Genomic DNA, 112765 nt, shown 5'->3' on the forward strand with positions numbered 1-112765 from the left:
GCCTCTCGCACGCTGTAGACCAGAATGATTCGTTCAAACTTCTCCCAGACCTCGAAGTCCTGAAGGATCGACAGAAACGGCGCCACGCCTGTGCCGGTGGATAACAGCCAGAGATCGCGGCCATCAATGAAGCGATCCAGCGTCAGATAACCAAAGGCCTGGCGCTCGATCAGCAAGGTATCCCCGGCTTTCAGCCGGCTCAGTTCACTGGTGAATTCACCACCCGGCACCACGATGGAAAAGAATTCAAGAAATTCGTCGAACGGCGAAGACACCATCGAGTAGGCGCGCCACACCGTACTTCCATCCTCGCGCGTCACGCCGATCCGGGCAAATTGTCCGGCACGGAAGCGGAAACCTGTATCCCGCGTGGTACGCAGCGTGAACAGGTTCGGGGTCAGTGGTTGCACATCGAGCAGTGTCTGGCGGCTGAATTTTTCGCTGCTGGCGGTCATCGATTTACTCCATCAACAATGACTCAAGTGTTACGCATTAGTCCTCGCGGGAACACCGACAGTTTGTAATGACATTCCATAGTGCTATCACTCTGAAAAAATTCAATCAATTAGTGTGAGCATTAAAGATCTTTATATGAACCCTCACATATAAAATCCGGTTATGGATATTCTCTATAACCCGCCTCTTCAAGAGCAAAAAAGTTTAAACACTTTGCAGGAAGCGTCCTACACTGGATTTCGTGTCGGGGATCTTGGATCCAATCCCCCCCCCCTGCGAACCAGCTCCTGGAGAACTAAAAAATGGATAGGTGGAAGGAGTACCAGATAAAACAGCTTACGCGCGCGAAGGAAATCGAGAGTGCATTCCCGATTTTGAGAACGTTTGCCAATAACATAGGTTTCCAGTTTTGCGGCATTCAAGTCTCGCGACCTGAGTCCCCGTCATTCAAACCGTTCCATATCAATAACTTCACTAAAGCGTGGAACGAAGAATACGAGAATAACTACAGTGAAGAGGACCCAATAACATCATACTGCCACCAATCCATGTTGCCATTTCTCTGGAACAGAAAAGCCTTCTCGAAAGCACCGCAAATGTGGAATGCACTTCGAAATCACGGAATGGAACATGGCTGGTCGCAATCGTATCTCAACGAAGAAAATGACCTGTGCTGCACAATCAGTCTGGCACGTCCCCAAAGCGAAATCTTCGCACTGGAACTCTACGATCAATACGGCGTCATGCATTTCATCACGCAGCACTTGAGTGAATTATTCGTCCATGCACTACCGCCAGTGCCGGCCAAACCGCCTCCCGTGCGCCTGTCTACTCGAGAGCTGGAAATTGTCAGGCTGTGCGCCTATGGCAAGACCGCCTGGGAAATCGGTCAGATTCTGAATGTGGCCGAGCGGACCGTGAACTATCACATCAAAAATCTGATCGTTAAACTCAACGCGTGCAACAAGATGTCAGCCATCGTCAAGGCTTCCAAGCTCGGATTCCTCTAGACCTCGTTCAACCATCGCAGTGAAATCAGACGAGTATTGCCAACAAAAAAAAAGTACCATTTGCAGCCTTCCTGAGTGATGTCGTGAGCGTTCACGTCGCAGTGCACTCGGTTGGTTCCGCCGCACTAAACCCTGGGCCGCGGGACACCCGTCGATTACCCAGAGTCCCCGCCCCATGCCTTTGCTCGATACGCCCTTCGCCCAGCTTGATCTGATCCGCCAGCCCGAACAGCAGAACGAACCGCTACAAGCCTTCGACGCAGCCGACGAATACCTGCTCAATCATCTGGCCGAACAGAATCTGCCGATCGAGACACGGGTTCTGGTGCTCAACGACAGTTTCGGCGCGCTGGCCATCAGCCTGTCAGGCAACGTGCAGGTCAGCACCAGCGGCGATTCGTTCCTGGCGTTTCAAGGCCTTGAAAAAAACCTGCTGCGCAATGGTCAGGCATTCGATGCGCTGCGCGGCATTCCCGCCAGCGAGCCGTTGGTCGGGCCATTTGACCGGGTGCTGATCCGCGTTCCGAAAACCCTGGCACTGCTGGAAGAACAACTGATTCGCCTGCAAGGCCAATTGGCGCCCGGCGCGCAAGTGGTCGCCGCAGCCATGGTCAAACATCTGCCCCGCGCCGCCGGTGATCTGCTGGAACGCTATATCGGCCCGGTTCAGGCTTCGCTGGCGGTGAAGAAGGCACGCTTGCTGATCGCCACGCCCGAGGCGAAGGCACCCGCTGTCTCGCCCTACCCGACCCGTTATCGCCTCGACGAGCCGGCCATCGAACTGCTCAACCATGCCAACGTGTTCTGCCGTGAAGGGCTGGACATCGGCACCCGTGCCTTCCTTCCGCACCTGCCGAAAAACCTCGGCGCGGCAGGGGTCGCCGACCTAGGCTGCGGTAACGGCGTACTGGCCATCGCCAGCGCCCTGCAAAACCCAGATGCGCATTACACGCTGGTGGACGAATCGTTCATGGCCGTGCAGTCGGCGGCCGAAAACTGGCGCGCGGCGCTGGGTGAACGTGAAGCGATCGTGCGCGCAGGCGACGGCCTTGCCGGACAGGAAGCGCAATCGCTGGATGTGGTGCTGTGCAACCCGCCGTTTCACCAGCAACAGGTGGTCGGCGACTTCCTTGCCTGGCGCATGTTCCAGCAGGCCCGCGAAGCACTGGTCGTCGGTGGTGCGCTGTACATCGTCGGCAACCGTCACCTGGGTTATCACAGCAAACTGGCGCGACTGTTCCGGGGTGTCGAGCAGGTCGCGGCCACGCCGAAATTCGTGATCCTCAAGGCACGCAAATAATCCGGGCAAAAAAAACCCTCCGGTCGGAGGGTTAAAAATCCGTGCCGCAAGGCAGCGGGATGGGAAGTCTTAGTGCGTGGTCAGGCCTGCTGCATTCATGAACATGCGCATCAGGCTGGCGACGATGAACAATGCACCGACGCTGCCGACCCAGATCATGGCCAACCAGCCGAGCCGCTGCCACAGCGGCTTTTTTTCGGCTTCTTCAATGTCGTGCAGGGAATGTTTGCCGGTCATGCTTGCATCCTCCGGTTGAGGGAGATGGCGCCGCTGTCGGCGCCATCGTGATCACCCTTAGTGATAACCGTCTTCATGGGTGACCTTGCCGCGGAACACGTAATAGCTCCAGAAGGTGTAACCCAGGATGAACGGGATGATGAACAGCGTGCCCACCAGCATGAAGCCCTGGCTTTGCGGTGGTGCGGCGGCGTCCCAGATCGAGATCGACGGCGGCACGATGTTCGGCCACAGGCTGATGCCCAGACCGCTGTAGCCGAGGAAGATCAGCACCAGGGTCAGCAGGAACGGCATGTAGTTGGCATTGCGTGCCACCGCGCGAATCAGACCGTACATCGTCACCAGCACCAGAATCGGCACCGGCATGAACCAGAACAGATTCGGCATGCTGAACCAGCGCGTCGCAATTTCCGGATGGGCCAGCGGCGTCCACAGACTGACGACACCGATCACCGCCAACAGCACGAAGGCCAAAGGTCGCGCCAGGTCATGCATCTGTTCCTGCAACTTGCCTTCGGTCTTCATGATCAGCCAGGTGCAGCCGAGCAAGGCATACGCCACCACCAGTGCGGCGCCGCAGAACAGCGTGAACGGCGTCAGCCAGTCCAGTGAACCGCCGGCATATTGCCGGTTGACCACTGGCAGACCATCGATGAACGCGCCCAGCGCCACACCCTGGAAAAACGTTGCGGCAATCGAACCACCGATGAATGCCTTGTCCCACAGGTGACGCTTGTCGTCCTTGGCCTTGAAGCGGAACTCGAACGCCACGCCACGGAAGATCAGCCCGATCAGCATGAAAATCAGCGGCAGGTACAGCGCCGACAACACCACTGAATAAGCCAACGGGAAGGCGCCGAACAACGCAGCGCCGCCCAGTACCAGCCAGGTTTCGTTGCCGTCCCACACCGGGGCGACGGTGTTCATCATCACGTCGCGGTCGGTCTTGCCGGGGATGAACGGAAAGAGAATCCCGATCCCCAGATCGAAACCGTCCATGACCACGTACATCATGATGCCGAAGATGATGATCACGGCCCAGATCAGCGGAAGATCAATACCCATGACTCAAATCTCCTTGGTCAGGCTGCGGTCGTGTTCGGCACCATCGTCGTCGGCAGCGGACAACGGACGGGCCGGCGTACGTTTCTGGCCAGGACCACCTTCGTTGGTTTCCTTGCCTTCGTCGGTCTTCGGTCCTTTGCGCACCAGACGCATCATGTAGCCCAGACCCGCACCGAACAGCGCGAAGTACACCACCACGAACATGATCAGCGTGATGCTCATCTGCATGAAACTGTGGTTGGAAGACGCGTCCGCCGTGCGCATCAGCCCGTAGACCACCCACGGCTGACGACCGATTTCAGTGGTGAACCAGCCCGCCAGGATCGCGATCAGACCGGACGGCCCCATCCACAACGCCAGGTACAGGAACGGCCGCGAGGTGTAGAGCGAGTCACGCTTGCGCAGCCACAAACTCCACAGACCGGTGAAGATCATCAGGAAGCCGAGGCCGACCATGATCCGGAACGACCAGAACACGATGGTGGAATTCGGCCGGTCTTCTGGCGGGAACTCCTTGAGCGCCGGGACTTGCTTGTCCAGCGAGTGGGTCAGGATCAGGCTGCCGAGGTATGGAATCTCGACAGCGAACTTGGTTTTTTCTTCCTTCATGTCCGGCCAGCCGAACAGAATCAGCGGTGTCGCTTCGTCGCCGACGTTTTCCCAGTGGCCTTCGATCGCAGCGATTTTCGCTGGCTGATGCTCGAGGGTGTTGAGGCCGTGGAAGTCGCCGATGACAGCCTGGATCGGCGCAACGATCAACGCCATCCACATCGCCATCGACAGCATGGTGCGGATCGCCGGGTTGTCCTTGCCGCGCAGCAGGTGCCAGGCCGCTGACGAACCGACGAAGAACGCCGTTGCGACGAACGCTGCGGTCGCCATGTGCATCAGGCGATAGGGGAACGATGGGTTGAAGACAATTGCCAGCCAGTCGGTTGGAATGACCTGACCGTTGACGATCTCGAAGCCCTGCGGGGTCTGCATCCAGCTGTTGGAAGCGAGAATCCAGAAGGTCGAAATCAGTGTGCCGATGGCGACCATCACCGTGGAGAAAAAGTGCAGGCCGCGCCCGACCTTGTTCCAGCCGAACAGCATCACCCCGAGGAAACCGGCTTCGAGGAAGAACGCCGTGAGCACTTCATACGTCAGCAACGGCCCGGTAACGGAGCCGGCGAAGTCCGAGAAGCGACTCCAGTTGGTGCCGAACTGGTAAGCCATGACCAGGCCCGAGACCACGCCCATGCCGAAGTTGACGGCAAAGATCTTCGACCAGAAGTGATAAAGATCACGGTAGGTGTCGTTGCCGGTTTTCAGCCACAGGCCTTCCAGCACCGCGAGATAGCTCGCAAGACCGATGGTGATCGCCGGGAACAGGATGTGGAACGAGATGGTGAATGCGAACTGAATTCGGGCGAGATCCAGGGCCTCTAAACCGAACATAAGCTTTCCTCTATCAGATAACGGTCCAGGACTGGCGGCCTTGAACCACTGCCCCCACGGGTATGGAGTGCGGCGAACTCGGATTCGTTCTTCTTTTTACAGGCATCGCGACGCAGGGAGTCTGCCGACGGGTCCGCGATCGTTTCCACGAAAGGTCTTGATCTGGATCAATCAACGTAGAAAGAGTAGTCCCATTTCCGACGGGAAACCGCGTGGTCTTTTGCCGCGTGACAAGTTGCCTCACAGTCACGGCAACGCCCTGAAATACATCGGTGGCCGGGTTTCGCGCCACGGCGCAGAAAAATCGATGTCTGGCTAACTAAATTTTCTGTCATAGCAACTTCCTGTTACAGACTGGTGATAATCTCGCGGTTCCCCTCGATCACGACCGGCCCGCAAATGCCCAGCCAAGAGCCCTTGCTGTTACGTCACCACCGTCCCTTTCTTGCGTTCTGGTTTGCCCGGATCTTCACCGCCAGTGGTTTTCAGATGCTCACCGTGGCGATCGGCTGGAACCTCTATCAATTGACCGGCAATGTGCTCGACCTGGGTCTGGTCGGGTTGGTGGAATTCGCACCACGGGTCTTGTTCATGCTGCACACCGGCCACGTTGCCGATCGCTACGACCGACGCAGAGTCGCGGCGATCTGCCAGTCGTTGCAGGCCCTGATCGCGCTGGCATTGGCCATCGGCAGTGCAACCGATCATGTCACCCGGGAAATGATCTTTATCCTGGCGTTCCTGCTCGGCGCCGCACGCTCGTTCGAGATGCCGACCACTCAAGCGCTGCTGCCGAGCATCGTACCCAGTGCGCTGTTCCCGCGTGCCGTCGCCGCCGCGCAATCTGCACAGCAATCGGCCACCATCGTCGCCCCGGCCCTCGGCGGTCTGCTTTACGCCTTCGGCAGCGTGTGGGTCTACGGGCCGACGGTGATTCTGTATGTCATCGCCTGCACCTTGATGCTCAACCTGCCCGCACGGCAAACCCCGCTGAACAAGGGCAAGGCGACACTGGATTCGTTGCTGGCAGGGATTCGTTTCATTCGCAGCCGCCCGGACATTCTCGGGGCGATCTCGCTGGATCTGTTCGCCGTGCTACTCGGCGGCGCCACGGCGCTGTTGCCGGTGTTCGCCAAGGACATCCTGCTGACCGGGCCGTGGGGGCTGGGGTTGCTGCGCTCGGCGCCGGCAGTTGGCGCGCTGATGATGTCGCTGTTCCTGGCGCGGTTTGCCGTCGAGCGAAACGTCGGTCGAGTAATGTTCACCGCCGTCGGTGTATTCGGCGTGGCAACCATCGCCTTCGGTCTGTCGACCTCGTTCTGGTTCTCCCTGGCGGTACTTGTGGTGCTGGGCGCGGCGGACATGATCAGCATGGTGATCCGCGCCTCGTTCGTGCAACTGGAAACCCCGGACGAAATGCGCGGCCGGGTCAGCGCGGTGAACGGCCTGTTCATCGGTGCCTCGAACCAGTTGGGCGAATTCGAGTCCGGTCTCACCGCGCATTGGTTCGGCACCGTGCCGGCGGTGGTGATGGGCGGCATCGGCACGCTGGTGGTGACCGGAACCTGGATCAAACTGTTCCCGACCCTGGCCAACCGCGACCGGATGCATGTGCCGGTGGAAGAGGTGAAGGCCTGACGCTCTCAGGCCAGCAACTCCCCCGCCACCTTCAATCTGACGGCCTTGCCCGCCAGTTGCTCGACCAGTGTCAGCGCAAACGCAAGCGCGGCGCCGGAGCCCTGGGCGGTGATGCAATTACCGTCGACCACCACCGGTTGATCAACAAACGTGCAACCGGAAAGGTTATGACTGCTGACGGGCAGGCAGGTCATCCGGCGTTGACGTAATACACCGAAGCTTTGCAGGGCGACGGCCGGGGCTTCGGCGATGGCGGCGAACAGTCGTCCGGCACTGGCCTGATCCTTTAGCAGTTGTTGAAGAGGCTGGTGCGCAGCAAGGTGTTGCGCGCCGACAGCGCCACCGGGCAGGACGATCAGGTCAAAGGTCTGGGCCAGTACGTCAATGAGCATGCCGTCGGCAGTCAGTCGCGTGCCCCGGGCGCAGGTCAGCATGCGCCGGCCTTCGATGCTGGCCGCCACCACTTCGACGCCGGCGCGGCGCAGCACGTCGATCAGGGTCACGCATTGCAGATCATCGATGCCCTCGGCGAGGGTAATCAGGGCTCTATAGGTCATGGGCGCTTTCCGCTGGGTGGTCTTTAAAGCGTAGTCAGCTTTGCCCTGCCCTGTTCGGCGACAGCCGTTACTTGATGTAAAGCTGGGTCGACATCGTGTTGCGCGGGGCGTTGATCGACGTGTTGCTGAAGGTAAAGGTGCCTTCCTGACGGGCCGCCAGATCGAAGGTATACAGCGAGCCGACGGATTTGCTGCCGGGCGTGCACTCGGTCAGGTTGCCGTTATCGAAGGCACAGACCGGACTCCGGGTGCCGTTCACTTCGAAACCGTCCAGTGCTGCCTGAGGCTGACTCTGGCCGTAGCCGATTTCCAGCACGTACACCTTGATGCCCGGCGCGCTGTGATCGCAACGGGTCTGCACCTGGCCATCGGTAATGTCTTCGAGCCCGCAGGACGACGACTGAACCTTGATGACTTTCACCTCGCTCAATGGCGGTGCCGACGCCGCAAGTGCCGCCGGTACACCGGCCAGCAGCGAGGCCATCAGTCCAGCGGTCTTCATCCAACCCTTGTTCATGCGATCCATCCCAGAAAAAACAGCGCGCAGTATGGCTTACTTGGCCGTGGTGCAAAACTTCGCCGACGATCGACACCAACATCCGCCATCTTCCTCACGCTGCTGGTATGATGCGCGGCTTTTTCCGGCCCACCACAATTTTCCAGGCGCTTGCGACGGTCTGTGCTTTGCTGTTGAGGTCGATACATTCACGGCGCCACGCGCGCCACGGGGAGCAGACATGCTGGAAAGGCTGTTTCAACTCAAGGCACACAACACCAACGTGCGGACCGAGATTCTGGCGGGCGTCACGACCTTCCTGGCCATGGCCTACATTCTGTTCGTCAACCCGAGCATCCTCGGCGAGACCGGCATGGACAAGGGCGCGGTGTTCGTCGCCACGTGTCTGGCAGCCGCCATCGGTTCCACGGTCATGGGCCTGATCGCCAACTACCCGATCGCCCTCGCGCCGGGCATGGGTCTGAACGCCTTCTTCACCTACACCGTCGTGCTGCACATGGGCCACACCTGGCAAGTGGCGCTGGGCGCGGTGTTCATTTCGGCGGTGTGCTTCTTCCTGCTGTCGATCTTCCGCATCCGTGAGTGGATCATCAACAGCATCCCGCTGCCGCTGCGCTCGGCGATTGCCGCCGGTATCGGCCTGTTTCTGGCACTGATCGCCCTGCACAACGCCGGCATCGTGGTCAGCAACCCGGCGACCATGGTCGGCCTCGGTGACCTGAAACAGCCGGCTCCGATCCTCGCCACCCTCGGTTTCGCCCTGATCGTTGCCCTTGAAGCCCTGAAAGTGCGCGGCGCGGTGCTGATCGGCATTCTGGCGGTGACCATCGTTTCCATCGTGATGGGCTTCACCCCGTTCGGCGGCGTGACGTCAATGCCGCCTTCGCTGGCCCCGACCTTCCTGCAACTGGACATCAAGGGCGCTCTGGACATCGGTCTGGTCAGCGTGATCTTCGCCTTCCTGTTCGTCGACCTGTTCGACAACTCCGGCACCCTGATCGGCGTCGCCAAGCGCGCCGGCCTGATGGGCAAGGACGGCCACATGCCGAAAATGGGCCGTGCGCTGATCGCTGACAGCACCGCGGCAATGGCCGGTTCGCTGCTGGGCACCTCGACCACCACCAGCTACATCGAATCCGCTGCGGGCGTGAGTGCCGGCGGCCGCACCGGCCTGACCGCCATCGTCGTCGCAATCCTGTTCCTGCTGGCGCTGTTCTTCTCGCCACTGGCCGCCAGCGTACCTGCGTTCGCTACCGCGCCGGCGCTGCTGTTCGTCGCCGTGTTGATGACTTCGGGCCTGGCGGAAATAGACTGGGAAGACATCACCGTCGCCGCGCCGGTCGTGGTCACCGCCCTGGCGATGCCTTTCACCTATTCCATCGCCAACGGCATCGCCTTCGGCTTCATCGCCTGGACTGCGATCAAACTGCTGTCCGGCCGCGCCCGTGAGCTGAACCCGGCGCTGGTGATCCTGTCGATTCTGTTCGTGATCAAGCTGGGTTGGTTCAACGCATGACTTTTGATTCCCAGGCCTACGCCGCACAACTCGAAGACAAGGTCACGCGCCTGCGTGACCTGCTGGCCCCGTTCGATGCACCGGAGCCGACGGTGTTCGACTCGCCGCTGCAGAACTTCCGCCTGCGCGCCGAATTCCGCCTGTGGCGCGAGGGGGGTGAGCGGCATTACGCGATGTTCTCGCAGGACGACAAACGCACGCCGATCCTGATCGAAGAGTTCCCGATCGCCAGCCTGCGCATCAACCAGTTGATGCCGCAATTGAAGGCGGCGTGGCAGGCCAGCGCAGCGCTGAGCCACAAGTTGTTCCAGGTGGAGTTTCTGACCACCCTGGCCGGCGACGCAATGATCACCCTGTGCTATCACCGTCCGCTGGACGAGCACTGGCATGCGGCGGCGACCAAACTGGCGACGGATCTGGGCGTCAGCATCATCGGTCGTTCCAAGGGCAAGCGCGAAGTGCTCGGCCTCGACTACGTGGTCGAGAAACTCGACGTCGGCGGTCGCACATTCAGCTATCGCCAACCGGAAGGCGCGTTCACCCAACCGAACGGCACCGTGAACCAGAAGATGCTCAACTGGGCCTACGAAGCACTGGGCGATCGCAGCGACGATCTGCTGGAGCTGTACTGCGGCAACGGCAACTTCACCCTGCCGCTGGCAACCCGCGTGCGCAAAGTGCTGGCCACCGAAATCAGCAAGACTTCGGTCAACGCCGCACTGAGCAACCTGGCCGAAAACGCTGTGGATAACGTCACCTTGGTGCGCCTGTCCGCCGAAGAGCTGACCGAAGCCCTGAACGAAGTTCGCCCGTTCCGTCGCCTGCACGGCATCGATCTGAAAAGCTACGAATTCGGCAGCGTGTTCGTCGACCCGCCACGGGCCGGCATGGACCCGGACACCTGCGAGCTGACCCGGCGCTTCGACAACATCCTGTACATCTCCTGCAACCCGGAAACGCTGGCGGCCAACATTGCCCAACTGCACGACACGCACCGCATCACCCGCTGCGCACTGTTCGACCAGTTCCCGTGGACTCACCACATGGAATCCGGCGTGCTGCTGACCCGACGTTGATCGCAGGTGCCAGAAACAAGAAAGCCGTCCTCATCGACGGCTTTTTTGTGCCTGTTCATGGCACGGGATCGATCTTGCGCGGACGCCCGCCCTTCCTGCCGTTGGCCCGTGCAGCTTCAGCTTTCGCAGTGCTGCTCTGGCGACCATTGCGGGAGGCGATCACCGAGGCTGCCATGGCCATCAGTGGCTGACTGGCCGAGATCATGCCGGCGATGGAAACCTGCAAATCCTTGCCGTCGTGGCAGAGCGCTGTGCCGGCAAAGCCAACGTTCAATCCAGTGAAGTCTTCCGGTTCGAAATCATCGAATTCCCGGTAGAGATTCACTGGGAGCAGCACGCCACTGTTGTCTTCGAAGTGGATAACCAGACACGTTTTCTGAAAGGCCACCGACACGGCTTGCAGGCTGCTGCGTCGGCGCACGCCACCACGGTCGACCGCTTCGTCCAGACGCTTTTCCGTGACGGGTCGATCCGCGTGCAGCGTGGCTTTGACTGTTTTCATAATTCTATTTCCACTCCTTCGTTGGCGCCGACCAGGGCCAACAGGGTTTTGTTGACCTCCGGCTCGTAATACGCCGAGCCAATCCTGAAACTCGTGCTGGTGACTTCCCGCAGCACCGCCACCTGATTCGACTGCCCGTCCCACCATTGATTGTCGAGACAGGCCGTTCGCAACCGAGTCCACCAGATCCAGCGCGCCCGCCGCAGATGATCGGTTTCACGCAGCGACTGGCGCAGCCCTTCAAGCAGGCTGACCGGCGGTCGATGCGACAACGGCAGCACATCCCACAGTTCAACGCCGTTGTGCCAGAAACTGAATTTGAAGCGGGCGCTCCAGGCGCCTGCATCCACATGTGCGTGGGGCGGACAATGTTCGTCATGCAACATGATCACCACTGACAGTCCTTTGTAACTGCATACCTTCATGCTACCCATCCGTTAGGTTTAAAGTTTCAACACTTGCCATTCCCTGGCAAATCCGACCATCGGCGCCAACGCCTGCTGTGGCCGTTACCTTTCGAGCCTAGTGCGGGAGCCGCAAAAGCCGCGCGCAAAATGGTAAGCAGTTCTTTCGCAGCGGCCGCGCATTTGCTACATACGAAGACTCATTCCCCGGTGTAATCAATCATGCAGCGACACTTCGACGATCTTCAGCTGGGCAGCATCGAGCTGTTTTGCCTGGCCGCCGAGTGCGGCAGTTTCACCGGCGCGGCGCAGGCGGCTTCGGTGACGCCGGCAGCGGTGAGCCGCTCGGTATCCCGCATGGAGGAACGCCTGGGCGTGCGGCTGTTCGCGCGCACCACCCGCAGCGTGAAATTGACTGACAGCGGCCGGCGCTATTACGAAGAATGCAGTCAGGCGCTGGCACAACTGGTCGAGGCGCAGCGGGAAGTCATGGGCCAGCAGCAGGAACCGTCCGGCACCCTGCGTATCAGTATTCCTACGACCTACGCCCATCACCGAATCCTGCCGCTGCTGCCGGCCTTTCGCGCGCGCTTCCCGCAGGTGAAGGTCGACATGCACATCAGCAACCGCAACATCGACTTCGTCGGCGAGGGCTACGACATGGCGATCCGCGTGCGGGCGATTCCCGATTCCGGCCTGATCGCCCGCCACCTGGAAGATGCGGCGCTGGTGATGGTTGCCAGCCCCGATTACCTCAAACGCGCCGGCACGCCGCAGACCCTCGAAGACCTCGAACAGCACGAGTGCATCCAGTACGAATTACCCAGCAACGGGCGGCGGATCACCTGGCTGTTTTACGACGAAGAGACGCCACGGGAAATCCTCGCCGAGGGCAATTTCTGCTGCTCGGACGATGTGCTCGGTGGCGTGACCCTGGCCAGGCACGGTGCCGGATTGTTCCAGACCTATCGCTTCATTGTCGAAAAAGAACTGGCCGACGGCTCGCTGATAGAAGTGCTCAAACCCTACAGCGGACGCTCGCGGCCGTTCACCTTGTTGTACCCGCAGAATCGCCACATGCCGCTGCGTGTCAGGGCTTTCATCGATTTTCTGGTGGAGCAGTTGCCGCACTGAATTGCATCAGTGTGCGATCACCGCCCACAAAACCGGGTCGTCGATGCAGGGCAATTGATTAAAGTAACCATCTAGTACAATTTAACTCCACAGGTCGAAACCTTCGGCCCAAGCCAAAAACAATAAGTGGAGTTTGCCCCCCATGCCCCCTATCGTTCTGGTGCTTAACGGCCCGAACCTGAACCTGCTCGGCACCCGTGAACCGGCGACCTACGGTCACGAAACCCTGGCCGATATCTCTGCCCTGTGCGGGCGCGCCGCCGAAGAATTCGGCCTGGCCGTGGAGTTTCGCCAGACCAACCACGAAGGCGAACTGCTCGACTGGATTCACGGCGCCCGCCAGCGCTGCGCCGGCATCGTGATCAACCCGGCCGCCTGGACTCACACCTCGGTCGCGATCCGCGACGCTCTGGTCGCCAGCGAATTGCCGGTGATCGAAGTGCACCTGTCCAACGTCCACGCCCGCGAGCCGTTCCGTCATCACTCGTTCGTCTCCGCCATCGCCACCGCCGTGATGTGCGGCTTCGGCAGCCACGGCTATCGCCTGGCCCTGGAACATTTCAGCCAGCGGCTGAAGGGGTGATCCGCATGAATCGCAACAACGTGATACTCGCCGGGCTGATCGGTGCCGGCATCCAGGCCTCCCGCACCCCGGCCCTGCACGAACACGAAGGTGACGAACAGGGCCTGCGTTACCTGTACCGGCTGATCGATCTCGATCAACTGCAACTGGACAGCAACGCCCTGCCCGACCTGCTGCTGGCCGCCGAACGGATGAACTACACCGGGCTGAACATCACCTTCCCGTGCAAGCAGGCAATCATCCCGCTGCTCGATGAATTGTCCCCGGAAGCCCGAGGCATCGGCGCCGTGAACACGGTGGTGCTGAAGGACGGCAAACGCGTCGGCCACAACACCGATTGCCTGGGTTTTGCCGAAGGTTTTCGTCGCGGCCTGCCAGACGTTGCCCGCGAGCGCGTAGTCCAGATGGGTGCCGGCGGTGCAGGCGCGGCCGTGGCCCACGCCCTATTGAGCGAAGGCGTACAACAACTGAGCATTTTTGACGTGGACGTGGAGCGCGCCGAAAGTCTGGCCAACAACCTCAACCAGCATTTCGGCGCTGACCGGGCGGTTGCCGGGCATGATCTGGCGAGCACACTGAGTCAGGCGAATGGCCTGGTAAACACCACGCCGATGGGCATGGCCAAATTACCGGGCATGCCCGTACCGGCGACCCTGCTGCGGCCTGAGCTGTGGGTGGCGGAGATCGTGTATTTCCCGCTGGAAACCGAACTGCTGCGCAGCGCCCGCGCCCTGGGTTGCCGAACCCTGGATGGTGGCAACATGGCGGTGTTCCAGGCGGTGAAAGCGTTTGAACTGTTCAGCGGCAGGGCGCCGGATGCACAACGGATGCTCGCGCATTTTCAAAGCATGAATGGGTAAAACCGTGAGGGGGCGACGCCCCCTCGACTTCAGTCACGCTTGCAGGTAGCGCAGCACCGACTCGCAAATCATCTCGCGATGACGCTGCTTGATGCTTTCGTCCGGCAGGTCGATCTGAAAGATCTCACCGAACGTGTGGCGGTTCGACACGCGATAGAAGCAGAACGAACTGATCAGCAGATGTACGTCCAGCGCGTCGAGCCCGGCGCGGAACACCCCTTCATCGGCACCGCGACGAAGAATCTCGCCCAGGGAATCGAGGATGGTGTTGTTCATCGCCTTGATCGCGTCGGAACGCTTCACGTACTCGGCGTTGTGGATGTTTTCGATGCTGACGATCCGCACGAAATCGACGTTGCGATCGTGGTGATCGAAAGTGAATTCCACCAGGCGCCGGATCGCTTCCACCGGCGGCAACTCGACCAGGTGCAGACGGTTCTCGGTGCTGCGGATATCGCCGTAGAGCTTCTCCAGCACCTCGACGTACAACTGCTCCTTGCTGCCGAAGTAGTAATAGATCATGCGCTTGGAGGTGTGAATGCGCTCGGCGATCGCATCGACGCGGGCGCCGGACAGCCCCTGCTGGACGAACTCGACGATCGCCTCCTGCAGGATATTCTCGCGGGTCTTTTCCGGGTTGTTCTTGCGACTCTTGCGCGGCTCTACCGCGGGTAGAGCGGGAGCTGCGGGAAGTTCTGAAGTCATTGTCATTGCGGGCTCACGGCCATCACTGCACAGGCTGGCGATTATGGGCCGCGCGCCCCAGTGAAGGAAGCCGCGCGGCCGGTGTTTAATCCCGCGTTTACGAATTTCCTACAACTTCGCCTGGCGAACCGCGCCACTGCGTGATTTGGCCATCGCCGCCAGCCGCACCGCGACGTTGGCCGCGCCATAACCGGCGTAACCATTCTTGCGCTGGATGATCTCGAAGAAGAAACGCCCCTCGAACGGCTCGGTATAAACGTGGAACAACTCGCCACCCTGCGCATCGCGGTCGTAGAGCACGTTGTAGTACGCCAGTTCGCTGAGGAATTCGTCATCGAAATCGAAGCGCGCCGCCAGATCGTCGTAATAGTTGAGCGGGATATCCAGCAACGGCACGCCCGCCTCTTTCGCCCGGCTGACTTCGGCAAAGATATCGTCGCAATCGAACGCGATGTGATGCACCCCGGAGCCGCGATAACTCGACAACGCGTGTGAGATCGCGGTGTTGCGGTTCTCGGAAATGTTCAGCGGCAGACGGATCGAACTGTCGCGACTACGCAGCGCGCGACTCTTCACCAGCCCGTAAGGATCCGGCAGCACCACTTCGTCATCGGCCTCGAAATCCAGCAGGCTCTTGTAGAACAGCACCCAACTGTCGAGGCTGTCTGCCGGCAGCGCCATGGCCATGTGGTCGATGCGCTTGAGACCGCCGCGCGCCACGGCATTTGGCAGCAGATTGAAGTCAGTGCCGTAGACATCCGCCTCCTGATCCACCAGATAGATCAGGCTACCGTCCGGCGCACGCACCGCCGCCAGCTCCAGTTCGTTGGGGCCGACCAGTCCGCGATACGGCTGACCTTTATAGGCGACGGCGCGGGCCAGCGCACTGGCGCTGTCCTTGACCCGCACGGCGGTGGCGCACAGCGACGGGCCGTGGGCCTCGAAAAAGCTGTGGCCGAATGAATAAGGTTCAGAGTTGAGGATCAAGTTGATATCGCCCTGGCGCAACAGGCTGACGCTCTTGGAGCGATGCTGGCCGGCCTTGACGAAGCCCAGCCGCTCCAGCCAGTTCGACAGCTTGGCGCCAAGGCTTTCATCCACGGCGAATTCAAGAAACTCGATGCCGTTGTATTCGCTGGCCTTCGGCGTTTCGAAGAGGATGTCGCGGTTATCCACAGGACGGATTTCCTGCTCCAGACGCTGACGGGTTTTCTCCTCCAGGTACAGCAGCGAACGCAGACCGTCGGCCGCATTGGCCCGAGGCGGCGCGGCGCGGAAGCCGTCATTGAAGATTTCCAGCGACAGCGGCCCGGTGTAGCCGCTCTGAATGATCGGCGCGAGAAACCCCGGCAGATCGAATTCGCCCTGCCCCGGGAAGCAGCGGAAATGCCGGCTCCACTCCAGCACGTCCATCGCCAGGATCGGCGCGTCGGCCATCTGCACGAAGAAAATCTTGTCGCCGGGAATCTCGGCAATCGCCCGTGGATCGCCCTTGAGCGACAAGGTGTGGAAGCTGTCGAGCAACACGCCGAGGGCCGGGTGATCGGCCTGACGCACGATGTCCCAGACCTGTTGATAAGTATTGACGTGACGGCCCCAGGCCAGCGCCTCATAACCGATGCGCAAGCCGCGAGCGCCGGCGCGCTCGGCCAGCAGGCGCAGGTCATCGATGAGGATCTGTTGCTCGCCGAGACTGTCGGGGGAGGCATTGCTGCAGACCAGTACCAGGTCGGTGCCCAGCTCCTGCATCAGGTCGAACTTGCGCTCGGCCCGCTCCAGGTTGCGTTCCAGTCGATCGCGGCGGCAGCCTTCGAAATCGCGGAACGGCTGGAACAGCGTGATGGCAATCCCGAGGTCGGCGCACATCTGCCGGATTTCCCGGGGGCTGCCGTCGTAATACAGAAGATCGTTTTCGAAAATCTCCACCCCGTCGAACCCGGCGGCGGCAATGGCTTCGAGTTTTTCCGGCAGGGTTCCGCTCAAGGAGACGGTGGCAATGGATCGCTGCATGTTTCAACTCCCGGTGGAGACGTCGGCTACGGAAATTGCGCCGCTTTTATAGGGTGAGCGAATTATTGGTCCCGGTTTTTCATTGAGCAATTTAAACTGTACTACCCGGTTAGTTTTGCGTGCGATTATCGAACACAATGCCGGTTCGGCGAATTGACGATTTTTCGTCCACTGCCCAACATCCGTCTCACCTTGAGTCCGGAACTGAACCGCCGGTCGCAGCGTGCACAAAAAAAGCACACCAAATAACAAATCCAAAAACGGGTGGAACACATGATTCCTTCACAGACTTCCCGCATGGCTCCGGCCATGAGCACTGCCACGGGTGGCATCGGCGACAAGATCCGCGGCGCCATGGCCGTCGGCAAGACCCGTTGGGGCATGCTGGCGCTGGTGTTTTTCGCCACCACCCTCAATTACATCGACCGCGCCGCCCTCGGCGTCATGCAGCCGATCCTTGCCAAGGAAATGAGCTGGACGGCGATGGACTACGCCAACATCAACTTCTGGTTTCAGGTCGGCTACGCGATCGGCTTCGTGCTTCAAGGGCGGCTGATCGACCGGGTCGGCGTCAAGCGCGTGTTCTTCTGCGCGGTGCTGCTCTGGAGCCTGGCCACCGGCGCCCATGGCCTGGCGACTTCGGCGGTGGGCTTCATGGTCTGCCGGTTCATCCTCGGCCTGACTGAAGCGGCGAACTACCCGGCCTGTGTGAAGACCACACGCCTGTGGTTCCCGGCCGGCGAGCGCGCCGTCGCCACCGGCATCTTCAACGCCGGCACCAACGTCGGCGCGATGTTCACCCCAATGCTGCTGCCGCTGATCCTTCACGTGTGGGGCTGGCAGGCCGCGTTCCTGTGCATGTCGGCACTGGGCGGGATCTGGCTGCTGTTCTGGGGTCTGAAGTATTTCAACCCGGAAGATCACCCGAGCGTGAAACAGTCGGAGCTGGAATACATCCAGAAAGAAGTCGAACCGGAACAGGCCCGCGTGCCGTTCTCGAAAATCCTGCGCATGCGCGGCACCTGGGCCTTCGCCCTCGCCTACTCGCTGACCGCGCCGGTGTTCTGGTTCTACCTGTACTGGCTGCCGCCGTTTCTCAATCAGCAATACAACCTGGGCATCAACGTCACCCAGATGGGCATTCCGCTGATCATCATCTACGTCACCGCTGACTTCGGCAGCGTGGGCGGCGGGATTCTGTCTTCGTTCCTGATCGGTCGTGGCATGAACTCGATCAAGGCGCGGCTGCTGTCGATGTTCCTGTTCGCCTGCTGCATCATCGGCGTGGTCATGGCCGCCGGCTCCGCCAACCTGTGGATCGCGGTTGCCGCCATCTCCCTGGCCATCGGCGCGCACCAGGCCTGGACCGCCAACATCTGGAGCCTGGTGATGGACTACACGCCCAAGCACATGATGAGCACGGTGTTCGGTTTCGGCGGCATGTGCGCGGCGATCGGCGGGATGTTCATGACCCAGATCGTCGGCCACATCCTGACCGTCACCAACAACAACTACACCGTGTTGTTCACTCTGATCCCGGCGATGTACTTCATCGCGCTGACCTGGATGTACTTCATGGCACCGCGCAAGATTCCTACGGTTACCGAATAACCCTCCTGCACCGACCGGCCTGATTTCAGGCCGGTTTTGCTTTCAGCGCCGGCTCTGCTGCCACGCTGCCGCCAGTCCGCTGCAACAGATCACCGCGATCCCGATCACCGTCATCAGGGTTGGCGTGTGAGCAAACAGCAACCAGCCCAGCAACCCCGCGAACACGATCTGGCAATAACCGAACGGTGCCAGCAACGCCGGTGCGGCATGGCGGAATGCCTGGGTCAGAAACAGGTGCGCGGTCATTCCGCAACTGCCCAGCGCCAGCATCAACAACGCATGCCCCACGCTCGGCACCTGCCAGAAGAACGGCACCAGCGCACTCATCACCAGCGTGTTGCACAACCCCGCGAAAAAGTTGCTGGTGGTCGGGCTGTCGACTTCCGCGAGCTTGCGGGTGAGCAACTGATAGAAGCAGAAAAACAGCGCCGAGCAGAACGGCAATAAAATCGCCGGGGTGAACAGTTCACCGCCCGGATGGACGATGATCAGCACACCGATGAACCCGCACACCACCGCGATCCACTGACCGCGCGTCACCCGCTCCTTGAGCAGCGGCACCGACAGCGCCGTCACCAGCACAGGCGCAAGAAAGTTGACCGCCGTGGCTTCGGCCAGCGGGATGTACAGCAACGCCGTGGTGAAAAAAAGACTGGTGCCCAACAGGCACAACGCCCGCGCCAACTGCCACAACGGGCGTTTGGTGCGCAGCACGCGCAGCCCGGACTGCGGCAGGAAAATCCCGGCCATCAGCAGCGTGTGCACCAGATACCGCGCCCACACCACCATCACGATCGGATAAAAACCCGAAAGGTATTTCGACAGCGCGTCGTGACTGGAGAACAGGAACGTCGCCACGACAATCAGCAAGATCCCCTTGAAGGGTTGGTTGACGCCGGAAAGCGGGGTGCTGACTGTCATGGGCTCTCTCTGAAAAAAATAAACGGTGACGAGGCGGCTCTCGCCCCTTGGAGCAGACTCAAAGCCGGGCCAACAATTCCCGTGTCCGATCGATCGCCATTTGCGCGCGTTGCAATCCGCTCACGCCCTGCTCCAGCAATTTGACCGTGGGAATTTCCAGACTCAGGGGAAGGTTAGCCGGAAGACTGTGCAACAACCCGATCAGGTCACAATCGCCCTCGCCGGGAAACCGGCGCTCATTGCGAGCCTGACGCAAGATCTCGGCCATGTCCGTTGGCCTCGGCCCGGCAACATCGCACAACTGTGCGTAGCGCAGCCGCGAGGCCGGCACACCGGTCAGATCTTTCAGCCGCGATCCGGAGCGGTCAAAGTGAAACGCATCCACCAGCACCGCACCGTTTTCGCGCCCCGCGTTGTCGACGATGCGCAACGCCTGCTTGAGATTGCGCGCATCGGTCCACGGCATGAACTCCAGATGCGGATGCAAACCGTAGGGCGCCGCCAGATCGCACAGCGCCGCGAAATGATCGGTGAGCCGCTGCTCGTCAGGATCGTTACCGGCGACCAGCAACTCGCTGGCGCCGAACTCCGCGCCGACGCTGAGCAGCTTCTCGAAATCCGCGACCACTGTCTGCGGCTTCAATCGAAGGATTTCCACGTCGAGCACGCCGATTCCGGTGTCACGCAAGCGCGCCAGTGTCTGACGCCGCAAGTCGCCATCGGCTACCAACGGGAAGTGATATTCCTCGGGCGTCGCCGGCTCCAGACGCAGGCCGACATGGCTGTAACCGGCACGGGCCGCGACCTCGACCATGTCGGGGGGCGACAACTCCAGCACGGTCAGGCTGGCCAGGGACAGAATTCGTTCGCTCATGACCTCGCCTCGACCTGTTCGGGTGAAGTGACGCAACCAATGCCGATGCGAAGGGGCGGGTTCAAGGTGCGATCCTCTTGTGATTGTTGTGGGAAAACTCACTCAATCGACAATTTAGAACCCGGTTCCAGATTCTCCCACCCGCCTGACTGAAAAGTGGGCGAACAGCGCACGGCTTTGTTTAAACGAACAACTCCGAGGCCAGGCTGGCTGCCGACAATTCCTCGGTAAACGTCAGTAGCAACGGCGCCAGTTCATGCAATCGCGCCCCCGGCATCCGGGCGCTGGGGCCGGCGATGCTGAGCACGCCGATCACCCGGCCATCGGCGGGATGTTTGACCACGGCAGCAATCGCCGAAGTACCCACCGCCGAGCTTTCTTCCACACAGGCATAGCCCTGTTCCCGTGCCACGCGCAGGCGTTCGAGCAGTTCAATATTGGAGCGCGGCGCGTTGGGCCCGATATCCGCCGGCACCTCCGCGCCCTGGCGCTCGACCAGCGACAACGCCTCGGCATCGCTCATGCACGCCAGCCACGCATGGCCCGACGCGGTGTAGAACAGCGGCGCGTCGCGGCCCATGTCCGGGTCGTAACGCAGACCGATGCGCGCGCCCTGCGCCTTGGCGATCCAGGTCTGGCGCTCGCCGTCGATCACGCCCAGACGCACCAGCTCACCGGTTTCCTGGGCCAGCCGATCGAGCACCGGTTGCACGATATCGGCCCCGCTGCTCGACAGATATTGAAAGCCCATCGCAACCAGTTTGGTCGACAGGTGGTAACGCAACGTCTCCGGGTTCTGTCGCACGTAACCCAGGCGGATCAGCTCGGCGAGCAGGCGGTGCGTCGCGCTCTTCGGAATGTCCAGTTGCTCGGCCAGGGTCTGCATCGGCAGCCCGCGCGGCTCACTGGTGAGGCTTTCCAGCACGCTGAAAACCCGTTCGATTTGACTGCCGGCCATGGTGCGCTCTCGGTGAAATTTCGCCGATTCTAGAAGACATCCCGAGGAATGCGAAATCTGGAACCTGGCGTCCGATAACCGCCCACTTTGCGCGCCAGTCGGTTGATCTGCTTCGCCCGCGCTGGTTATTTTCTGGAACATGATTCTAAAAAAAATTGATTGCTGGAGCGTTTTTTGATGCCTGCCCTTCCCGATATCGACTGCGACGTTCTGGTGGTCGGCTCCGGCGCCGCCGGTTTGTCGGCCGCCGTCACCGCCGCCTGGCATGGCTTGAAAGTCATCGTGGTGGAAAAGGATCCGGTGTTCGGCGGCGCCACCGCGTGGTCCGGCGGCTGGGCGTGGGTGCCGTGCAACCCGCTGGCCCGGCGTGCCGGGATCGTGGAAGACGTGGAATTGCCGCGCACCTATCTGCGCCACGAACTCGGCGAGCACTACGACCCGGCCATGATCGACGCCTTCCTTGAAGCCGGCCCGCGCATGGTGGCGTTCTTCGAACAACACACCGCCCTGCAATTCGCGGACGGCAACGCCATCGCCGACATCCACGGCGAAACACCGGGCGCCGGCAGCGGCGGGCGCTCGGTGATTGCCGCCCCCTATGACGGGCGAAAGGTCGGGCGCCTGTTCAAGCGTCTTCGTACAACGATGCGCGAAACATCGTTCATGGGCATGCCGATCATGGCCGGTGCGGACCTGTCGGCGTTTCTCAATCTGACTCGCTCGTTGTCGGCGGCCTGGCACGTGACCCGGCGTTTTACCCGTCACCTAGTGGACCTGACGCTGCACGGTCGAGCGATGCAACTGGTCAACGGCGTGGCGCTGGTGGCGCGGCTGGCGAAATCCGCCGAAGACCTCGGCGTACTGCTGTGGGAGTCGGCACCGGTGACCGAACTGCTGCGCGACGAATCACGCATCACCGGCGCTCGCGTGAACACCACAAAAGGCCCGCTCAATGTCCATGCCCGCAAAGCCGTGGTGCTCGCTGCTGGCGGATTTGCCAACGACATCGAGCGGCGCAAGGCCTTGTTTCCCCGTACGCCCACCGGTCATGAGCATTGGGCGCTGCCACCTTTGGGAGTGAATGGCGACGGCCTGCGACTGGGAGAAACCGTCGGAGCCCGGGTCAACACCGATGTGGCCTCGCCCGTGGCGTGGGCGCCGGTCTCGCAGGTGCCACATTCCGACGGCAGCATCGGCCATTTCCCACACATCATCGAGCGCGGCAAACCCGGCGTCATCGGCGTGCTGCGCAACGGCCAGCGCTTCGTCAACGAAGCCAACGGCTATTACGACTATGTCAGCGCCATGGTCGCCGCCGCCCCCGAGGGCGAAGAGGTCGCGTCCTGGCTGATCTGCACCCGCGCGTTCCAGCGGCGTTACGGGCTCGGCATGTCTCGTCCGTTTCCGGTTCCGGTGTCAGGTTTTATCCGCAGCGGCTATATGAAAACCGGTAATACCCTTGAGGAATTGGCTGGTGCATGCGGCATCGATCCGATCGGTTTACGCGCCACCCTGCATGAATACAACCACCATGCCCGGGACGGCGAAGACCCGCTGTTCGGTCGCGGTTCGACCCCTTACAACCGCAAACAGGGCGATCCCGCGCAACAGCCCAATCCGTGCGTGGCCCCTATCGAACAAGGCCCGTTCTACGCGGTGAAGGTGCAGCCGGGCTGTTTCGGCACCTTCGCCGGGCTCAAGGTCAACCCGCATGCACAAGTGCTCGACGCCGAAGACCGGCCTATCCCCGGGCTGTACGCCGCCGGTGGCGACATGGCCAGCATCATGGGCGGGCATTATCCGGCGGGCGGGATCAACCTCGGCCCGGCGCTGACGTTCGGTTACATCGCAGCTCGGCACATGGCGGGCGTCACGGCTTTCGAACAGGAGATCGACCATGCAGCACATCGTTAATCGACAAGGACTGAACCTGCCCAAACTCGGCCTCGGCACCTGGCCGATGCTCGGCGACGAATGCACCCGCGCCGTGGAGCAAGCGCTGGAACTCGGTTACCGACACATCGACACGGCAGCCGCCTACAACAACGAAGACGCCGTCGGACAAGCCTTGGCGAATACGCCGACACCCCGCGAGCAGATCCACGTCACCACCAAGGTCTGGTGGGACCAGCTGCAACCGGACGCCATGCGTCACTCGCTGGATCGCAGCCTCAAGGCGTTGCGCAGCGAGTACGTCGACCTGTTCATGATCCATTGGCCAACCACTGACTGGGACCTGCCGCGCACCCTTGAAACCCTCGCGTCGTTCAAGGAGCAAGGTCTGGCTCGCAACATCGGTGTGGCGAATTTTCCGCTACCGCTGCTGCGCAAAGTCGTCGAGGAATACGGCATCCCTCTGTCAGCCATTCAGGTCGAGTACCACGTCCTGCTCGGACAAAACGCCCTGCTCGACTACGCCCGTCAACACGATCTGGCGCTGACGGCCTACACGCCACTGGCACGCAACAAGGTCTCGGAGATTCCGCAGATTCAGCAGATCGCCGAAAAACACGGTGTGCTGCCGACTCAAGTGGCGCTGAAGTGGCTGCTGGATCAGGACAATGTCGCGGCGATTCCCAAGGCCAGCAGCAAAACCAATCAACTGGCCAACCTGGCCTCGTTGAAGGTCGAACTGGATAACGACGACCGAGCGTTGATCGCCGGGTTGTCCAAGCGCGAACGTCAGGTCAGCCCGGACTTCGCGCCGGTGTGGGATGCCTTCGACCGCTGACACCCGACCCGGCGAAAGAAAACCGCCGGCGAATTGAATTCCCGGCGCTCGTGCTCGTCAATAACAGGCCCGACCTCGTCACCCCGAGGCCGGGCCTTTGTGCGTGTGGACGAATAGACGGACGACCGGACTGGCGCCACACTCACACACCAGCAACACTCATCACCACGATCAGACAGAGGATTCCCACATGCTATGGAAAAAAGGCCGACGCAGTGACAACGTCGTCGATGCCCGTGGCGATGACATGGGCGGTGGTGGCGGCATGCGCTTCGGCGGTGGCAAGGGCCTGAGTCTCGGGGCGATCCTGCTGATCGTCGGCATCGGCTGGATCACCGGCCAGGACCCGCTGCAGATCCTCGGCCAGCTCACCGGGCAGATGACCGAACAATCGGCACCCACTTCGCAAACCCGTCAGGCACCGCCGGCCAACGATGAACAGGCCGAATTCGTGCGCTCGATCCTCGGCGACACCGAAGACACCTGGGGCGCGATCTTCCAGCAGGCCGGCCGGCAATATAAGGATCCGACCCTGGTGCTGTTCAGCAACCGGGTCAATTCCGCCTGTGGTCTGGCGACCTCGGCCACCGGCCCGTTCTATTGCCCGGCGGACCAGAAAGTCTATCTCGACATGGCGTTCTTCCAGGAAATGGCCCAACGCTTCAAGGCCGCCGGCGACTTCGCTCAGGCCTACGTGATCGCTCACGAAGTCGGACACCATGTGCAGACGCTTCTCGGCGTCTCGGCGAAAATTCAGACAGCCCGCCAGCAAGGCCGGCAGATGGAAGGCGACGGCGGTCTGCTGGTGCGTCAGGAACTGCAAGCCGATTGTCTGGCCGGGGTCTGGGCCTACAACGCGCAGAAGCGTCTGAACTGGCTGGAACCCGGCGATATCGAAGAAGCCTTGAACGCGGCGAACGCCATCGGTGATGATCGCCTGCAACAACAGGGTCAGGGCCGTGTGGTGCCGGACTCGTTTACCCACGGTACGTCGGCGCAAAGGGTGCGCTGGTTCAAAACCGGATTCGCCCAGGGCCAGGTCGGCCAGTGCGATACCTTTGCGGCGAAAAACCTGTAAATGCATAAATGGCTGTTGGCTTTACTGTTCATCGGCGGCACCGCCCAAGCGGCCGGCGTCGACGCAATCAGTCCCGGGCGCCTGCAATTGCAGGCCGGCGAAATGGCAGTGGGCATCGGCCCGGCGCCGGCGAAAATCGAGCGCGTGCTGATCGTCATTCATGGCCGCCTGCGCAACGCCGAGACCTATCGCAAAAGCGGCGAAGCCGCGGCGGAACTGGCCGGGCAAACCGCCAACACCCTGGTGATCGCCCCGCAGTTTCTCAACGAAAGCGATGTGGCGCTCTACTCGTTACCCGCCAGCGTACTGCGCTGGCAAGGCAACGACTGGATGGGCGGCGGGTTATCCACAGGGTCGAACCCGCTGAGTTCCTACGCCGCACTGGACGAAATCGTCGGGCGGCTGAGCGATCGCAAGCAGTTTCCGGACGTGAAGCAGATCGTGATCTTCGGCCACTCCGGCGGCGCGCAGGTGGTGCAGCGTTATGCGCTGCTGGCCCAGGAACAACCGGCGCTCAAGACCGAAGGCATTCGCTTGCGTTATGTGGTGGCCAACCCGTCGTCGTACGCCTATTTCAATGAGCAACGCCCGGTGGCCTTCGATCATGCGAAGTGTCCGGGATTCAACCGCTGGAAGTACGGTCTGGTGGACCCGCCGATCTACGCGGGTGGGCAAACGCCTGCGCAGCTTGAAGGCCGTTACGTCAAACGCGAGGTAATTTATCTGCTGGGCCAGCAGGACACCGACCCGCAACATCCGGCGCTGGACAAGAGCTGCGCTGCCAAAGCCCAGGGGGCTTATCGACTGGAGCGCGGCAAGCTGTTTTTCGGTTACTTGCTGCGTCGCCACCCTGAAGGGGTGAATCAGCGCCTGATCGAAGTGCCCGGCGTCGGGCATAACGGCGACGGCATGCTGACCTCGCCGGAAGGCCAGAAAGCAATATTCGACCAATAAAAAACGGGGGCCGAAGCCCCCGTTTCTTTTCAGGCGAACAACATCCGCCGCAACTCCACACAATCCTTCGCATGCCAGTCGGTCAGCTCCGGCCACGGATTATCCGGCAGGTTTACCAGCACCGTGTGCGCCCCCGCGGCCCGGCCGCAATCAAGATCAAACCGGTAATCACCGACCATCACCATCTCGCTCGCCGGCACTTGCCAGGCCTCGGCCAGTTTCAGCAGGCCACCCGGATGCGGTTTTGGCTGTGCTTCATCGCGGCCCAGCACATCCTCCACCGCAAAGCAGTCGGCCAGGCCGATCGCCTCCAGCGTCACATGGGCCAGTTCCCGCGCATTGCGGGTCAGGATGCCGAGGCGATAGCCCCGGGCGTGCAGGTCGCGCACCAGCTCCACCGCGCCGACCGCCGGGGTCGAACCGAGCGCCAGATCCCGCTCATGTTCCAGCAGCCATGCATGTTTCGCCGCCGCTTCCTCGGCGGGTAACGCCGCGAGATGGGTGAGGATGTCGTCCTCCGGCGGGATCGACAGCGCCAGGCGAATCGCCGCGAAGTCGTGCACGGCGACGGTCAGGGTGCCGTCCATGTCGAACACCCAATGCCGCACTTCCGCCAGACTCATGCCCAGTCCTTGCGATGACGGATCAGGCCTTCCTGAGTCACCGACGCCACCAGTTGCCCGGCGCGGTTGAACACGCTGCCACGGGAGAACCCGCGCGAGTTGCCGGCCCACGGACTGTCCATGGCGTAGAGCAACCAGTCATCGGCACGCAGATCGTTGTGGAACCACAAGGCGTGGTCGAGGCTGGCGACCTGCATGTCTTTCTGCCAGACCGATTTGCCGTGGGGCAGCATCGAGGTGGTCAGCAGACCGAAGTCCGAAGCGTACGCCAGCAGGTATTTGTGCAGCGCCGGGATGTCGGCCAAGGCACCGTCGGCACGGAACCACACGTACTTGATCGGGTCCGCCGGTTGCGGGTTGTACGGGTCTTTTTCGGTGACCGGGCGCACTTCGATCGGTTTGGGGCACAGCAGCTTTTCGCGCATGTGTTCCGGGATCAGGTGCGCGCGTTGCTGGGTCAGTTCCAGCTCCGACGGCAGGTTTTCCGGGCCGACCACTTGCGGCATCTGGCTCTGGTGTTCGAAGCCTTCCTCGTCGTACTGAAACGACGCGCTGCAAGTGAAAATCGGGTGGCCCTTCTGGATCGCGGTCACGCGGCGGGTGCTGAAACTGCCGCCATCACGCACGCGGTCCACCGAGTAGACCACCGGCAACTTGGCATCGCCCGGACGCAGGAAATAACCGTGCATCGAATGCACATGACGCGCTTCTTCAACGGTCTGACTGGCCGCCGACAGCGACTGGCCGAGCACCTGGCCGCCGAACAACTGGCGAAAGCCCAGATCCTGACTGCGACCACGGAACAGGTTTTCCTCGATCGGTTCGAGGGTCAGCAGATCCACCAGATCTTCCAACACTTGGCTCATTCAGACTCTCCTCACACAACGCTATGCCGCGCAGTCTCGGCTGCGGCGGCCAATTCAGATTCTGGCGCGAGCCACTGATCGCGCCATTGTAAACGTCCGTGTCGGCTTAGCCATGCAAGGTCTGCAGCCATTGCTCCCGGGTGATGCGGTACAACACATGTCGACGCAACGGATGGTCGACCGCCAGTTTCGGGTGATCAAAATCGTCGGCTGGATCGTGATGCATGCCGATCGCCTGCATGACTTTTTCCGACGGCAGATTGCTCTGCGCAGTAAAGGACACGATTTCCTTCAGGGCTAACCGGTCAAAACCGCAGCGCAGCGCAGTCCACGCCGCCTCGCTGGCATAACCGAGGCCCCAGTGTTCCTTGGCCAGCCGCCAGCCGATTTCCACCGCGGGTGTGAACGGCGCATCAAAACCGACCAAGCCGAGCCCGGTAAAACCGATGAACTCGCCGCTGTCCTTGCGCTCCAGCGCCCACAGGCCGTAACCGTGCTCGGCAAAATGCCCGCGTACCCGGCCGATCAGCGCGGCGCTTTCCAGCCGGCTCAAGGGCGCGGGAAAGTAGCGCATCACCTGCGGATCGGCGCACATCGCCGCAAATGCCGGCAAATCCGCGTCCTGCCACTGGCGCATCAGCAGTCTCGCGCTTTCCAGCTCAAGTATCGGCTCCATCGTGCCCCTCCGTTTCCATGCCGCAAGTCTACATCGCTGGTAGGCTTTGCACTCTTTCCTACAGCCTTTATGAATAGTCCGCCATGCCATTGCCGTTGATCTACCACGAAGACTACAGCCCCGAGTTTCCGGCGGATCACCGCTTTCCCATGGACAAGTTCCGCCTGCTGCGCGATCACCTGGTGGACAGCGGGCTGACCCGCGATGAAGACCTGCTGCGTCCTGAACTGTGCCCTGCCGACATTCTCGCCCTGGCCCATGACCGCGGTTATATCGAACGCTACATGAGTGGCGAGTTGTCCCGCGAAGACCAGCGGCGCCTCGGTCTACCGTGGAACGAAGCCTTGGCGCGACGCACGGTGCGGGCGGTCGGCGGTTCAATTCTGGCAGCGGAAAAAGCCCTGGAACATGGCTTGGCCTGTCACCTCGCCGGCGGCACCCATCACGCCCATTACGACTACCCCGCCGGCTTCTGCATCTTCAATGACCTGGCGATCATCAGCCACTACCTGCTGCAAAGCGGCCGGGTGAACCGGGTGCTGATCTTCGACTGCGACGTGCATCAGGGCGACGGCACTGCACGAATTCTGCACAACACCCCGGAAGCGATCACCGTTTCCCTGCACTGTGAAAAGAACTTTCCTGCACGCAAGGCCGAAAGCGACTGGGACATTCCGCTGCCCAACGGCATGGGCGACGCCGATTACCTGAAAGTCGTCGACGACGCGCTCAACTATCTGCTGCCGCTGTATCAGCCGGACCTGGTGCTGTACGACGCCGGCGTCGACGTGCACAAGGACGACGCCCTCGGTTATCTGCAACTGACCGACGAAGGCGTTGCTGCCCGCGACGAAAGCGTGATGCGCCACTGCCTGGGCCGCGATATTCCGGTGGTTGGGGTGATCGGCGGCGGTTACAGCAAGGATCGCCACGCCCTCGCCCGCCGCCACGGCATCCTGCATCACAGTGCGCAGCGCGTCTGGCAGTCATCGGGTTGTCATTGAGTTGTGCTGCGTTACCCACAATGGCTGTGGAACGGCCTGTGGATAACCTGAGCGAAAGGGACTACAGGCCTCGCTGAACATGGCCTGCAGCGCGCTGGTTGTTTTTTGATCAGGCCTGACGATGGCCGCTGCTGCTAGAATGCGCGGCTTATTCCGCCACGCTATTGCCGCTGCCATGACCCAGACTTCCGCCGCCCTTCCCGCTCACGTCGCCATCATCGGCGGTGGCCCCGCCGGCCTGATGGCCGCCGAAGTGCTGAGCCAGGCCGGAGTCCGCGTCGACCTGTACGACGGCATGCCCTCGGTGGGCCGCAAGTTCCTGCTGGCCGGGGTCGGCGGCATGAACATCACCCATTCCGAAGCCTGGCCAGCCTTCCTCTCGCGCTACGCCGCACGCGCCCCGAACATCGCCCCGCTGCTACGCGCGTTCGACGCCGACGCACTGTGCCGCTGGATTCACGAGTTGGGCATCGAAACGTTTATCGGCAGCTCCGGCCGGGTGTTCCCCACCGACATGAAAGCCGCGCCGCTGCTGCGCGCTTGGCTCAAGCGCCTGCGCGAAAGCGGCGTTGTTATCCACACCCGCCACCGCTGGCTCGGCTGGGATGACAACGGCGCGCTGCGCATCGACAGCCCGGAGGGCGAGAAAACCCTCAACCCCGACGCCACCTTGCTCGCCCTCGGCGGCGGCAGCTGGTCGCGGCTTGGCTCCGACGGCGCGTGGATGCTGCCGCTGGAGCAGCGCGGTGTAGGCCTGGCGCCGTTGCAGCCGAGCAATTGCGGCTTCGAGGTGCAGGCCTGGAGCGAAGTGATGGTCAGCAAATTCGCCGGCGCGCCGCTGAAAAATATCGCCATCGGTTTGAACGACGACGTCCCTCGTCTGGGTGAATGCGTGATTACCGCGACCGGCATCGAGGGCAGCCTGATCTACGCGCTGTCGGCGCCGATACGTGAGGCGATCAATGTCCACGGTGTCGCGACCATTCACATCGACCTGCTGCCCGGCCGCCCTGTGGATAAATTGCAGGCGGCATTGAGCAAACCTCGGGGTTCGCGCTCGATGGCCAAGCATCTGCACAGTCAGGTGGGGATTGATGGGGTGAAAGCGGCGTTGCTGCGAGAACTCACTGACGCTGCAACGTTTGCCGATCCGGCGTTGTTGGCCCGGGCGATCAAAGCCTTGCCGCTGACGCTGGTGAAAACCCGGCCGCTGGATGAGGCGATCAGCAGTGCCGGCGGGGTGACGTTCGAGGCGATGGATGAGCGGATGATGCTCAAGGCGTTGCCGGGGGTGTTCTGTGCGGGGGAGATGCTGGATTGGGAAGCACCGACGGGTGGGTATTTGCTGACGGCGTGTTTTGCCAGTGGCCGGGCGGCGGGGTTGGGAATGCTGGACTGGTTACGACGTAAAAGCTGAGTCGCCCTCACCCCTCACCCCAGCCCTCTCCCGGAGGGAGAGGGAGCCGACCGCGGTGTCTGGCGTCATACATCGACCTGAAAGACCGAGCCGATTATGGATTCATCGATTAAGTGCTCTTTAAGTCCAGAGGTCGACTCGGTATTTCAGGTCGGCGTAACTCGCAAAAACAACTCCGTCAGTCCCCTCTCCCCCCGGGAGAGGGTTAGGGTGAGGGGGCTTTTGATCTTTAAGGCAATCTTTAAGGCTTACGCTTGCGCGGCCCGGTATTGAACACCGGCACCTTGCGCACAGGCTTGATCGAAGGCTCCGGCGCCTGAGTCTCGCCGCTGTCCACCCACTTGCCCAGATTGCGCTTGCCACCACCGCCACCGGAAGCTTTCGGCTTTTTCGGTTTCTTCGGCTTCTTGATCACCTGGCCACTGGCATCGGTGTCCGGCACGCGGTGCTCGGGCACGAAATCCGGCTCAATCTCACGCTTCAATGTGCTGCGAGTCAGCATTTCAATCGCCGACAACATGTTCACTTCATCGGCACACACCAGCGAAATCGCCTCACCGGTCGAACCCGCACGGCCAGTGCGGCCGATACGGTGAATGTAATCCTCGGCCACGATCGGCAGATCAAAGTTGACCACCAGCGGCAGGTCTTCGATATCCAGACCACGGGCCGCCACGTCGGTGGCCACCAGAATCTGTACTTCGCTCAGTTTGAAACGGTCCAGCGCCCGCTGCCGGGTCGCTTGCGGCTTGTCGCCGTGGATGCCGTCGGCGTTCACGCCCAGGCCCTGAAGTTTCTCGACCAGCGCGTCCACACCATTACGGGTCTTGGCGAACACCAGCACCTGCTTCCACTTGTTCTTGCGCATCAAGTGCACGAACAGTTCCGGCTTGCGCTTCTTGTCCACCGTCACCACCCATTGCTTGACAGTGTTGGCGGCCACGTTGCGCGGGCTGACTTCGATGCTCTGCGGATCGTTGAGCATCTGCCCGGCCAGCAGGCGGATGTCATCGGAGAAGGTCGCGGAGAACAGCAGTGTCTGGCGTTTCTTCGGCAGCGCGCGGTAAATGTTCGCCAGCTCTTCGGAAAAGCCCAGGTCAAGCATGCGGTCGGCTTCGTCCAGCACCAGAGCCTGCAACTGGTTGAATTTCAGCGCGTTCTGGCGGAACAGGTCGAGCAAACGGCCTGGGGTCGCGACCAACAGATCGACGCCGCCACGCAGCTTCATCATTTGCGGGTTGATGCTGACGCCGCCGTACACCGCGTAAGTGCGCAATGGCAGGTTTTCGGCGTACTGACGCACGGCTTCGTGGACCTGCTCGGCCAGCTCGCGGGTCGGCACCAGAATCAGCGCGCGCACCGAGTTGGCGGTGACTTTCGGCCCTTCCATCGCCAGCAGTTGCAGCAGCGGCAAGGCAAAACCAGCGGTCTTGCCGGTGCCGGTCTGGGCCGCGGCCATCAGGTCACGACCGGCCAGCACGGCCGGAATGGCTTGGGCCTGCACCGGCGTCGGGGTCTGGTAGCCGAGCTTCTCGAGGGAGCGCAGCAAGGGTTCGATCAGGCCAAGGGTGGCGAAAGTCATGGGAGTACCGTAGGAAAAATCAGAGCATGTGTGCGATGGCGCGCAGTTTACCCTAATTCGCACGCTGCTCCGTCGCTATGACCTTCGCTGCGGCAGTCGGCTCGCTGACCACTGGTGGCCGCGCCGGACGCCGCCACTGTGGGAGACTGATCAGCACCACCGCGCCGATGATCACCAGCATCGCCAGCGCCTCTTCGATGCCGATGGTCTCGCCGACAAACACGATCCCCAGCAACACCGCCACCGCCGGGTTCACATAGGCATAACTGGTGGCCGCCGCCGGACGAACGTTTTTCAACAGATACATGTAAGCGTTGAAAGCGATGATCGAGCCGAAGAAGATCAGGTACGCCAGCGCCAGCCAGCCTTCCAGCGGCGGCATGGCCTGCAGGCGTTCACCGCTGGCCGCGCTGCCGATCAACAGCACCACGCCGCCGACCAGCATTTCCACGGCACTGGCCATCGCGCCCTGAGGCAACGGCAGGTGTTTGCTCCACACCGAACCGAACGCCCAGCTCGCCGCGGCGAAAATCAGCAACGCAGCGCCCAGCGGGCTCGACTGCAGGTTGGAGCCCATGTTGAGCATCGCGATACCGATAATCCCCATCACCACCCCGGCCCACTCCAGGCGGGTGTTGCGCGCCCCCCAGAGATAACCGCAGAGCAAAGTGAACAGCGGCACGGTCGCCACCGCCAGCGCAGCAACACCCGACGCCACGCCGCTGTGCTCGGCCAGCGTCACCGCGCCGTTGCCGAAGCTCAGCAACAAAATCCCGATGATCCCCGCCGCTTTCCACTGCGCCCAGGTCGGCGCCGGTGCCCCGCGCCAGCGCAGGAACGCGTACATCAGGCTGCCGGCAATCACGAAGCGCACACCGCCGAGCATCAGCGGCGGCCAGTATTCGACGCCGATGCGGATCACCAGATAGGTCGATCCCCAAATCACGTACAACGCAAAAAACGCGGCGATCAGCGGCAAGGAAAAACGGCGCACGGCAGACATGAGACGACTCGACATCAAGGCAGGGAGACTGGTTATTCTAGAAAGGCCAACCGCTAAAAATAAGTTACAAAACCTGTTTATAGCGCCGGTACACTTTTGAAAACACGGAGATCGACGGCTTAAACCGCGATTTCGAAAGTCTGGCATTTTCAGGAGTCCGACCTTGGACAAATACGACCGCATGCTGCTCAGCGCCCTGCTCGAAAACGGTCGCGCGTCCTACGCCGACCTCGCCCGCAAAGTGAACCTCTCTGCCCCCGCCGTCGCCGAGCGCGTGGCCAAACTCGAGGCCAGCGGCGTCATCACCGGCTACTCGGCCAAGGTCGACATGGCCAAACTCGGTCTGCCGATCCAGTGCGTCATCGAGCTGCGCCTGAACCAGCACGGCAACCCGAAGGTGTACGACGAACTGATCAGAATTCCGCAACTCACCGAATGCCACCGCGTCACCGGCGACCCGTGCGTGATCATGCAGGCCGCCGTGGGCTCGATGACCGAGCTGGAAGAGCTGATCAACCGGGTGGCGAAATTCGGGTTCAGCAAGACGTCGATCGTGTTGTCGAGTGCGATAGAGAAGCGGGTGCCGTTGGGGCATATTGAAGGTAGCAATATGTAACGGCAGGCGCCCACTTTGCTTACCGCCCCGCGAATGGCCGTCCGCAGCTTGGGTAAATGTGACGGCATGGATAACATGCAGCCCTTTACCCTGCGGAGCGACTCGGTTCACGGCCCGCAACGTCCGCCAATATACAAGGAAAGAGAATGCGCCTTTCGCAATACAGCAAGGGACTGCGTGCCAGCGAAATTACCCCCCTCCTGCAGTTCTTCCTCTCAGGTATCCTCGCCGGCGAGGCCTGGGCCATCGGTCGGATCATTGGGGTTCTGTTAAACAAACATCTCGTGTCGTTGCAGCTGAATTTCTGGATCCTCGTGCTTACGACATTGGCTGTCGTCGCCTCATGTCTGATCTATGCCACCAGCCGAGGCGCCCTCGATACATCGTGCAAACTGATCAAAAGCTGCCGGCTCGACTTGCTGCTCGTCACGCTGCTCGGTTTTTACCTTTCGTTCAGCAGCGACGGGTTCGGCAACGAATTCTATGCAAAGCACCTGGAAAAGCTGAATTTCTCTCAACTCGCCTGCATGTCTGCTTCCCCAGTGCTCATCGCGTGGATGGCAATGATCAGAGCCTTCCTGCAGACGTTCAAGAAAGGCAAATCCCACACCTATTTCATTAGCGATCGTGTGATTGAGGAGTCTGAAGAGGATTTGCTGAACGTCAAGGAACAGGCCGACATCTTTGCCGAGCGTGTGCTCAATGGAGGCTCATCCGAAAGTCTGGTGTTCGGCATCGATGCACCTTGGGGTGCGGGAAAGTCGAGTTTCGTGAAGCTCTGCTGTAACTACTGGGAAAAGAAGGAGGGACAAAGCATCATCGTTCATCACTTTGAGCCCTTGCGCTATGAGGATGGCACTGACCTAACAGAGAAATTCGTCGACGATCTCATCAGCACCATTCAACAACATGTTTTCGCGCCGTCGTTACGCCCGCTATTCAAGCGTTACGAAAATCTGGTCAAGGACAAGAAGAAAACTTCTTTGCTTGATATAAAAACGACGTTCTCTCTCAACAATGACTCGATCGACGCTACCCTCGAGGAAATGGAGTATGTCTTAAACAACATCAACACCAGAATAATTGTAATCGTTGATGATCTCGACCGAATGCACTGGTCATCGGCCAAAAGCATTTTGTTTTCAATAAAACGCAGCTTCAGGCTTCCCAACATTAGCTACGTCATCTGCTATGACACCTCAAAGATAAATGTCACACCGGAAAACCCAGACTCCGAAAAGACCCAGGAATTCCTCGAAAAATTTATTAACATCAAAACGAGTATCTTCCTCGGCGCCCAAGACCTCACGGCCTTTGTGAAACGCTACTTTGATAGCGTACTGAGCAAAACATTGAACATTTCCAGTGACGGCGCTAAAGAACTCAATCTGCTATCCCGTGAACTGATCAATCTTTTCAACGACAAGGATTTTCCTCATTACACACCTTTCATCGGTGATATTCGAAAAATCAAGCGACTCATCAACACACTGGTACTACTGGACATCGACAAAGTCGACTTCCACAATAATGATTTCAACAAACGTGACCTCCTTCATCTGATCCTGATCCTCATCTACTCGCCATCAACATTCCGGAAGATCTATGAGAGCGAGACCAGCGGAAAGTCCGGCACGTTCAGCTGGATTCAACAAGGCAACAGTCTAAAAAACTCTGAGTTTTACGATTCCTTCAAAGCGAAGCTTTCCGAGACCTCAAGCATAAAGTTCCTGCTATCCAAGCTGTTCGACGCGCCGCCTGAGAGTGCCGACCACTTTCCAGAATCCGAGAAACGCTCAAGGGCAGTATTTCAGGACAAGCATCGACCTCTGGAAAAGCACCTCCATCTCATCGCCAAGCTTTCCAGACCTATTTCATGGGAATCCCATCGATTTCTCCTGAACAAGAAAGACGAACTGTTCAAGACCAACGCGATCAAGCCCTATCTCGATCAAATATCCGAGTTTCCACCTTTGGATAATGAGTCAGGGCTACATGAATTCTGGCGAATCGTGACAAGCCATAGCGGCGCTCTTGAAACAGACAAAGCCGTCACGATCATTGAGTACCTGATCGATACGTTGCCCAACTACTCCCTGCTCAACGGTGATGAACTCAATGAGTTTCGCAGCACCGCCGTCCGGTATATCGCGAAGCTCCTAGACGAGAACATCACTAGTTTGGAAAAAAGCTCCGTTCCACATCTTTCTCCGGCGGAGTCCGCCATCATCAAACTCGTGTATGGGGATGACAATGGAAGCATCGGGATCATCTCGAAGCTGGCCCCTCCAGAGCGCGGCGCGTTGGGCCTGCATGACCTGATGACATTTCGGCACCACTGCACGATTAAGACCAAGCGCGAACGACTTTGGCAAGCCCTTATACTGCACGGTAATGAAAGGACTTTATACTCAGATCGTGTAGAAGAGACGAAGGACCAGGCGCGAGAGATCAGTCAGTTCATATTCGGCCTGTTCAGGCGACAATACATCGAAAGCGGTAAGAACATTCTCGCCGAGATCGATTCCATAAATTCAATCGCCCTCTTCGGGCGCTATAAAACCATCCTCACCGAATCAAAAGACACCAAAATCTGGGAAGAAAAAGTCAATCGCAAGAAGCACGAAATAAAGGACACCATCACATCCAAACTTGGGAACTTAATCATCGATGATTTTGGGGTCTTCGACGAAAGCGGCCTTGAAGACAACCATGGCATCTCCAAAGCTTTTTCGGAGTATCTGTTTTCGATTTGCTTCGACCCGAAAAGCCCCAACGGCCTACTTCATTTCGCCGAATATCTATTGAACTTCGCAAACAACACGCTCCAAGACATCAACAATCCAGAGGATAAATCCGGTCTCTCGGCTCTCTTAAACAACCTCGACAATGAACAGCTTGAAAATTATTGGAAAAACAACCATGAGGCCATAAAAACCAGAACGGACGAAGAGAAAGACAGGGTGATCTACAAGACCTACTCGCAACCGACCTTCCATAGTGACCTGCGACTTGCTTTCCGCGCGCTGGACAGCCTGTTCCTGCCCGAGAAAACCGCCGGAGGAGAAACTCTGTAACCTGATCGAAATTCCGCAGCGCTACCGCACCTTGTAGCGCTGAAGATGATCACCCACCTTCGCAGCCGGCACCCTCTGCAACTTACACAACAATTCATGGGACAACTCGCTCACACCGTGTTTGTCCCGTAGCTCACCTGCCAAGTGCACCATCAGATTCGCCGCCATCTCCGCATCCGCCATCGCCCTGTGCGCCTGACCGGTATGCGGCAGTTGGGCAAAGGTCGTGAGCGTACCGAGCTTGTGGTTCGGCGCCGCCGGCATCAGGCGGCGGGCCAGCAGCAGCGAGCAGGCGAAGTTCTGCAAACGGGTGCGTTTGATCCGGCCCAGTTCGAAGTCCCAGAACTTCTGGTCGAACGCGGCGTTGTGCGCCAGCAGGGGTGTGCAGCCGACGAATTCGTTGACTTCGTTCATCACCTTTTCCGCCGAAGGCGCGGTGCGCAGCATGGCGTTGCTGATGCCGGTGAGTTGTTCGATGAAGGCCGGGATGCGGACGCCGGCGTTCATCAGGCTCTGGTAGCGCTCGACGATGCGGCCGTTTTCCAGCATGACCACGGCGATTTCCGTGGCCCGGCAGCTGCTGCTCGGCGAGATGCCGGTGGTTTCAAAGTCGATGACTGCAATGCGTTCCAAACCGGGTGGTACTCCGTCCAAATCAATGCTTGAGCTTGCGCTCAATTTTTCAACAGCAGCGCGCCTTCGATCGGCACGTAACGGCTGGCGGCGCGGATCAGCGAGTTGGCCGTCAGGCCGGGAACGCCGTAGGCCACCGCTTGCACGCCGTGTTTGTTGATGATGCGTTCGAGCAGCATGTCGAAATCGCCATCACCGGAGGCCAGGACGATTTCGTCGACGTGATCGGCGGCGTCCATGATGTCGAGGGTGATGCCCACGTCCCAGTCGCCCTTGGCCGAGCCGTCACTGCGCTGGATGTAGGGTTTGAGTTTTACGGTGAAACCGAGGTTGCGCAGGATCTGCTGGAACTGCTGCTGTTTGCTGTCGCCCCGGTCGATGGCATAGGCGTAGGCCTCGACGATCTGCCCGTGCTGGCTGACATCCGCCCACAGCGCCGCGTAGTTGAAGTGGCAACCATAGGCCTGACGCACGGTGTAGTAGAGGTTCTGCACATCGGCGAACACTGCGATTTTTTTCACCGGAGTTCCTGTGAGCGCTGACGCGCATGAGCCGGATCAGGCACCAGGCCCGAAAAAGGCGCTCAGTATGCCAGCCCGAAGGAAGGTTCCGCGAATAATCGGCCCGGGGCGCTCAGGCGCCCCGGACGAATGGTGAGTCAGACGAAGGAATCGTCGTCATCGAAGAACGATGAGTTGTCATCGCTGTAGTCGGTGTCGGTAAAGCCGCCCTGGTCATTACCGTAGGAGTCGTTGTTGGCCATGCGCTGATCATCACCCCAGCCGTTGTTGCTCTGGTCGTTGACTTGAGCCGGCTCTTCCTTGATGACTTCGACGATTTCTTCCGGCTGCTGGTTGTGATGGAACAGGCTGCTGATGCCTTGCGCCAGCATCACGCCACCGGCCACACCGGCCGCTGTTTTAAGGGCGCCGCCGAGGAAGCTGCTGCCCGCCGCCGGGGCCGCTTGTTGCTGGCCATAACCCGGTGGTGGCGCACCGAAGTTCTGCTGCGGTGCCGGTTCACGCCAGCCGCCAGTGGAGGCCGGGGCGCTCTGGGTCGGTGCCGGGCGCGGGCTGCTGCCACCGAAGATGCTCGACAGGAAGCCGCCACCGCTGGAGGCCGGCAGCGCGCTCTGCGCCTTGGCCGACTGCAGTTCTGCCTGCAATTGCTTGACCTGTTGAGTCAGTTGTTTGTTTTGTTCGTCGAGGCTCTTGAGGGCAGCCTCCTGCACCAGAATCGCCTGGGTCATGAAATAACCTGCGGCCGGCTGGCGCGTCAGGTGTTCCTTGATCCGCGCCTCGGCCTGGGCGTCGCGCGGGGCTGCCTCCGTTTCGGCCTGTTGCAGCCGGGAAAACAGTCCATCGATCAGGGTTTGTTCTTCGCTGTTCATGGCGACCTCGTAGATTGCCGGGGATAACGTTGCCCTCCTCCACGTCGGAGAAGGCGCACCTCTGTAATGGAGGCAGCAACAGAATGTTTCAATGACCTTTACCGAACGTTTACGTTTGCGCAGCGAAACGGATCATCGGTTAAAGTGGGCCACTGTTTTTGACCTGCGATACCGACTGATGAATGCCTTCGATGTGCTGCGCGACTCCCTGTATTTCTTCAAACGCAATCTGGGCCGGATCGTCCAGTTGTGCCTGCCGCTGGTGATTGTCGAAGCCGTGCTGCAACAGGTGGTAGACCATGCCAGCGATCCGGACGGCTACTCGGCCATCAGCGTGATCGTCGGCCTGCTGGTGTATCCGCTGTACACCGCCGCGCTGATTCTTTTCCTCGATGCCCGCACCCGCGGCGAATCCCCGCAAACCCGCGATCTGCTGGCGATGGCCGCTCGTCTATGGCCGCGCTTCGCTCTGCTGACTGCACTGAACACGCTGTTGATCCTGCTCGGTCTTTCCCTGTACTTCCTGCCGGGGCTGTGGCTGATGGTCACTCTGGCCTTCGGTGAATATCTGCTGGTGCTGCGCGGTTACGGTCCGTTGCAGGCCATGAAGGAAAGCCTGCGCCTGAGCCGTGGGCATTTTCTGCGGATTCTGGTGTGCATTCTGTGTGTGATGGGGCCGCTGTGGCTGCTCAAGGGCCTGACTTTGCAGGTCTATCCCGATCCGCAGAATCCGTTGATTGCGGTGCTGATCGACAGCGGCCACAGCTTCCTGCAACTGTTCACCAGCGTGGTGCTGTTCCGCCTGTTCATGCTGATCAGCGAATTGCCCGACAAACGTGACGGAATAGTCTGACTGCACCGAGCTTGGGCTGATGGATGGGTCTCGGGTATGCTCGGGACCACTTCCGTATCGCTATAAGCCGAGCCATGACCCGTCTACTGCGCTACATCCTGTTGCCCGTACTGTTCGTCCTCGCCCTGATCGGCACGCTGATCTACAGCCTGACCTGGCGCCCCGACGCCCGGGAAACCCTGCCGGTCAGTTGCACCGGGCAACCGCCGATGCTGGTCCCCGGCCAGGCCCTGAAAGTCATGACTTGGAACGTGCAATACCTGGCCGGCAAGCGCTACGTGTTCTGGAATGACCTGGCGCAAGGCGACGACGAAGCCCCGACTCCGGAAGACATGGCGTTCAGCCTCGATGAAGTGGCGCGGGTGATCCGCGACGAACAGCCCGACGTGGTGCTGTTGCAGGAACTGGATGACGGCGCCAAGGCCAGCGACTATCAGAACCAGCTCAAGCTGTTGCAGGAACGCCTCACCGACCTCTACCCGTGCAGTGCCCACGCCTTCGACTGGAAGGCCGATTTCGTCCCGGATCCGCACATCTTCGGCAGCGTCGGCCGGCAACTCGCCACCCTCAGCCGCTACCGCATCGAACACGCCGAACGCCTGCAATTGCCGGTGCAGCCGGCGAATTTCATCAGCCGTCAGTTCCAGCCGAAAGATGCCCTGCTCGCCACCACCCTGCCGCTCAGCGATGGCGGGCAACTGGTGGTGTTCAACACCCATCTGGATCGCGCCACCCAACCGGACGACACCTTGCAGGCGCAGGTGACAGCGGTGGCCAAGGTTCTCGACAAACACGAAAGCCACGGCACGCCGTGGCTGATCGGGGGGGACTTCAATCTGTTACCGCTCGGCCAGTACCGGCGCCTGCCCACCGAGCAGCGCACGCCGTACTCCGCCGACAGTGCGCTGCATGTGCTGTGGGACAAATACCCGATGATCCCGACCAACAACGAAGCCAGCGGCATCGACCGCGCCAAGTGGCTGACCCATTACCCCAACGACCCCGGCCTCAATGGCCCGGACCGCACGGTCGATTACCTGTTCTACAGCCCGAAGATCAAACGGGTCGAAGCCACGGTGCGGCAGGACGACACCTTGCGCATCTCCGATCATTTGCCGGTCATTGCGCGGTTCCTCCTGCCACCCAACTGACCTCAATGAGCCTCTTCGAGATCGTCGTGCAACAGCCCGAAGATCTGCCGCTTCATGTCGATGAACGAGCGCTCCATGACCATGTCCAGCGTGCGTGGGCGTTCGATCGGCACATCCAGAATCTGCTTGATCCGCCCCGGCCTGGCGCCCATCACATACACCCGATCGCCGAGCAGGATCGCTTCGTCGATGTCGTGGGTGACGAACAGCACGGTTTTCTTGCTGTTGCCCCACACCCGCAGTAATAGCTGCTGCATTTGCAGGCGGGTCTGGCTGTCGAGGGCGCCGAAGGGTTCGTCCATCAGCAGGATCTGCGGATCGTTGGCCAGCGCCCGGGCAATCGCCACCCGCTGCATCATGCCGCCGGACAGTTGCTTGGCGTAGTTGTCGGCAAATCCTGACAAGCCGACTTCATGCACATAGTGATCGACAATTTCCTTGCGCCGCGCCGCCGGCATGCCCCGACGCTTGAGACCGAACTCGACGTTCTGCCGCACCGTCAGCCACGGGAACAGCGTGTAGCTCTGGAACACCATCCCGCGATCCGCGCCGGGGCCCTGCACTTGCTGGCCGCCGACATAGATCTCGCCAGAGGTAGGATCGGCCAGGCCGGCGGTGAGGTACAGCAGGCTCGACTTGCCGCAGCCCGACGGCCCGACCAGCACCGCGAACTGCTGATCCGGCACTTCGAACGACACCTCTTCCAGCGCAGTGAATGTACCGCCACCGGGTTTGGTGTAGCGCAGGCTGACCTTGTCCACCTGCAACCTTGGCGCGGCGTGTGCCGGTTCGGCGACCGGCTCGATGAAACGACGGTTGGCAGCGGTTACTGAGCCCATGCGGCAATCCTCAAACGCAAGAAGCGGAACAGTTGATCGGTGACCAGGCCGAGCAGGCCGATGATCGCGATAGCGAGAAAAATCACATCGACCTGAAAGCCGCGCATGGCCTTGAGGCTCAAGTAGCCGAGGCCACTCGAGGCGGCGACCAGTTCGGCCACCACCAGATAGGTCCAGGCCCAGCCCATGGTCACCCGCAAGGTGTCGAGCACACCGGGCAACGACGCTGGGGCGATCACATGCAGCACTGCGTCACGCCGGTTGGAGCCGAGGGTGTAAGAGGCGTTGATCAAGTCCTTGGAGATGCCTTTGGACACGTCCGCGATCATCACCAGTTGCTGGAAGAACACGCCGAAAATGATCACCGACACCCGCTGCTCCAGACCGATACCGATCCACAGGATGAACAGCGGCACGAACGAGGTCACCGGCAGGTAGCGGATGAAGTTGACCAGCGGTTCGAGGAACGCCTGGACGATGCGGAAGCTGCCCATCAACAAACCCAGCGGCACCGCCACCAGCGACGACACAATGAAACCGACCATCACCACTTCGACACTGGCCCAGACATGCTGGCCAAGAGTGCCGTCGCTACTCAGACGCACCGCCGCTTCAACCACCGCGCCGGGCGTCGGCAGGAACATCCCCGGCACGATGCCGCCGTAGGACAACCCGGCCCACAGGCCGACCAGCAACACCCAGGCCAGACCGCTGGCGCTCCACACCACCGGCACCGGCAACCCGGTCTTCGGCGTGATGCAGCGGCTCAGCCATGAATTGCGCTTGAACATGACTAGTCTCCTAGAGCGGGCTGACGAAACGGTTATCCACCAGATCGTCGTTGCTGACGTTGTAGGGCTTGCCCTGCAATTCGCTGGCGGTTTCGTTGGCCAGTTTGATCAGCGGTGCGCTGTCACCCGGCTTGCCCGGCGAGCCAAGGAGTTTTTCGCTCATGGCCTGATCGTAGAAGCGCACGCCCTGCGCAGCGGCGGCCAGTTCCTTTGGATCGGACAGGTAACCGCCGACGCCCTTGGCCATGATTTCGTAGGCTTTCTGTGGATGGTCCTTGGTGAACTGCACGGCTTTGTAGAGACCGGCGACCAGCGCCTTGACGTCTTCCGGCTGCTTCTCGATCACCGTGCAATTGAGCGCCACCACATCGACGATCACCCCCGGCGTACTGCTACTGTCGATCAGCACCTTGCCCTGCTGCTTGTCGCGAACCATCGACAGATGCGGCTCCCAAGTCACGGCGGCCGGCACACGACCGGCGATGAACGCGGTGGCAGCATCGTCAGCGGTCATGTTCTGCACGGTGATGTCGCTCATCCTCATGCCGTTCTTTTTCAGCAGGTACGAGAGCCAGAACTGCGAGGTCGAGCCTTCGTTGACGGCCACGGCCTGGCCCTTGAGTTCTTGCAGGCTCTTCACGTTCTTGCCGACCAGCACACCGTCGCCGCCATGGCTGTCATCCAGCGCGGCCACGGCCTTGAAGCAGAACTGCGGGCGGTACTTGAGCACTTCGTCGATGGTCGACGCCGAGCCGGACAATTGCCCCGACGCCTGAGCGGCCATGTACATCGAAGCCTCTTCGACCACCGGCAATTCGACGGTCAGGCCGTTTTCCTTGAAGTAGCCCAGATCCTGAGCCAGATACAGGGTGCCGTAACCGACCCACGTGGTGTGGCCGATCGACAAGGTGCCAGCCTGAGCGGCGGTGACGGAAAGGGCGGAAATCGCCAGAGGACATGCAAGACGGGTAAACAAGGACTTGTTCATGGAGCACTCCCAACGCTGTTGATTTAGTTGTCATGGGCAGTACGGCCAGCCGTGGTGTCGCGATTGCACGCTGCGGTCTCTGCTGGACTCTGGCGGGCAATGCCTTGGCTGGCGAAATCGATGTTGACCCAGGCTCGGCGTCAGGAAAACGAGGAAATAGTTAGACGCGAACGATGAAAAAACTGGGTAGTGCGCACCGCGAAAGGGCGCGTCGGACGGGGATGCCCGAGGTGGGTGCAAAGCAAAAAAAATCGCAGCCGAAGGCTGCGATTGTTAACGCTTCATGCAAGTTTCAAATCAGAGCCGACCGTATTCCTGCGCCGTACGATCCAGCGCTTTCAACGTCTTGCCCACCAACTCGTCAATCTCTTCACGGCTGGCAATCAACGCCGGCGCCATGATCATCCGCCCCAGGGTCGAGCGAATGATCACCCCCTCTTCAAACCCGATCGTGCGGCAGCGCCAGGCAATGTCGTTCTCGTTGGCAAAGCGCTTGCGCGTGGCCTTCTCTTCCGCCAGTTGCAACGCCGCAACCATGCCCGTGCCCTGGATATCGCCCACCAGCGGGTGATTGCCGAACACCTCGCGCAGGCACTGTTGCAGGTACGGGCCGATGTCATCCTTGACCCGCGTCACCACGCCTTCATCGCGCAATGCCTTGAGGTTGGCAATCGCCACCGCCGCCGCCACCGGGTGCCCGGAATAGGTCAGGCCGTGAGCGAACACACCGCCCTGCTCCACCAGCACGTCGGCCATTTTCTTCGACAGGATCAGGCCACCCATCGGGATGTAACCGGAGGTCAGGCCCTTGGCGATGGACAGGGTGTCCGGCTCGAAACCGAAGTATTCGTGAGCGAACCATTCGCCGGTGCGACCGAAGCCGCCGATCACTTCATCGGCGCACAACAGCACGTCGTATTGGCGGCAGATGCGTTGGATTTCCGGCCAGTAGCTTTCCGGCGGGAAGATCATTCCGCCCGCGCCCTGGAACGGTTCGGCGATAAATCCGGCGACCTTGTCCGCGCCCAGTTCGAGGATCTTCGCTTCCAGTTGCTGCGCCGCCCGCATACCGAATTCAGCCGGGGTCAGATTGCCTTCGTGGGCGAAGAAGTACGGCTCGTCGATGTGCGCGATGTCGGGAATCATCCCGCCCATTTCGTGCATGAACTTCATGCCGCCTAAGGCCGTCGCCGCGAGGGTCGAACCGTGATAACCGTTCCAGCGGCCGATCATGATTTTCTTCTCGGGCTTGCCCAGCACCTGCCAGTAACGGCGCACGGTACGGATCAGCACCTCGTTGGCCTCGGAGCCGGAGTTGGTGTAGATCGCGTGGCTGTAGTGCCCCGGCAGCAGGCTGAAAAGCAGCTCGGAGAGCTCAATCACCTGCGGGTGGGTGGTGTGGAAAAACATGTTGTAGTACGGCAACTGCTCCAGTTGCCGGCTCGCCGCCGCGTTCAGATCCTTGCGCCCGTAACCGAGGTTGGTGCACCACAGCCCGGACATGCCGTCGAGGTAACGCCGACCGTCGTTGTCCCACAGGTGCAGGCGGTCACCGCGCACCATCACCCGTGGGCCTTCGTCGTTGAGGGCCTTCTGGTCGACGAACGCATGAATGTGGTGCGCTGCATCGGCGGCCTGGTAGTCGCGGGTTTCACGTGAGGTGGTCATCGCCGGATCTCCTTTCTTGTTGTGAGCGGCTGTCATGAGCGCAGTTGAAACCAGGTGGTTTTCAACTGGGTGTATTTGTCGAACGAGTGCAGCGACAGATCGCGGCCGAAACCCGATTGCTTGCCACCGCCGAACGGCACGGTCACGTCCAGCGCATCGACGCTGTTGACCGACACCGTACCGGCTCGCAATTGCCGCGCCACCCGGTGCGCGCGGTGCAGATCATCGGTCCACAGCGACGCCGCCAGACCGTAGACGCTGTCGTTGGCCAGGTGCAAGGCGTGGGCCTCGTCATCGAACGGAATAACCGCCAGCACCGGGCCGAACACTTCTTCGCGAAACAGGGTCATGTGCGGCTGCACGTCGGTGAAAATCGTCGGCTGAACGAAGTTGTCCGAACCGTTGAAACTTAGCTGCCGCCCGCCGCAGACGCGGGTCGCGCCTTCACGCTCGGCCTGGTGGATGAAGCGCAGAATGCTTTCGGTCTGACGGGTGTCGACAATCGCCCCGGCCGCACTCGCCGGGTCCAGCGGATCGCCCGGCTGCCAGCGTTCGGCCTGAGCCTTCAGTCGCTCGACGAACTCGTCATGAATCGAGCGCTCCACCAGCAACCGCGAGTTGGCCGAGCAGACTTCGCCCTGATTGAAGAAGATCCCGAACGCGGCTTTCTGCGCCGCCAGATCCAGATCCTGGCAGTCGGCGAACACCAGGTTGGCGCTCTTGCCGCCGCACTCCAGCCACACCTGCTTGAGGTTCGACTGCGCGGAATACTGCATGAAATATTTGCCGACCTGGGTCGAGCCGGTGAACACCAGGCAATCGACATCCGGGTGCAAGCCCAAGGCTTTGCCGGTCTGTTCGCCGAGCCCCGGCAGCACGTTCAACACACCGGCCGGCAGCCCGGCTTCAAGCGCCAGCTCGGCCAGGCGCAATGCAGAGAATGGTGATTGCTCGGCGGGTTTGAGAATCACCGAGTTGCCCGCCGCCAGCGCCGGCGCGAGTTTCCACGCGGCCATGTCCAACGGGAAATTCCAAGGCACCACCGCAGCGACCACGCCCAGCGCTTCGCGGGTGATGGTCGCCAGCACATTCGAGGCGCTTGGCGCGACCTGATCGTAGAGTTTGTCGAGGCTTTCGGCGTACCAGCGGAACACCCCGGCGGCGCCCGGCACGTCGATGTTGTAAGCGTCCATCACCGGTTTGCCCATGTTCAGCGAATCGAGCAGCGCCAGCTCTTCGCGATGGGCCAGAATCAGATCCGCCAGCCGCAGCAGCACTTGCTTGCGCTCGGTCGGTGAACGCCCGGCCCAGGTGCCGGCCTCGAACACCTGCCGCGCATTCTGCACCGCCGCATCGACGTCTTCTTCACCGCACGCGGCGACGTTTGCCAGCAGCTGGCCGGTGGCCGGGTTGATCGCGGCAAAGGTCTGCCCCGACTGCGCCGCACGCAATTTGCCGTCGATCACGGCCTGGTACGGATAGCTCAATTCAGCGGCCTTGCGCTGCCAGTCTGCAAGCTCGAACACGGTGGTTGCTCCTTGGACTTTTATTCTTTTGAGAACAGTGCGGGGTCGATAGTCGCTCAGGCCCGTGCGCGCTAAAACCAGTAAAAATGTCTTCGCAGACAATAAAAAAGGTAACCAGCCGATGGCCCCTTCGCGCGCGTATGGGGCTATTGTTCAGGGACAAAAAAACCGCCGACAGAACGGAGGCCGGCGGCTTACAAATTGCTTGGATGTGAAATCCGTTCGCTTTGAGGTTCACCGTGGCCGCTTACAACCTGCGTCAGTTGAAATACTTCATCACCACCGTCGAATGCGGCAGCGTCGCCGAAGCGTCGCGCAAGCTGTACATCGCGCAACCGGCGATTTCCACGGCGATCAAGGGGCTGGAAGACAGCTTCGGCGTGCAACTGCTGATCCGTCATCACGCTCAGGGCGTGTCGCTGACACCGAGCGGCGCGCGGTTCTTCCGCAAGGCTCAGGAACTGCTGCGCATGGCCAAGGAGTTCGAACAGAACGCCCTCGCCGACAACGACGTGGTGGCCGGGCAGATCGATATCGGCTGTTTCGAAACCGTCGCGCCGCTGTACCTGCCGCAGTTGATTGCGGGCTTCTCGGCGCTGTATCCGGGGGTGAAGATCCGCATCCGCGACGGCGAACAACAGGAACTGGTGCAAGGCCTGACCTCGGGCACCTTCGACTTGGCAATCCTCTACAAACACGACCTCGATGCCACCATCGAAACCGAACCGCTGATGCCGGCCCAACGGCCTTATGCCCTGCTCCCGGCAGATCACCGCTTCGCCCAGCTCAAGCAGGTTTCGCTGCGGGACTTGTGCCTGGAACCGATGATCCTGCTCGACGTGCAACCGAGCCGCACCTACTTCGTCAGCCTGTTCGAAGAACTCGGCCTGTCGCCGCGCATCGAGTTCAGCTCGCCGTCGATCGAAATGGTGCGCGGCATGGTCGGCCAAGGTTTCGGCTTCTCGATCCTGGTCACCCGCCCGCATTCGGAATGCACCTACGACGGCAAGAAAGTCGTGTGCGTCGACATCGTCGAAGATGTCACCGGGTCAGGTCTGGTGGCGGCGTGGCTCAAACGTGGACAACTGACCAAACCGGCGCAGTTGTTTGCCGATTATTGTCGGGAGCAGCTGACCGCGAAGGCCAGCCGCTGACTCTCACGTACCGCGCGGTTTGGCTCGTGCGGTGGCTTCAGCCACCAGCGGATCATCCGGCCAGTAATGCTTCGGATAGCGCCCCTTCAGATCCTTCTTCACCTCGGCATAGGTGCTGCGCCAGAAGTTGGCCAGATCCTGCGTCACCTGCACCGGGCGCCGTGCGGGCGACAGCAGGTGCAGCTTGACCACCTGCCGACCGCCGGCGATGCGCGGTGTGTCGGCGAGGCCGAACAGCTCCTGCAAACGCACGGCGAGAATCGGTGGTTGCTCGCTGTAGTCGAGGCGAATCGACGAGCCTGACGGCACGCTCAGGTGATGGGGCGCCTGTTCATCAAGCTGTTGCGGCAGTGGCCAAGGCAGCAGATTACGCACGATACTCGACAGGTCGAGGTTGGCGAAATGGCTGAGGCGCGAGACTTTGCCCAGGTAAGGCATCAGCCAGTCTTCGAGTGTTTTCAGCAACGTTGCGTCGCTGACATCCGGCCATTGGCTGTCGCCCTTGGCGTCCAGGTCGAGCTGACGCAGCAACGCGACTCGCGCCTGCCACTGGCGCAGTTCCGGGGTCCACGGCAGCAGCTCCAGCCCCTTGCGCCGCACCAGATTGACCAGTGCCTGACTGCGGGCGTTTTCGTCGAGACCGGTCAGCGGCTCGCGGCTGAGGATCAGTTCGCCGACCTTGCGCTGACGCTCGGCGCGCAGCACGCCTTCGCGTTCGTCCCAGTCCAGTTGATCGACGTTGTGCACCTGTTCCGCCAGCACCGAATCGAACAGCGCCGGATCGAAATCCGCCGCCAGATAAATCCGCTCTTCACGCTGACCTTGGCGACTGCCGAGGTCGGCGATGACGATCCACGGTTCCTTCATCAGGCTGTCGGGTTCGGCGAACAGCGCGGCGCGGCCGTTGGCCAGTCGATATTCGGCGCCACCGGCCCGCCGCTGCTGGGCGACGCGGTCCGGGTAGGCCAGCGCCAGCAGCGCGCCGAGCCAGCGTGGATGATCCGGGTCGGCGACCGGTTCGCTGGCCTTACCGCGCAGGTAGCCGTGATACTGCCGCGCCAGTTGCCGGGCACGCTGCACGCCGCCCTGAGCACCGCGGGCCGCGCGTTCTTCGCCGGACAGCAGCACCAGACGACTGTGCAGATCCGCCCCCGCACCGCGCAAAATGTCGCGCTCGCCGAGCAACGCGGCAACATCACAAGCCATGTTCGACAGCCCCAGAGCCTGACCGCGCAACAGCAAATGAGCGATGCGCGGGTGCGCCGGCAATTCAGCCATGGCCTGACCGTGGCGATTCAGGCTTTCACCGTCCAGCGCACCGAGGCGCTGCAACAGATCCTGAGCCTGTGCATAAGCGGCCGCTGGCGGCACATCCAGCCAGATCAAATCACTCGGCGCCACGCCCCAGCGCCCGAGTTGCAACGCCAGCCCTGCGAGATCCGCCGAAAGGATTTCCGCACTGCCATAAGCCGCGAGTTGTTCATGCTGATCCTGCGACCACAGGCGATAACACACGCCCGGTTCCAGACGCCCGGCCCGGCCGGCACGCTGGGTAGCGCTGGCTTTGGAGATGCGTTGGGTGTCGAGGCGGGTCATGCCGCTGCCGGGGTCGAAACGCGGCACCCGCGCCAGCCCGGCGTCGATCACCACGCGCACGCCGTTGATGGTCAGGCTGGTCTCGGCGATGTTGGTGGCCAGCACCACTTTGCGCTGGCCGGCCGGCGCCGGGTCGATGGCGGCACGCTGGGCATTCAGGTCGAGTTCGCCATGCAACGGGCAGAGCATCACGTCGCTGCGCTCACCAATGGCGTCCGCCAGTTGCTGATGAACCCGCCGGATTTCCGCCTGCCCCGGCAGGAACACCAGCAGGCTGCCGGTTTCATCGTGCAGCGCTTCGAGCACCGTTTGCGTGACACGTTGATCGATGTATTCGCCGGGCTGAAACGGCCGGCCCCAGCGCATCGTCACCGGGAACATCCGGCCCTCGCTGCGCAGGATTGGCGCGTTGTCGAGCAAACCGGCCAGACGTTCGCCTTCAAGGGTGGCGGACATCAGCAGAATCTTCAGCGGTTGTTCAGCTCGAAACAGCTCGCGACCGTTCAGACTGAGGGCCAGCGCCAGATCGGCGTCGAGGCTGCGTTCGTGAAATTCGTCGAAGATCAGCAGACCCACGCCTTCCAGTGCCGGGTCGTCCTGCAAACGCCGGGTGAGGATGCCTTCGGTGACCACTTCGATGCGGGTGTTGGGGCCAACCTTGCTGTCGAGGCGGATGCGATAACCGACGGTTTCACCGACCTTCTCGCCCAGCTCGCTGGCCAGCCGTTCCGCCGCTGCGCGCGCGGCCAGTCGACGCGGTTCGAGCATGAGAATGGTCTGCCCGTTCAGCCATGCTTCATTGAGCAGGGCCAAGGGCACGCGGGTGGTTTTACCGGCGCCGGGCGGTGCTTCGAGCACGGCTTCGTGGCGTGTCGCCAACGCTTCACGCAGGGCGGGTAAAACTTCGTCGATCGGCAAAGAAATCATGCTGGCTCCCAAACAGAGCGGCGAGTATAACGGCGAACTGCTGAGCGTTCGTCAGGGTCTTAACTTCACACGATGACGCTTCGTTAACAGATGACTCAGGAGATTCCCATGCGCTTACCTTTTCGCCTGATCGGCGGTGTACTGGTTGCCACCCTGCTCACTCAGATCACCGCGTGCGGTTCGATTTTCTATCCCGACCGGCGCGGCCAGATCGACGGCAAGATCGACCCGGCGATCGCCGTGCTCGATGCCGTGGGCCTGCTGTTCTATATCCTTCCGGGCGTGATCGCGTTTGCCGTGGACTTTGCCACCGGCGCGATCTATTTCGAACCGGGCCACACGGCGCAAGTTGATCCGGCCAGGCTCAAGCAAGCCATCGGCCCGGACGGCCAAGTCGATAACCTCAAGTTGCAGGCTATTCTCGAAACCGAGCTGGGCCGCAATCTGCCGCTGGACGACCCGCGCCTGATCCAGCACAAAGGCAGCACCCAGCAACTGGCGATGTTCGGCCTGCAACCTGCCGCATAAGGAATTGACGCCCCCATGACCACAAGCCCCGAACACGCCCGCCTGCTGCGGCTGGCGACCCGCGCCTCGGTGGCGGTGGCCTGTACGCTGATCATCGCCAAAGCCATCGCATGGTGGCTGAGCGGTTCGGTGAGCATGCTCGCCGGCCTCACCGACTCGGCCCTCGATGGCGTCACTTCCTTGCTCAATCTGCTGGCGGTGCATTACGCGTTGCGCCCGGCGGATGACGATCACCGTTATGGCCACGGCAAGGCCGAGTCCCTGGCGGGCATGGCGCAGGCGCTGTTCATTGGCGGCAGTGCGCTGCTGATCGCGTTTCAGGCTTATGAGCGTCTGAAGAATCCCGAGCCCCTCGGCGCGCCGTGGCTGAGCATCGGGGTGATCGTGTTTTCCCTGTTGCTGACGGCGGCGCTGCTGATGTTGCAGCATCGGGTCATCAAGCAGACCGGCTCCAACGCCGTGCGGGCGGACTCGCTGCATTACCGTTCGGACCTGTTGCTCAACGGCAGCATTCTGATTGCGCTGGTATTGGCCGGTTTGGGTTTCGATCAGCTGGATGCGTGGTTCGGTCTGGGGATCGCGGCCTACATTCTGTGGAGCGCGATCCAGATCGCCCGGGAAAGTTTTTCGGTGCTGATGGATGAAGAGCTGCCGGCGGATGTCAGTCAGCACATGCTCGAACTGGCCTGCAGCGTACCGGGCGTGTTGGGCGCGCATGATTTGCGCACGCGGATTTCCGGCAATCACTGGTTCGTGCAGTTGCACCTGGAGCTGCCGGGGGAGTTGACGCTGTCAGTGGCTCACGGCATCAGCGATCAGGCGGCGGACGCCATTCACAAAGCCTACCCGCGGGCCGAAGTGCTGGTGCACGCCGACCCGCAGGAAGTGGTCAAAGCCGCCCGGGCTCAGTAATTGACCTGATAACCGCGGCTGCTCAGGCAATTACCCTGGGCCTGGCGGTAGGCCTGCACCACTTCGGGCGCCGGTTGATAAGTCGCGGTGCGCGGATTGAAGCCGCTCTGCTGCACCGCGTACTGATAGCACTCGTAACCATCGCGCTGAACCTGCTCCGGTGACTGACCGTTGGCCGGATAGGCTTCCACGTCATAACCATTGCCGGTCGGCTGCGGTGGCTGCTGCACCGGCGGCTCGACCACCACGTAATCCTGGGTCGCTTCCTGATAGGCGTAGTACGAGCCGGCGGCGAGGAACAGCAGCGAACCGCCGATCCACACTTCACGGGCGTAATCCGGCAGGTACTGGATGCGAATCCCGCGCGGCGGCTGAACCACGATGTAGCGCGGGCCTTGTGGGCGATACCAGTAGCCGCCGGAGTAGAAGTAGTCCTGGCCGCGATAGGGCACGCGGTAGTCACGATCCGGGAAACGGTCGATCACATGGCCCGGCCGGTACTGCGGGCCGGGGCCCCAACCGTTGCCATGCCCATCGGGACGACCCGGCCAGCGGTTGTCGTTGGGACGGTTGCCGGTCTGCCAGTTCTGGTGATAGCCGTTTTGCGGGCGCTCGTCGCGGTAGTAACCCTGACGAGGTTCCTGGGTCTGGCGCACGGTGTCGGGGCGCGGCTGGATCGGCAGGTCATTGGCCGGCAGTTGCGGCGGCGGTGGCGGCTGGCGCACCGGGTTGGGGTTATAGGCCGGACGTGGCTGGTTCTGGTTCTGCCACTGGCCATTGTTCGGTTGGCCGTGATTCTGCTGCCCGTTGTGCTCGAACTGGCGGCTGTTGTCGCCACGGATGATGTCGTTGTTCTGCCGCTGCGGATTGTCTTGGCCGCGCTGCTGATTGCCACCGCCATGGCCCTGATTGTTGCCCTGATGCTCCGGCCCGCGTCCGCCGCCGTCGGGGCCGCGATTCTGCGGCTCATCCGCCAGCGCTTGCGCACCGACACTCACACACAGCAAACCAACACTGGCCAGACGCCAGATGCGCGACTTCATGAAATTCCTCACTGCGGACCAGGGCCTGAAATTAAGAGGGCGTGTAGCTAAGACCGGGGATGAGTACACCGGGTTCTGCTACAGGTTATCAGTCACGTCATTTATTTATTGAGCGCGATGGGCCAAATCGCGGGCAAGAAAAAAGGGAGACCCGTCGGCCTCCCTTCTAGAGAACTTCGTCCTGGCTCGACGCTTTTGACGTCGGCTCACCTCACGCCGTCTTCTGGACAGTGTGCAGCTCGGGGGCCGGCACAACCCCGGTGGGGGTGGCGGCCGCGGCGGGCCGGATTGGGCGGGCCGCAGTGGACTGTGTTACCGAGCAGTGATTCTGGTGATAAGAATAGGCCCGGAGCCGCGACAGATGATTGCGAAGATTGCTCAAATAAACATCACTTGCGCAATTTTTAACCCTGGATAGATAATCCGCCGCAATAGTTAAGACAAAGGACCGTTTGATGAGCAAACTCGACCGTTACGACCTGAGTATTTTGGCGGAATTGCAGCGCGACGCCCGCATCTCCAACCAGGAACTGGCCGAGCGCATCGGTCTGTCGCCCTCCCCGTGCTCGCGCCGGGTCAAGCAACTGGAGGATGACGGCTACATCTCCCGTCAGGTTGCCCTGCTCGATCGCAAGATGCTCGGCCTTAGCCTGACCGCCTACGTGCTGATCGGCATGGACCGGCACACGCCGGAACGTTTCGAAAATTTCGAAGCGGCGATCCGCACCTTGCCGCAAGTGCTGGAATGCAGCCTGGTGACTGGCGTGGATGCCGACTATCAGCTGAAAGTGGTGGTGCCGGACATGGATCACTATCAGAAGCTGCTGCTGGGGCATCTGACCCGGATCGAAGGCGTGACCAGCGTGCGCTCGAGTTTTGTGCTGAATCAGGTGCTCAACAGCACCGAACTGCCGCTGACTCATCTGCGCAGCTGAAATCGACGAATGACTGCGGCACACCGACGCAGGTCAATGCTGCGTCGTTCACCGCTGGCGTATACTCCCGGCCGCCCTTTCAGCCGCGCAGCGCCGGAGATGCCCGATGGATCCAGCAGTATTTGAAGAGTGGATGATGACCGGTCTGGTCAGCATCCTGATCATTTTCATGGGTTTCATCGTCTGGGATCTGGCGAAGAAGTCCAAGGCCGGACGCTTCGGCTCGTTCATTCTGTTCTTCGTGCTGGGCCTGGGCGTGGCCGCGTTCATCATCAAGAGTGTGGTGATCGGCCTGATCGAGTCCGGCGCCTTATAAGCGCGCCGGCACTTCTTTCCACTGGCCCTGATCGAGCCCTTCGATCGTCCAGTCACCAATCCTGACCCGCACCAGCCGCAACGTCGGCAGCCCCACCGCCGCCGTCATCCGCCGCACCTGACGGTTGCGCCCTTCGCGAATCACCAGTTCCAGCCAGGTTGTCGGAATGGTTGCGCGAAAGCGCACCGGCGGATTGCGCGGCCACAGTTCGGGCTCGTCCAGTTGCCGCGCTTGCGCGGGCAAGGTCATGCCGTCATTCAATTCAACGCCGTCACGCAGACGCTGCAACTGCTCGGCCGTCGGCAGGCCTTCGACCTGCACCCAATAGGTTTTCGCCAGTTTGTGCTTGGGGTCGGCGATCCGCGCCTGCAACTGACCGTCGTTGGTCAGCAGCAGCAAACCCTCGCTGTCGCGGTCCAGCCGTCCGGCCGGGTAAATACCCGGAATGTCGATGTAATCCTTGAGCGTCGCCCGCCCTTCACCGTCGCTGAATTGCGTCAGCACATCGAACGGTTTGTTGAACAGGATCAGCTTCGGCTCAGCGGGCGGTGCCTTGGCGACACGGCGCGGGGCTGAAGAAGCTGGCTTCGCGCCGGGGCGGCGGGAAGGCGGACGTTGGGGACGGGACATAAGTGCACAGGCATTTGGCGATCAGGGCTGACAATGCTAGTGCCCCGACCGCCAAATGACCACGACTAACCGTTAGCGGAACGGCGGTTCGTCGAAGCTGCGCAGTTTGCGCGAGTGCAGCGAATTGAGTTCGGTGCGCAGCAGGTCCACCGCTTCGATGCCGATCTTCAAGTGCTGGCTGACCGCACGTTCGTAGAACGCGTTGGCCGAACCCGGCAGCTTGATTTCGCTGTGCAGCGGTTTGTCCGAAACGCACAGCAACGTGCCGTACGGCACCCGCAGGCGATAACCCTGGGCGGCGATGGTGCCGCTTTCCATGTCCACGGCCACGGCGCGGGACAGGTTGATCAGCGGTCGCTCCTGGGCCCAGCGCAATTCCCAGTTGCGGTCGTCGTAGGTCAGCACGGTGCCGGTGCGCAGGCGCTTCTTCAGCTCTTCGCCTTTTTCGCCGGTGATGTTGGCCGCCGCTTGCTGCAACGCCAGTTGCACTTCGGCCAGGGCCGGAATCGGAATGTTCGGCGGCACTACCCGGTCGAGAATCCCGTCGCGACGCATGTAAGCGTGAGCCAGCACGTAGTCGCCGATGGTCTGTGACTGACGCAGGCCGCCGCAGTGACCGATCATCAGCCAGCAATGCGGACGCAGCACAGCCAGGTGGTCGGTGATGTTCTTGGCGTTGGACGGGCCGACGCCGATATTGACCAAGGTCACGCCGTGGCCATCGCTGGCGATCAGGTGATAGGCCGGCATCTGATAGCGGTGCCAGACCACGCCGGCCGCAATCGCCGAGGCTTCGCCATGATCCATGCCTTTTTCGATGATCACGTTGCCCGGCAACACCATGCGCACGAAACGCGGGTCGCGGCGCAGTTGTTCCAGGCCATGGACGATGAACTGGTCGACATAACGGTGATAGTTGGTCAACAGAATCCACGGCTGCACATGGCGCCAGTCGCTGCCGGTGTAGTGCACCAGACGACGCAGCGAGAAGTCGACGCGCGCGGCGTCAAACAGCGCCAGCGGCAGCGGATCGGTGTTTTCCCAGTCGTAGAGCCCGTCGGCAATGCCATCGGTGGCGGCGGACAGGTCGGTACTCGGGAACACTCGCGCCAGCACGGCGGCAGTGACACCGGAGCCGGCCAGTTCATCGCCCTGCTCGACCACGTACGGGTACGGAATGTTCTGCCCGCTGACTCCGACTTCGACAGTCACGGTGAAGTCGTGCATCAGCGGCGTGAGCTGCTCGAGCAGGTATTTGCGAAACGCCTTCGGATGGGTAACGGTCACGCTGTAAGTACCCGGCAACTGCACCTTGGCGTAGGCGCGGGTGGTCTGCGGGACTTCGCCCTGGCAGTGGTAGGTCAGACGCAGTTCGGGATAACGGAACAGGGCACGTTGCTCGGCGTCGGGCTCGACGCGATCCTTGAGATAACGCTTGAGCGCCGAGTTCAGCGCCGTGGTGGCCCGCTCATGCAGCTCGGCGAGACGATCCACGGCCTGTTCGGCGGTTTGAACGACAATAAACGCTTCGGTCACGATCAGCTTCCTGTGTTCTGACTTGCAGAGCTTCATCTTGCCTGCATCGTGGCGTCACGGAAACAGTGGCGTAATGGCTTTGTCGCGATCCCCCTTCAGAAACCTTGTGGTGTGGAGCGAGCGACGATGGCTTCGACATCCAACCCGCGCGGCAACGCGCCGTAGACCCGGCCGCCACCGCTCAGGCGACTGGCGATAAAAGCATCGCTGACCGCAGAATTCCCGGCCTCCAGCAGCAGCTTCGCTTGCAGTCCCAAAGCGATGTCTTCGGTCAGTTGCCGAGCGCGGTACTGAATGTCACTGGTGTCCTTGAACTGCGCCTGCAATTGCTGAATGTGCGCGGCCAGTCGCTTGTCGCCATGGCCGTCGCCCAACTCGCTGAACAACACATCGAGCACGCCCGGCTCTTTCGACAAGGCGCGCAACACGTCGAGGCATTGCACATTGCCGGAGCCTTCCCACGTCGAGTTCACCGGCGCCTCGCGGTACAAACGCGGCAGGATGCTGTCTTCGACATACCCGGCGCCGCCCATGCATTCGGCGGCTTCGTTGATCATTGCCGGCGCGCGTTTGCAGATCGAGTACTTGCCCACCGCTGTCACCAACCGGGCGAACTGCGCTTCATGGCGGTCATCGAGATGATCCAGCGCCTTGCCCATGCGCAGGCTCAGCGCCAGCGCGGCTTCGCTTTCCAGCGCCAGATCGGCCAGCACATTCTGCATCAGCGGTTGTTCACTGAGCAGTTTGCCACCGACCTTGCGATGGGCGCAGTGATGGCTGGCCTGGGTCAGCGCCTGACGCATCAGCGAACTGGAGCCGACCATGCAATCGAAACGGGTCATCGCCACCATCTCGATGATGGTCGGCACGCCGCGCCCTTCTTCGCCGACCATCCACGCCAGCGCGCCTCGGAATTCCACTTCGCTGGAAGCGTTGGACTGGTTGCCGAGTTTGTTTTTCAGGCGCTGGATGTAGAACTGATTGCGCGTGTCGTCCGGGCGGTGGCGCGGCAGCAGGAAGCAGCTCAAGCCCTTGTCGGTTTGCGCCAGCGTCAGGAACGCATCGCACATCGGCGCCGAACAGAACCACTTGTGCCCCACCAGTTCATAGGCCTGGCCCGGGCCGCTGGCGCCGACCGGATAAGCCTTGGTGGTGTTGGCACGCACGTCGGTGCCGCCCTGTTTCTCGGTCATCGCCATGCCAATGGTGACGCCAGCCTTGTGGGCCATGCCGACATTGCGCGGGTCGTATTCGGTGGCGAGGATTTTCGGCAGCCATTGTTCAGCCAGATTCGGCTGCAAACGCAGCGCGGGGACACTGGCGAAGGTCATGGTCAGCGGGCAACCACTGCCGGCTTCGGCCTGACTGTGCAGATAGGACATGGAAGCGCGGGCAACATGGGCGCCGTCCTGTGGATGAGCCCAGGGCAACGACGTCAGGCCATGTTCAATGGCGGTGCGCATCAGCTCGTGATACGCCGGATGAAACTCCACCAGGTCGATGCGATGACCGTAGCGGTCATGGCTGGCGAACACCGGTTTGTTTTGATTAGCGAGGAACCCGGCCTCCATCAGCGGCCCGCCGGCCAGCGCGCCGTAAGCGTCGATCCGCGACTCGGCCCAGCCGGCACCGAACCGCCGCGACCACTCCTGCAACGGCAGGTCGATGAGGTACAGGTTGATGCCGTCCAGCGACGGTGGCTGGTTGGTGACTTCGTGGGTTTCGGCGAACTGATGCAGGTTCATGACGGGGCTCCTTGATCGGCCAGAGCTTCAGTTAAGCACCGCCCCCGAACCGATCAAAGTGTCATATCGGCCTAAATACCGGCGCTTTCACCCTATCAGCAGCTCAATACCCGCCGCTGCATCGCAACTTGCAGATCCTCGAATTTCACTGGTTTGCTCAGGTAATCGATCGAGCCACCCGACGCGCAATGCTCGCGATCCGCCCCCAGCGCGATCATGAACACCGGCAGATGGGCGCATCCCGGCAGGTCACGGATCTGGCAACACAGCGATGCCCCGTCGAGCGGTGGCAGCTGGCAGTCGATCAGCACGGCATCGAAGCGCTCGCGCTGCAAACAGTCGAGCGCCGCCGCGCCGTGGTCGGCGGTGCGCACGCGGAAACCGAGCTTGAGCAACATGCCGCGCATCACCAGTTGGTTGACGCTGTTGTCGTCCACCAGCAGCACGGTGCAATCCTGCGGCGCGCGCACGGTGTCGCGGCTGAACGCGGGCACGGCTTCCACTTCCGGCAACTCAAACTCGACATCCAGTTGAAAGCGGCTGCCACTCCCCGGTTCGGAGCGGTGCGTGAGCTTGCCACCGAGCAACTCCACCAATTGACGGCAGATCGCCAGACCGACACCCAGCCCGCCGTATTCGCGGGTCATCGAACCATCGAGCTGGAAGAACCGCTGATACATCGTCGCCTCGCCCAGATCGGTGAAGCCAATGCCGGTGTCGATCACCGCAAAGGACAACGCCAGGCGATTGTCCGCCGACGGCTTGCCGGTGACCCGCAACGCCAGACCGCCGACGCGGGTGAACTTGATCGCGTTGTCCAGCAGGCACTCCAGGCATTGTGCGAGTTTGGCGCTGTCGCCATGCAGGCGATCCGGCAGGGTCGGAAGCACGTCGACCTTGAAGTCCAGCGACTTGCTCGAAGCGTTGCCATCGAACTGAATCCGCAACGCCTCGACCACCCCGCGCAGGCTGAAGCTGCCCGGCGTGGCCTTGAGCTTGCCGGCCTGCAATTCGGTCAGGGTCAGGATGCCGTTGACCATGCGCATCATGTCCCGCGCCGAACCGGCGGCAGTCTGCTGGTATTGCTCCAGTTCCGGATCGAGTTCGACGGTCTGCATCAGCTCCAGCGAACCGATCACACCGTTCATCGGCGTGCGCAGTTCGTGAGTCAGGGTCGCGAGGAATTCGTCCTTGAGCTTGTTGCTATGGGCCAGTTGCTGGTTGAGCACTTCGAGCTTCTGGCCCGCATCGAACAGGGTCTGCGCCTGTTGTTCGCGCATCGCGTTGATGCGGTCGGCCAGCGCCAGCGACAGCAGCGCCACTTCAATGGCCGAACCGATCTGGCTGGCGTACATGGTCAGGAACACATTCGGCAGCAGGCCCAGCACCATCATGGTGTTGACGATGCCGCCGATCAGGAACGCCGACCAGGCAATGATGAAATAACGCGCCACCCGCAGGCCGCGCCACCAGGCGAGGATCCCGGCGGCAAAGATCACCACGGTGAAGGTCAGCGCCAGGGTCGTCGCCAGACGCAGGGCCAGGCCATAACTGGTCATCAACGAGAGGCCGATCACCATGGCGCCGAACGCGATCAGGGCGATCAGCAGGCGATCGAGCCAGCGGCTGTGGTTCCTGGTCTGCAGGAAACTGCGGGCGAACTGGCTGCCGAACAGCCCCGCGCAACCGATGAAGAACGGCGTGGCGGCGTTGGCCCACCATGGGTTGTCCGGCCAGAAATACTCGACCGCCGCGCCATTGACCGACAGCTGATAGAGGCCGAACGAAGCGATATAGAAGATGTAATAGAGGTAACTGGTATCGCGCACGCTGAGGTAGATGAACAGGTTATAGACCAGCATCCCCAGCAGCACGCCATAAATGATCCCCAGCACATACAGGCGCACCGGTTGGTCTTCAAGGTACGCGGTGCTCGACCACAACGTCACCGGCGCCTGGATCGAGCCTTCGCTGGACAACCGCAGATAAACGGTTCGTTGCTGATCCGGCTTGAACGCCAGGTCGAACAGGTAATTGTTCTGGCGGATCTCGCGACTGGCGAACGGCAAGGCGTCCCCGGTCTGCCGCACCAGACGGTAGTCGCCGGCCGCATCGGGCAGATACAGGTCGAGATGATCGAGCGGCGGATACGCCAGCTCCAGCAACCAGCTGCGCTGCGCCGACGGATTGGTCGGGCGGTAATGCAGGTCGATCTTCAGCCAGAACGCCGAGCGCGAATAACCGGCATTGAGCGTGGCTTTGTCATGGGGTTTGAAGTTTCCAGCGGCGGCTTGCGCGCGGACGTCGGCAATGCTCGCCTGACCGCTCGGGTCTTCGAACACTTGCAGGGATCGACCCAGCGGGAGGCTCTGGGTGAACTCGTCGAACTCGACGGCGCTTGCCAGGAGGGGCAAACAGAACAGCAACATCAACAAATAGCGCATTGAAGCCCCAGCGTGGCTTGGCCGGTTGTGTCAGGAAGCCCCCCATTCCCTTTGAGATGACGTAAAACCGGTATTACCTGTTATTGGTTTGGATCCACTCTAGCATAGCCGTTGATGGCCATTGAGCACCATGGAAATTTTTCCAACAAAGGCTCTAGAACGGGCGTTCCAGAGCAAAATACCGGGCTAGAGCTGTTGGCTCGGTCAGATTGTGGCAAGCGCTGTGGATCTCGCTACCCGTGTTATCGGCCGCGCACTGCGCCACAACACCCGGAAAACAGGTTTGGTGGTAAGCTCGCGCACCATGAATATCTACAGCTCACGCCCCGTTGTCCTCTGTCTCTCCGGCCACGACCCCAGTGGTGGCGCCGGCTTGCAGGCAGATATCGAAGCCCTGCTCGCTCAGGGTTGCCATGCGGCTCCGGCCGTCACCGCCCTGACCGTGCAAGACACCGTCAACGTCACTGACTTTCGCGTCCTCGACCGTGAGTGGGTACTGGCCCAGGCCAATGCCGTGCTCAACGACTCCGAAGTCGCGGCAGTGAAACTGGGCATGCTCGGTTCCCTGGAAATGGTCGACACCGTCGTCGAACTGCTTCAGGCGCACCCGCACTTGCCAGTGGTCTGCGACCCGGTGCTGCGTGCCGGCGGCGGCGGACGCCTGGGCAAGGACGAAGTCGGCTACGCCATGCGCGAACGCCTGCTGCCGCTGTCGATCATCGCCACCCCCAACCTTCCCGAAGCCCGGATCCTTGCCGAACTGCCGGAAGGCACCGCGGACGAGTGCGCTGAAAAACTCCTGCCGTTCATCAAGAACCTGCTGATCACTGGCGGTCACGGCGACGAAAGCGAAATCCATAACCGCCTGTACAGCCGCGACGGCCTGCGCGAAACCTTCAAGTGCCAGCGCTTGCCGGGCAGCTATCACGGCTCCGGTTGCACCCTGGCCAGCACGCTTGCCGGCCGCCTGGCACTGGGCGAAAACCTTGCCAGCGCCGTACGCACGGCACTGGATTACACCTGGCGCACCCTGCGCGATGCCGAACAGCTGGGCAAAGGCCAGTTCGTGCCGCGTCGCCTGCCGCTGGATTTCTGTTCCTGATGTTTCGAGCCTGAGGTCTGCGCGATGAAACTACGTGGCCTGTATGCCATCACCGACAGCCAGTTGCTGGCCGGCAAGTTTCTGTCCTACGTGGAGGCGGCGCTGGAAGGCGGCGTCACCCTGCTGCAATACCGTGACAAGAGCAGCGACGAAGCCCGCCGTCTGCGTGAGGCCGAAGCCCTGCGCGATCTGTGCGAACGCTACAAGACGCAACTGATCATCAACGATGACGCCGAACTGGCCGCACGCCTGAACGTCGGCGTGCACCTGGGCCAGACCGACGGCCCGCTGTCGCCGACCCGCGCCCTGCTCGGCTACAAGGCGATCATCGGTTCGACCTGCCACGCGCAGCTTGAACTGGCCGAACAGGCCGCCAGGGAAGGCGCGAGTTACGTCGCCTTCGGTCGTTTCTTCAACTCCAACACCAAACCCGGTGCACCGAGTTGCAGCCTCGATCTGCTCGACGAGGCCAAACGCACCCTGCACCTGCCGATCTGCGCGATCGGCGGCATCACCCTCGACAACGCCGCGCCGCTGGTGGCCCACGGTGTCGATCTGCTGGCCGTGGTCCATGGCCTGTTCGGCGCCAACAGCACCGCCGAAGTGACCCGCCGCGCCCGCGCCTTCAATGAATTACTAAAAGTCTGAGAGCCCGATCATGTCTCGTTCCGAAACCCTGTTTGCCAACGCCCAGAAACACATTCCCGGTGGCGTGAACTCGCCGGTACGCGCGTTCAAGAGCGTTGGCGGCACGCCGCTGTTCTTCAAGCACGCCGAAGGCGCCTACGTCACTGACGAAGACGACAAGCGTTATGTGGATTACGTCGGCTCGTGGGGCCCGATGATCCTCGGCCACAGCCACCCGGACGTGCTGGACGCGGTGCGCAACCAGTTGCAGCACGGCCTGTCCTACGGCGCGCCGACCGCGATGGAAACCGAGATGGCCGACCTGGTCTGCTCGCTGGTGCCGTCGATGGAGATGGTGCGCATGGTCAGCTCCGGCACCGAAGCGACCATGAGTGCAATCCGTCTGGCCCGTGGCTTCACCGGCCGCGACAGCATCATCAAGTTCGAAGGCTGCTACCACGGTCACTCCGACAGCCTGCTGGTCAAGGCCGGTTCCGGTGCACTGACCCAAGGCGTACCAAGCTCTGCCGGCGTACCCGCAGCGTTCGCCAAACACACCCTGACCCTGCCGTTCAACGACATCGACGCCGTTGAAAAAATGCTCGCCGAAGTCGGCCAGGACGTGGCGTGCATCATCGTCGAGCCCGTGGCCGGCAACATGAACTGCGTACCGCCGGCACCGGGTTTCCTCGAAGGCCTGCGCAGCCTGTGCGACAAGCACGGCGTGGTGCTGATTTTCGACGAAGTGATGACTGGTTTCCGCGTCGCCCTCGGCGGCGCCCAGGCTTACTACGGCGTAACCCCGGACCTGACCACCTTCGGCAAGATCATCGGCGGCGGCATGCCGGTCGGTTGCTTCGGCGGCAAGCGCTTGATCATGGAGCGCATCGCGCCGTTGGGCCCGGTCTATCAGGCGGGCACCTTGTCGGGTAACCCGCTGGCGATGGCTGCCGGCCTGACCACCCTGCGTCTGATCAGCCGTCCGGGCTTCCACGCCGAGCTGACCGACTACACCACGCGCCTGCTCGACGGCCTGCAACAGCGCGCCGATGCGGCCGGCATTCCGTTCGTGACCACCCAGGCGGGCGGCATGTTCGGTCTGTACTTCAGTGGTGCCGACGACATTGTTACTTTTGAAGACGTGATGGCCAGCGATGCGGCGCTGTTCGGTCGCTTCTTCCACCTGATGCTGGAAGGTGGCGTATATCTCGCACCGAGCGCTTTCGAAGCCGGTTTCACCTCGATCGCCCATGGCGAAGCCGAGCTGAAACTGACCCTCGACGCCGCCGAACGCGCCTTCGCCAAGTTGAAGTAAAACGCCCCGCCGCTGACGTTGGCCATTGCCAGCGTCAGCGTTCTCCTACATTCGCGCGCCTTTTCCGACACGCCTGCCAAAAATCTCCCATAAAGTGGGCGATATATTTCCCGCGCAGCAGAAAATCGAGTAAAGACTTTGTAAGGATGGCCCTGCTTATTTCATAATGCGCGCTTATTGGATCCCTCGACGGGTCCGCGCGCCCTTCAGAGGTAAGTCGATTCCCATGAACCGCACCGGCCGCACCCTTGCCTTGGGCTGCCTGTTGCTCCTTCAGCCGCTGCTCGCGAATGCACAAGCAGGCGGCAACTCGTTGTTGATCCCGGCGATGGGTCGCTGCACCCTCAATACTCAGCCGCAAGATGTCACGCAGGCCCTCGCCGCCTGCCAAAAGGCAGCGGATGAAGGGGATGCGCAAGCGCAATACGAGTTGGGTGAGTTCTACTACGACGGCAAGAACGCGCCGCGCGACCTCAATCAAGCCCTGAGCTATTTCGAAAAGGCCTCGCTGCAAGGCCATGCCCAGGCGCAATTCAAGCTCGGCACCATGTTCTTCCACGGCGAAGGCGTGCAAGCCAACAACATTCAGGCGTACATCGTGCTGAAGATGGCGGCGGTCAACGGCGCCGAAGACGCGCTCGACACCGCCGACGAAGTGTCCGAAAAGATGTCCCGCGAAGACCTGGAAACCGCGACCCAGGTGCTCGGGCAAATTTTCCGTAAATACCTGATGGAACTGCAGAGCGCCGACGGGCGTACGCCGTTCTCGCCCCTGCCCTGACTAACGATAGTTCCCGCGCTTTTCGTCACCGACTCGGAGCGTCGAAGGCGGCATTCCCACGCAGAGCATGGGAACGATCACTTCCATAAAACCCGGTTTTACTTCTCGGGCATCGGCACCGGAAACGGCATCACGTTGCCAACGCCGCCACGGGCTTCGCTGATCTTCGGTGTCCCCAGTCGCTCCACTTCATCGATGCGCACGATCGAGTGCATCGGCACAAAGCTGCGCACCACGCCTTCGAACTGCGCCTTGAGCTTTTCTTCGCTCGGGTCGACGACCACTTGCGTGCGCTCGCCAAAGACGAACTCTTCCACTTCCAGAAAGCCCCAAAGATCACTTTGATAGATCTGCTTGGCGTACATTTCGAACACCTGGCCCTGGTTGAGGAAAATCACCTTGTAGATTGGAGCTTCGCGTTTGGTCATGGCGGGCGGACGACATCGGGGTAAAAATGAGGGCGCGAACTATAGCATAGCCACCGGACGCGCAGCGGTAGGAACCTGGGGACATGTTCCCTATAATGCGCGGTTCTTTGAACCACGTGACGACCCTATTCCATGGCCAAGAAGCTTTACATCGAAACCCACGGTTGCCAGATGAACGAGTACGACAGCTCGCGCATGGTCGATCTGCTGGGCGAACACCAGGCCCTGGAAGTCACGGCGCGCGCCGAAGATGCCGACGTGATCCTGCTCAACACCTGCTCGATCCGCGAACGCGCCCAGGACCGGGTGTATTCCCAGCTCGGCCGCTGGCGCGAACTGAAACTGGCCAACCCGGACATGGTGATCGCCGTCGGCGGTTGCGTGGCCAGCCAGGAAGGCGCGGCGATCCGCGATCGCGCGCCGTACGTCGACGTGGTGTTCGGCCCGCAGACCCTGCACCGTCTGCCGGAAATGATCGACGCCGCGCGCATCAGCAAGCTGCCGCAAGTCGACGTGTCGTTCCCGGAAATCGAAAAATTCGACCACCTGCCCGAGCCGCGTATCGACGGCCCGAGCGCCTATGTGTCGGTGATGGAGGGCTGCAGCAAGTACTGCACGTTCTGCGTGGTGCCTTACACCCGCGGCGAAGAAGTCAGCCGACCGTTCGACGACGTGATCGCCGAGATCATCCACCTGGCCGAAAACGGTGTGCGTGAAGTGACCCTGCTGGGGCAGAACGTCAACGGCTATCGCGGGCTGACCCACGACGGTCGCCTGGCGGACCTGGCCGAACTGATCCGCGTGGTCGCGGCGGTCGACGGCATCGACCGCATCCGCTACACCACTTCGCACCCGCTGGAGTTCTCCGACAGCCTGATCCAGGCCCACGCCGAAGTGCCGGAACTGGTCAAGCATCTGCACTTGCCGGTGCAGTCGGGTTCGGACCGGATCCTGGCCGCGATGAAGCGCAACCACACGGCGCTGGAATACAAATCCAAGCTGCGCAAACTGCGTGCCGCCGTACCGGGCATCTGCATCAGTTCGGACTTCATCGTCGGCTTCCCGGGGGAAACCGAGAAAGATTTCGAACAGACCATGAAGCTGATTGCCGACGTCGGTTTCGACTTTTCCTACTCGTTCGTTTACAGCCAACGCCCGGGCACCCCGGCTGCCGACCTGGCCGACGACACCCCGGAAGAGCTGAAGAAAGAGCGCCTGAACGCCTTGCAGCACCGTTTGAACCAGCAAGGGTTCGAGATCAGCCGACAAATGGTCGGTTCGGTCCAGCGGATTCTGGTGACCGATTATTCGAAGAAAGACCCCGGCGAGCTGCAAGGGCGGACCGAGAATAACCGTATCGTCAACTTCCGCTGCGATAATCCGACCCTGATCGGCCAGTTCGCCGACGTCCACATCGACGCGGCGCAACCGCACTCGCTGCGCGGCTCGCTGATCCAGTAACACCGCAAGGAGACCGCGCCAGACGGCTGAATCGATGCAAGGCTTTTTAAGAGCTTTCGCACCCACGCCGCTGGCGTTATCCTTGATTTCATCCTAATTGCCCCAGGGCGGCTAAATACGACCTTGAACGCACCCATCGAACCACATCGTTTCATCCTCGAGCCCTTTGAGGCTCGCCGCTTCGCCAATCTGTGCGGGCAGTTCGACGAGCACTTGCGGCTGATCGAACAGCGCCTGGCCATCGAGATCCGCAACCGCGGCAATCAGTTCGAGCTGATCGGCGAACCCAAGCACACCACTTCCGCGGAAAACCTGATTCGCCGCCTGTACCGGGAAACCAAGGGTTCAGAGCTGTCGCCGGATACGGTTCACCTGTTCCTCCAGGAATCGGCTGTCGAGCAACTGGACAACCACGCCCCCGCCGAAGCCTCCGTCGCCCTGCGCACCAAGAAAGGCATGATTCGCCCACGCGGCCTGAATCAGCTGCGCTATGTGAAAGAAATCCTTGGCAACGACATCAACTTCGGCATCGGCCCGGCCGGTACCGGCAAGACCTATCTGGCCGTGGCCTGCGCCGTCGATGCCCTGGAGCGCGAGCAGATCCGCCGCATCCTGCTGGTGCGTCCGGCGGTCGAAGCGGGTGAAAAACTCGGCTTCCTGCCCGGCGACCTGTCGCAGAAGATCGACCCTTACCTGCGCCCGCTCTACGACGCGCTCTATGAAATGCTCGGCTTCGAATACGTGGCCAAGCTGATCGAGCGTCAGGTGATCGAAGTCGCGCCGCTGGCCTACATGCGCGGTCGCACGCTGAACAACAGCTTCATCATTCTCGATGAGAGCCAGAACACCACCGTCGAACAGATGAAGATGTTCCTGACCCGGATCGGTTTCGGCTCCACGGCCGTGATCACCGGCGACATCACCCAGGTCGACCTGCCGCGCGGCACCAAATCCGGACTTCATCACGTCATCGAAGTCCTGAAAGATGTGCCGGGCATCAGCTTCACCCACTTCCAGCCCAAAGACGTGGTGCGCCATCCGTTGGTGCAACGCATCGTCGAAGCCTACGAGCGCTTCGAGACGCGTTTGGCCGATGAAGCGCCAAAGGACACCCGCCACGATGCTTGAGCTTGACCTGCAAATCGCGACCGAAGCGCCTGCGCCGACCGAAGCCGAGTTCCGCCAATGGTGCGAACTGGCCCTGCGCCAGCGCACAGCCGACTCGGAAATGACCATTCGTCTGGTCGATGAGGACGAAGGCCGCGAGCTGAATCACACCTGGCGGCACAAGGATTACGCGACCAACGTCCTGTCCTTTCCCGCCGAAGTGCCCGACGAGTTCCTAGACATCCCGCTGCTGGGAGATCTGGTGATCTGCGTGGCCGTGGTTGAGCGTGAGGCCACCGAACAGGGCAAGGAACTAAAGGCCCACTGGGCACATCTGGTCATTCACGGCTGCTTGCATCTGCTTGGTTACGACCATATAGATGACGAGGAAGCCGAGGAAATGGAAGCACTGGAACGCGAGTTGCTTGCCGAATTGGGTTATCCCGATCCGTACGCGGACGACGAAACCGAAACATCCCCTACTGTTACAACAAAGGATTCAGAGTAATCGCTATGAGCGAAGATCGATCGAGCAACGGGCAAAAGTCATGGCTGGGTAAACTGACCCAGGCTTTTGCCCACGAGCCGAAGAACCGCCAGGAGCTGCTTGAGCTGCTGCGCGATGCACATCAGAACAAACTGCTGGACAGCGAAGCGCTGGCCATCGTCGAAGGCGCCATCCAGGTGGCTGACCTGCAGGTTCGCGACATCATGGTGCCGCGCTCGCAGATGATCAGCATCAAGGCGACCCAGACACCCCGCGAATTCCTCCCCGCCGTGGTCGACTCGGCCCACTCGCGCTACCCGGTCATCGGCGAAAGCCATGACGACGTGATGGGCGTGCTGCTGGCCAAGGATCTGCTGCCGCTGATCCTCAAGGAGAACGGCGACAGCTTCAACATCAAGGACCTGCTGCGCCCGGCCACGTTCGTGCCGGAGTCCAAGCGTCTGAACGTGTTGCTGCGTGAATTCCGCGCCAACCACAACCACATGGCCATCGTGATCGACGAATACGGTGGTGTGGCCGGTCTGGTGACCATCGAAGACGTGCTCGAGCAGATCGTCGGCGACATCGAAGACGAGCACGACGTCGAAGAAGACAGCTACATCAAGCCGCTGCCCAGCGGTGATTTCCTGATCAAGGCCCTGACGCCGATCGAGAACTTCAACGAGTTCTTCGACAGCGAATTCTCCGACGACGAGTTCGACACCGTCGGCGGGCTGGTGATGAGCGCGTTCGGGCACTTGCCAAAACGCAACGAAATCACTGAAATCGGCGCCTATCGTTTCCGCATCCTGAACGCCGACAGCCGTCGGATTCATTTGCTGCGACTGACCCCAATCGCCCGGTAAAAAATCTAAGGATTGAAATGCGCTGGACAACCCGTCCCGGCTGGCCCGGTAACCTGCTGGCCGTGGCGGCCGGTGCAATCACCACCTTCGCGCTGGCACCGTTCGATCTCTGGCCGCTGGCCTTGCTGGCAGTCGGCCTGTTCTATGCAGGCCTGCGCGAGCTGAGCCCGCGTCAGGCCTTGGGTCGTGGCTGGTGCTTCGGCTTCGGCCTGTTCGGCGCCGGCACCAGCTGGATCTATTACAGCATCCACCATTTCGGCGGCGCTTCGGTGCTGCTGGCCGGTTTCCTGATGCTGATCTTCACGGCGGCGATTGCCTGGTTCTTCGCCCTGCCCGCCTGGCTGTGGGCACGCTGGTTGCGGCGTAACGACGCGCCGGTGGCTGACGCACTGGCGTTTGCGGCGCTGTGGGTCGGCCAGGAAGCTTTCCGTGGCTGGTTCCTCACCGGTTTCCCGTGGCTGTATTCCGGGTACAGCCAGCTTGACGGCCCACTGGCCGGACTCGCGCCAGTGGGCGGGATGTGGCTGGTGTCGTTCGTTCTCGCGCTGACCGCTGCACTGATCTACAACGCACCGCGCCTGCTGCAAACCCGCCGCAAAGCCTTCATCGCTGCCGGCCTGGTATTGCTGATCGGTCCATGGGCGGCAGGCATTGCGCTCAAGGGCCATGCCTGGACCAGCCCGGCCGGCGCGCCTCTCACCGTTGCCGCCATCCAGGGCAACGTCGCGCAAAGCATGAAATGGGACCCGGCCGAGCTCAACGCGCAACTGGCGCTGTACCGCGACCTGAGTTTCCGCTCCAAACCGGTGGACCTGCTGATCTGGCCGGAAACCGCAGTCCCGGTGCTCAAGGAGTCCGCCGAGGGCTACCTGACCATGATGGGCAACTTCGCCGCCGAGCGTAAATCGGCGCTGATTACCGGCGTGCCGATCCGCGAAATGGTCCGTCACGAAAAACGCTTCTTCAACGGCATCACCGTGGTCGGCGAAGGCGATGGCACTTATCTGAAACAGAAGCTGGTGCCATTCGGCGAGTACGTACCCTTGCAGGACATCCTGCGCGGGCTGATCGCGTTCTTCGACCTGCCAATGTCCGACTTCGCCCGCGGCCCTGCCGATCAGGCCCTGTTGCAGGCCAAGGGATATCAGATCGCGCCGTTCATCTGCTACGAAGTGGTGTATCCGGAATTCGCCGCAGGCCTGGCGGCACGCAGCGATCTGCTGCTGACGATCAGCAACGACACCTGGTTCGGTACGTCGATCGGCCCGCTGCAACACCTGCAAATGGCGCAGATGCGCGCGCTTGAAGCCGGACGCTGGATGATTCGCGCGACCAACAACGGCGTGACCGGGCTGATCAACCCGTTTGGCCAGATCACCGAGCGAATTCCGCAGTTCGAGCAGGGCGTGCTCTACGGCGAAGTGGTGCCGATGCACAACCTGACGCCGTATCTGCAATGGCGCTCGTGGCCGCTGATCATCCTGTGTGTGGTGCTGTTCGGCTGGGCGCTGATGACCAACCGGATGTCCAAGACGCTCTGAAAACCCGCTCACTCCCGCGTTCTGCGCGGGAGTGATCAATCGGCGCTGTCACCCCCTCGGTAGAACAGTGAATAGCCGATCTGCCCCACCGCCTCGTTCATCAACTGCCCGCTTTGCCAGATCGACTTGAACTCCGGCAGCCAGCCGCCAAACGGTCGCGCATTGTCCGTGCCGAGGAACCCGACCGGTGCCGGCACCACTTCGAATCCGGCCTGTTGATAGCTCCACACCGCTCGCGGCATGTGCCAGGCCTGGGTCACCAGCACGATCCGCTTCACACCTTCCGGCAATAGCACTTTGGCGCTGAATTCGGCGTTCTCCCACGTGGTGCGGCTCTCCCCTTCCTGCCAGCGCACCGTCACACCGAAGTCATCGCGCAACGAATCGGCCATCAGTTTGGCTTCGGTCGGCGGCGTACCGTAATGCAGGCCACCACTGGTCAGAATCGGCAACCCCGATGCCTTGGCCAGTCGCGCCGCATAACGCTGGCGCTCCAGCCCGACACCGGTCGGTTGATCCTCGCCCCAGGCCAGATCGCCGCGCTCGCGACCGGAGCCCAGCACCACAATCGCATCGGCGCGCTGCGCCAGACTTGCCCATGAATCCCGCGCCAGCGGCGGCTCGCGCTCCAGGGCCTTGGCACCCCATTGCACGACCACCGGCAGACTCATCAGCCAGAAGCCGCCAAAACCCAGGGCAAAGCACAGCCCGGCCAGTCGCGGCCGCGAACGTCGCAGCCACCAGGCAACGAGCAGCAGCAACAAGAGAACGCCTGGCGGCAATAGAAGTTGTTTAATGAAATAACGAAAAGGCATCGAGCATCTCCAGAGATGCCCGAAGCCTAAGTGGGTTGATACAGCGCGACAACCAGTAGGGTCGGATCCCGTTGAAAAAGATCCGCTTTTTGACCTGCCATGCGTTTACTTGGCCTGCAGAGTCCGCACTTTGACGGCATCTCTGCCGGGTGCCTTGTCCTTGAGCCAGATGACTTTGGCCGTATGGGCTGCATCGAGTTGTTTCACTGCTTGTGACAGGTATCCGTGGGTTTCACGCTCACTGCGATCCAGATAGGCCTTGACCAGTTTGAACTCGGCGGGACTCAAGCCACGCAATTCCAGCTCCAGGGGGCGCTCGTCGCGCAGCCGGCCAGCGGTTTTTGCCGCGTCCAGGGCCATCCCCAGACGATCGATCAACCGCTCGTACAACTCGGGTTTGGTAACGTTTTTTTGCTGTGACTCCACCATCCCTCACCTCATTGAAGATAAGACTCACTCCCCAGTTAGAGCTTAGCTTCGCTGCACAAACCGGCTGCACGCCGCGACCAACGGCCCTCGCCGCAATTTTGACCGGTCAAACGGCTGCAATCAGGGTTTCCCTAGGCCGAGCGCGGTCATGTATGCTACGGCGCTTCCTGTAACTCCACTTCCAGCTCGTCCGGCACGCCCCGAACGTCGCATTGAAGAGGATTAGGCCACCCCTATCCAGTACAAAAGTAGCCATGCACGAACAATATCAGCCCCGTGAAATCGAAGCCGCCGCCCAGTCGTTCTGGGACGAGCAAAAGTCCTTTGAAGTCAGTGAACAGCCAGGCAAGGAGACTTACTACTGCCTGTCGATGTTCCCTTACCCCAGCGGCAAGCTACACATGGGGCACGTGCGCAACTACACCATCGGCGACGTGATCTCCCGCTACCAGCGCATGCTCGGCAAGAACGTTCTGCAACCGATGGGTTGGGATGCCTTCGGCATGCCGGCGGAAAACGCCGCGATGAAGAACAACGTGGCCCCGGCCAAGTGGACCTACGAAAACATCGCCTACATGAAATCCCAGCTGCGCAGCCTGGGCCTGGCGGTCGACTGGTCGCGCGAAGTCACCACCTGCAAACCGGATTACTACCGCTGGGAACAATGGCTGTTCACTCGCCTGTTCGAAAAAGGCGTGATCTACCGCAAGAACGGCACCGTGAACTGGGACCCGATCGACCAGACCGTCCTGGCCAACGAACAGGTGATCGACGGTCGCGGCTGGCGTTCCGGCGCGCTGATCGAAAAGCGCGAAATCCCGATGTACTACTTCAAGATCACCGCGTACGCGGATGAGCTGCTGGAGAGCCTCGACGAACTGACTGGCTGGCCTGAACAGGTCAAGACCATGCAGCGCAACTGGATCGGCAAGTCGCGCGGGATGGAAGTGCAGTTCCCGTACAACGTCGACTCGATCGGCGAAAGCGGCACCCTGAAAGTCTTCACCACCCGTCCGGACACCCTGATGGGCGCAACTTACGTTGCTGTGGCTGCCGAGCACCACCTGGCCGCTCTCGCCGCGAAGAACAACCCTGAGCTGCAAGCGTTCATCGCCGAATGCAAGGGCGGCAGCGTCGCCGAAGCCGACGTCGCCACTCAAGAGAAGAAAGGCCTGCCGACCGGCCTGTTCGTCGAGCACCCGCTGACCGGCGAAAAACTGCCGGTGTGGGTCGCCAACTACGTGCTGATGCACTACGGCGACGGCGCAGTCATGGCTGTGCCGGCGCACGACGAGCGCGATTTCGAATTCGCCCACAAGTACAACCTGCCGGTCAAATCCGTGGTGCGCACCAGCTCCGGTGACACCAACCCGGCGCCATGGCAAGACGCCTACGGCGAGCACGGCACGCTGATCAACTCCGGCGAGTTCGACGGCCTGGACTTCGCCGGCGCGTTCGACGCCATGGAAGTCGCCCTGATCAAGAAAAACCTCGGTGCCTCGCGCACCCAGTTCCGCCTGCGCGACTGGGGCATCAGCCGTCAGCGCTACTGGGGCTGCCCGATCCCGATCATTCACTGCGACGCCTGCGGTGACGTGCCGGTGCCGGAAGACCAACTGCCGGTCGTCCTGCCGGAAGACGTAGTGCCGGACGGCGCCGGTTCGCCGCTGGCGCGCATGCCTGAGTTCTACGAGTGCACCTGCCCGAAATGCGGTCAGCCTGCCAAGCGTGAAACCGACACCATGGACACCTTCGTCGAGTCGTCCTGGTACTACGCCCGTTACGCCTCGCCGCACTTCGAAGGCGGTCTGGTGGAAAAATCCGCGGCCGACCACTGGTTGCCGGTGGATCAGTACATCGGCGGTATCGAACACGCCATTCTTCACCTGCTGTACGCGCGTTTCTTCCACAAGCTGATGCGCGACGAAGGCCTGGTGAGCTCCAACGAGCCGTTCAAGAACCTGCTGACCCAGGGCATGGTGGTCGCCGAGACTTACTATCGTCGCGAAGCCAATGGTGCCTACACCTGGTTCAACCCGGCGGACGTGGAACTTGAGCGCGACAGCAAGGCCAAGGTCATCAGCGCCAAGCTGATCGCCGATGGCCTGCCGGTGGAAATCGGCGGCACCGAGAAGATGGCCAAGTCGAAGAACAACGGCGTCGACCCTCAGTCGATGATTGACCAGTTCGGCGCCGACACCTGCCGTCTGTTCATGATGTTCGCCTCGCCACCTGACATGAGCGCGGAATGGTCCGACTCCGGCGTGGAAGGCTCGCACCGCTTCCTCAAGCGCGTCTGGCGTCTGGCTCAGGCCCACATCACTCAGGGCCTGCCAGGCAAACTGGACATCGCCAGTCTGAATGACGAGCAGAAAGTCATTCGTCGCGCGATTCACCAGGCGATCAAGCAGGCCAGCCATGACGTCGGCCAGAACCACAAATTCAACACCGCCATCGCCCAGGTGATGACGTTGATGAACGTGCTGGAAAAAGCCGCGCAAGCGACCGAACAGGATCGCGCACTGGTTCAGGAAGGTCTGGAAACCGTGACGCTGCTGCTGGCTCCGATCACACCGCACATCAGCCACGAGCTGTGGAACCGCCTGGGCCACGCCGATCCGGTGATCGACGCCAGCTGGCCGGTGCTGGACGAAAGTGCGCTGGTGCAGGACAGCCTGACCCTGGTGATCCAGGTCAACGGCAAGCTGCGTGGCCAGATCGAAATGCCGGCCGCCGCCACCCGTGAAGAAGTCGAAGCGGCAGCCCGTGCCAACGAAAACGTGCTGCGTTTTGTTGACGGTCTGACGATTCGCAAAGTGATCGTAGTGCCCGGGAAACTGGTCAATATCGTCGCCAGCTAATTGGATCGGGCGTCAGGTGAGCCTGACGCCCAGTAAAACCTTTCGGGCCACAGAGTCGGCCCACATGGTTTCAAGGGGAGCAACACAATGATCAAACGCAATCTGCTGGTGATGGGCCTCGCCGTCCTGTTGAGCGCCTGCGGTTTCCAGCTGCGCGGCACCGGCACCACCGAACTTACGATCAAGGAACTTGATCTGAGCGCCCGCAACGCCTATGGCGAAATCGTGACGCAACTGCGTCAGGTGCTTGAATCCAGTGGCGTCAAGGTTGTCTCCGGCGCGCCATACAAGCTTTACCTTTCCGATGAACAGGAATCCCAGCGCATCCTCAGCTACGCCGGTGCGGGTCGCACTGGCGAGTACCAGGTGAGCACCGTGCTCAGCTATGACATCCGTGGCGAGAAAGGTCTGCTGCTGAAAAGCGACAAGCTTGAAGTGCAGAAAGTGTTCATTCACGACGGCAACAACCTGGTGGGTTCCGACCAGGAAGCCAACGATGCCCGCCGTGAAACCCAGCGCGAACTGGTACAACGCATGATGCTGCGCCTGCAGCAACTGACGCCGGCTCAACTGGATGCCCTGCAGCAGACAGCCAATGCCCGGGCCAAGGCTGAAGCCGATGCACTCGAAGCGGCGCAGAAGGCTGAAGCGGAAACCCCGCGTCAGTCGCCGCTCGAACTGCCGCAGCAGTAAGACGTACGGGGCGCTCAGGCGCCCCGTTCGCCCTCTCTTATGAAGCTCGCTCCCGCCCAACTCGGCAAACACCTGCAAGGCGCCCTCGCGCCGGTCTACATCATCAGCGGCGATGACCCGCTGCTGTGTCAGGAAGCTGCCGACGCCATTCGCTCCGCTGCCCGTCAGCAAGGGTTCGACGAACGCCAGGTCTTTGCCGCCGACGCCAATTTCGATTGGGGTACGCTGCTGCAGGCCGGCGCCAGCATGTCGCTGTTCGCCGAAAAGCGCTTGCTGGAACTGCGCCTGCCTTCGGGCAAGCCCGGTGACAAGGGCGCCGCCGCGCTGATCGAGTACTGCTCGCGCCCGGCTGAAGACACGGTACTGTTGATCAGCCTGCCGAAGCTGGACGGTAGCGCGCAGAAGACCAAGTGGGGCAAGGCGCTGGTCGAGGGTCAGCAGACCCAGTTCGTGCAGATCTGGCCGGTAGATGCCAACCAGCTGCCGAGCTGGATTCGTCAGCGACTGTCCCAGGCCGGCTTGTCGGCCAGCCAGGACGCGGTCGAATTGATCGCCGCGCGGGTCGAAGGCAATCTGCTGGCTGCCGCGCAAGAGATCGAAAAACTCAAGCTGATGGCCGAGGGCGGGCAGATCACCGTCGAAACCGTGCAGGCAGCCGTGGCCGACAGTGCGCGCTTCGACGTATTCGGCCTGACCGACGCAGTGCTCAACGGCGAACCGGCTCACGCCCTGCGCATGCTCGAAGGGCTGCGCGGTGAAGGGGTCGAACCACCGGTGATCCTCTGGGCTCTGGCCCGGGAGTTGCGCTTGCTGGCCAACATCTCGTTGCAGTACAGCCAGGGCACACCGCTGGACAAGTGCTTCAGTCAGGCCAAGCCGCCGGTCTGGGACAAGCGCAAACCGCTGATGAGCAAGGCCCTGCAACGTTACTCGGCGCAACGCTGGGCGCAGTTGCTGCTCGAAGCCCAGCGTATCGATGCGCAGATCAAGGGCCAGGCAGCCGGTTCGCCGTGGATGAGCCTCAGCCGGTTGGCGCTGCTGATGGCCGGTCAGCGTCTGACATTACCTGCCGAATGAAATCCGGGATCGCGCGCGGCGGTCCCGTTGTTTACCGAGTCCATTTCCTACAGAACATCCCGCCCTCGGTCCTATAGACAGACGCCCGAGATCGGCAGATTATCTGCCGCGCAAGACCTCACTCAATCGAGAGAACCCTCATGAGCAAAAAGCCATCGAAACATGGCCACAACAAGGCCAAATCCATCGTCGCCCAACCCCTGTTCCGCAGCCGCCAGGAACGCCCCACCAAGGGTAAAGGCAGCTACCGCCGCGAAGCCTTCCAGTCTGACAGCTGGGAGGCTTCTTACTTTCTGGCCGCTTGAAGCACAGCACCCCTTCCTCATGTTAAGGTCTGCACCTGATTCGTATTCCCTGGACCTGTGCATGCCCCTCAGTCTTTCCCGTCGTTGGCCCTTCCGCCAACTGATCGCTGCCTCCAGCTTCGTACTGCTCGTCGCCTGCGCGGAAAAACCCACCGCCGCCGACGCTCAACCGCTTCAGACCGCCCCCGTTGCCACAGCCCCAGCGATCCTCCCGCCGGTAGTGCCGTCCGGTGACAACCTCGACCTGCAACCGACCCAGACCTTTGCCGAATGGCAGGCCGGTTTCCGCAAGGAAGCTCTGGCCGCCGGCATCCGTGCCGACCTGTTTGACCGCGCATTTGCCAATGTCAGCTTCGATGCCAGCGTGATTCGCGCCGACCGCAGCCAGCCGGAATTCGCCCGGCCCGTCTGGGAATACCTGGACGGTGCCCTTTCGCCCTTGCGCGTGCGCAAAGGCCAGGCCCTGATCAGCCAGTACGCCGATATCCTGCAAAGCATCGAGCAGCGCTATGGTGTCGATCGCCAGGCGCTGGTGTCGGTGTGGGGGATGGAAAGCAACTTCGGCCAGTTCCAGGGCAGCAAGTCGGTGATCAATTCGCTGGCCACTCTGGCCTATGAAGGCCGCCGCCCGGGCTTTGCCCATGCGCAGTTGATTGCGGCGTTGCAGATCCTGCAACAGGGCGACATCACGCCGGAAAAAATGCTCGGTTCCTGGGCTGGCGCCATGGGCCAGACCCAGTTCATCCCGACCACCTACAACACCCACGCCGTGGACTTCGACGGTGACGGTCGCCGCGACATCTGGGGCAGCCCGGCTGACGCTCTGGCATCCACCGCGCATTACCTGCAAAGCTCCGGCTGGCAGCGTGGCCAGCCGTGGGGCTTCGAAGTCCAGCTACCAAGCGGTTTCAACTACACCCTGGCCGACGGCGCGATTCGTAAAAGCGTTGCTGAATGGCGGCAACTGGGCGTGATCCTGCCGAACGGCGGCCAGGTTCCAGCCGGTTCCGAGCAACTGTCCGCTGCCCTGCTGCTGCCGGCCGGCTATCGCGGACCGGCGTTCCTGATCCTCGACAACTTCCGGGCGATCCTCAAGTACAACAACTCGTCGTCCTACGCACTGGCCGTCAGCCTGTTGTCCGAGCGCTTCAACGGTGCCGGCCTGATCAATGGCACCTGGCCAAAGGATGACCTGCCGCTGAGCCGCACTGAGCGGATCGAACTGCAAAACCTGCTCACTGCGCGCAACTACGACGCCGGTGCGGCAGACGGGATCATCGGCGCCAATACGCGCAAGGCGATCCGCAGTGCGCAGCAGTCATTCGGCTGGCCGGCGGACGGTTATCCGACGCACAAACTGCTGGAAAGCCTGCGTAACCAGTAAAGACAAAAGACCGCCGCCTCTTCAGGCGGCGGTCTTTTTTTGTGGCTCGATCAGCGAATCACTACATCCTGTTCCAGCATCAATTCTTTCTTCCCTGCATCCAGTCGAACCAGCGCCCCCAGCGGCAGCGTCAGGTTCGGATCGCAGTGCCCGATGCGCCAGCCGGACAGCACCGGAATCCGCAGCGGTTCAAAAGTCTGCTTGAGCAAGCGGTTCAAGGCCTCGACATCCACGCCCGCCACATCCCCAACCAGCACGCCGCGCAATCTGGCCAGCTTGCCCGCCAGACGCATCTGGGTCAGCAAGCGGTCGATCCGGTACAGCGGCTCGTTGATGTCCTCGATGAGCAGAATCACCCCTTCGACGTCGATTTCGTAGGGCGTGCCCAGGGTCGCGGCGATCATCGCCAGATTGCCTCCCTGCAAACGCCCGTGGGCAATGCCGGGTTCCACGGTGGTCAATGGATAAGCCGCCGGATGACTCAGCACACTGCCGGCCTTCAACTGACCCCGCAGCATGGCGAAGAATGACGTCACCGTCGGCGGTTCCTTGTCCCCCAGCAGATCGGCATTCAGCAGCGGCCCGTGAAAGGTCACGAAACCGGCATAACGGCTGATGGCCAGATGCAGTGCGGTGATGTCGCTGTAACCGACGAAAGGCTTGGCATGACGGCTCAGCAGGTCGTAGTCGATCCGGTCCAGCAACCTTGGCGTGCCGTAACCACCGCGCAGGCAAATGATCGCATCCACCTCCTCGTCAGCGAACGCCGCGTGCAGATCGTTGAGCCGCACCTCGTCGCTGCCGGCCAGATAGCCATCCTTCTCGTAGACGCCAGGGAACACCCGCAAACCGTAGCCCCGGGCGCGCATCCACTGAACGGCCTTTTCAGTGTCCAGCGTGCCGGGGCCGGCAGGCGCAATGACGCCTATCAGCCCTTCCGACGGCAGCGCGGGCACAGGCTTGTGCGGGAAAAGGGTGTGGGTCGGTCGAACGGTCATCCATGGATCTCCCTGTGTGAAGTCATGCTCACACAGTAGTCAGGAACGGCGACAAACAGAAGAGGCTCGGCCGCGCCGCAGATTGCAGGAAAAGTCAGTAACGCGTGTAGGCCGGGCAAAAAAATGCCCGCCGGGCGATAAACCACGGCGGGCATTTTACATTCAGCGCCGAATCAGGAACCGAGCAGCTCGGCCTTGACCAGTTTCGCTTGCTCGTCAGCGTGGTACGAAGAACGCACCAATGGGCCGGACGCGACGTTCTTGAAGCCCATCTTGTAACCTTCCTCGGCGAACCAGGCGAAGGTGTCCGGGTGCACGAAACGCTGCACCGGCAAGTGGCTGCGGGACGGTTGCAGGTACTGGCCCAGGGTCAGCATGTCGATATCGTGTTCGCGCATGCGCTTCATGACTTCGATGACTTCGTCGTCGGTCTCGCCCAGACCCAGCATCAGGCCGGATTTGGTCGGGATGTGCGGCATCATCTGCTTGAAGCGTTGCAACAGAGTCAGCGACCACTGGTAGTCCGAACCCGGACGCGCAGCCTTGTACAGGCGCGGTACGGTTTCCAGGTTGTGGTTGAACACGTCCGGCGGCTCGGCCGCGGTGATTTCCAGGGCGATGTCCATGCGGCCACGATAGTCCGGGACCAGGGTCTCGAGCTGCACGTTCGGCGACAGTTTGCGGATTTCGCGGATGCAGTCGGCAAAGTGCTGGGCACCGCCGTCACGCAGGTCGTCGCGGTCAACCGAGGTGATCACCACGTACTTGAGTTTCAGGTCGGCGATGGCGATGGCCAGGCTTTCCGGCTCATTGACGTCCAGTGGTTTCGGACGACCGTGGCCAACGTCGCAGAACGGGCAACGACGGGTGCAGATGTCACCCATGATCATGAAGGTCGCGGTGCCGCCGGAGAAGCACTCGCCCAGGTTCGGGCAGGACGCCTCTTCGCAGACGCTGTGCAGCTTGTGCTTGCGCAGCAGGCTCTTGATGCGGTCGACTTCCGGCGAAACCGGGATGCGCACGCGGATCCAGTCGGGTTTCTTCGGCAGTTCGGTGGTCGGAATGATCTTCACCGGGATGCGTGCAACCTTCTCGGCGCCGCGCAGCTTGACGCCGGCTTCAACCTTGGGACGCGGGGCCGGGCGCTCGGTCACGTCGAGCGTCGGGATCATGGTTTGCACTGCATCAGTAGTCATATCAGTCGATTCCGCCCGTCAGGGTCGTCTGCTCAGCATAGTCGAGGTGTTTGACGAGCTGCGCGCGCAGCCGGGCACTTACCTCGGCAAATTCAATCGATCCTGCGTGCTCGCTCAGCTGGGTCATCGCCAGCCCGGCATAGCCGCAGGGATTAATCCGTCGAAACGGTTCCAGGTTCATGTCCACGTTCAGGGCCAGGCCATGAAAGGAACAACCGTGGCGAATCCGCAAACCCAGAGAAGCGATCTTCGCTCCGTCGATGTAGACGCCGGGAGCATCCGGCTTGGCCACGGCGGTCACGCCGTAGCTGGCCAGCAGTTCGATCAGGCAGCGCTCCATGCGGCTGACCAGATCGCGCACGCCGAAACCGAGTCGGCGCACATCCAGCAGCAGATAGGCTACCAACTGGCCTGGGCCATGGTAGGTCACCTGACCGCCGCGGTCGACCTGCACCACCGGAATGTCTCCCGGCAGCAACAGGTGCTCGGCCTTGCCGGCCTGGCCCTGGGTGAACACCGGCGGATGTTCAACCAGCCAGATTTCATCCGGGGCCGTGGTGCCACGCTCGTTGGTAAAACGCTGCATGGCCTGCCAGACCGGCTCGTAAGCCATCTGGCCAAGCTCGCGAAAGCCCAGCGTGCCCGGCATCACAGCACCATGTGCACGAAACCGGTAGCCCGCAGTTCGCTGTTGATGTTGTACAGCTGATCCTGATCGGTCGCGACGATGTGCAACTGGATGGTGGTGTACTTGCCGTTGCTGCTTTGACGCTCGTCGACACGCTCATCGTTGATCCTGGCGTGTTTCTTGACGATGTCGATGATCTTGTCTTTGTTGCCGACGCCCGTATCGCTGATCACCTTAACCGGATAATCAACCTGGGGAAATTCGATCTTTGGCGCCTTTACTTCGGTATCGGTCATGGCGTAACGGCCTCGTAAGCGTAAGCCCGGTAACGAACAAGGCCCCGCTCCGGATCGGAACGGGGCCATGCAGGTCAACTCGAATCAGTTGAACAAGCCGTAGAAGAATAGACGGATGCTATCCCACATGCGGCGGAAGATACCACCCTCCTCGACAGCGTCCAGGGCGATCAGGTCGGCGCTGTGCACCACCTTGTCGTCCAGTTTCACTTCGACTTTACCGATCACGTCGCCCTTGGCGATTGGCGCGGTCAGTTGCGGGTTCATGGTCATGCTGGCAGCGAGCTTCTTCAGCTGGCCTTTCGGCAGGGTCATGGTCAGGTCTTGTGCCAGGCCGGCCTTGACTTGACTGGTAGTGCCTTTCCACACCGGAGCCTGAGCCAGTTCGGTGCCCTTCTGGTAGAAGGTCTGGGTTTCGAAGAAGCGGAAACCGTAGGTCAGCAACTTCTGGGTCTCGGCGGCGCGGGCCACTTCGCTGTTGGTACCGAACACCACGGCAATCAGGCGCATGCCGTCACGTACGGCCGAGGACACCATGCAGTAGCCGGCTTCGTCGGTGTGGCCGGTTTTCAGACCGTCGACGGTCTTGTCGCGCCACAGCAGCAGGTTGCGGTTAGGCTGTTTGATGCCGTTCCAGAAGAACTCTTTCTGCGAGTAGATCGCGTAGTGAGCCGGATCTTCGTGGATGATCGCGCGCGCCAGGATCGCCATGTCGTGAGCCGACGAGTAGTGCTCAGGATTCGGCAGACCGGTCGGGTTCATGAAGTGGGTATTGGTCATGCCCAGATCGGCGACGGTCTTGTTCATCAGGTCGGCGAAGGCGTCTTCGCTGCCCGCGATGTGTTCAGCCACCGCGACGCTGGCGTCGTTGCCGGACTGGATGATGATGCCGTGCAGCAGGTCGCTGACAGTGACCTGCGAGCCGACCTTGATGAACATCCGCGAACCGCCGGTGCGCCAGGCGTTTTCGCTGACGGTCACCGGGTCGTTTTCACCGATCTGGCCGCGACGGATTTCCAGCGTGGCGATGTACGCGGTCATCAGTTTGGTCAGGCTGGCCGGCGGCAGGCGCTGGTCACCGTTGTTCTCCACCAGCACGTTGCCGCTGTTGGCATCCATGAGCACGTAGGATTTGGCGGCCAGTTGTGGTGGCGACGGCATCATCTCGGCCGCGAAGGCGGCTGGCGAGAGGAGCAGCGGGACTAGCAGACACAGGCGTTTGGCAAAGGTGGTGATGTTCATCCGTCTCTCGAAATCGCTAATGGAAACTGCCCTTGCGGACAAAATTAATCAGATGGCTTTCTAACGGGCCATCGCGTGTTCAGTTGCTCACTCCAGTCACCCTTGCCGGGCTTTTGTTCTTCGACGAGCCAACAACCTGGTTCACCCCCCAATCGCTGGTGAACCGTCAATCAAGTCCTACGTTTACTCGGTGACCACACTTGGCGAACCCAGGTTGGCCAGGCGCACGCTGTTCTGTACCTGGGCAATTTCACCCGGCGAACCGATCGGTCCCAGGCGAACCCGGTGCAGGGTCTGCTGATTGCGCACGATCGAGCTGATGAACACCGGAGCGCTCACCATCCCGCTGAGCTTCGACCTCAGGAGTTCTGCAGCGTCCGGGTTGGCGAACGCGCCCACCTGCAGATACTGGCCAGACGCTGGTGCAGAAGCGTTTTTTTTTGCATCGAGCTGAACCGGCACGACGGCCGCGGCGTGCTGCTGCGGCGGCGGGGTCCATTGCTCGACGGTGCCGGCCGAGGCCGTGATCACCGGGGCGCTATTCTGCGCGACTTGCGGCTCGTTGAGCATCAATGGTGCCGGACGGCCCTTGGCGGCCCACCATTGCTGCGGGTCGATGCCTTCGACCTTGACCCGCGCGGTGCCGATTTCGGCATAACCGAGTTTCTTGGCGGCGGCGTAGGACAGGTCAATGATCCGGTCCGAGTAGAACGGTCCGCGGTCATTGACCCTCAGGATCACGCTCTTGTTGTTGTCCAGGTTGGTCACCCGAACGTAACTCGGCAGCGGTAATGTCTTGTGGGCGGCACTCATGCCGTACAGGTCGTAGACCTCGCCGTTGGCGGTGTTCTGACCGTGGAACTTGGTGCCGTACCAGGACGCGGTGCCAGAGGCCACGTACGTCTTGGATTCCTGCAACGGGAAATAGGTCTTGCCCAGCACGGTGTACGGGTTGGCCTTGTACGGGCCGGTGTGCAGGGTCGGCGTGGCGTCCGGGATGCGCGATACATCGACGTCCCACCACGGCGCGCCGTCCTTGTGGGCCCGGTTGATGTCCAGGCCCGGCTGCGAACGCACGGCGGTGGTCGGCTTCTGGCTCGGCGAACGGCTGGTCGAACAACTGGCGACCAGCACCGCCAACGCAGCGAAAGCCACCAGCTTCAGGGGTTTATTGATAGGCAATGCCCGCATTACTTGACGCCCCGTGCTTGTACCAGCTGTTCAGACAGTTGATGTACGGCCATGGCGTACATCACGCTGCGGTTATAACGCGTGATCGCGTAGAAATTCTTCAGGCCCATCCAGTATTCCGGGCCGTTGTCGCCTTCGAGGCGGAATGCGGTGACCGGCATGTCATCGCGCAGCGCATCATGACTCGACCAGCCCAGCGCTCGCAACTCCCCGACGGTTTTCGTCGGCTCGATGCCGGTGGTCAGGCCTTCATCCACCTGCTCACCGCGTACATCTGCGCGACTGACCACCGGCTCGCCGGCGACCCAGCCGTGACGTTTGAAATAGCTGGCAACGCTGCCGATCGCATCATCCGGGTTGTTCCAGATGTTGATGTGGCCATCACCGTCGAAATCCACCGCGTAGGCGCGGAAACTGCTCGGCATGAACTGTGGCAAACCCATTGCCCCGGCGTAGGAACCCTTGAGGGTCAGCGGGTCGACCTGCTCCTCGCGCGCCAGCAGCAGGAACTCACGCAGCTCCTTGCGGAAAAATTCGGCACGAGGAGGATAGTCGAAACCCAGCGTGGACAAGGCATCGATCACCCGGTAATTACCGGTATTACGTCCGAAAAAGGTCTCAACGCCGATGATCGACACGATCACCTGGGCCGGAACGCCGTATTCCTGCTCGGCGCGGGCCAGTGTGGCCTCGTGCTGACGCCAGAAATCCACACCGCGGGCGATGCGCGCGTCGGTGATGAACATCGGCCGGTATTCTTTCCACAGCTTGACCCGTTCGGCGGGTTTGGAAATGGCGTCGAGAATCGCCTGTTTGCGCTGGGCCTCGCGGAACACGGCCATCAGCTGTTCGCCGGCGAAACCGTAGTCGCGGGTCATTTCACCGACGAATTCGGCCACCTGGGGCGAGCCTTCGTAATCGCCGGCCAACGCTTCCTGCGCGCTGCCAAGGATGCCTACCAGGCCGAGCCACGGTGCGTATCGTGTCGCCCAGTCACGCATTACTTGCATTGAACTCTTCACCTTATTCAAACCTGTGCGATCCACTTGCGATGGGTATGGATCGACATCAAAACCCCAAACGCTGACAGCAGCGTCACCAGCGAAGTTCCGCCGTAGCTAATGAACGGCAACGGCACCCCCACCACCGGCAACAGGCCACTGACCATACCGATGTTGACGAAAACATAAACAAAAAACGTCATGGTCAGTGCGCCAGCCAACAGTTTGCCGAACAGCGTTTGCGCCTGGGCGGTAATCACCAGGCCACGACCGATCAGCAACAGATAGATCAACAGCAATGCGCAAATGCCCACCAGGCCGAACTCTTCGCCGAGTACGGCAATGATGAAGTCGGTGTGGCTTTCCGGCAGGAAGTCCAGGTGCGACTGAGTGCCCAGCAGCCAGCCCTTGCCGAACACGCCGCCGGAACCGATGGCGGCTTTCGACTGGATGATGTTCCAGCCGGTGCCCAACGGATCGCTTTCCGGGTCGAGGAACGTCAGGATCCGCTGTTTCTGGTAGTCGTGCATGATGAAGAACCACATCGCAACCGACACCGGAATCGCCGCCGCCAGCACGCTGAGAATCCAGCGCCAGCGCAGTCCACCCATGAACAGCACGAAGGCGCCGCCGGCCAGAATCAGCAGCGAAGTGCCGAGATCCGGCTGACGCACGATCAGGGCGAACGGCACACCGATCAGCAGCAGACTGATACCGACGTGCTTGAGTTGCGGCGGCAGCGTACGTTTGGACAGGTACCAGGCGATGGTCGCCGGCATCAGGATCTTCATGAATTCCGAGGGCTGGAAGCGAATCACCCCGGGGATGTTGATCCAGCGGGTCGCACCCATTGCGTTGTGGCCCATGATGTCCACCACCATCAGCAACACCACGCCGATCACGTAGCCAAGCGGCACCCAGCGCGCCATGAACCTTGGTTCGAACTGGGCGATGACGATCATCGACACCAGACCGATGCCAAACGATGTGGCCTGTTTGGCCAGCAAGTCCCAGCTCTTGCCGCTGGCCGAATACAGCACGAACAGGCTGCCGGCCGCGAGAATCAACAACAGCACCAGCAACGGGCCGTCGATATGCAGACGTTGCAACAGCGTCGCCCGGCGACGCATCACATCCTCGCTGGAGAGCATGCGATCGAAATTATTCATCACGGGCCGTAGCCTCCGCACTGATAGGGCTGGCGTATTCGGCCTTCAACCGTCCGTCCTGATCCAGCAGCCAGGCATCCATGACCTGCCGCACCACCGGTGCCGCGACGCCGGAACCGGACTCACCGTTCTCGACCATCACCGACACCACGATCTTCGGGTCATCCGCCGGCGCGAAACCGACAAACAGGGCGTGGTCGCGGTGGCGCTCCTGAACCTTGGAACGATCGTACTTCTCGCCCTGTTTGATCGCCACAACCTGCGCCGTACCTGACTTGCCGGCGATCCGGTATTGCGCGCCGATCGAAGCCTTGCGCGCGGTGCCGCGGGCACCGTGCATCACCTGCTGCATGCCGTGGTTGACCTTGTTCCAGTCGGACGGGTCGCGCAGGATGATGTCCGGCATCGGGTTTTCATCCTTCGGTTTCTCGCCTTCGATGGTCTTGGCCAGGTGCGGGCGGTTCCACACGCCCTTGTTGGCCACCAGCGCCGTGGCCTGGGCCAGTTGCAGCGGGGTCGATTGCATGTAGCCCTGGCCGATCCCGAGAATCAGGGTTTCGCCGGGGAACCACGCCTGACGCCGGGTCGCGCGTTTCCACTCGCGGGACGGCATCAGGCCGGGGGATTCTTCGAACATGTCCAGCGAGACCTTCTGGCCGATGCCGAACTTGTTCATGTAGGCCGACAACCGGTCGATGCCCAGTTTGTGCGCCAGGTCATAGAAGTAGGTGTCGTTGGACCGCATGATCGCCGTGTCGAGGTCGACGAAGCCGTCCCCGGTGCGGTTCCAGTTGCGGTACTTGTGATCGTAGTTGGGCAGCATGTAGTAACCGGGGTCGAACACCCGGCTCGACGCCGTCACCACGCCCGCATCGAGACCGGCAATCGCCACCGCCGGCTTGATCGTCGAACCCGGCGGGTACAGACCGCGCAGCACGCGGTTGAACAGCGGCCGGTCGATCGAATCGCGCAGCTCGGCGTAGGCCTTGAAGCTGATGCCGGTGACGAACAGGTTCGGGTCGAAGCTCGGCTGGCTGACCATCGCCAGCACTTCGCCGGTTTTCGGATCGAGCGCCACCACCGCGCCACGCCGACCGCCCAGCGCAGCCTCGGCAGCTTCCTGCAACTTGATGTCGAGGCTCAGGACAATGTCCTTGCCTGGCACCGGATCGGTACGCTTGAGCACGCGCAGGACGCGGCCACGGGCGTTGGTCTCGACCTCTTCGTAACCCACCTGACCGTGCAGCTCGGCTTCATAGAAGCGCTCGATGCCGGTCTTGCCGATGTGGTGGGTACCGCTGTAATTGACCGGATCGAGGGTCTTCAGCTCTTTCTCGTTGATCCGCCCCATGTAACCCACCGAGTGCGCGAAATGCGCGCCCTGCGGGTAATGACGCACCAGTTGCGCGACCACCTCGACGCCCGGCAGACGGAACTGGTTCACCGCGATCCGGGCGATCTGCTCTTCGGTCAGCTCGAACAGGATCGGCACCGGCTCGAACGGCCGGCGGCCCTGGCGCATGCGTTTCTCGAAGATCACCCGGTCTTCCGGCGTCAGCTCCAGCACCTCGACGATCACGTCGAGCACCTGCTGCCAGTCGCCGGAGCGCTCGCGGGTCATGCTCAGGCTGAAGCTCGGACGGTTGTCCGCCACCACCACGCCGTTGCGATCGAAAATCAGGCCACGGGTCGGCGGGATCGGCTGGACATGCACCCGATTGTTTTCCGACAGAGTCGAGTGATATTCGTACTGAATCACCTGCAGGTAATACAGCCGCGCAATCAGCACGCAGATCAGTGCCACCACCGCAATTGCGCCGAACACGACGCGACCACGCACCAGACGGGCGTCTTTTTCGTGGTCCTTGATGCGGATCGGCTGAGACATGAGGGCGGGTTACTTGTGGTAAGGGTGGCCGGACAGCACGGTCCAGGCACGATACAACTGCTCGCCGATGAGGATGCGCACCAGCGGGTGCGGCAGCGTCAGCGGCGACAACGACCAGCGCTGATCCGCGCGGGCACAGACTTCCGGCGCCAACCCTTCCGGGCCACCGACCATGAAGTTGACCGTGCGCGAGTCCAGGCGCCAGCGATCGAGTTCGACTGCCAGTTGCTCGGTGCTCCACGGCTTGCCATGAACTTCGAGGGTGACGATCCGCTCGTTCTGCCCGACCTTGGCCAGCATGGCTTCGCCTTCCTGACGGATGAAGCGGGCCACGTCGGCGTTCTTGCCACGGGTATTGAGCGGAATTTCCACCAGTTCCAGCGCCAGCTCGGACGGAAGACGCTTGGCATATTCATGCCAGCCTTCTTCCACCCACTTTGGCATGCGTGAACCGACGGCGATCAGTCGCAGTCGCACAGCAATCCCTTACAGCTGGTCTTTGTTGAGCTTGGTGAAATGCTCGTGGGTGTTTTCCGGGCTGTGGTGCTTGGCATCCGCCGCACGGCTCTGCTCGGCACCGGCCCACAGGCGTTCCAGGTCGTAGAACTGACGTGCAGAGGCAGTCATCATGTGCACGATCACCAGGTCCAGATCCAGCAGCACCCAGTCGCTGTCGCCCTTGCCTTCTTCGCCCAACGGCTTGGCGCCGTTCTTTTTGACCTCTTCGCGAACCTTGTCCAGCATCGCGTTGATCTGGCGGTTGGAAGTACCGGTGGCGATGATCATGTAGTCGGTGATGCTCTGCTTGTCGCGCACATCAATGATCTGGATGTCCTGGGCCTTGACGTCTTCCAGGGCTGCAACGGCAACCTTGACCAGTTCGTCGCCCTTCAGCGGTTCGTTGGCGTTGACCGGCTCTGGCAGCGGGGCGCTCTTGAATGTGCCTTTGCGCTTTACTTTGGTTTGGTCTTTGTCAGTCATATAAAACTCGTTTTGCTCATATATTCGGCGGCTTGGCGACACGTGGATTCGTATCAGTGAAGCACGCCTTGTTCAGTTCGACGCACGGTACAGACCGTGCGCATCGATGTAGGCCAGGACCGCGTCGGGCACCAGGAAACGTACCGACTTACCGCTGGCCAGCAGTTGACGGATCTGGGTGGCGGAAACCGCGAGCGGTGTCTGCCGGACGAATGCAATCTGTCCGCTCGGCCCCTTCAGGGCCAGCGGGTCGCTCACCGAACGCGCTGCCAGCAGGTTGCGCAAGGCATCCGGCGGTTCGCTGTCGGCGTCCGGGCGCTGTAGCACCAGGATGTGGCAATGCTGGAGCAACTCTTCCCAGCGGTGCCAAGTGGGCAGGCCGCAAAACGCGTCCCAGCCCAGAAGCAGAAAAACCTGGGTCTCGGCGGCCATTTCGGCACGCAGCGACTCCAGGGTATCGATGGTCCAGGACGGTTTGTCCCGCTGCAATTCGCGGGCGTCCACCACCAGCGGCGGCACACCGGCCACCGCACATTCAACCATTGCCAGCCGATCCTGCGCCGACACTTGCGGCGTATCGCGGTGCGGCGGCCGGGCGCTGGGCATCATGCGCAGCTCATCGAGCCCAAGCGCTTCGGCAACTTCAAGCGCACCACGTAGATGGCCGACATGCACCGGATCGAACGTCCCGCCCAGTACGCCAATGCGCCGGGGACGAGGTTTCTTGCCGGTTTTCGGCGTTTTCAGGTCGAGGTCGGACAAGTCAGACCGTCGCCTGGCCGCGCAACTGACCATCACCGACCACGATGTACTTCTCGCAGGTCAGTCCTTCGAGGCCCACCGGGCCACGGGCGTGCAGCTTATCAGTAGAAATGCCGATCTCGGCACCCAATCCGTATTCGAATCCGTCGGCGAAGCAGGTCGGGGTGTTGATCATCACCGACGCCGAGTCGACCTGAGCCACGAACTGGCGGGTGTCGGCGAGGTTTTCGCTGACGATCGAGTCGGTGTGATGGGAGCCGAAATGGTTGATGTGCTCGATGGCCTGATCCAGGCCATCCACCACGCGGATCGACAGAATCGGCGCCAGGTACTCGGTGCTCCAGTCTTCTTCGGTCGCGGCTACGGCCTCGATGATCGCCCGGGTGCGTTCACACCCCCGCAGCTCGACGCCCTTTTCGCGGAACTGTTTGGCCATCGACGGCAGGAAATCCTTCGCCACACGTTGATCGACCAGCAAGGTCTCCATCGCACCGCAGATGCCATAGCGATAGGTCTTGGCATTGAAGGCAATGCGCTGGGCTTTCGGCAGGTCGGCGTGTTCGCTGACATAGACGTGGCAGATGCCGTCCAGGTGCTTGATCACCGGCACCCGGGCGTCACGACTGATGCGCTCGATCAGGCCACGCCCACCGCGCGGGACGATCACATCGACGTACTCGGGCATGGTGATCAGCGCGCCAACGGCGGCGCGGTCGGTGGTTTCCACCACTTGCACAACGGCAGCCGGCAGTTCGGCTGCGGCCAGACCGCGCTGGATGCAGGCAGCGATCGCACGGTTGGAATGAATCGCCTCGGAACCGCCGCGCAGGATGGTCGCGTTACCGGACTTCAGGCACAGGCTGGCGGCATCGATGGTCACGTTGGGACGGGATTCGTAGATGATCCCGATCACGCCCAGCGGCACGCGCATCTTGCCGACCTGAATGCCCGACGGACGGAAGCTCATATCACGGATAGCGCCGACCGGATCCGGCAGCGCTGCGACCTGACGCAGGCCGACGATCATGCCGTCGATGCGCGCCGGGGTCAGTTCCAGACGTTCCAGCAGGGCCGGCTCCAGGCCGTTGGCGCGACCGGTGGCCAGATCCTGTTCATTGGCTGCCGCAAGCTCGGCGCGGGCGGCGTCCAGGGCATTGGCGGCAGCCAGCAGGGCGCGGTTTTTCTGCGCGGTGCTGGCACGGCCGATGACGCGGGAGGCTTCGCGGGCGGCGCGACCCAATCGGGTCATGTAGTCAAGAACGGACTCAGTCATGGTCTGCTGGGGTCTTGGCAAAGAGGAAAGCGGCAGATTATAGCTGTCGCGTCCCGGGACTAACAGCGGTGACGGGCGGATGGTCGAAATGGACCACGATTTGCCGACGTTCAGCCGGGATTAAGCCTTGAATTGTTATCATCACGACCTCTTCCGCCTGGATAAACCCTGTTTGCCATGTCCAACCTGACCGTTCGCGCCACCTCCACGCGCCAGCCTGTCGGCCTTGCGGACGCTTTTTTTGACCGTGACGCCCAGACACTGGCCCGCGATCTGCTCGGCAAAGTCATTCGCCACCGCGTCGGCGATTTGTGGCTCAGCGCCCGAATCATCGAAACCGAGGCCTATTACTGCGAGGAAAAAGGCAGCCACGCGTCCCTCGGCTACACAGAAAAGCGTAAGGCTTTGTTTCTGGACGGCGGCCACATCTATATGTACTACGCCCGTGGCGGCGATTCGTTGAACTTCAGCGCCCAAGGCCCGGGCAATGCGGTGCTGATCAAATCGGCCTATCCGTGGGTCGACGAGATCAGCGGCCCGGCCAGCTTGGCGCAGATGCTGCTGAACAACCCCGATGCTCAGGGACGCCCGCGTCCGTCGCAGAAACTCTGTGCCGGGCAGACGCTGTTGTGCAAGGCGCTGGGACTGAAAGTGCCGGTGTGGGATGCCAAGCGCTTCGACCACGACATTCTGCTGGTGGAAGACACCGGCCCTGCGCCAACTCATGTGATTCAGACCACGCGCCTAGGCATTCCCCATGGCCGTGACGAACACCTGATGTATCGCTTCGTCGATGCCGCCTATGCCCAGTGGTGTACGCGGAACCCGCTGCGCCGGGGCCAGGTCGAAGGTCGCGATTATTTTCTGCTGTGAATGCACACCCATCGGCCCGCCGATCAGGGACATCAATGAAATGGAGTGGTTTGTATGGGCCCATGGCTCGATAGCGTGACCGGGTGGCTGGCCGCCAATCCGCAGTGGCTGGCCGCTGCTGTGTTTGTCGTGGCCTGCGTGGAATGCCTGGCGATTGCCGGGTTGATCGTGCCCGGCACAGTATTGCTGTTTGCCGTAGCAGTGCTGGCCGGCAGCGGTGCACTGTCGTTGAGCGAAACCCTGTTGTTGGGTTTCCTCGGCGGGATTCTCGGCGATGTGGTTTCGTATTTCCTCGGTCGCCACTTCCACCAGAATATCCGGCGCTTGCCGGGGTTGCGCCATCATCCGGAATGGATGGCCGGCGCGGAAACCTATTTCCAGCGCTATGGCATTGCCAGCCTGCTGGTCGGACGCTTCATCGGGCCGTTGCGGCCGATGTTGCCGATGGTCGCCGGGATGTGCGACATGCCCTTCCCGCGCTTTGCGGCCGTAAGTCTGTTGGCCGCCGCCGGCTGGAGCCTCGCGTACCTGCTGCCGGGCTGGGCCACCGGAGCGGCGATTCGGCTGCCACTGCCGGAAGGCTTCTGGTTGCAGGCCGGGATCGTTGCCGGCAGCATCGCGGTGATGGTCGGCCTGAGTGCCAACAGCAGCTTGCGTCGTCATCGCCGGGCGACGCTCTGGATCAGCAGCATGAGCCTGTTGATCCTGATCGGCCTGTTCATCGGCTACCCGTATCTGACCGCCCTCGATCAGGGCGTCATGACCCTGGTGCAGGAACACCGCCGCCCGGCGCTGGATGAAGTCGCGGTGGTTTTCACCCTGATCGGTGAATTCCGCAACATGCTGCTGTTCAGCGCCCTGCTGACTGCGTTGCTGTTGCTGTGCCGACAGTGGCGCCACGCGATCTTCGTGGGCGGCACCCTGCTCGTCACGGCCCTGGCCAACACCGGCACCAAAATGTTCTTCGCCCGGGTGCGCCCGGAAGTACTGACTGATCCGCTTACCAGCTACAGCATGCCCAGTGGTCACGCTTCGGGGTCGTTCGCGCTGTTCCTGGCGCTCGCCGTGCTGGCCGGACGCGGGCAGCCGCCGCGCCTGCGCCTGACCTGGTTGTTGCTTGGCTGTATACCGGCGCTGGCAATTGCCCTGTCACGGGTATACCTGGGAGCGCACTGGCCAACGGACGTCCTGGCCGGGGCCATGCTCGCTGCCTGTGTCTGCGCAGCGGGCCTGTGGCTCAGCCAACGCGATGCACCTCTTGGTGCCATGCCACAGAAAGTCTGGTGGCTGGTATTGCCGGCTCTGCTCGCTCTGTTTGGCTTCTTCGTATTGCGACACTTGCCACACACCTTGTTGCGATATGCCTACTAGGCCCGCGCTCAACGCCTACCGGCGCATGCCCGGGCGGTGAGCGCCGGCAAACATTTGGCAAAGCAAAAGCTCATGAACAAGTCCGTGCCTCATGCCACATTCCGGCAGCTGCACCACAAACGGACTTGTGAAAAGAGCAATGACTTTGATGAATCAACCGATCCACCCTCCCCGGGCTGACCGACCGTCAGCGCCAATCAAAATATCCGACCTGACCACCCGACTGGATCAAGCCATCCAGTACAGCCCCCCGCCCTCGGGCCAAAAGCCGGGGCTCGCAGACCTGGACGAGCTGTTCGGCCCGTTGCGTATCGGTGAATTCAGTGTCAGTCGCCAGACACTCCAGGCCTTGGGCGTCCGAATCGATGGGCAAACCCTATCGGCGGCCAATACCTACTTTGCCGACCCTGACCAGGCATTCATCGATTCGCTGGAATTCGACACCGTTCAAATGGAACAACGGATGAGAGCCGTACCCTCGCCCGAAAACCTGCAGATCCCGCCCCTGCTGTACGAAATCGTCACCCAACGCTCCCCCGATGCGGCACCGCTCATGCGCGAGATGCCCACCGGCGAGTTTGCTGACGCCATGAACAAGATCAACCATTTACTGAACGCCACCCAACGCCTCGACATTCGTCGAGACCCGCTGCCCGAGCACCTGCCGGACTGGGTCGACAAAGCCAAAAGCCGCGGAATGACCAGCATGGGTGTCGGCATGCAGGCGTATGGACTCTACAGCGCTTACATCGGTGCTATCGATGCCCTCAAGAAGGGCGACACAGGTGAAGCGCTGATCAATGTTGGTGGAGGCGTCGCGGAAATCACCTCTCTGGGCGTGGAGTACGCCCTGAGCAAGAGCGGGGAGCAAATGATCCGCCAGGGATCCATGGCCTTCGAACAATTCGGCAGGACTTCCATGGGCAAGTGGCTATGCCGCGGGGCCGGGCTGATCGCCAGCGTGCTGACGCTACCTTTCGATATCTATATCGCGATCAAGTCCTTCAACGATGCCGCCAAGGCTCAGGGCAAGGAAGCTCAGGATCTGTACGTGACGGGTGGACTGAGCGTGTTCAGCGGCGCATTGTCCCTGGCACTTGGCTGCGCGGCATTGACAGGGTTCCAGGCAGCGGGTCCGCTGGGCATTGCCGCCGCCGCGATAATGATTGTCGGGGCAAGAATCTATGGTGCCGTGCGAGCCGTCGACGACATCGACGATTACATCGAGCTGACGGTGAACGAGCGCTGGCGGGCCGGCTGGTTTGCGTTCACCGGACAGGATCAGGACAAGGCGCTCATGGATCGCTACCTGATCGCCAAGACCACCGCCGACTACGCCAAAGCCCTGAAAACCCGCAGCCTTCACTGGCTGGCCAATGAATTCAGGGAAACCGTCGACGTCATTGTCAACGGTCGATTCGAGGTGACACTGCAACCCACCCGTATCTATCGTTACCAATGGGACGAAGACAAGGGCGAAACACCCTACACCATCGAAAACCTGCCCCTCATCAAAGACACGGACGACTCGTATGACACGCGAGACGGTTTACCGGATTCGGATTCCGTCGTCTCCATAACGAAAAGTGACCCTGCCAAAGGGGTTTTCTGGAATCTGGGCGGTGGCCATGACACGGTGCAGGGTGCCAAGGACAAGCCAAACTTCTTCAGCTACACCACAGGCCGCAAATCCCTGAGCGGTGGCGACAGAAACGACTCCTTTGTGTTTCAGACAGCGTCAGAAGCACTCTCCTACGATCCGATCAGGGCCAGCGAGCTGTCGGGGGGCGACGGAATCGATCTGTTGTGGCTTCAAGGCACGCACAAACACCTCGACCATATTCCCGACCCACCCCGCCACCTCGGTTATGACATCGATCTGAAACGTGGAAGGCTGGCGTTGCGCCCCGCGAGCCCGGGACTTGAACCGGTACTGCATTCGACGCTCAAGTCCATCGAAAAGGTCGAAACACTTGCCGGCGCAACCAATCGGGTCACCGGCTCCGATCAGGCGGACATCATTGCGGCCAATGGCAACGATCACGTCGATGCCGGTGCCGGGGACGATCAGATATCCGTACGTGGTCTGAATGCCACAGTCGATGGCGGTCGCGGCAGTGATACCTATTATCTCGACCCGATGTGCCACAAGATCTCCATCACCGAGGACGGTCTGGAGCCGAGCAAGATCTATCTGGGCGTATCGCTTGAAGCCGTCCAGCGCTGGTTCGTCCGGCAGAACGCGCTGGTGATCGAGTCACTTCGAGACGATGATCTCCGGTCGCCCAGGCGCGAACTGATACTGGAGAACGCTTACCAGACCATCGATGGCAAACGCATCCTGCATCACGACAAATGGGCGTTCATTACCCAGGACGGTTTTCACTTGCAGCCGGATTGGCCCACCGAGATTCCGGAGTCCGGCGATCTGCCCGTCAGCGTCACAATCCTCACATCAGGCGTACCCAAGGCGTCTCCGGTGCAGATCAACGATCATCCGCACGTAGTTTCGGCTCAAGCACACTCCCAGTATTTCGTTTCCCGCCAGATCCGTCGCGCAGCCCTGATCACCCCGAAAGACGGCCTTCCTTCGCACAGCACCGTGTATATCGATTTCGACAGCGAGGAAATTGTCAGCGTCAGTGCCACTTATGTCGTGAGCATCACGGAGACGGAGGCGTTCACATTCCTCGATTACGACAATGTCCATTTCACCCTGACCTTCGCTCGGGGAGCCCGGCTCTCGCTGCATGGAAACGTGATCGGAAGCCGGGACCGGAAAAGCGACATGGGCGCCGGCAACATCGCCGCCGGGTGGGCAATGAATCATCCCTTGACCCTGGTGATGCGAAATGGCGTTTCCTATCGTCTGGACTATCCTCGGAACACCTATCTGGAGGATGCAAGGAACCCGGGCTACCGGGTCATTGAAAGTCGTGCCTCATTACGCGAGCGGGCAGGTCGATACCTGTTCGTCAGACCGTCTGTCAGCAAGCGCTCCTTGAAGAACACGCCGCAACGGGTTGATTTTCTGGCCACCGAACACAACGCGACCTACTGGCTGGAAGGAAGATCGGCAAGTTATGAACTTTTTCCTGCCAGCAATCTCTCCATACGCTTGTCCACCGCCGACGCCGAGGCCAGACTTTCCGGCTCCTCCACGTGGCTCATTCATACCCATCTTCTGCCTGAAAAAATCACTCTGCGCGACCTCAGCATCAAGAATGACCTGATCAGGATCGGCAGCGTTCACGTCCACCTGCCAGACAGCAATGATCCACTACTGCCACTGGAAACCGTCGAGGTGGCGATCTCATCGGGGAACCGTTACCGGATCAATGCCCTGTTCGAGGTGATCGGCCTCTGCACTGCCGATGCCCGGGCCTACTCGACAATTGATGCGCTGGTTCAGGACGCACAGGATCACCAGCGTCGCGACGAGCTTGAAAGCAGTGACTTGCAGATCCTGAACCTGCGCTTGCACGATGCTGCTCCCGGCAGGATTTTTTACAACGTAGCCACCGACATCTGGAGACTCGAAAGCGAGCCGTCCCGTGTGATATCGATCGAACACCTGTCCATCGTCAAGGAATGACACCATGCGGCCCAAAGCCCCCTCACTATCAACCCCTTCCAGGATCAACACATCCGTCGATACTTCGGCTTTACCTCCCCGACTGCGGCCACCGGATCAGCCCCCACAGTCACAACATTCACTGTCCGAGTCGGTGATATCAGGCAACCGGAACCCGGGTCATCAACAGCCATCCGCAGCGATACCCGGCCTTTCAAGAATCCAGGTCTCGGACTTGCCGGGCCTGCCCCGAGAATCGGCAGTCGTGTTGAGCGACTATCTGTTGAACCCCGGCCTGCTGCGTAACATGCAACCAGCCAATGAAGAAGGCTTGCGCCATATCGTCGGACGCAAGTTTGTCGATGTGAAAGACAACGGTACCGTATACGTGGAGTTCGACCCGCACCTGGGCACTTATCGGGCAATGGATCTGTACAAAAAGCTTGCGCCCGGACCTGCGCTCTACAGAAATGTCGGTGAAACGACATGGAGTCCGGCTCAAGCGGCAGATTCGGCGAGCCCGCTGAAACGCCCCATTCCCGAAGATGGACACAGGGCGGAAGCCACACTGGCCAAACAGCCGCGAATCACGTCGATGCCCGCACAATTGAACGCAGCCACGTCCGAATTGCTGGATACACATTTCGCACGGCTGCATCCGCAGATGACTCAAGGCGAACGGGTCATGGAATTGCGCTCGTACAACCTGTCTCCTCTCCAGCACGTCCGACTGCGCGACGACCTGATTGCCCATCCGTCAGCGCTTCCGGAATGGGTCGCACAGCACAAGAGCCGGTCACTGAACGCGGACGACCCTGCACGCTACGACGCATTGCATCAGGAAATAGAGCCCCTGCTCCTGCCACTGAGAAACGGCAGGCTGTTGCTCAGTCATCTGGGGGACTATGGCGATTTCAGCGAAAGCGTCAGTCGCGAATTCCTCGACGGATTCCTTGCAAGGCTGGGCTACCTGCGCAACGGCAGCGACGTCCTGTACCGCACAGACATCCCGGCCCTGTTCCGGGCCGATGAACGGACGCCCTTCGAGTTCTACAACGATGACCGGATGTTGCCGCGGCTCAAGCATCCTCGTGGAGCAACCACCGAGAAACCGATCAGCGCAACCGTCAGTCTGAAGCGGGTTGAGCGATATGCAGGCAGAGGCACGGGCTACCCCGATCCGGAGTATCTGCTCTACAACAACCAGAAAAACAAATACCCCGGACGCAAGCCCGGTGACCCCGACAATGAATCAGGGGAATCCGACAATGACTGGTCCGAGGCTTCGGATGTGGAACTCGACTCCGAACGCAATTACGAAACCGTCCGGCACGATCAGACGATCATATTTGCGTACGTCATCGACACGCGAAAAATGGAAGTCGTCCTGAGAGAAGAGAATCATCTGCTCAACAACGCCGCCAGGAACAAGGGTGCGTGGTTCCCGGAGGATGAACTTGAAGCGCTGATTTCAACGTCGAAACGGGGCATCGAATCGGAACGCCTCTGGCTGCTCGACTCCACCCTCACTCGCGCTGCGAAAGTCGATGACATCGCTTATGAGGCAGGTTATCGACAGCGCAATGAAATAGAAGCGCGGACCCATCAAGGCGTCGACAACCGATACGAATACGATGCCCTGATCGACAAGGTCGCCCAGGCCGGCAAGCCGGTACTGACACTGGGCAAGGACAAGGAGTGGTTCGCCAACGACATCATCTGGCCCGAATAGCGTTTTTGGCTCTAGGCAAACAGCTCGCCCTGCAACTCATCGAGCAGCGCCTGGATCGCATCCAGCCGCTGCTGCGGATCATCGAGTTGCAGCAGGTCGATCTTGTCTTCCTCGGCAAACGGCAGCAGATAAGCCAGCTGATTGGCCAATGACTGCTGCCCGGCAGCCTCGATACCCATGTTCAGCGCCTCGACCATCGGGTGCTCGGCCAGGGCCTTGAGCAACGCCACCAGATCGGCGTCTTCATCCTGCAACGGTTGTTCGGGCTCTTCGTCCAGCCACTCGACCTCGGCCACGATCAATTGGTCGCGTTGCACTTCAGTGCGCTGCACGATGAAGCGCCGCCCGCCCTGCACCCGGATGCCCAGCAGTCCGTTGTCCTGCTGCTGGAAATCGGTGATGCGCGCTTCGCAGCCGACCATGGCGAAACCTTCCGGCGCGACGCCGACTTCGCTGCCCTCAAGGATGCACACCACGCCGAACCCGCCGCCCTGTTTCATGCAGCGGCCGATCATGTCCAGGTAGCGCGCCTCGAAGATCTGCAAATCCAGATTGCAGCCGGGAAACAGCACCGTGTTCAGCGGAAAAAGCGGCAGACTCATAGACATTTCCTTACACCACCATCGACACCGCCAACGGCAGGAACACCGCCGTGGCCACGCCCATCAGACTCATCGCCAGTGCCGCGAAGGCGCCGCACTCATCGCTTTCCTGCAAGGCCACCGACGTGCCGACCGCATGCGCGGTCATGCCCAGCGCCATGCCGCGCGCCTCCGGGCTGTGCACGCCGAGACGGGTCAGCAGCGCCGGGCCGAAGATCGCACCGATCACCCCGGTAATCAGCACGAACACCGCCGCCAGTGCCGCGACACCGCCGATCTGCTCGGCCACGAGCATGGCGATCGGCGAGGTGACCGACTTGGGCGCCATGGTCATCAGGATCATGTGATCGGCACCGAACCACCAGCCCAGCGCCACGCCCATGCCCGTGGCGACCACGCCACCTATCACCAGCGTAGTAAAAATCGGCCAGAACAATTGGCGGATGCGTCGCAGATTCAGATAGAGCGGCACCGCCAGCGCAACGGTCGCCGGACCCAGCAGAATACTGAGGATCTCGGTGCTCTTGCGGTACTCGGCATAAGTCAGGCCGCAGCCGACCAGCACGCCGATCACCAACAGCATCGAGACCAGCACCGGTTGCAGGAAGATCCAGCGGGTTTTCTCGAACGCCGCCAGCACCAGTTGATAGGCACCCAACGTGATGCCGATACCGAACAGGGGGTGGTGAATCACCGAAGCCCAGGCACCTTGCCAGTCGAACAGCATCAGGATTCCTCCGAAGGCGGCGCGTGACGCTTGACCAGCCGTTGCATCAGCACGCCGGCGAAGGCCATCGACAGAATCAGCGACACCACCAGCGCACCGACGATGGCCCAGAAATCCGCGGCAATCGCCGTGGCATACACCATCACACCCACCGCTGGCGGCACCAGCAGCAACGGCAGGTAACGCAACAGACTGCCGGCCGCAAGGTTCAACGGCTCGCCGACTTCACCGCGCACGATCAGGAATACCAGCAACAGCAAAAGGCCGATGATCGGCCCCGGCAGCACCGGCAACAGCAAATGATTGAGGGCCGTGCCGAGCAATTGAAACAGCACCAGCCACGTCAGGCCACGTAGCAACATCCGACATCTCCGTCTTACTTTCCAACCCGCAAGTCGTCGGCATTATAAGCACGCCTGCGCTATGGATCGGCATTCGCCAAAAGCATGGTCGGTTGACCTGAGCAAATCGCCATGATGATCTACAGTGGTTCGCAGGGCGGTCAAATCCCCCACCTGAAAAACTATAAAACCGATGAACCCAAGGAGAGTCTCAATGCCCTATGTTCCCGTTGCAGAGCTCAAAGATTATGTCGGCAAGGAACTCGGACGTTCCGAATGGCTCACCATCGACCAGGAGCGCATCAACCTGTTCGCCGAAGCCACCGGGGATTACCAGTTCATCCATGTCGACCCGGTCAAAGCCGCGCAAACGCCATTTGGCAGCACCATTGCACACGGTTTCCTGTCGTTGTCGCTGATCCCGAAACTGATGGAAGACATCCTGATCCTGCCGCAAGGCGTGAAGATGGTGGTCAACTACGGTCTGGACAGCGTGCGCTTCATCCAGCCGGTCAAGGTCAATTCCAAGGTCCGCCTCAAGGTCGACCTCGGTGAAGTGACCGAGAAGAAACCTGGCCAGTGGCTGCTCAAGGCCACCGCCACCCTGGAGATCGAGGGCTCGGACAAACCGGCCTACATCGCCGAACCGCTGTCGCTCTGCTTCGTTTAAGCGCCTGGATGCGAAACGGCTCACGCTGTTTCGCATCCGCTCCTCCCTGCCGGCTGTATAAGGTCACATAGCTGCGGCATACTCGGTCGCCTAATTGCCCGGATCCCGCTATGCGCTCATTCGCCCCTCTTGCTCCCCTTGCCTTGACCCTGTTGCTGGCCGCGTGTGGCGACGGCGAATCGCTGTTGCCGCCGGATGCGCGCCTGCCCGACGGCGGCCGCTATCGCGGTGAACTGGTCGATGGCTTGCTGCAAGGTCAGGGCCGGGTCGACTACCCCAACGGCAGCTGGTACGCCGGGGCGTTCGACAAGGGGCAATGGCATGGCCAGGGCGAATGGCATGGCAGCAATGGCGAGGTCTATCGCGGCAACTTCCAGCAAGGGCTGTTCGACGGCCAAGGCACATTGACCACCACGGCAGGCAGCTACACCGGCGGTTTCAAGCAGGGTCGGCGCGAAGGCGAAGGCACCCTCAAAGAAAACGCGATGACCTATCGCGGCGAGTTCAAAGCCGACCAGTATTCCGGACTTGGCCGGCTGGAGCTGGATGACGGCAGTTCCTATCAAGGCCAGTTTGCCCACGGCAAACCCAACGGCGAAGGCCAGCGCGGCGATGCCAGCGGCAATCAGTTCACCGGCCACTTCGTCAATGGCCAGCTCGAAGGCAACGGCACCTTCAACAGTGCCGACGGCGACATCTACGTCGGCGGCTTCAAGAACAATCAACTGCACGGCAAGGGCCGCTACGAAAACGCCGACGGCGATGTGTGGCTCGGGCAGTTCAAGGAGGGCGCGCTGACCGGCAAGGGCGAACTGATCGGCGCCGACGGCAGCCACTACATCGGCTACTTCAACGACTGGCGCTTCAGCGGTCAGGGTCGCCTGAACCTATCCGATGGCAGTTTCTACATCGGCGGATTCGACAGCGACAGCTATTCCGGACGCGGCACCTTGGTGCTCACCGATGGCAGCGTGCTCAGCGGCACCTGGATCAACGGCCAGCGGGTACGCGATGCCGACGGCAAATTACTGCCGGACACCCTCGAACTCGGCCTGCTGGCCCAGGGTCGCCTGCTTGATGAAGCGCTGGCCAATGTACCGGCCTCGACCCCGGCAGTGGAGCTGTACACCCTGACCCTCGGCGGCGACGGCAAGCAGAGCGTGTTCCTGCGCGAATCCGATTACGTGGCCAACATGCTCACCAGCCGTTTCGGCGCGTTTGGCCAGATTCGCCTGGTCAACCATCGCGACCACCTCGGCGACCGGCCGATGGCCACTCGCGAGAACCTGCGCCGCGCAGCCCTGACCCTGGCCGAACGCAGCGGTCCGGAAGATCTGGTTTTCATTTACCTGACCAGCCACGGCACTGCCGAACACGAGCTGGTGCTCGACCAACCGCGGATGGAGCTGGCCGACCTGCCCGCCGACGAACTCGCCGCCGTGCTCGCACCGCTGAAGAACCGCGACAAGATCATTGTCATTTCCTCGTGCTATTCCGGGGGCTTCATTCCGGCGTTGAAGGATGAACGCACGCTGATCATGACCGCCTCGCGCGCCGATCGCGTGTCGTTCGGCTGCTCCGAGGAGGCCAACTTCACCTACTTCGGCGATGCCCTGTTTGCACAGGCGCTGAACCAGACCGACGACCTGGAACAAGCCTTCAAACTGGCCAAGGCCACCGTCGCCGAGCGCGAACTGGCGGACAATTTCGAAGCCTCTGAACCGCAGATCTGGGCGCCGAAAACCGTGCTGGCGCACTGGCAACTGCTGCGTAAACAGCAAGCGAGAAAAGCCTTGCAAAGTGCTGCGTTGAACGACGGAGCGACAAAGAGCAACTAAGCTGAACAGTATCAAGGGAGAGACACTATGTACTTGACGCCTCAGCATGTCTTGCTTGCCGGAGCCACCGGATTAACCGGTGAACATCTGCTCGACCGTCTGCTCAACGAGCCGACGATCAGCCGCGTCCTTGCCCCCTCACGCCGGCCGCTGGCGGAACATCCGCATCTGGAAAACCCGGTCGGCGATCCACAGACGTTCCTTCCACAACTGGCCGGCCGGGTCGACATCGCGTATTGCTGCCTCGGCACCACCATCAAACAGGCTGGCTCTGAAGAGGCGTTTCGCGCCGTGGATCTGGACATGGTGGTGGCGTTCGCCAAGCGCGCCCGGGAAATGGGCGCAAGGCACCTGATCGTGATCAGCGCCCTGGGGGCCGATCGTCGGTCCTCGATTTTCTACAACCGGGTCAAAGGCGAGATGGAATACGCGTTGCGCGCGCAGGACTGGCCGCAACTGACCATCTGCCGGCCATCGCTGTTGCTTGGCGAACGCAGCGAGCCCCGTCTGGGCGAACAGCTTGCCGCGCCATTCTCCAAATTGATTCCCGGCAAATACCGCGGTATCGAAGCCTGCCAACTGGCCCGCGCCATGTGGCGGTTGGCGCTTGAGGAACAGGACGGAGTGCGGATCGTCGAGTCAGATGAATTGAGAAAGCTCGGCAAGTAAAAACAAAAAATCGCAGCCATCGGCTGCGATCTTTTTAGAGCCCGCCTGTCGCCTGAAAGCCTACGCCGATCACTGTCAGCAACGACAACGGCAACAGCAGCGTATCGAGCAACGCGCTGGCCGGCAGATCCACACCGGGATAGCTAGGTGCCTCGGCGCCAAACCGGTCCATCGCACAACACCCGCCATTCATCGCATACAGATCCAGCCGTGTGCCGGAATACACCACCGGCGCGCCGGGCTTGGCGGCATCCAGCGTGCGCGCGGTGGCGCAGCCGGTCAGTTGCAGGGCCAGCGCCATCAGCAACACAGCAGCCAGCAGCTTATTCATCGCTGCTCAGATGGTGTTCGCCCCAGCGCGGCAGCATGTCCTGGGGAATGCCCAGCAGATTGAGAATCCGCGCCACCACGAAATCGATCAGGTCATCAATCGTCTGTGGTTGGTGATAGAAACCCGGTGAGGCCGGCAGGATGGTCACGCCCATGTTCGACAACTTGAGCATGTGTTCCAGATGAATGCTCGAATACGGCGCTTCGCGCGGCACCAGAATCAACTGGCGACGTTCCTTCAACGTCACGTCCGCCGCCCGTTCGATCAGGTTGTTGCAGGCGCCGGTGGCAATGGCCGACAAGGTGCCGGTCGAGCATGGCACCACCACCATGGCGGCCGGGGCGCCGGAACCCGAGGCCACCGGTGACATCCAGTCTTCCTTGCCGTACACGCGGATCTGCCCGGCAGCCGCGCCGGTGTATTCGGTGAGGAACGCCTGCATCATTTGCGGCTTGGCCGGCAACGCCACGTCGGTCTCGGTGGCCATCACCAATTGCGCAGCCTTGGAGATCAGGAAGTGCACCTCGCGATCCTCGCGCACCAGGCAATCCAGCAGGCGCAAGCCGTACTGGGCGCCGGACGCGCCGGTCATCGCCAGTGTGATGCGTTCTGGGCCGTTGCTGTTCATTTCAACGCCTCGGCGAGTTTGCCGTGCAGGCCGCCGAAGCCGCCGTTGCTCATGATCACCACGTGAGTGCCGGGCTGAGCCTGGCTCTTCACGCGCTCAATGATGCCTTCCAGCGAATCACTGACGATCGACGGCACGGTGCACAACGCGGCGGTGCCTGCCAGATCCCAACCGAGGTTGGCCGGGGCGTACCAGATCACTTGATCGGCATCGACCACGCTGTCCGGCAGACCGTCACGGTGGGCGCCGAGCTTCATCGAGTTGGAGCGCGGCTCGATGATCGCGATCAGCGGCGCATCGCCGATACGTTTGCGCAGGCCATCAAGGGTGGTGGCAATCGCGGTCGGGTGGTGGGCGAAGTCATCGTAGATGGTGATTTCCCGAACTTCCGCGACTTTCTCCATCCGGCGTTTCACGCTCTTGAACGCGCTCAACCCGGCGATGCCCATCGACGGTACAACGCCGACATGACGCGCCGCGGCCAGAGTGGCCAGGGCGTTGGCAACGTTGTGCTGACCGGTCAACTCCCACTCGACCACGCCTTGGGACACGCCTTCGAACATCACTTCAAACGCCGAGCCGTCGTCCTTCAGCAACTTGACCTGCCACTGACCGCCGGCACCGGTGGTTTGCACCGGGGTCCAGCAGCCCATCTCGATCACACGTTGCAGGGCCGGTTCGGTGGTCGGATGGATCACCAGACCTTCGCTCGGAATGGTCCGCACCAAGTGGTGGAACTGCCGCTCGATGGCCGGCAGATCAGGGAAGATGTCGGCATGATCGAACTCAAGGTTGTTAAGGATCGCCGTGCGCGGACGGTAGTGGACAAACTTCGATCGCTTGTCGAAGAACGCGCTGTCGTATTCGTCAGCCTCGATCACGAAGAACGGCGTACCACCCAGACGTGCCGACACCGAGAAGTTCTGCGGCACGCCGCCGATCAGGAAGCCCGGGCTCATGCCGGCGTGTTCCAGTACCCAGGCGAGCATGCTGCTGGTGGTGGTCTTGCCGTGCGTACCGGCAACCGCCAGCACCCAGCGACCTTGCAGCACATGGTCGGCCAGCCATTGCGGGCCGGAAACGTACGGCAGGCCTTTGTTCAGCACATATTCCACTGCCGGATTGCCGCGGGACATGGCGTTGCCGATCACCACCAGATCCGGTGCCGGATCAAGCTGCGCCGGGTCGTAGCCCTGGGTCAACTGAATGCCCTGAGCTTCGAGCTGGGTGCTCATCGGCGGATAGACGTTGGCATCGGAGCCCGTCACGTGATGGCCCAGCTCTTTGGCCAGAACCGCCATCGAGCCCATGAAAGTCCCGCAGATACCCAGAATATGAATGTGCATAGTCGACCTCGTAAAACATGGCCGCAGGGTAGCCCAGGCAGGGGAAAACCGCATCCTCGTTTTCGGTGGCTCAAGCGGTTCGGGCAATCCCGTGCTTGCGCAGCTTTCTATAGAGCGTATTGCGGCTGACGCCCAGTTGCTGCGCCGTGAGGGTCATGTGCCAGCGCGAGTGTTCCAGCGCATTGAGCAACGCCAGTCGCTCGGCATCTTCCAGCGGTTGTGCGGATGACGCTTCATCGGCTTTTACCAACAGTGGCTGAACCTGCCGAAACATCGCGGGCAGATCATCCAGCCCGATCCGCCCTTCATCGCACAACGCCGCCAGCGTGCGCAGCACATTGCGCAACTGCCGCACATTGCCCGGCCAGTTGAACCGCAGCAACGCCTGGCGCGCCGGTTCTTCGATCAGAATCGTTTCCCCGCCCGCCTCTTCGGCCAGCAGAAAATCGAGCAGCTGCGATTTGTCACTGCGCTCGCGCAATGGTGGCAGCGCCACTTCCAGCCCGTTGAGCCGGTAGTAAAGGTCTTCACGGAAACTGCCATCGCCGACCCGTTCCAGCAGATTGCGGTGGGTGGCGCTGATGATCCGCACGTTGACCGCTTCCGGCTCGCCGCCAATCGGCACCACTTGCCGGTCTTCCAGCACCCGCAGCAGACGGGTTTGCAGAGCCAGCGGCATGTCGCCGATTTCATCGAGGAACAGCGTGCCGCCATCGGCCTGCTGCAACTTGCCGCGCATACCGTCCTTGCGCGCGCCGGTGAAGCTGCCGCCGCGATAGCCGAACAGTTCGCTCTCGATCAGGCTTTCGGGAATCGCCGCGCAGTTGAGGGCAACGAAGGCTTTGCCGGCACGTTGACTGGCGTTATGCACAGCCTTGGCGAACGCTTCCTTGCCGGAGCCGGTTTCACCATTGATCAGCAGCGGAACGTCACGCTCGAACACCCGCAGCGACTTGCGGAAATCCGCCTGCAACGCCGCATCCCCCAGGCAAATCCCGGCAAGACGCGGCGCTTCCACAGGCGCGGGAGCTGGCGCGACCGGCAGCGGCCGGCGGGTCTCACCGCGCAGCACCGCAAACAGATGCCGCCCGTCACGGGTGCGCAGCGGCCAACTGGCGCTGGCATTGGCACTGGCACGCCCGAGCAACTCATCCAGCGAACAATCGAAAAACGCCTCCACCGGTTTGCCCAGCAAACCACCGCGAATATGGCCGAGCAGGTTCAAGGCACTCTGATTGACCGCACTGATCCGCCCTTCCCCGTCAAACGCCAGCAACCCTTCGCTGAACAGCCCGACGGACTCGGCCTGAAGATGGAATCGCAACAGCCATTGGTTATCGAAACAGCGCAGGAAATAACAGCTCTCGATCATCTTCGCCGACAAATTGACCAGCGCCATGGTGTGGAACTGGCTCTGCCGCGAGACGTCAGGCCGGGCCGAGGAAACATCAAGCACCGCCAGCAGTTCGCCGTGCGGGTCGAACACCGGGCTCGCCGAGCAGGTCAGGCCGGTATGGCGGCCGCGAAAGTGTTCATCCTGATGAATCGTCAGGGCCTGACGTTCAACGAGGCAAGTGCCGATCCCGTTGGTGCCCTCGCAGGCCTCGCTCCAGTCGGAGCCCAGCCACAGGCCGGCGCGTTCGAAAATCTTGCGTTCGGCGGGGGCGGTGACGCAGTTGAGGATCACCCCGCGTGCGTCGGTCAGCAGTACCGCATGGCCGGCGCCGGAGAGTTGTTGATGCAGGCTGCTCATTTCATTGCCGGCGATCTGCAACACCTGTTGCAGCCGTTCGCGGCTTTCGAGGACACGACCGTGTTCTAGCACGGTCGGCGCCATGGTCAGGGCCGGGTCGAGGTGATAGTCCTCAAGACAACGCAGCCACGAGCGGGCAATCGACGGGTCGGCACCGGGGCCATGCAGGTGCGGCTTGCCCTGGGTGACGGTGAGAACCTGTTGGGCATGGCGACTCAAATGGTTGTCGTGCATTTCTTATTATTCTCCCCGAGGCTCATCGGCCCATGCGTGAAGTGGTGCCCAGCATCCTCCAGCCAACCGGTCTTTGCAATGCTGGCAAGACCGCCCGGTCACGGGTTGTGCCAGAAGCGGTACAAACTGTCACCCAGGCTGTACCAATACCGCCACAGACGCTTGCCACTTGTCCGACACAAATCTCGCAAAGCCTTGATTTGCCTGACCTGCACGGCAGTGGCCCGACCTTTGCTCTACGCTTATAGCAAGCGCTCATGCGCGTCTCTCTGATAAGTACAACAGCCAAGGAGAACATCATGCGTTACGCTCACCCCGGTACTGAAGGCGCCAAAGTCTCGTTCAAGAGCAAGTACGGTAACTACATCGGCGGCGAGTTCGTCGCGCCTGTCAAAGGTCAGTACTTCACCAACACCTCGCCAGTAAATGGCCAGCCAATTGCCGAATTCCCGCGTTCCACGGCCGAAGACATCGAAAAAGCTCTGGACGCCGCCCATGCCGCTGCCGATGCCTGGGGCTCGACTTCCGCCCAGGCCCGTTCGCTGATCCTGCTGAAAATCGCCGACCGCATCGAACAGAACCTCGAAACCCTGGCGATCACCGAAACCTGGGACAACGGCAAAGCCATCCGCGAAACCCTCAACGCCGACATCCCGCTGGCCGCCGACCACTTCCGTTACTTCGCCGGGTGTCTGCGCGCCCAGGAAGGCAGTGCTGCCGAGATCGACGGCAATACCGTCGCCTATCACATTCATGAACCGCTAGGTGTGGTCGGCCAGATCATCCCGTGGAACTTCCCGATCCTGATGGCCGCGTGGAAACTCGCCCCGGCCCTGGCCGCCGGCAACTGCGTGGTGCTCAAACCTGCCGAGCAAACCCCGCTGGGCATCAGCGTGCTGCTGGAACTGATCGGCGACCTGCTGCCGCCGGGCGTGCTCAACGTGGTGCAAGGGTTCGGCAAAGAAGCCGGCGAAGCCCTGGCCACCAGCAAACGCATCGCCAAGATCGCCTTCACCGGCTCGACTCCGGTCGGCTCGCACATCATGAAGTGCGCCGCCGAAAACATCATTCCGTCCACCGTTGAGCTGGGCGGCAAGTCGCCGAACATCTTCTTCGAAGACATCATGCAGGCCGAGCCAAGCTTCATTGAAAAAGCCGCCGAAGGCCTCGTGCTGGCGTTCTTCAACCAGGGCGAAGTCTGCACCTGCCCTTCCCGCGCACTGGTTCAGGAGTCGATCTATCCGCAGTTCATGGAAGCGGTGATGATGAAGGTCAGCCAGATCAAACGTGGCGACCCGCTCGACACCGACACCATGGTCGGCGCCCAGGCGTCCGAGCAGCAATTCGACAAGATCCTTTCGTACCTGGAAATCGCCAAGGGCGAAGGTGCCGAGCTGCTGACCGGCGGCAAGGTGGAAAAACTCGAAGGCAACCTGGCTTCCGGTTACTACATCCAGCCGACCCTGCTCAAGGGCACCAACAAAATGCGTGTGTTCCAGGAAGAAATCTTCGGCCCGGTGGTGAGCATCACCACGTTCAAGGACGAAGCCGAAGCCCTGGCGATCGCCAACGATACCGAGTTCGGCCTGGGCGCCGGCCTCTGGACCCGCGACATCAACCGCGCCTATCGCATGGGCCGCGCCATCAAGGCGGGTCGCGTGTGGACCAACTGCTACCACCTGTACCCGGCGCACGCCGCGTTCGGCGGGTACAAGAAGTCCGGCGTCGGCCGTGAAACCCACAAGATGATGCTCGACCACTACCAGCAGACCAAAAACCTGCTGGTGAGCTACGACATCAACCCGCTGGGCTTCTTCTAAAAAACCGGGCGACACCGAACTATCGATGTCGCCCTTTTAATCCCGATGACAATCCTTGGCCTGGCCGCTCTGGCACGGGCCTTGCGTACCCGTCATTCAGGATTTGCCTGAACACTGCCGCTGCGTGAACAGCATCCACCCACTCAACCGCTGCACCCGAAAGTCCAACAGATCGAACAATAAAAAAGACAGAGAGGACTTATGACTTCCACCACACAGCTCAAACCCACACTCGGCACCCTGCACCTCTGGGGCATTGCCGTCGGCCTGGTGATCTCCGGCGAATACTTCGGCTGGAGTTACGGCTGGGGCACAGCGGGAACCCTGGGTTTCCTGGTCACGGCCCTGATGGTCGCGACCATGTACACCTGCTTTATCTTCAGTTTCACCGAGCTGACCACCGCGATTCCCCACGCGGGCGGGCCGTTTGCCTACAGCCGTCGGGCGTTCGGCGAGAAAGGCGGATTGATCGCCGGCATCGCCACCCTGATCGAATTCGTGTTTGCCCCGCCCGCCATTGCCATGGCCATCGGCGCCTATCTGAATGTGCAATATCCGGGGCTCGATCCCAAACTCGCGGCGGTCGGCGCGTATTTCGTGTTCATGACCCTGAACATCCTTGGCGTCAGCATCGCCGCGACCTTTGAGCTGGTGGTGACCGTGCTCGCCGTCGCCGAACTGCTGGTGTTCATGGGCGTGGTCGCGCCGGGCTTCAGCTTCAGCAACTTCGTTTTGAACGGCTGGTCAGGCGCCAATGAATTCACGATGGGTTCGATTCCGGGCATTTTCGCGGCGATTCCCTTCGCGATCTGGTTCTTCCTCGCCATCGAAGGCGCAGCCATGGCGGCCGAGGAAGCCAAGGACCCGAAACGCACGATTCCACGGGCCTACGTCAGTGGCATCCTGACCCTGGTGTTCCTGGCCATCGGCGTGATGGTGATGGCCGGCGGCGTCGGCGACTGGCGCCAACTGTCGAACATCAACGACCCGCTGCCGCAGGCGATGAAAGCGGTGGTCGGCAACAACTCGACCTGGATGCACATGCTGGTCTGGATCGGCCTGTTCGGGCTGGTGGCGAGTTTCCACGGGATCATCCTCGGCTACTCGCGGCAGTTCTTCGCCCTGGCCCGGGCCGGTTATCTGCCCAAAGGCCTGGCCAAGCTCTCGCGTTTCCAAACCCCGCACCGGGCGATCCTGGCCGGCGGCGTGGTCGGCATCGCGGCGATCTACAGCGACGGCCTGGTCAATCTGCAAGGCATGACCCTGACGGCGGCGATGATCACCATGTCGGTGTTCGGCGCCATCGTGATGTACATCATCAGCATGCTCAGCCTGTTCAAACTGCGTAAAACCGAGCCGAACCTGGAACGCACCTTCCGCGCACCGGGCTATCCGGTGGTGCCGGCCATCGCGCTGTTCCTGGCCGTAGTGTGTCTGGTGGCGATGGCCTGGTTCAACACGCTGATCGGCTGTGTGTTCCTGGGTTTCATGGCCGCCGGCTACCTGTACTTCCAGTTGACCGCCAAGCAACGCTCCGAAGCACCGGCAGACGCTATGCTCGAAGGTATCTAAACGCTAACTGAGCTGCACCGGCATCGGGCCTCGGGCTCGGTGCCCGCACTAAAAGCATTCATTCAGGAGGAACGCGCCCCATGGCCGCATTTGCCCATACCGTCGGCGCCCAGACCTACCGCTTCGACAGCCTCAAGGACGTGATGGCCAAAGCCAGCCCGGCGCGCTCCGGAGACTTCCTGGCGGGGGTCGCCGCGCTTAACGATGGGGAGCGAGTCGCCGCGCAAATGGCGCTGGCCGACATCCCGCTGACACATTTCCTGCAGGAAGCACTGATTCCCTACGAATCCGATGAGGTCACCCGACTGATCATCGACAGCCATGACAAACAGGCCTTCGCAGTCGTCAGCCATCTCACGGTTGGCGGCTTTCGCGACTGGCTTCTGAGCGAAGCGGCCGATGAGCAGAGCCTGCGCGCCCTCGCCCCCGGCCTGACACCGGAAATGGTCGCTGCCGTGTCGAAGATCATGCGCGTGCAGGATCTGGTGCTGGTGGCGCAGAAGATCCGCGTCGTCACCCAATTTCGCGGCACCCTCGGCCTGCGTGGGCGGTTATCCACAAGGCTGCAACCCAATCACCCGACCGACGAACCGTCCGGCATCGCCGCGAGCATTCTCGACGGTCTGCTGTACGGTAACGGCGACGCGATGATCGGCATCAACCCGGCCACCGACAGCATCGCCTCGATCTGCGCAATGCTGGAAATGCTCGACGCGATCATCCAGCGCTACGACATTCCGACCCAGGCCTGCGTGCTGACCCACGTCACCACCTCTATAGAAGCGGTCAACCGTGGTGTGCCGCTGGATCTGGTGTTCCAGTCGATTGCCGGCACCGAAGCGGCCAACGCCAGTTTCGGCATCAACCTGAACATCTTGCAGGAGGGTTATGAAGCGGGCCTGAGCCTCAATCGCGGCACACTCGGGCAGAACCTGATGTATTTCGAAACCGGCCAGGGCAGCGCCCTGTCGGCCAACGCCCACCACGGCGTCGATCAACAGACCTGCGAGACAAGGGCCTACGCCGTGGCGCGGCATTTCAAGCCGTTTCTGGTGAACACCGTCGTGGGATTCATCGGCCCGGAATACCTCTACAACGGCAAACAGATCATCCGCGCCGGCCTCGAAGATCATTTCTGCGGCAAGCTGCTCGGCGTGCCGATGGGCTGCGACATCTGCTACACCAACCACGCCGAAGCCGATCAGGACGACATGGATACCCTGCTGACCCTGCTGGGTGTGGCGGGGATCAACTTCATCATGGGCATCCCCGGCTCCGACGACATCATGCTCAACTACCAGACCACCTCGTTCCACGACGCGCTCTACGCGCGCCAGACCCTGGGCCTGAAACCGGCGCCGGAATTCGAACAGTGGCTGGCGAAGATGGGCATCTTCACCCAGGCGGACGGCAAGGTCCGCTTTGGCAACAACCTGCCGCCGGCCTTCCGCCAGGCCTTGGCGCAACTGGGATGAGTCAGATGGAAAAACCGCCCGTCGATCCGCAAAACCCATGGCTGGAGCTGCGTCGTCTGACCCCGGCGCGCATTGCCCTCGGTCGTACCGGCACCAGTCTGCCGACCCGTGCACAGCTGGATTTCCAGTACGCCCACGCCCAGGCGCGGGACGCCGTGCATTTGCCGTTCGATCACGCCGCGCTGAGTGCTCAACTGAATGAACGCCAGCGTGAAAGTCTGCTGCTGCACAGCGCGGCGGTGGATCGCAACAGCTACCTGCAACGCCCGGATCTGGGGCGCAAGTTGAGCGATCAATCGGCGCAAACTCTGCGCGAATACGCCCAGGCGCATCCGGGCGGTGTGGATCTGGTAATTGTGGTGGCGGACGGTCTCTCGGCGCTGGCGGTGCATCGGCACACCCTGCCGTTTCTCACCCGCCTGGAGGAACAGATGAGCGCCGATGAATGGTCGACTGCACCGGTAGTGCTGGTGGAACAGGGTCGAGTGGCGATTGGCGATGAAATCGGCCAGTTGCTGGGCGCGAAAATGGTCGTGATGCTGATTGGAGAGCGTCCGGGCCTCAGTTCACCGGACAGCCTGGGTTTATATTTCACCTACAATCCAAAGGTCGGCCTCACGGATGCTTACCGCAACTGCATCTCCAATGTGCGGCTGGAAGGGCTCAGCTATGGCATGGCGGCGCATCGCTTGCTGTATC

The 112765-nt window shown here is 61.4% G+C and carries 104 protein-coding genes (2 of these 104 cut by a window edge); 49 read left to right on the forward strand and 55 right to left on the reverse strand.

Annotation, left to right across the window (positions count from 1 at the left end; all coding sequences use genetic code 11):
- Nucleotides 1-455: the 5' portion of a ferredoxin--NADP reductase gene (locus tag ACODTD_RS15595; RefSeq protein WP_011336030.1), read on the reverse strand. Its footprint begins 322 nt before the window's first position; 455 of the gene's 777 nt are visible here — the first part of the coding sequence; its start codon is at nt 453-455; its stop codon lies off the left edge, out of view.
- 303 nt (nt 456-758) lie between these two features.
- On the opposite strand from ACODTD_RS15595, the gene ACODTD_RS15600 reads away from it, so the two are divergent.
- Together ACODTD_RS15600 and ACODTD_RS15605 are read left to right on the forward strand one after the other, a co-directional pair.
- A complete protein-coding gene (locus tag ACODTD_RS15600; RefSeq protein WP_011336031.1) occupies nt 759-1466 on the forward strand; it encodes a helix-turn-helix transcriptional regulator in 708 nt (235 codons plus the stop codon).
- 175 nt (nt 1467-1641) lie between these two features.
- Complete coding sequence (locus ACODTD_RS15605; protein ID WP_011336032.1) at nt 1642-2766, forward strand: methyltransferase; 1125 nt, start codon at nt 1642-1644, stop codon at nt 2764-2766.
- Nucleotides 2767-2835: 69 nt separating this feature from the next.
- On the opposite strand, the gene ACODTD_RS15610 is transcribed toward ACODTD_RS15605, so the two are convergent.
- From ACODTD_RS15610 to ACODTD_RS15620, 3 genes are read right to left on the reverse strand one after another with little or no spacing between them, the layout of a single operon-like run.
- Nucleotides 2836-3003: a DUF2474 domain-containing protein gene (locus ACODTD_RS15610; RefSeq protein ID WP_007950992.1), complete on the reverse strand. Its 168-nt coding sequence runs from the start codon at nt 3001-3003 to the stop codon at nt 2836-2838.
- Between the two features lie 57 nt (nt 3004-3060).
- Entirely contained in the window at nt 3061-4068 is a 1008-nt protein-coding gene (gene cydB, locus ACODTD_RS15615) for a cytochrome d ubiquinol oxidase subunit II (RefSeq protein WP_011336033.1), read from the reverse strand.
- Nucleotides 4069-4071: 3 nt separating this feature from the next.
- Nucleotides 4072-5508, reverse strand: a complete 1437-nt coding sequence (locus tag ACODTD_RS15620) for a cytochrome ubiquinol oxidase subunit I (RefSeq protein ID WP_011336034.1) — start codon at nt 5506-5508, stop codon at nt 4072-4074.
- A 399-nt stretch (nt 5509-5907) separates the two neighbouring features.
- Here ACODTD_RS15620 and ACODTD_RS15625 point away from each other — a divergent pair, with 399 nt between their 5' ends.
- The gene (locus ACODTD_RS15625; protein ID WP_011336035.1) at nt 5908-7146 is read left to right on the forward strand and encodes an MFS transporter; all 1239 of its coding nucleotides are present in this window, start codon (nt 5908-5910) and stop codon (nt 7144-7146) included.
- Between the two features lie 5 nt (nt 7147-7151).
- On the opposite strand, the gene ACODTD_RS15630 is transcribed toward ACODTD_RS15625, so the two are convergent.
- Complete coding sequence (locus tag ACODTD_RS15630) at nt 7152-7703, reverse strand: DJ-1 family glyoxalase III (RefSeq protein WP_489104991.1); 552 nt, start codon at nt 7701-7703, stop codon at nt 7152-7154.
- Between the two features lie 67 nt (nt 7704-7770).
- Entirely contained in the window at nt 7771-8220 is a 450-nt protein-coding gene (locus ACODTD_RS15635) for a DUF4879 domain-containing protein (RefSeq protein WP_221615890.1), read from the reverse strand.
- 220 nt (nt 8221-8440) lie between these two features.
- Here ACODTD_RS15635 and ACODTD_RS15640 point away from each other — a divergent pair, with 220 nt between their 5' ends.
- Together ACODTD_RS15640 and trmA are read left to right on the forward strand one after the other, a co-directional pair.
- Complete coding sequence (locus ACODTD_RS15640; protein ID WP_064599583.1) at nt 8441-9736, forward strand: NCS2 family permease; 1296 nt, start codon at nt 8441-8443, stop codon at nt 9734-9736.
- Nucleotides 9733-10812, forward strand: coding sequence for a tRNA (uridine(54)-C5)-methyltransferase TrmA (trmA, locus tag ACODTD_RS15645; protein WP_011336039.1), 1080 nt, complete (start codon nt 9733-9735; stop codon nt 10810-10812). The genes ACODTD_RS15640 and trmA overlap by 4 nt, the downstream gene beginning before the upstream one ends.
- A gap of 55 nt (nt 10813-10867) precedes the next feature.
- On the opposite strand, the gene ACODTD_RS15650 is transcribed toward trmA, so the two are convergent.
- Nucleotides 10868-11314, reverse strand: a complete 447-nt coding sequence (locus tag ACODTD_RS15650) for a hypothetical protein (RefSeq protein ID WP_489104992.1) — start codon at nt 11312-11314, stop codon at nt 10868-10870.
- Nucleotides 11311-11739, reverse strand: coding sequence for a hypothetical protein (locus tag ACODTD_RS15655; protein ID WP_011336041.1), 429 nt, complete (start codon nt 11737-11739; stop codon nt 11311-11313). Before ACODTD_RS15655 ends, ACODTD_RS15650 begins: the two co-directional genes overlap by 4 nt.
- Before the next feature lie 201 nt (nt 11740-11940).
- Between ACODTD_RS15655 and ACODTD_RS15660 the strand changes: the two genes are divergently transcribed.
- From ACODTD_RS15660 to ACODTD_RS15670, 3 genes are all read left to right on the forward strand, one after another.
- On the forward strand, nt 11941-12852 hold the full coding sequence (locus ACODTD_RS15660) for a LysR family transcriptional regulator (protein ID WP_011336042.1): 912 nt from the start codon (nt 11941-11943) through the stop codon (nt 12850-12852).
- A gap of 142 nt (nt 12853-12994) precedes the next feature.
- Nucleotides 12995-13435, forward strand: a complete 441-nt coding sequence (aroQ, locus tag ACODTD_RS15665; protein WP_011336043.1) for a type II 3-dehydroquinate dehydratase — start codon at nt 12995-12997, stop codon at nt 13433-13435.
- Between the two features lie 5 nt (nt 13436-13440).
- On the forward strand, nt 13441-14295 hold the full coding sequence (locus tag ACODTD_RS15670) for a shikimate dehydrogenase (protein ID WP_489104993.1): 855 nt from the start codon (nt 13441-13443) through the stop codon (nt 14293-14295).
- Nucleotides 14296-14328: 33 nt separating this feature from the next.
- Here the strand turns inward: ACODTD_RS15670 and ACODTD_RS15675 are convergent, their stop codons facing one another.
- A complete protein-coding gene (locus tag ACODTD_RS15675; protein ID WP_489104994.1) occupies nt 14329-15006 on the reverse strand; it encodes a TetR/AcrR family transcriptional regulator in 678 nt (225 codons plus the stop codon).
- A gap of 102 nt (nt 15007-15108) precedes the next feature.
- On the reverse strand, nt 15109-17010 hold the full coding sequence (quiC, locus tag ACODTD_RS15680; RefSeq protein ID WP_197870522.1) for a 3-dehydroshikimate dehydratase QuiC: 1902 nt from the start codon (nt 17008-17010) through the stop codon (nt 15109-15111).
- A gap of 273 nt (nt 17011-17283) precedes the next feature.
- Between quiC and ACODTD_RS15685 the strand changes: the two genes are divergently transcribed.
- Nucleotides 17284-18621 (forward strand): MFS transporter, encoded by a 1338-nt coding sequence (locus tag ACODTD_RS15685; protein WP_007958787.1) that lies wholly within the window; start codon nt 17284-17286, stop codon nt 18619-18621.
- Nucleotides 18622-18663: 42 nt separating this feature from the next.
- On the opposite strand, the gene ACODTD_RS15690 is transcribed toward ACODTD_RS15685, so the two are convergent.
- From ACODTD_RS15690 to ACODTD_RS15700, 3 genes are all read right to left on the reverse strand, one after another.
- Nucleotides 18664-19542: a DMT family transporter gene (locus ACODTD_RS15690; protein WP_197870518.1), complete on the reverse strand. Its 879-nt coding sequence runs from the start codon at nt 19540-19542 to the stop codon at nt 18664-18666.
- A gap of 58 nt (nt 19543-19600) precedes the next feature.
- Nucleotides 19601-20416, reverse strand: coding sequence for a sugar phosphate isomerase/epimerase family protein (locus tag ACODTD_RS15695; protein WP_282474285.1), 816 nt, complete (start codon nt 20414-20416; stop codon nt 19601-19603).
- A 181-nt stretch (nt 20417-20597) separates the two neighbouring features.
- A complete protein-coding gene (locus ACODTD_RS15700) occupies nt 20598-21374 on the reverse strand; it encodes an IclR family transcriptional regulator (RefSeq protein WP_064382136.1) in 777 nt (258 codons plus the stop codon).
- 177 nt (nt 21375-21551) lie between these two features.
- Between ACODTD_RS15700 and ACODTD_RS15705 the strand changes: the two genes are divergently transcribed.
- The 4 genes from ACODTD_RS15705 to ACODTD_RS15720 all read left to right on the forward strand — a co-directional run bounded on the left by ACODTD_RS15705 (nt 21552) and on the right by ACODTD_RS15720 (nt 26137).
- Nucleotides 21552-23288 carry an FAD-dependent oxidoreductase gene (locus tag ACODTD_RS15705; protein WP_489104995.1) on the forward strand — a complete coding sequence of 579 codons (1737 nt, stop codon included), beginning with the start codon at nt 21552-21554 and terminating at the stop codon, nt 23286-23288.
- Entirely contained in the window at nt 23272-24105 is an 834-nt protein-coding gene (locus ACODTD_RS15710) for an aldo/keto reductase (protein WP_236194131.1), read from the forward strand. The genes ACODTD_RS15705 and ACODTD_RS15710 overlap by 17 nt, the downstream gene beginning before the upstream one ends.
- Nucleotides 24106-24295: 190 nt before the next feature.
- Entirely contained in the window at nt 24296-25183 is an 888-nt protein-coding gene (gene ypfJ, locus ACODTD_RS15715; RefSeq protein WP_039771788.1) for a KPN_02809 family neutral zinc metallopeptidase, read from the forward strand.
- Entirely contained in the window at nt 25184-26137 is a 954-nt protein-coding gene (locus ACODTD_RS15720) for an alpha/beta hydrolase (protein WP_236194132.1), read from the forward strand. It abuts the gene before it with no gap.
- A gap of 29 nt (nt 26138-26166) precedes the next feature.
- Here ACODTD_RS15720 and ACODTD_RS15725 read toward each other — a convergent pair whose 3' ends face one another.
- The 3 genes from ACODTD_RS15725 to ACODTD_RS15735 all read right to left on the reverse strand — a co-directional run bounded on the left by ACODTD_RS15725 (nt 26167) and on the right by ACODTD_RS15735 (nt 28302).
- Nucleotides 26167-26760, reverse strand: a complete 594-nt coding sequence (locus tag ACODTD_RS15725; protein WP_489104996.1) for an HAD family hydrolase — start codon at nt 26758-26760, stop codon at nt 26167-26169.
- Complete coding sequence (gene tesB / locus ACODTD_RS15730) at nt 26757-27626, reverse strand: acyl-CoA thioesterase II (RefSeq protein WP_039771793.1); 870 nt, start codon at nt 27624-27626, stop codon at nt 26757-26759. The genes ACODTD_RS15725 and tesB overlap by 4 nt, the downstream gene beginning before the upstream one ends.
- A gap of 106 nt (nt 27627-27732) precedes the next feature.
- Entirely contained in the window at nt 27733-28302 is a 570-nt protein-coding gene (locus tag ACODTD_RS15735; protein ID WP_221615896.1) for a GNAT family N-acetyltransferase, read from the reverse strand.
- Between the two features lie 83 nt (nt 28303-28385).
- Here ACODTD_RS15735 and ACODTD_RS15740 point away from each other — a divergent pair, with 83 nt between their 5' ends.
- Nucleotides 28386-29306, forward strand: coding sequence for a histone deacetylase family protein (locus ACODTD_RS15740; protein ID WP_007958746.1), 921 nt, complete (start codon nt 28386-28388; stop codon nt 29304-29306).
- 175 nt (nt 29307-29481) lie between these two features.
- The gene (locus tag ACODTD_RS15745) at nt 29482-30723 is read left to right on the forward strand and encodes a TIGR03862 family flavoprotein (protein ID WP_489104997.1); all 1242 of its coding nucleotides are present in this window, start codon (nt 29482-29484) and stop codon (nt 30721-30723) included.
- Between the two features lie 241 nt (nt 30724-30964).
- On the opposite strand, the gene rhlE1 is transcribed toward ACODTD_RS15745, so the two are convergent.
- Nucleotides 30965-32305 carry an RNA helicase RhlE1 gene (gene rhlE1 / locus ACODTD_RS15750; protein ID WP_489104998.1) on the reverse strand — a complete coding sequence of 447 codons (1341 nt, stop codon included), beginning with the start codon at nt 32303-32305 and terminating at the stop codon, nt 30965-30967.
- Between the two features lie 52 nt (nt 32306-32357).
- A complete protein-coding gene (gene yedA / locus ACODTD_RS15755; RefSeq protein WP_197870490.1) occupies nt 32358-33308 on the reverse strand; it encodes a drug/metabolite exporter YedA in 951 nt (316 codons plus the stop codon).
- Nucleotides 33309-33471: 163 nt separating this feature from the next.
- On the opposite strand from yedA, the gene ACODTD_RS15760 reads away from it, so the two are divergent.
- Nucleotides 33472-33924 carry an Lrp/AsnC family transcriptional regulator gene (locus tag ACODTD_RS15760; RefSeq protein WP_489104999.1) on the forward strand — a complete coding sequence of 151 codons (453 nt, stop codon included), beginning with the start codon at nt 33472-33474 and terminating at the stop codon, nt 33922-33924.
- A 146-nt stretch (nt 33925-34070) separates the two neighbouring features.
- Nucleotides 34071-37001, forward strand: a complete 2931-nt coding sequence (locus ACODTD_RS15765; RefSeq protein ID WP_011336062.1) for a P-loop NTPase fold protein — start codon at nt 34071-34073, stop codon at nt 36999-37001.
- 21 nt (nt 37002-37022) lie between these two features.
- On the opposite strand, the gene ACODTD_RS15770 is transcribed toward ACODTD_RS15765, so the two are convergent.
- From ACODTD_RS15770 to ACODTD_RS15780, 3 genes are all read right to left on the reverse strand, one after another.
- The gene (locus tag ACODTD_RS15770) at nt 37023-37634 is read right to left on the reverse strand and encodes a 3'-5' exonuclease (protein ID WP_011336063.1); all 612 of its coding nucleotides are present in this window, start codon (nt 37632-37634) and stop codon (nt 37023-37025) included.
- Between the two features lie 41 nt (nt 37635-37675).
- Nucleotides 37676-38155, reverse strand: coding sequence for an NYN domain-containing protein (locus ACODTD_RS15775; protein ID WP_007958730.1), 480 nt, complete (start codon nt 38153-38155; stop codon nt 37676-37678).
- 137 nt (nt 38156-38292) lie between these two features.
- Nucleotides 38293-39024 (reverse strand): DUF2076 domain-containing protein, encoded by a 732-nt coding sequence (locus ACODTD_RS15780; protein ID WP_285357751.1) that lies wholly within the window; start codon nt 39022-39024, stop codon nt 38293-38295.
- Nucleotides 39025-39202: 178 nt separating this feature from the next.
- Here ACODTD_RS15780 and ACODTD_RS15785 point away from each other — a divergent pair, with 178 nt between their 5' ends.
- Both ACODTD_RS15785 and ACODTD_RS15790 read left to right on the forward strand, forming a co-directional pair.
- Nucleotides 39203-39877 (forward strand): YciC family protein, encoded by a 675-nt coding sequence (locus tag ACODTD_RS15785; protein WP_218189661.1) that lies wholly within the window; start codon nt 39203-39205, stop codon nt 39875-39877.
- 74 nt (nt 39878-39951) lie between these two features.
- Nucleotides 39952-41028: an endonuclease/exonuclease/phosphatase family protein gene (locus ACODTD_RS15790; protein WP_221615902.1), complete on the forward strand. Its 1077-nt coding sequence runs from the start codon at nt 39952-39954 to the stop codon at nt 41026-41028.
- A gap of 2 nt (nt 41029-41030) precedes the next feature.
- Here ACODTD_RS15790 and ACODTD_RS15795 read toward each other — a convergent pair whose 3' ends face one another.
- The 5 genes from ACODTD_RS15795 to ACODTD_RS15815 form a co-directional block, all read right to left on the reverse strand.
- Nucleotides 41031-41867, reverse strand: a complete 837-nt coding sequence (locus ACODTD_RS15795) for an ABC transporter ATP-binding protein (RefSeq protein ID WP_489105000.1) — start codon at nt 41865-41867, stop codon at nt 41031-41033.
- Complete coding sequence (locus tag ACODTD_RS15800) at nt 41855-42658, reverse strand: ABC transporter permease (protein ID WP_489105001.1); 804 nt, start codon at nt 42656-42658, stop codon at nt 41855-41857. Before ACODTD_RS15800 ends, ACODTD_RS15795 begins: the two co-directional genes overlap by 13 nt.
- Before the next feature lie 10 nt (nt 42659-42668).
- The gene (locus ACODTD_RS15805) at nt 42669-43646 is read right to left on the reverse strand and encodes an ABC transporter substrate-binding protein (protein WP_201818737.1); all 978 of its coding nucleotides are present in this window, start codon (nt 43644-43646) and stop codon (nt 42669-42671) included.
- A gap of 297 nt (nt 43647-43943) precedes the next feature.
- Complete coding sequence (locus ACODTD_RS15810) at nt 43944-45314, reverse strand: aspartate aminotransferase family protein (protein WP_489105002.1); 1371 nt, start codon at nt 45312-45314, stop codon at nt 43944-43946.
- A gap of 32 nt (nt 45315-45346) precedes the next feature.
- A complete protein-coding gene (locus ACODTD_RS15815) occupies nt 45347-46840 on the reverse strand; it encodes an aldehyde dehydrogenase (protein WP_011336070.1) in 1494 nt (497 codons plus the stop codon).
- Between the two features lie 239 nt (nt 46841-47079).
- On the opposite strand from ACODTD_RS15815, the gene ACODTD_RS15820 reads away from it, so the two are divergent.
- Nucleotides 47080-47994 carry a LysR family transcriptional regulator gene (locus ACODTD_RS15820; protein WP_007958716.1) on the forward strand — a complete coding sequence of 305 codons (915 nt, stop codon included), beginning with the start codon at nt 47080-47082 and terminating at the stop codon, nt 47992-47994.
- Between the two features lie 3 nt (nt 47995-47997).
- Here ACODTD_RS15820 and hrpB read toward each other — a convergent pair whose 3' ends face one another.
- Nucleotides 47998-50517: an ATP-dependent helicase HrpB gene (hrpB, locus tag ACODTD_RS15825; RefSeq protein ID WP_011336071.1), complete on the reverse strand. Its 2520-nt coding sequence runs from the start codon at nt 50515-50517 to the stop codon at nt 47998-48000.
- Nucleotides 50518-50625: 108 nt separating this feature from the next.
- Here hrpB and ACODTD_RS15830 point away from each other — a divergent pair, with 108 nt between their 5' ends.
- The gene (locus tag ACODTD_RS15830; protein ID WP_011336072.1) at nt 50626-51045 is read left to right on the forward strand and encodes a hypothetical protein; all 420 of its coding nucleotides are present in this window, start codon (nt 50626-50628) and stop codon (nt 51043-51045) included.
- A 15-nt stretch (nt 51046-51060) separates the two neighbouring features.
- Nucleotides 51061-51957, forward strand: coding sequence for a cation diffusion facilitator family transporter (locus tag ACODTD_RS15835; RefSeq protein ID WP_489105003.1), 897 nt, complete (start codon nt 51061-51063; stop codon nt 51955-51957).
- Here the strand turns inward: ACODTD_RS15835 and ACODTD_RS15840 are convergent.
- On the reverse strand, nt 51951-53000 hold the full coding sequence (locus tag ACODTD_RS15840; RefSeq protein ID WP_474732412.1) for a DUF6515 family protein: 1050 nt from the start codon (nt 52998-53000) through the stop codon (nt 51951-51953). The genes ACODTD_RS15835 and ACODTD_RS15840 overlap by 7 nt on opposite strands.
- Nucleotides 53001-53455: 455 nt before the next feature.
- Between ACODTD_RS15840 and ACODTD_RS15845 the strand changes: the two genes are divergently transcribed.
- Both ACODTD_RS15845 and ACODTD_RS15850 read left to right on the forward strand, forming a co-directional pair.
- A complete protein-coding gene (locus tag ACODTD_RS15845) occupies nt 53456-53935 on the forward strand; it encodes an Lrp/AsnC family transcriptional regulator (RefSeq protein WP_007909658.1) in 480 nt (159 codons plus the stop codon).
- 106 nt (nt 53936-54041) lie between these two features.
- Nucleotides 54042-54251, forward strand: a complete 210-nt coding sequence (locus ACODTD_RS15850; protein ID WP_003228500.1) for a DUF2788 domain-containing protein — start codon at nt 54042-54044, stop codon at nt 54249-54251.
- Here the strand turns inward: ACODTD_RS15850 and ACODTD_RS15855 are convergent.
- The 4 genes from ACODTD_RS15855 to ACODTD_RS15870 form a co-directional block, all read right to left on the reverse strand.
- Nucleotides 54246-54881, reverse strand: coding sequence for a pseudouridine synthase (locus ACODTD_RS15855; RefSeq protein WP_489105004.1), 636 nt, complete (start codon nt 54879-54881; stop codon nt 54246-54248). The two genes, ACODTD_RS15850 and ACODTD_RS15855, sit on opposite strands and share 6 nt — an antisense overlap.
- A 72-nt stretch (nt 54882-54953) precedes the next feature.
- A complete protein-coding gene (amn, locus tag ACODTD_RS15860) occupies nt 54954-56453 on the reverse strand; it encodes an AMP nucleosidase (protein ID WP_011336076.1) in 1500 nt (499 codons plus the stop codon).
- A 59-nt stretch (nt 56454-56512) separates the two neighbouring features.
- Nucleotides 56513-58162 carry an acyl-CoA dehydrogenase family protein gene (locus ACODTD_RS15865; protein ID WP_489105005.1) on the reverse strand — a complete coding sequence of 550 codons (1650 nt, stop codon included), beginning with the start codon at nt 58160-58162 and terminating at the stop codon, nt 56513-56515.
- A 95-nt stretch (nt 58163-58257) separates the two neighbouring features.
- A complete protein-coding gene (locus tag ACODTD_RS15870; protein WP_489105006.1) occupies nt 58258-60606 on the reverse strand; it encodes a 7TM diverse intracellular signaling domain-containing protein in 2349 nt (782 codons plus the stop codon).
- Between the two features lie 304 nt (nt 60607-60910).
- Between ACODTD_RS15870 and ACODTD_RS15875 the strand changes: the two genes are divergently transcribed.
- From ACODTD_RS15875 to ACODTD_RS15890, 4 genes are all read left to right on the forward strand, one after another.
- A complete protein-coding gene (locus ACODTD_RS15875) occupies nt 60911-61708 on the forward strand; it encodes a hydroxymethylpyrimidine/phosphomethylpyrimidine kinase (RefSeq protein WP_011336079.1) in 798 nt (265 codons plus the stop codon).
- A 24-nt stretch (nt 61709-61732) separates the two neighbouring features.
- Nucleotides 61733-62356 (forward strand): thiamine phosphate synthase, encoded by a 624-nt coding sequence (thiE, locus tag ACODTD_RS15880; protein ID WP_011336080.1) that lies wholly within the window; start codon nt 61733-61735, stop codon nt 62354-62356.
- A 10-nt stretch (nt 62357-62366) separates the two neighbouring features.
- The gene (hemL, locus tag ACODTD_RS15885) at nt 62367-63650 is read left to right on the forward strand and encodes a glutamate-1-semialdehyde 2,1-aminomutase (RefSeq protein ID WP_201818739.1); all 1284 of its coding nucleotides are present in this window, start codon (nt 62367-62369) and stop codon (nt 63648-63650) included.
- A 226-nt stretch (nt 63651-63876) separates the two neighbouring features.
- The gene (locus ACODTD_RS15890) at nt 63877-64431 is read left to right on the forward strand and encodes a tetratricopeptide repeat protein (RefSeq protein ID WP_011336082.1); all 555 of its coding nucleotides are present in this window, start codon (nt 63877-63879) and stop codon (nt 64429-64431) included.
- 98 nt (nt 64432-64529) lie between these two features.
- Here ACODTD_RS15890 and ACODTD_RS15895 read toward each other — a convergent pair whose 3' ends face one another.
- Nucleotides 64530-64859: a DUF1820 family protein gene (locus tag ACODTD_RS15895; protein WP_007958692.1), complete on the reverse strand. Its 330-nt coding sequence runs from the start codon at nt 64857-64859 to the stop codon at nt 64530-64532.
- A 132-nt stretch (nt 64860-64991) separates the two neighbouring features.
- On the opposite strand from ACODTD_RS15895, the gene miaB reads away from it, so the two are divergent.
- From miaB to lnt, 5 genes are all read left to right on the forward strand, one after another.
- A complete protein-coding gene (gene miaB / locus ACODTD_RS15900) occupies nt 64992-66320 on the forward strand; it encodes a tRNA (N6-isopentenyl adenosine(37)-C2)-methylthiotransferase MiaB (protein ID WP_011336083.1) in 1329 nt (442 codons plus the stop codon).
- 123 nt (nt 66321-66443) lie between these two features.
- Nucleotides 66444-67448, forward strand: coding sequence for a PhoH family protein (locus ACODTD_RS15905; RefSeq protein WP_011336084.1), 1005 nt, complete (start codon nt 66444-66446; stop codon nt 67446-67448).
- Complete coding sequence (ybeY, locus tag ACODTD_RS15910) at nt 67441-67935, forward strand: rRNA maturation RNase YbeY (protein ID WP_011336085.1); 495 nt, start codon at nt 67441-67443, stop codon at nt 67933-67935. Before ACODTD_RS15905 ends, ybeY begins: the two co-directional genes overlap by 8 nt.
- Before the next feature lie 5 nt (nt 67936-67940).
- The gene (locus tag ACODTD_RS15915; RefSeq protein WP_007909641.1) at nt 67941-68780 is read left to right on the forward strand and encodes a CorC family transporter; all 840 of its coding nucleotides are present in this window, start codon (nt 67941-67943) and stop codon (nt 68778-68780) included.
- Nucleotides 68781-68797: 17 nt separating this feature from the next.
- The gene (lnt, locus tag ACODTD_RS15920) at nt 68798-70321 is read left to right on the forward strand and encodes an apolipoprotein N-acyltransferase (RefSeq protein ID WP_011336086.1); all 1524 of its coding nucleotides are present in this window, start codon (nt 68798-68800) and stop codon (nt 70319-70321) included.
- Nucleotides 70322-70356: 35 nt separating this feature from the next.
- Here lnt and ACODTD_RS15925 read toward each other — a convergent pair whose 3' ends face one another.
- Together ACODTD_RS15925 and ACODTD_RS15930 are read right to left on the reverse strand one after the other, a co-directional pair.
- Nucleotides 70357-71136, reverse strand: a complete 780-nt coding sequence (locus ACODTD_RS15925) for a YdcF family protein (RefSeq protein WP_011336087.1) — start codon at nt 71134-71136, stop codon at nt 70357-70359.
- Nucleotides 71137-71241: 105 nt separating this feature from the next.
- Nucleotides 71242-71565 (reverse strand): hypothetical protein, encoded by a 324-nt coding sequence (locus ACODTD_RS15930; protein WP_011336088.1) that lies wholly within the window; start codon nt 71563-71565, stop codon nt 71242-71244.
- Nucleotides 71566-71819: 254 nt separating this feature from the next.
- Here ACODTD_RS15930 and leuS point away from each other — a divergent pair, with 254 nt between their 5' ends.
- From leuS to ACODTD_RS15955, 5 genes are all read left to right on the forward strand, one after another.
- A complete protein-coding gene (gene leuS, locus ACODTD_RS15935; protein ID WP_011336089.1) occupies nt 71820-74426 on the forward strand; it encodes a leucine--tRNA ligase in 2607 nt (868 codons plus the stop codon).
- 87 nt (nt 74427-74513) lie between these two features.
- Nucleotides 74514-75119, forward strand: coding sequence for an LPS-assembly lipoprotein LptE (locus ACODTD_RS15940; protein WP_011336090.1), 606 nt, complete (start codon nt 74514-74516; stop codon nt 75117-75119).
- Between the two features lie 39 nt (nt 75120-75158).
- Nucleotides 75159-76196, forward strand: a complete 1038-nt coding sequence (gene holA, locus ACODTD_RS15945) for a DNA polymerase III subunit delta (RefSeq protein ID WP_007958673.1) — start codon at nt 75159-75161, stop codon at nt 76194-76196.
- 140 nt (nt 76197-76336) lie between these two features.
- Complete coding sequence (gene arfA / locus ACODTD_RS15950; RefSeq protein WP_007958672.1) at nt 76337-76501, forward strand: alternative ribosome rescue factor ArfA; 165 nt, start codon at nt 76337-76339, stop codon at nt 76499-76501.
- Nucleotides 76502-76562: 61 nt separating this feature from the next.
- Nucleotides 76563-77885, forward strand: coding sequence for a lytic murein transglycosylase (locus ACODTD_RS15955; protein ID WP_011336091.1), 1323 nt, complete (start codon nt 76563-76565; stop codon nt 77883-77885).
- A gap of 50 nt (nt 77886-77935) precedes the next feature.
- Here the strand turns inward: ACODTD_RS15955 and ACODTD_RS15960 are convergent, their stop codons facing one another.
- The 13 genes from ACODTD_RS15960 to ACODTD_RS16020 form a co-directional block, all read right to left on the reverse strand.
- Entirely contained in the window at nt 77936-78883 is a 948-nt protein-coding gene (locus ACODTD_RS15960; RefSeq protein WP_201818740.1) for a S66 peptidase family protein, read from the reverse strand.
- A 173-nt stretch (nt 78884-79056) separates the two neighbouring features.
- Entirely contained in the window at nt 79057-80055 is a 999-nt protein-coding gene (gene lipA, locus ACODTD_RS15965; RefSeq protein WP_162130488.1) for a lipoyl synthase, read from the reverse strand.
- 25 nt (nt 80056-80080) lie between these two features.
- On the reverse strand, nt 80081-80728 hold the full coding sequence (gene lipB, locus ACODTD_RS15970) for a lipoyl(octanoyl) transferase LipB (protein ID WP_011336093.1): 648 nt from the start codon (nt 80726-80728) through the stop codon (nt 80081-80083).
- Nucleotides 80728-81003 (reverse strand): DUF493 domain-containing protein, encoded by a 276-nt coding sequence (locus ACODTD_RS15975; RefSeq protein ID WP_011336094.1) that lies wholly within the window; start codon nt 81001-81003, stop codon nt 80728-80730. The genes lipB and ACODTD_RS15975 overlap by 1 nt, the downstream gene beginning before the upstream one ends.
- 84 nt (nt 81004-81087) lie before the next feature.
- Complete coding sequence (locus ACODTD_RS15980; protein ID WP_011336095.1) at nt 81088-82245, reverse strand: D-alanyl-D-alanine carboxypeptidase family protein; 1158 nt, start codon at nt 82243-82245, stop codon at nt 81088-81090.
- A 183-nt stretch (nt 82246-82428) separates the two neighbouring features.
- Nucleotides 82429-83436 carry a septal ring lytic transglycosylase RlpA family protein gene (locus ACODTD_RS15985; RefSeq protein WP_011336096.1) on the reverse strand — a complete coding sequence of 336 codons (1008 nt, stop codon included), beginning with the start codon at nt 83434-83436 and terminating at the stop codon, nt 82429-82431.
- Nucleotides 83436-84446, reverse strand: a complete 1011-nt coding sequence (gene mltB, locus ACODTD_RS15990; protein ID WP_201818742.1) for a lytic murein transglycosylase B — start codon at nt 84444-84446, stop codon at nt 83436-83438. Before mltB ends, ACODTD_RS15985 begins: the two co-directional genes overlap by 1 nt.
- A 17-nt stretch (nt 84447-84463) precedes the next feature.
- Nucleotides 84464-85567: a rod shape-determining protein RodA gene (gene rodA, locus ACODTD_RS15995; RefSeq protein WP_050761190.1), complete on the reverse strand. Its 1104-nt coding sequence runs from the start codon at nt 85565-85567 to the stop codon at nt 84464-84466.
- Between the two features lie 31 nt (nt 85568-85598).
- A complete protein-coding gene (gene mrdA, locus ACODTD_RS16000) occupies nt 85599-87494 on the reverse strand; it encodes a penicillin-binding protein 2 (protein ID WP_011336099.1) in 1896 nt (631 codons plus the stop codon).
- Between the two features lie 9 nt (nt 87495-87503).
- Nucleotides 87504-87971 (reverse strand): 23S rRNA (pseudouridine(1915)-N(3))-methyltransferase RlmH, encoded by a 468-nt coding sequence (gene rlmH / locus ACODTD_RS16005; protein ID WP_009051038.1) that lies wholly within the window; start codon nt 87969-87971, stop codon nt 87504-87506.
- Nucleotides 87972-87980: 9 nt separating this feature from the next.
- Entirely contained in the window at nt 87981-88475 is a 495-nt protein-coding gene (gene rsfS / locus ACODTD_RS16010) for a ribosome silencing factor (protein WP_011336101.1), read from the reverse strand.
- A gap of 72 nt (nt 88476-88547) precedes the next feature.
- Nucleotides 88548-89270, reverse strand: coding sequence for a nicotinate-nucleotide adenylyltransferase (nadD, locus tag ACODTD_RS16015; protein ID WP_236676573.1), 723 nt, complete (start codon nt 89268-89270; stop codon nt 88548-88550).
- Entirely contained in the window at nt 89239-90510 is a 1272-nt protein-coding gene (locus tag ACODTD_RS16020; RefSeq protein WP_011336103.1) for a glutamate-5-semialdehyde dehydrogenase, read from the reverse strand. The genes nadD and ACODTD_RS16020 overlap by 32 nt, the downstream gene beginning before the upstream one ends.
- A 177-nt stretch (nt 90511-90687) precedes the next feature.
- Between ACODTD_RS16020 and ACODTD_RS16025 the strand changes: the two genes are divergently transcribed.
- The 4 genes from ACODTD_RS16025 to ACODTD_RS16040 all read left to right on the forward strand — a co-directional run bounded on the left by ACODTD_RS16025 (nt 90688) and on the right by ACODTD_RS16040 (nt 98060).
- On the forward strand, nt 90688-91383 hold the full coding sequence (locus ACODTD_RS16025; protein WP_201818744.1) for a DNA-3-methyladenine glycosylase: 696 nt from the start codon (nt 90688-90690) through the stop codon (nt 91381-91383).
- A 54-nt stretch (nt 91384-91437) separates the two neighbouring features.
- Nucleotides 91438-92754: a bifunctional DedA family/phosphatase PAP2 family protein gene (locus ACODTD_RS16030; protein WP_285357826.1), complete on the forward strand. Its 1317-nt coding sequence runs from the start codon at nt 91438-91440 to the stop codon at nt 92752-92754.
- 148 nt (nt 92755-92902) lie between these two features.
- The gene (locus ACODTD_RS16035) at nt 92903-96349 is read left to right on the forward strand and encodes a calcium-binding protein (protein ID WP_236676574.1); all 3447 of its coding nucleotides are present in this window, start codon (nt 92903-92905) and stop codon (nt 96347-96349) included.
- 244 nt (nt 96350-96593) lie between these two features.
- Entirely contained in the window at nt 96594-98060 is a 1467-nt protein-coding gene (locus ACODTD_RS16040) for a hypothetical protein (protein WP_238383043.1), read from the forward strand.
- Nucleotides 98061-98071: 11 nt separating this feature from the next.
- Here the strand turns inward: ACODTD_RS16040 and ACODTD_RS16045 are convergent, their stop codons facing one another.
- Genes ACODTD_RS16045 through ACODTD_RS16055 form a run of 3 tightly spaced genes read right to left on the reverse strand, consistent with a single transcriptional unit; the run spans nt 98072 to nt 99751 of the window.
- Entirely contained in the window at nt 98072-98662 is a 591-nt protein-coding gene (locus ACODTD_RS16045) for an LON peptidase substrate-binding domain-containing protein (RefSeq protein ID WP_007958639.1), read from the reverse strand.
- 10 nt (nt 98663-98672) lie between these two features.
- Nucleotides 98673-99389: an LrgB family protein gene (locus ACODTD_RS16050; protein WP_007958637.1), complete on the reverse strand. Its 717-nt coding sequence runs from the start codon at nt 99387-99389 to the stop codon at nt 98673-98675.
- Nucleotides 99389-99751 (reverse strand): CidA/LrgA family protein, encoded by a 363-nt coding sequence (locus ACODTD_RS16055; RefSeq protein ID WP_085654991.1) that lies wholly within the window; start codon nt 99749-99751, stop codon nt 99389-99391. The genes ACODTD_RS16050 and ACODTD_RS16055 overlap by 1 nt, the downstream gene beginning before the upstream one ends.
- 193 nt (nt 99752-99944) lie before the next feature.
- Here ACODTD_RS16055 and ACODTD_RS16060 point away from each other — a divergent pair, with 193 nt between their 5' ends.
- The 3 genes from ACODTD_RS16060 (at nt 99945) to ACODTD_RS16070 (ending at nt 102907) form a co-directional block, all read left to right on the forward strand.
- The gene (locus ACODTD_RS16060; protein WP_007909575.1) at nt 99945-100400 is read left to right on the forward strand and encodes a MaoC family dehydratase; all 456 of its coding nucleotides are present in this window, start codon (nt 99945-99947) and stop codon (nt 100398-100400) included.
- A 110-nt stretch (nt 100401-100510) separates the two neighbouring features.
- Nucleotides 100511-102238, forward strand: coding sequence for a C13 family peptidase (locus tag ACODTD_RS16065; RefSeq protein ID WP_201818751.1), 1728 nt, complete (start codon nt 100511-100513; stop codon nt 102236-102238).
- Nucleotides 102239-102265: 27 nt separating this feature from the next.
- Complete coding sequence (locus ACODTD_RS16070; protein WP_011336110.1) at nt 102266-102907, forward strand: oxidoreductase; 642 nt, start codon at nt 102266-102268, stop codon at nt 102905-102907.
- Between the two features lie 34 nt (nt 102908-102941).
- On the opposite strand, the gene ACODTD_RS16075 is transcribed toward ACODTD_RS16070, so the two are convergent.
- The 4 genes from ACODTD_RS16075 to ACODTD_RS16090 form a co-directional block, all read right to left on the reverse strand.
- Nucleotides 102942-103238, reverse strand: a complete 297-nt coding sequence (locus ACODTD_RS16075; protein ID WP_011336111.1) for a YceK/YidQ family lipoprotein — start codon at nt 103236-103238, stop codon at nt 102942-102944.
- The gene (ubiX, locus tag ACODTD_RS16080) at nt 103231-103866 is read right to left on the reverse strand and encodes a flavin prenyltransferase UbiX (RefSeq protein ID WP_201818753.1); all 636 of its coding nucleotides are present in this window, start codon (nt 103864-103866) and stop codon (nt 103231-103233) included. The genes ACODTD_RS16075 and ubiX overlap by 8 nt, the downstream gene beginning before the upstream one ends.
- Nucleotides 103863-105212, reverse strand: coding sequence for a UDP-N-acetylmuramate:L-alanyl-gamma-D-glutamyl-meso-diaminopimelate ligase (mpl, locus tag ACODTD_RS16085; RefSeq protein ID WP_201818755.1), 1350 nt, complete (start codon nt 105210-105212; stop codon nt 103863-103865). The genes ubiX and mpl overlap by 4 nt, the downstream gene beginning before the upstream one ends.
- Before the next feature lie 70 nt (nt 105213-105282).
- Nucleotides 105283-107199, reverse strand: coding sequence for a sigma-54-dependent Fis family transcriptional regulator (locus ACODTD_RS16090; protein ID WP_201818757.1), 1917 nt, complete (start codon nt 107197-107199; stop codon nt 105283-105285).
- Between the two features lie 299 nt (nt 107200-107498).
- Here ACODTD_RS16090 and exaC point away from each other — a divergent pair, with 299 nt between their 5' ends.
- The 4 genes from exaC to eutC form a co-directional block, all read left to right on the forward strand.
- Nucleotides 107499-109019, forward strand: a complete 1521-nt coding sequence (exaC, locus tag ACODTD_RS16095; RefSeq protein WP_201818758.1) for an acetaldehyde dehydrogenase ExaC — start codon at nt 107499-107501, stop codon at nt 109017-109019.
- Between the two features lie 201 nt (nt 109020-109220).
- Nucleotides 109221-110591, forward strand: coding sequence for an ethanolamine permease (gene eat / locus ACODTD_RS16100; protein WP_011336115.1), 1371 nt, complete (start codon nt 109221-109223; stop codon nt 110589-110591).
- 80 nt (nt 110592-110671) lie between these two features.
- Nucleotides 110672-112066: an ethanolamine ammonia-lyase subunit EutB gene (locus tag ACODTD_RS16105; RefSeq protein WP_201818760.1), complete on the forward strand. Its 1395-nt coding sequence runs from the start codon at nt 110672-110674 to the stop codon at nt 112064-112066.
- Nucleotides 112063-112765, forward strand: partial view of an ethanolamine ammonia-lyase subunit EutC gene (gene eutC, locus ACODTD_RS16110; RefSeq protein WP_373423147.1) — the 5' portion only. The gene runs 131 nt beyond the window's last position; only the first 703 of its 834 coding nucleotides appear in the window; it begins with the start codon at nt 112063-112065; its stop codon lies beyond the right edge, outside the window. The genes ACODTD_RS16105 and eutC overlap by 4 nt, the downstream gene beginning before the upstream one ends.

It is taken from the genome of Pseudomonas sp. FG35, from assembly GCF_057809295.1.

What these genes read in the sequence shown, in the direction of transcription:
- tesB (WP_039771793.1), bottom strand. Translation starts at nt 27,626, where the DNA reads ATGAGCCAAGTGTTGGAAGATCTGGTGGATCTGCTGACCCTCGAACCG.
- mltB (WP_201818742.1), bottom strand. Translation starts at nt 84,446, where the DNA reads ATGCAAGTAATGCGTGACTGGGCGACACGATACGCACCGTGGCTCGGC.
- ACODTD_RS15830 (WP_011336072.1), top strand. Translation starts at nt 50,626, where the DNA reads ATGCGCTTACCTTTTCGCCTGATCGGCGGTGTACTGGTTGCCACCCTG.
- ACODTD_RS16025 (WP_201818744.1), top strand. Translation starts at nt 90,688, where the DNA reads ATGTCCAACCTGACCGTTCGCGCCACCTCCACGCGCCAGCCTGTCGGC.
- ACODTD_RS15980 (WP_011336095.1), bottom strand. Translation starts at nt 82,245, where the DNA reads ATGAACATCACCACCTTTGCCAAACGCCTGTGTCTGCTAGTCCCGCTG.
- ACODTD_RS15740 (WP_007958746.1), top strand. Translation starts at nt 28,386, where the DNA reads ATGCCATTGCCGTTGATCTACCACGAAGACTACAGCCCCGAGTTTCCG.
- rhlE1 (WP_489104998.1), bottom strand. Translation starts at nt 32,305, where the DNA reads ATGACTTTCGCCACCCTTGGCCTGATCGAACCCTTGCTGCGCTCCCTC.
- hemL (WP_201818739.1), top strand. Translation starts at nt 62,367, where the DNA reads ATGTCTCGTTCCGAAACCCTGTTTGCCAACGCCCAGAAACACATTCCC.
- ACODTD_RS15655 (WP_011336041.1), bottom strand. Translation starts at nt 11,739, where the DNA reads ATGAAGGTATGCAGTTACAAAGGACTGTCAGTGGTGATCATGTTGCAT.
- lipA (WP_162130488.1), bottom strand. Translation starts at nt 80,055, where the DNA reads ATGATCCCGACGCTCGACGTGACCGAGCGCCCGGCCCCGCGTCCCAAG.
- ACODTD_RS15845 (WP_007909658.1), top strand. Translation starts at nt 53,456, where the DNA reads ATGAGCAAACTCGACCGTTACGACCTGAGTATTTTGGCGGAATTGCAG.
- ACODTD_RS15675 (WP_489104994.1), bottom strand. Translation starts at nt 15,006, where the DNA reads ATGACAATGACTTCAGAACTTCCCGCAGCTCCCGCTCTACCCGCGGTA.
- ACODTD_RS15660 (WP_011336042.1), top strand. Translation starts at nt 11,941, where the DNA reads ATGCAGCGACACTTCGACGATCTTCAGCTGGGCAGCATCGAGCTGTTT.
- ACODTD_RS15895 (WP_007958692.1), bottom strand. Translation starts at nt 64,859, where the DNA reads ATGACCAAACGCGAAGCTCCAATCTACAAGGTGATTTTCCTCAACCAG.
- ACODTD_RS15670 (WP_489104993.1), top strand. Translation starts at nt 13,441, where the DNA reads ATGAATCGCAACAACGTGATACTCGCCGGGCTGATCGGTGCCGGCATC.
- hrpB (WP_011336071.1), bottom strand. Translation starts at nt 50,517, where the DNA reads ATGATTTCTTTGCCGATCGACGAAGTTTTACCCGCCCTGCGTGAAGCG.
- ACODTD_RS15695 (WP_282474285.1), bottom strand. Translation starts at nt 20,416, where the DNA reads ATGAGCGAACGAATTCTGTCCCTGGCCAGCCTGACCGTGCTGGAGTTG.
- ACODTD_RS15955 (WP_011336091.1), top strand. Translation starts at nt 76,563, where the DNA reads ATGCCCCTCAGTCTTTCCCGTCGTTGGCCCTTCCGCCAACTGATCGCT.
- ACODTD_RS15930 (WP_011336088.1), bottom strand. Translation starts at nt 71,565, where the DNA reads ATGGTGGAGTCACAGCAAAAAAACGTTACCAAACCCGAGTTGTACGAG.
- ACODTD_RS15870 (WP_489105006.1), bottom strand. Translation starts at nt 60,606, where the DNA reads ATGCGCTATTTGTTGATGTTGCTGTTCTGTTTGCCCCTCCTGGCAAGC.
- ACODTD_RS15765 (WP_011336062.1), top strand. Translation starts at nt 34,071, where the DNA reads ATGCGCCTTTCGCAATACAGCAAGGGACTGCGTGCCAGCGAAATTACC.
- ACODTD_RS15725 (WP_489104996.1), bottom strand. Translation starts at nt 26,760, where the DNA reads ATGAGTCTGGCGGAAGTGCGGCATTGGGTGTTCGACATGGACGGCACC.
- ACODTD_RS16070 (WP_011336110.1), top strand. Translation starts at nt 102,266, where the DNA reads ATGTACTTGACGCCTCAGCATGTCTTGCTTGCCGGAGCCACCGGATTA.
- ACODTD_RS15850 (WP_003228500.1), top strand. Translation starts at nt 54,042, where the DNA reads ATGGATCCAGCAGTATTTGAAGAGTGGATGATGACCGGTCTGGTCAGC.
- ypfJ (WP_039771788.1), top strand. Translation starts at nt 24,296, where the DNA reads ATGCTATGGAAAAAAGGCCGACGCAGTGACAACGTCGTCGATGCCCGT.
- ACODTD_RS15745 (WP_489104997.1), top strand. Translation starts at nt 29,482, where the DNA reads ATGACCCAGACTTCCGCCGCCCTTCCCGCTCACGTCGCCATCATCGGC.
- ACODTD_RS16035 (WP_236676574.1), top strand. Translation starts at nt 92,903, where the DNA reads ATGAATCAACCGATCCACCCTCCCCGGGCTGACCGACCGTCAGCGCCA.
- ACODTD_RS15690 (WP_197870518.1), bottom strand. Translation starts at nt 19,542, where the DNA reads ATGACAGTCAGCACCCCGCTTTCCGGCGTCAACCAACCCTTCAAGGGG.
- ACODTD_RS15805 (WP_201818737.1), bottom strand. Translation starts at nt 43,646, where the DNA reads ATGAACAAGTCCTTGTTTACCCGTCTTGCATGTCCTCTGGCGATTTCC.
- ACODTD_RS15600 (WP_011336031.1), top strand. Translation starts at nt 759, where the DNA reads ATGGATAGGTGGAAGGAGTACCAGATAAAACAGCTTACGCGCGCGAAG.
- yedA (WP_197870490.1), bottom strand. Translation starts at nt 33,308, where the DNA reads ATGTCTGCCGTGCGCCGTTTTTCCTTGCCGCTGATCGCCGCGTTTTTT.
- ACODTD_RS15875 (WP_011336079.1), top strand. Translation starts at nt 60,911, where the DNA reads ATGAATATCTACAGCTCACGCCCCGTTGTCCTCTGTCTCTCCGGCCAC.
- ACODTD_RS15840 (WP_474732412.1), bottom strand. Translation starts at nt 53,000, where the DNA reads ATGAAGTCGCGCATCTGGCGTCTGGCCAGTGTTGGTTTGCTGTGTGTG.
- ACODTD_RS15855 (WP_489105004.1), bottom strand. Translation starts at nt 54,881, where the DNA reads ATGTCCCGTCCCCAACGTCCGCCTTCCCGCCGCCCCGGCGCGAAGCCA.
- ACODTD_RS16050 (WP_007958637.1), bottom strand. Translation starts at nt 99,389, where the DNA reads ATGCTGTTCGACTGGCAAGGTGCCTGGGCTTCGGTGATTCACCACCCC.
- ACODTD_RS15835 (WP_489105003.1), top strand. Translation starts at nt 51,061, where the DNA reads ATGACCACAAGCCCCGAACACGCCCGCCTGCTGCGGCTGGCGACCCGC.
- trmA (WP_011336039.1), top strand. Translation starts at nt 9,733, where the DNA reads ATGACTTTTGATTCCCAGGCCTACGCCGCACAACTCGAAGACAAGGTC.
- ACODTD_RS15710 (WP_236194131.1), top strand. Translation starts at nt 23,272, where the DNA reads ATGCAGCACATCGTTAATCGACAAGGACTGAACCTGCCCAAACTCGGC.
- ACODTD_RS15640 (WP_064599583.1), top strand. Translation starts at nt 8,441, where the DNA reads ATGCTGGAAAGGCTGTTTCAACTCAAGGCACACAACACCAACGTGCGG.
- ACODTD_RS15865 (WP_489105005.1), bottom strand. Translation starts at nt 58,162, where the DNA reads ATGAACCTGCATCAGTTCGCCGAAACCCACGAAGTCACCAACCAGCCA.
- nadD (WP_236676573.1), bottom strand. Translation starts at nt 89,270, where the DNA reads ATGGTCAGTTGCGCGGCCAGGCGACGGTCTGACTTGTCCGACCTCGAC.
- ACODTD_RS15605 (WP_011336032.1), top strand. Translation starts at nt 1,642, where the DNA reads ATGCCTTTGCTCGATACGCCCTTCGCCCAGCTTGATCTGATCCGCCAG.
- ACODTD_RS15780 (WP_285357751.1), bottom strand. Translation starts at nt 39,024, where the DNA reads ATGAACAGCGAAGAACAAACCCTGATCGATGGACTGTTTTCCCGGCTG.
- arfA (WP_007958672.1), top strand. Translation starts at nt 76,337, where the DNA reads ATGAGCAAAAAGCCATCGAAACATGGCCACAACAAGGCCAAATCCATC.
- ACODTD_RS15890 (WP_011336082.1), top strand. Translation starts at nt 63,877, where the DNA reads ATGAACCGCACCGGCCGCACCCTTGCCTTGGGCTGCCTGTTGCTCCTT.
- ACODTD_RS15705 (WP_489104995.1), top strand. Translation starts at nt 21,552, where the DNA reads ATGCCTGCCCTTCCCGATATCGACTGCGACGTTCTGGTGGTCGGCTCC.
- ACODTD_RS15925 (WP_011336087.1), bottom strand. Translation starts at nt 71,136, where the DNA reads ATGCCTTTTCGTTATTTCATTAAACAACTTCTATTGCCGCCAGGCGTT.
- ACODTD_RS16020 (WP_011336103.1), bottom strand. Translation starts at nt 90,510, where the DNA reads ATGACTGAGTCCGTTCTTGACTACATGACCCGATTGGGTCGCGCCGCC.
- ACODTD_RS15630 (WP_489104991.1), bottom strand. Translation starts at nt 7,703, where the DNA reads ATGACCTATAGAGCCCTGATTACCCTCGCCGAGGGCATCGATGATCTG.
- ACODTD_RS15785 (WP_218189661.1), top strand. Translation starts at nt 39,203, where the DNA reads ATGAATGCCTTCGATGTGCTGCGCGACTCCCTGTATTTCTTCAAACGC.
- mpl (WP_201818755.1), bottom strand. Translation starts at nt 105,212, where the DNA reads ATGCACATTCATATTCTGGGTATCTGCGGGACTTTCATGGGCTCGATG.
- ACODTD_RS15800 (WP_489105001.1), bottom strand. Translation starts at nt 42,658, where the DNA reads ATGTTCAAGCGCAATTCATGGCTGAGCCGCTGCATCACGCCGAAGACC.
- ACODTD_RS16105 (WP_201818760.1), top strand. Translation starts at nt 110,672, where the DNA reads ATGGCCGCATTTGCCCATACCGTCGGCGCCCAGACCTACCGCTTCGAC.
- ACODTD_RS15810 (WP_489105002.1), bottom strand. Translation starts at nt 45,314, where the DNA reads ATGACCACCTCACGTGAAACCCGCGACTACCAGGCCGCCGATGCAGCG.
- cydB (WP_011336033.1), bottom strand. Translation starts at nt 4,068, where the DNA reads ATGGGTATTGATCTTCCGCTGATCTGGGCCGTGATCATCATCTTCGGC.
- ACODTD_RS15940 (WP_011336090.1), top strand. Translation starts at nt 74,514, where the DNA reads ATGATCAAACGCAATCTGCTGGTGATGGGCCTCGCCGTCCTGTTGAGC.
- ACODTD_RS16075 (WP_011336111.1), bottom strand. Translation starts at nt 103,238, where the DNA reads ATGAATAAGCTGCTGGCTGCTGTGTTGCTGATGGCGCTGGCCCTGCAA.
- mrdA (WP_011336099.1), bottom strand. Translation starts at nt 87,494, where the DNA reads ATGTCTCAGCCGATCCGCATCAAGGACCACGAAAAAGACGCCCGTCTG.
- ACODTD_RS15620 (WP_011336034.1), bottom strand. Translation starts at nt 5,508, where the DNA reads ATGTTCGGTTTAGAGGCCCTGGATCTCGCCCGAATTCAGTTCGCATTC.
- ACODTD_RS16090 (WP_201818757.1), bottom strand. Translation starts at nt 107,199, where the DNA reads ATGCACGACAACCATTTGAGTCGCCATGCCCAACAGGTTCTCACCGTC.
- lnt (WP_011336086.1), top strand. Translation starts at nt 68,798, where the DNA reads ATGCGCTGGACAACCCGTCCCGGCTGGCCCGGTAACCTGCTGGCCGTG.
- rsfS (WP_011336101.1), bottom strand. Translation starts at nt 88,475, where the DNA reads ATGACTGACAAAGACCAAACCAAAGTAAAGCGCAAAGGCACATTCAAG.
- leuS (WP_011336089.1), top strand. Translation starts at nt 71,820, where the DNA reads ATGCACGAACAATATCAGCCCCGTGAAATCGAAGCCGCCGCCCAGTCG.
- eat (WP_011336115.1), top strand. Translation starts at nt 109,221, where the DNA reads ATGACTTCCACCACACAGCTCAAACCCACACTCGGCACCCTGCACCTC.
- ACODTD_RS15795 (WP_489105000.1), bottom strand. Translation starts at nt 41,867, where the DNA reads ATGGGCTCAGTAACCGCTGCCAACCGTCGTTTCATCGAGCCGGTCGCC.
- ACODTD_RS16055 (WP_085654991.1), bottom strand. Translation starts at nt 99,751, where the DNA reads ATGTTGCTACGTGGCCTGACGTGGCTGGTGCTGTTTCAATTGCTCGGC.
- ACODTD_RS16065 (WP_201818751.1), top strand. Translation starts at nt 100,511, where the DNA reads ATGCGCTCATTCGCCCCTCTTGCTCCCCTTGCCTTGACCCTGTTGCTG.
- ACODTD_RS16060 (WP_007909575.1), top strand. Translation starts at nt 99,945, where the DNA reads ATGCCCTATGTTCCCGTTGCAGAGCTCAAAGATTATGTCGGCAAGGAA.
- ACODTD_RS16030 (WP_285357826.1), top strand. Translation starts at nt 91,438, where the DNA reads ATGGGCCCATGGCTCGATAGCGTGACCGGGTGGCTGGCCGCCAATCCG.
- ACODTD_RS15700 (WP_064382136.1), bottom strand. Translation starts at nt 21,374, where the DNA reads ATGGCCGGCAGTCAAATCGAACGGGTTTTCAGCGTGCTGGAAAGCCTC.
- rodA (WP_050761190.1), bottom strand. Translation starts at nt 85,567, where the DNA reads ATGCGTCGCCGGGCGACGCTGTTGCAACGTCTGCATATCGACGGCCCG.
- miaB (WP_011336083.1), top strand. Translation starts at nt 64,992, where the DNA reads ATGGCCAAGAAGCTTTACATCGAAACCCACGGTTGCCAGATGAACGAG.
- ACODTD_RS15650 (WP_489104992.1), bottom strand. Translation starts at nt 11,314, where the DNA reads ATGAAAACAGTCAAAGCCACGCTGCACGCGGATCGACCCGTCACGGAA.
- holA (WP_007958673.1), top strand. Translation starts at nt 75,159, where the DNA reads ATGAAGCTCGCTCCCGCCCAACTCGGCAAACACCTGCAAGGCGCCCTC.
- ubiX (WP_201818753.1), bottom strand. Translation starts at nt 103,866, where the DNA reads ATGAACAGCAACGGCCCAGAACGCATCACACTGGCGATGACCGGCGCG.
- aroQ (WP_011336043.1), top strand. Translation starts at nt 12,995, where the DNA reads ATGCCCCCTATCGTTCTGGTGCTTAACGGCCCGAACCTGAACCTGCTC.
- ACODTD_RS15685 (WP_007958787.1), top strand. Translation starts at nt 17,284, where the DNA reads ATGATTCCTTCACAGACTTCCCGCATGGCTCCGGCCATGAGCACTGCC.
- lipB (WP_011336093.1), bottom strand. Translation starts at nt 80,728, where the DNA reads ATGCCGGGCACGCTGGGCTTTCGCGAGCTTGGCCAGATGGCTTACGAG.
- ACODTD_RS15790 (WP_221615902.1), top strand. Translation starts at nt 39,952, where the DNA reads ATGACCCGTCTACTGCGCTACATCCTGTTGCCCGTACTGTTCGTCCTC.
- ACODTD_RS16045 (WP_007958639.1), bottom strand. Translation starts at nt 98,662, where the DNA reads ATGAGTCTGCCGCTTTTTCCGCTGAACACGGTGCTGTTTCCCGGCTGC.
- ACODTD_RS15960 (WP_201818740.1), bottom strand. Translation starts at nt 78,883, where the DNA reads ATGACCGTTCGACCGACCCACACCCTTTTCCCGCACAAGCCTGTGCCC.
- quiC (WP_197870522.1), bottom strand. Translation starts at nt 17,010, where the DNA reads ATGCAGCGATCCATTGCCACCGTCTCCTTGAGCGGAACCCTGCCGGAA.
- ACODTD_RS15625 (WP_011336035.1), top strand. Translation starts at nt 5,908, where the DNA reads ATGCCCAGCCAAGAGCCCTTGCTGTTACGTCACCACCGTCCCTTTCTT.
- ACODTD_RS15985 (WP_011336096.1), bottom strand. Translation starts at nt 83,436, where the DNA reads ATGCGGGCATTGCCTATCAATAAACCCCTGAAGCTGGTGGCTTTCGCT.
- ACODTD_RS15735 (WP_221615896.1), bottom strand. Translation starts at nt 28,302, where the DNA reads ATGGAGCCGATACTTGAGCTGGAAAGCGCGAGACTGCTGATGCGCCAG.
- ACODTD_RS15720 (WP_236194132.1), top strand. Translation starts at nt 25,184, where the DNA reads ATGCATAAATGGCTGTTGGCTTTACTGTTCATCGGCGGCACCGCCCAA.
- ACODTD_RS15610 (WP_007950992.1), bottom strand. Translation starts at nt 3,003, where the DNA reads ATGACCGGCAAACATTCCCTGCACGACATTGAAGAAGCCGAAAAAAAG.
- ACODTD_RS15975 (WP_011336094.1), bottom strand. Translation starts at nt 81,003, where the DNA reads ATGACCGATACCGAAGTAAAGGCGCCAAAGATCGAATTTCCCCAGGTT.
- ACODTD_RS15635 (WP_221615890.1), bottom strand. Translation starts at nt 8,220, where the DNA reads ATGAACAAGGGTTGGATGAAGACCGCTGGACTGATGGCCTCGCTGCTG.
- ACODTD_RS15915 (WP_007909641.1), top strand. Translation starts at nt 67,941, where the DNA reads ATGAGCGAAGATCGATCGAGCAACGGGCAAAAGTCATGGCTGGGTAAA.
- thiE (WP_011336080.1), top strand. Translation starts at nt 61,733, where the DNA reads ATGAAACTACGTGGCCTGTATGCCATCACCGACAGCCAGTTGCTGGCC.
- ybeY (WP_011336085.1), top strand. Translation starts at nt 67,441, where the DNA reads ATGCTTGAGCTTGACCTGCAAATCGCGACCGAAGCGCCTGCGCCGACC.
- exaC (WP_201818758.1), top strand. Translation starts at nt 107,499, where the DNA reads ATGCGTTACGCTCACCCCGGTACTGAAGGCGCCAAAGTCTCGTTCAAG.
- amn (WP_011336076.1), bottom strand. Translation starts at nt 56,453, where the DNA reads ATGAAGCTCTGCAAGTCAGAACACAGGAAGCTGATCGTGACCGAAGCG.